Source organism: Brachybacterium sp. p3-SID1565, from assembly GCF_025143785.1.
Lineage (GTDB): Bacteria > Actinomycetota > Actinomycetes > Actinomycetales > Dermabacteraceae > Brachybacterium > Brachybacterium epidermidis.
The window spans coordinates 1-115,343 of the sequence record NZ_JAMBDS010000002.1; the positions used below are offsets into that span (position 1 = coordinate 1).

The 115,343-nt window shown below is 71.0% G+C and carries 86 protein-coding genes, 2 tRNA genes and 1 pseudogene (1 of these 89 running past the window's edge); 47 read left to right on the plus strand and 42 right to left on the minus strand.

Annotated elements, in window-relative coordinates; translation table 11 throughout:
- Positions 1-102: 102 nt before the first annotated feature.
- Positions 103-2,001: a glycoside hydrolase family 3 protein gene (locus M4D54_RS00640; RefSeq protein WP_259841491.1), complete on the plus strand. Its 1,899-nt coding sequence runs from the start codon at positions 103-105 to the stop codon at positions 1,999-2,001.
- A 224-nt stretch (positions 2,002-2,225) separates the two neighbouring features.
- Here M4D54_RS00640 and M4D54_RS00645 read toward each other — a convergent pair whose 3' ends face one another.
- Positions 2,226-2,648 (minus strand): GNAT family N-acetyltransferase, encoded by a 423-nt coding sequence (locus M4D54_RS00645; protein WP_259841493.1) that lies wholly within the window; start codon positions 2,646-2,648, stop codon positions 2,226-2,228.
- A gap of 133 nt (positions 2,649-2,781) precedes the next feature.
- On the opposite strand from M4D54_RS00645, the gene M4D54_RS00650 reads away from it, so the two are divergent.
- On the plus strand, positions 2,782-3,681 hold the full coding sequence (locus tag M4D54_RS00650) for an aldo/keto reductase (protein WP_259889501.1): 900 nt from the start codon (positions 2,782-2,784) through the stop codon (positions 3,679-3,681).
- A 168-nt stretch (positions 3,682-3,849) separates the two neighbouring features.
- Here M4D54_RS00650 and M4D54_RS00655 read toward each other — a convergent pair whose 3' ends face one another.
- The 8 genes from M4D54_RS00655 to M4D54_RS13780 form a co-directional block, all read right to left on the minus strand.
- Positions 3,850-4,479: a nucleoside/nucleotide kinase family protein gene (locus M4D54_RS00655; RefSeq protein WP_259885965.1), complete on the minus strand. Its 630-nt coding sequence runs from the start codon at positions 4,477-4,479 to the stop codon at positions 3,850-3,852.
- A gap of 100 nt (positions 4,480-4,579) precedes the next feature.
- Complete coding sequence (locus M4D54_RS00660; protein ID WP_259889506.1) at positions 4,580-7,912, minus strand: exodeoxyribonuclease V subunit beta; 3,333 nt, start codon at positions 7,910-7,912, stop codon at positions 4,580-4,582.
- Entirely contained in the window at positions 7,909-10,788 is a 2,880-nt protein-coding gene (locus M4D54_RS00665) for a PD-(D/E)XK nuclease family protein (protein WP_259889509.1), read from the minus strand. Before M4D54_RS00665 ends, M4D54_RS00660 begins: the two co-directional genes overlap by 4 nt.
- Before the next feature lie 212 nt (positions 10,789-11,000).
- Positions 11,001-12,530, minus strand: coding sequence for an arylsulfatase (locus M4D54_RS00670; RefSeq protein ID WP_259889511.1), 1,530 nt, complete (start codon positions 12,528-12,530; stop codon positions 11,001-11,003).
- Positions 12,531-12,728: 198 nt separating this feature from the next.
- Positions 12,729-13,862 carry an SPFH domain-containing protein gene (locus M4D54_RS00675; protein WP_259889513.1) on the minus strand — a complete coding sequence of 378 codons (1,134 nt, stop codon included), beginning with the start codon at positions 13,860-13,862 and terminating at the stop codon, positions 12,729-12,731.
- A gap of 66 nt (positions 13,863-13,928) precedes the next feature.
- Complete coding sequence (locus M4D54_RS00680; RefSeq protein ID WP_259889515.1) at positions 13,929-14,840, minus strand: PfkB family carbohydrate kinase; 912 nt, start codon at positions 14,838-14,840, stop codon at positions 13,929-13,931.
- A 9-nt stretch (positions 14,841-14,849) separates the two neighbouring features.
- Positions 14,850-15,416 (minus strand): hypothetical protein, encoded by a 567-nt coding sequence (locus tag M4D54_RS00685; protein WP_259889517.1) that lies wholly within the window; start codon positions 15,414-15,416, stop codon positions 14,850-14,852.
- A complete protein-coding gene (locus tag M4D54_RS13780) occupies positions 15,416-17,611 on the minus strand; it encodes an NADPH-dependent 2,4-dienoyl-CoA reductase (protein WP_311199654.1) in 2,196 nt (731 codons plus the stop codon). Before M4D54_RS13780 ends, M4D54_RS00685 begins: the two co-directional genes overlap by 1 nt.
- A 72-nt stretch (positions 17,612-17,683) precedes the next feature.
- On the opposite strand from M4D54_RS13780, the gene M4D54_RS00705 reads away from it, so the two are divergent.
- The 3 genes from M4D54_RS00705 to M4D54_RS00715 all read left to right on the plus strand — a co-directional run bounded on the left by M4D54_RS00705 (position 17,684) and on the right by M4D54_RS00715 (position 19,962).
- Complete coding sequence (locus M4D54_RS00705) at positions 17,684-18,775, plus strand: GNAT family N-acetyltransferase (RefSeq protein ID WP_259889518.1); 1,092 nt, start codon at positions 17,684-17,686, stop codon at positions 18,773-18,775.
- A 114-nt stretch (positions 18,776-18,889) separates the two neighbouring features.
- Complete coding sequence (locus M4D54_RS00710; protein ID WP_259889520.1) at positions 18,890-19,414, plus strand: SRPBCC family protein; 525 nt, start codon at positions 18,890-18,892, stop codon at positions 19,412-19,414.
- A 23-nt stretch (positions 19,415-19,437) separates the two neighbouring features.
- Positions 19,438-19,962, plus strand: coding sequence for a DUF1992 domain-containing protein (locus M4D54_RS00715; protein WP_259889522.1), 525 nt, complete (start codon positions 19,438-19,440; stop codon positions 19,960-19,962).
- 84 nt (positions 19,963-20,046) lie between these two features.
- Here M4D54_RS00715 and M4D54_RS00720 read toward each other — a convergent pair whose 3' ends face one another.
- Complete coding sequence (locus M4D54_RS00720) at positions 20,047-20,739, minus strand: Type 1 glutamine amidotransferase-like domain-containing protein (protein WP_259889526.1); 693 nt, start codon at positions 20,737-20,739, stop codon at positions 20,047-20,049.
- A 149-nt stretch (positions 20,740-20,888) separates the two neighbouring features.
- On the opposite strand from M4D54_RS00720, the gene M4D54_RS00725 reads away from it, so the two are divergent.
- Entirely contained in the window at positions 20,889-21,221 is a 333-nt protein-coding gene (locus tag M4D54_RS00725; protein WP_259889535.1) for a hypothetical protein, read from the plus strand.
- Positions 21,222-21,354: 133 nt separating this feature from the next.
- On the opposite strand, the gene M4D54_RS00730 is transcribed toward M4D54_RS00725, so the two are convergent.
- Positions 21,355-21,915 (minus strand): GNAT family N-acetyltransferase, encoded by a 561-nt coding sequence (locus M4D54_RS00730; protein WP_259889538.1) that lies wholly within the window; start codon positions 21,913-21,915, stop codon positions 21,355-21,357.
- 16 nt (positions 21,916-21,931) lie between these two features.
- Here M4D54_RS00730 and M4D54_RS00735 point away from each other — a divergent pair, with 16 nt between their 5' ends.
- Complete coding sequence (locus M4D54_RS00735) at positions 21,932-22,177, plus strand: hypothetical protein (RefSeq protein ID WP_259889542.1); 246 nt, start codon at positions 21,932-21,934, stop codon at positions 22,175-22,177.
- A gap of 41 nt (positions 22,178-22,218) precedes the next feature.
- Here M4D54_RS00735 and M4D54_RS00740 read toward each other — a convergent pair whose 3' ends face one another.
- Positions 22,219-23,808, minus strand: a complete 1,590-nt coding sequence (locus tag M4D54_RS00740; protein WP_259889544.1) for an amidohydrolase — start codon at positions 23,806-23,808, stop codon at positions 22,219-22,221.
- A gap of 99 nt (positions 23,809-23,907) precedes the next feature.
- Between M4D54_RS00740 and M4D54_RS00745 the strand changes: the two genes are divergently transcribed.
- From M4D54_RS00745 to M4D54_RS00765, 5 genes are all read left to right on the plus strand, one after another.
- Entirely contained in the window at positions 23,908-24,885 is a 978-nt protein-coding gene (locus M4D54_RS00745; RefSeq protein WP_259889546.1) for an ABC transporter ATP-binding protein, read from the plus strand.
- 64 nt (positions 24,886-24,949) lie between these two features.
- The gene (locus tag M4D54_RS00750; RefSeq protein ID WP_259889548.1) at positions 24,950-25,792 is read left to right on the plus strand and encodes an ABC transporter permease; all 843 of its coding nucleotides are present in this window, start codon (positions 24,950-24,952) and stop codon (positions 25,790-25,792) included.
- 143 nt (positions 25,793-25,935) lie between these two features.
- A complete protein-coding gene (locus M4D54_RS00755) occupies positions 25,936-27,144 on the plus strand; it encodes a sensor histidine kinase (protein WP_259889551.1) in 1,209 nt (402 codons plus the stop codon).
- Positions 27,141-27,806 (plus strand): response regulator transcription factor, encoded by a 666-nt coding sequence (locus M4D54_RS00760; RefSeq protein WP_259889554.1) that lies wholly within the window; start codon positions 27,141-27,143, stop codon positions 27,804-27,806. Before M4D54_RS00755 ends, M4D54_RS00760 begins: the two co-directional genes overlap by 4 nt.
- Positions 27,807-27,840: 34 nt before the next feature.
- Positions 27,841-28,770 carry a bile acid:sodium symporter family protein gene (locus M4D54_RS00765; RefSeq protein WP_259889557.1) on the plus strand — a complete coding sequence of 310 codons (930 nt, stop codon included), beginning with the start codon at positions 27,841-27,843 and terminating at the stop codon, positions 28,768-28,770.
- Positions 28,771-28,844: 74 nt separating this feature from the next.
- On the opposite strand, the gene M4D54_RS00770 is transcribed toward M4D54_RS00765, so the two are convergent.
- Genes M4D54_RS00770 through M4D54_RS00790 form a run of 5 tightly spaced genes read right to left on the minus strand, consistent with a single transcriptional unit; the run spans position 28,845 to position 34,845 of the window.
- Complete coding sequence (locus M4D54_RS00770) at positions 28,845-29,888, minus strand: LacI family DNA-binding transcriptional regulator (RefSeq protein WP_193866585.1); 1,044 nt, start codon at positions 29,886-29,888, stop codon at positions 28,845-28,847.
- A 4-nt stretch (positions 29,889-29,892) separates the two neighbouring features.
- Positions 29,893-30,798, minus strand: a complete 906-nt coding sequence (locus M4D54_RS00775; protein ID WP_193866586.1) for a glycerophosphodiester phosphodiesterase family protein — start codon at positions 30,796-30,798, stop codon at positions 29,893-29,895.
- A complete protein-coding gene (locus tag M4D54_RS00780) occupies positions 30,795-32,708 on the minus strand; it encodes an iron ABC transporter permease (protein ID WP_259889559.1) in 1,914 nt (637 codons plus the stop codon). Before M4D54_RS00780 ends, M4D54_RS00775 begins: the two co-directional genes overlap by 4 nt.
- The gene (locus M4D54_RS00785) at positions 32,705-33,757 is read right to left on the minus strand and encodes an ABC transporter ATP-binding protein (protein WP_193866588.1); all 1,053 of its coding nucleotides are present in this window, start codon (positions 33,755-33,757) and stop codon (positions 32,705-32,707) included. The genes M4D54_RS00780 and M4D54_RS00785 overlap by 4 nt, the downstream gene beginning before the upstream one ends.
- Positions 33,758-33,759: 2 nt before the next feature.
- The gene (locus tag M4D54_RS00790; protein ID WP_193866589.1) at positions 33,760-34,845 is read right to left on the minus strand and encodes an extracellular solute-binding protein; all 1,086 of its coding nucleotides are present in this window, start codon (positions 34,843-34,845) and stop codon (positions 33,760-33,762) included.
- A gap of 460 nt (positions 34,846-35,305) precedes the next feature.
- On the opposite strand from M4D54_RS00790, the gene M4D54_RS00795 reads away from it, so the two are divergent.
- The 7 genes from M4D54_RS00795 (at position 35,306) to M4D54_RS00825 (ending at position 44,047) form a co-directional block, all read left to right on the plus strand.
- Positions 35,306-37,573 carry a cation-translocating P-type ATPase gene (locus M4D54_RS00795; protein ID WP_259889745.1) on the plus strand — a complete coding sequence of 756 codons (2,268 nt, stop codon included), beginning with the start codon at positions 35,306-35,308 and terminating at the stop codon, positions 37,571-37,573.
- 181 nt (positions 37,574-37,754) lie between these two features.
- Complete coding sequence (locus M4D54_RS00800; RefSeq protein WP_259889563.1) at positions 37,755-39,557, plus strand: ABC transporter ATP-binding protein; 1,803 nt, start codon at positions 37,755-37,757, stop codon at positions 39,555-39,557.
- Complete coding sequence (locus tag M4D54_RS00805) at positions 39,557-40,381, plus strand: class I SAM-dependent methyltransferase (RefSeq protein WP_259889565.1); 825 nt, start codon at positions 39,557-39,559, stop codon at positions 40,379-40,381. Before M4D54_RS00800 ends, M4D54_RS00805 begins: the two co-directional genes overlap by 1 nt.
- A gap of 150 nt (positions 40,382-40,531) precedes the next feature.
- Positions 40,532-41,734, plus strand: a complete 1,203-nt coding sequence (locus M4D54_RS00810; RefSeq protein WP_259889567.1) for an SPFH domain-containing protein — start codon at positions 40,532-40,534, stop codon at positions 41,732-41,734.
- Positions 41,735-41,927: 193 nt separating this feature from the next.
- Positions 41,928-43,454, plus strand: a complete 1,527-nt coding sequence (locus M4D54_RS00815) for a TFIIB-type zinc ribbon-containing protein (protein WP_259889569.1) — start codon at positions 41,928-41,930, stop codon at positions 43,452-43,454.
- Between the two features lie 103 nt (positions 43,455-43,557).
- On the plus strand, positions 43,558-43,887 hold the full coding sequence (locus tag M4D54_RS00820) for a hypothetical protein (RefSeq protein ID WP_259788977.1): 330 nt from the start codon (positions 43,558-43,560) through the stop codon (positions 43,885-43,887).
- A 13-nt stretch (positions 43,888-43,900) separates the two neighbouring features.
- Positions 43,901-44,047, plus strand: a complete 147-nt coding sequence (locus tag M4D54_RS00825; protein WP_259788976.1) for a hypothetical protein — start codon at positions 43,901-43,903, stop codon at positions 44,045-44,047.
- Between the two features lie 36 nt (positions 44,048-44,083).
- Here the strand turns inward: M4D54_RS00825 and M4D54_RS00830 are convergent, their stop codons facing one another.
- Positions 44,084-45,007 carry an NAD(P)-dependent oxidoreductase gene (locus M4D54_RS00830; protein WP_259788974.1) on the minus strand — a complete coding sequence of 308 codons (924 nt, stop codon included), beginning with the start codon at positions 45,005-45,007 and terminating at the stop codon, positions 44,084-44,086.
- A 108-nt stretch (positions 45,008-45,115) separates the two neighbouring features.
- Between M4D54_RS00830 and M4D54_RS00835 the strand changes: the two genes are divergently transcribed.
- Positions 45,116-46,372 carry an endonuclease/exonuclease/phosphatase family protein gene (locus tag M4D54_RS00835; protein ID WP_259889572.1) on the plus strand — a complete coding sequence of 419 codons (1,257 nt, stop codon included), beginning with the start codon at positions 45,116-45,118 and terminating at the stop codon, positions 46,370-46,372.
- Between the two features lie 97 nt (positions 46,373-46,469).
- Positions 46,470-47,363 carry a sulfurtransferase gene (locus M4D54_RS00840; RefSeq protein ID WP_259889574.1) on the plus strand — a complete coding sequence of 298 codons (894 nt, stop codon included), beginning with the start codon at positions 46,470-46,472 and terminating at the stop codon, positions 47,361-47,363.
- Between the two features lie 2 nt (positions 47,364-47,365).
- On the opposite strand, the gene M4D54_RS00845 is transcribed toward M4D54_RS00840, so the two are convergent.
- A complete protein-coding gene (locus M4D54_RS00845) occupies positions 47,366-49,180 on the minus strand; it encodes an alpha/beta hydrolase (protein ID WP_259889576.1) in 1,815 nt (604 codons plus the stop codon).
- A gap of 64 nt (positions 49,181-49,244) precedes the next feature.
- On the opposite strand from M4D54_RS00845, the gene M4D54_RS00850 reads away from it, so the two are divergent.
- Entirely contained in the window at positions 49,245-50,189 is a 945-nt protein-coding gene (locus M4D54_RS00850) for an NAD(P)-dependent oxidoreductase (RefSeq protein WP_259889578.1), read from the plus strand.
- On the opposite strand, the gene M4D54_RS00855 is transcribed toward M4D54_RS00850, so the two are convergent.
- Both M4D54_RS00855 and mtnN read right to left on the minus strand, forming a co-directional pair.
- Positions 50,190-52,037 (minus strand): BCCT family transporter, encoded by a 1,848-nt coding sequence (locus M4D54_RS00855; protein WP_259889581.1) that lies wholly within the window; start codon positions 52,035-52,037, stop codon positions 50,190-50,192. It abuts the gene before it with no gap.
- A gap of 307 nt (positions 52,038-52,344) precedes the next feature.
- Positions 52,345-53,079 (minus strand): 5'-methylthioadenosine/S-adenosylhomocysteine nucleosidase, encoded by a 735-nt coding sequence (gene mtnN, locus M4D54_RS00860; protein WP_259889584.1) that lies wholly within the window; start codon positions 53,077-53,079, stop codon positions 52,345-52,347.
- A 152-nt stretch (positions 53,080-53,231) separates the two neighbouring features.
- On the opposite strand from mtnN, the gene M4D54_RS00865 reads away from it, so the two are divergent.
- A complete protein-coding gene (locus M4D54_RS00865) occupies positions 53,232-54,140 on the plus strand; it encodes an alpha/beta hydrolase (RefSeq protein WP_259788967.1) in 909 nt (302 codons plus the stop codon).
- On the opposite strand, the gene M4D54_RS00870 is transcribed toward M4D54_RS00865, so the two are convergent.
- Both M4D54_RS00870 and argS read right to left on the minus strand, forming a co-directional pair.
- On the minus strand, positions 54,124-54,831 hold the full coding sequence (locus tag M4D54_RS00870) for a lysoplasmalogenase (protein WP_259889587.1): 708 nt from the start codon (positions 54,829-54,831) through the stop codon (positions 54,124-54,126). The two genes, M4D54_RS00865 and M4D54_RS00870, sit on opposite strands and share 17 nt — an antisense overlap.
- A 99-nt stretch (positions 54,832-54,930) precedes the next feature.
- Positions 54,931-56,751, minus strand: a complete 1,821-nt coding sequence (argS, locus tag M4D54_RS00875) for an arginine--tRNA ligase (protein WP_259889598.1) — start codon at positions 56,749-56,751, stop codon at positions 54,931-54,933.
- 201 nt (positions 56,752-56,952) lie between these two features.
- Between argS and M4D54_RS00880 the strand changes: the two genes are divergently transcribed.
- The 4 genes and pseudogenes from M4D54_RS00880 to M4D54_RS00895 all read left to right on the plus strand — a co-directional run bounded on the left by M4D54_RS00880 (position 56,953) and on the right by M4D54_RS00895 (position 62,695).
- A complete protein-coding gene (locus M4D54_RS00880; RefSeq protein ID WP_193866605.1) occupies positions 56,953-57,372 on the plus strand; it encodes a YccF domain-containing protein in 420 nt (139 codons plus the stop codon).
- A 92-nt stretch (positions 57,373-57,464) separates the two neighbouring features.
- Positions 57,465-59,339 carry a hypothetical protein gene (locus M4D54_RS00885; RefSeq protein ID WP_259889601.1) on the plus strand — a complete coding sequence of 625 codons (1,875 nt, stop codon included), beginning with the start codon at positions 57,465-57,467 and terminating at the stop codon, positions 59,337-59,339.
- Positions 59,340-59,456: 117 nt separating this feature from the next.
- Positions 59,457-60,808: pseudogene (locus M4D54_RS00890) on the plus strand (uracil-xanthine permease family protein).
- A 240-nt stretch (positions 60,809-61,048) separates the two neighbouring features.
- Complete coding sequence (locus M4D54_RS00895; RefSeq protein WP_259889603.1) at positions 61,049-62,695, plus strand: NAD-dependent epimerase/dehydratase family protein; 1,647 nt, start codon at positions 61,049-61,051, stop codon at positions 62,693-62,695.
- A 151-nt stretch (positions 62,696-62,846) separates the two neighbouring features.
- On the opposite strand, the gene pulA is transcribed toward M4D54_RS00895, so the two are convergent.
- The 3 genes from pulA to M4D54_RS00910 all read right to left on the minus strand — a co-directional run bounded on the left by pulA (position 62,847) and on the right by M4D54_RS00910 (position 72,894).
- Positions 62,847-69,068: a pullulanase-type alpha-1,6-glucosidase gene (pulA, locus tag M4D54_RS00900; protein WP_259889606.1), complete on the minus strand. Its 6,222-nt coding sequence runs from the start codon at positions 69,066-69,068 to the stop codon at positions 62,847-62,849.
- A gap of 455 nt (positions 69,069-69,523) precedes the next feature.
- A complete protein-coding gene (locus tag M4D54_RS00905) occupies positions 69,524-72,346 on the minus strand; it encodes an alpha-1,6-glucosidase domain-containing protein (RefSeq protein WP_259889609.1) in 2,823 nt (940 codons plus the stop codon).
- Entirely contained in the window at positions 72,343-72,894 is a 552-nt protein-coding gene (locus M4D54_RS00910) for an FAD-binding oxidoreductase (protein ID WP_259889612.1), read from the minus strand. Before M4D54_RS00910 ends, M4D54_RS00905 begins: the two co-directional genes overlap by 4 nt.
- Before the next feature lie 385 nt (positions 72,895-73,279).
- On the opposite strand from M4D54_RS00910, the gene glsA reads away from it, so the two are divergent.
- The 4 genes from glsA (at position 73,280) to M4D54_RS00930 (ending at position 77,800) form a co-directional block, all read left to right on the plus strand.
- Positions 73,280-74,338, plus strand: coding sequence for a glutaminase A (gene glsA, locus M4D54_RS00915; RefSeq protein ID WP_259788957.1), 1,059 nt, complete (start codon positions 73,280-73,282; stop codon positions 74,336-74,338).
- 435 nt (positions 74,339-74,773) lie between these two features.
- Positions 74,774-75,232: a hypothetical protein gene (locus tag M4D54_RS00920; RefSeq protein WP_259889623.1), complete on the plus strand. Its 459-nt coding sequence runs from the start codon at positions 74,774-74,776 to the stop codon at positions 75,230-75,232.
- Positions 75,233-75,419: 187 nt separating this feature from the next.
- Positions 75,420-76,250 (plus strand): DUF5926 family protein, encoded by an 831-nt coding sequence (locus M4D54_RS00925; RefSeq protein WP_259889625.1) that lies wholly within the window; start codon positions 75,420-75,422, stop codon positions 76,248-76,250.
- Positions 76,247-77,800, plus strand: a complete 1,554-nt coding sequence (locus M4D54_RS00930) for a glycosyltransferase (RefSeq protein WP_259889628.1) — start codon at positions 76,247-76,249, stop codon at positions 77,798-77,800. The genes M4D54_RS00925 and M4D54_RS00930 overlap by 4 nt, the downstream gene beginning before the upstream one ends.
- 71 nt (positions 77,801-77,871) lie before the next feature.
- On the opposite strand, the gene M4D54_RS00935 is transcribed toward M4D54_RS00930, so the two are convergent.
- On the minus strand, positions 77,872-80,058 hold the full coding sequence (locus M4D54_RS00935; protein ID WP_259889631.1) for a hypothetical protein: 2,187 nt from the start codon (positions 80,056-80,058) through the stop codon (positions 77,872-77,874).
- A 278-nt stretch (positions 80,059-80,336) separates the two neighbouring features.
- On the opposite strand from M4D54_RS00935, the gene M4D54_RS00940 reads away from it, so the two are divergent.
- Genes M4D54_RS00940 through pheA form a run of 4 tightly spaced genes read left to right on the plus strand, consistent with a single transcriptional unit; the run spans position 80,337 to position 83,444 of the window.
- The gene (locus M4D54_RS00940; RefSeq protein ID WP_259889633.1) at positions 80,337-81,434 is read left to right on the plus strand and encodes a hypothetical protein; all 1,098 of its coding nucleotides are present in this window, start codon (positions 80,337-80,339) and stop codon (positions 81,432-81,434) included.
- Positions 81,431-81,826: a GntR family transcriptional regulator gene (locus tag M4D54_RS00945; RefSeq protein ID WP_259889646.1), complete on the plus strand. Its 396-nt coding sequence runs from the start codon at positions 81,431-81,433 to the stop codon at positions 81,824-81,826. Before M4D54_RS00940 ends, M4D54_RS00945 begins: the two co-directional genes overlap by 4 nt.
- 8 nt (positions 81,827-81,834) lie before the next feature.
- Entirely contained in the window at positions 81,835-82,428 is a 594-nt protein-coding gene (locus M4D54_RS00950) for a GNAT family N-acetyltransferase (RefSeq protein WP_259889648.1), read from the plus strand.
- Positions 82,429-82,454: 26 nt separating this feature from the next.
- Positions 82,455-83,444 (plus strand): prephenate dehydratase, encoded by a 990-nt coding sequence (gene pheA, locus M4D54_RS00955; protein WP_259889650.1) that lies wholly within the window; start codon positions 82,455-82,457, stop codon positions 83,442-83,444.
- 7 nt (positions 83,445-83,451) lie between these two features.
- Here the strand turns inward: pheA and M4D54_RS00960 are convergent, their stop codons facing one another.
- Complete coding sequence (locus M4D54_RS00960) at positions 83,452-84,810, minus strand: diacylglycerol kinase family protein (protein WP_259889652.1); 1,359 nt, start codon at positions 84,808-84,810, stop codon at positions 83,452-83,454.
- Positions 84,811-84,998: 188 nt separating this feature from the next.
- Between M4D54_RS00960 and serS the strand changes: the two genes are divergently transcribed.
- Together serS and M4D54_RS00970 are read left to right on the plus strand one after the other, a co-directional pair.
- Positions 84,999-86,261, plus strand: coding sequence for a serine--tRNA ligase (gene serS / locus M4D54_RS00965; protein WP_193866618.1), 1,263 nt, complete (start codon positions 84,999-85,001; stop codon positions 86,259-86,261).
- Positions 86,262-86,347: 86 nt separating this feature from the next.
- Entirely contained in the window at positions 86,348-87,232 is an 885-nt protein-coding gene (locus tag M4D54_RS00970) for an HAD family hydrolase (RefSeq protein WP_259889654.1), read from the plus strand.
- Positions 87,233-87,270: 38 nt separating this feature from the next.
- On the opposite strand, the gene M4D54_RS00975 is transcribed toward M4D54_RS00970, so the two are convergent.
- A complete protein-coding gene (locus M4D54_RS00975) occupies positions 87,271-88,224 on the minus strand; it encodes an NAD(P)H-quinone oxidoreductase (protein ID WP_259889746.1) in 954 nt (317 codons plus the stop codon).
- A gap of 59 nt (positions 88,225-88,283) precedes the next feature.
- Complete coding sequence (locus M4D54_RS00980; protein WP_259889656.1) at positions 88,284-89,294, minus strand: MDR family oxidoreductase; 1,011 nt, start codon at positions 89,292-89,294, stop codon at positions 88,284-88,286.
- Between the two features lie 198 nt (positions 89,295-89,492).
- On the opposite strand from M4D54_RS00980, the gene M4D54_RS00985 reads away from it, so the two are divergent.
- Positions 89,493-92,228 carry a cation-transporting P-type ATPase gene (locus M4D54_RS00985; RefSeq protein ID WP_259889658.1) on the plus strand — a complete coding sequence of 912 codons (2,736 nt, stop codon included), beginning with the start codon at positions 89,493-89,495 and terminating at the stop codon, positions 92,226-92,228.
- 29 nt (positions 92,229-92,257) lie between these two features.
- Here M4D54_RS00985 and M4D54_RS00990 read toward each other — a convergent pair whose 3' ends face one another.
- Entirely contained in the window at positions 92,258-92,632 is a 375-nt protein-coding gene (locus M4D54_RS00990) for a hypothetical protein (RefSeq protein ID WP_259889674.1), read from the minus strand.
- A gap of 126 nt (positions 92,633-92,758) precedes the next feature.
- Here M4D54_RS00990 and M4D54_RS00995 point away from each other — a divergent pair.
- Positions 92,759-92,846 (plus strand) — tRNA-Ser (locus M4D54_RS00995).
- Between the two features lie 16 nt (positions 92,847-92,862).
- Here M4D54_RS00995 and M4D54_RS01000 read toward each other — a convergent pair.
- The 4 genes from M4D54_RS01000 to M4D54_RS01015 form a co-directional block, all read right to left on the minus strand.
- Entirely contained in the window at positions 92,863-94,119 is a 1,257-nt protein-coding gene (locus M4D54_RS01000) for a PQQ-like beta-propeller repeat protein (protein WP_259889676.1), read from the minus strand.
- Positions 94,116-95,033, minus strand: a complete 918-nt coding sequence (locus tag M4D54_RS01005) for a cytochrome c biogenesis CcdA family protein (RefSeq protein WP_259889678.1) — start codon at positions 95,031-95,033, stop codon at positions 94,116-94,118. Before M4D54_RS01005 ends, M4D54_RS01000 begins: the two co-directional genes overlap by 4 nt.
- Before the next feature lie 10 nt (positions 95,034-95,043).
- The gene (locus M4D54_RS01010) at positions 95,044-95,829 is read right to left on the minus strand and encodes a DsbA family protein (protein ID WP_204408616.1); all 786 of its coding nucleotides are present in this window, start codon (positions 95,827-95,829) and stop codon (positions 95,044-95,046) included.
- A 117-nt stretch (positions 95,830-95,946) separates the two neighbouring features.
- Positions 95,947-97,050, minus strand: coding sequence for a Ku protein (locus tag M4D54_RS01015; RefSeq protein ID WP_259889682.1), 1,104 nt, complete (start codon positions 97,048-97,050; stop codon positions 95,947-95,949).
- 104 nt (positions 97,051-97,154) lie between these two features.
- On the opposite strand from M4D54_RS01015, the gene M4D54_RS01020 reads away from it, so the two are divergent.
- On the plus strand, positions 97,155-99,827 hold the full coding sequence (locus M4D54_RS01020) for an ATP-dependent DNA ligase (RefSeq protein WP_259889685.1): 2,673 nt from the start codon (positions 97,155-97,157) through the stop codon (positions 99,825-99,827).
- Positions 99,828-100,026: 199 nt separating this feature from the next.
- Here M4D54_RS01020 and M4D54_RS01025 read toward each other — a convergent pair whose 3' ends face one another.
- The 3 genes from M4D54_RS01025 to M4D54_RS01035 all read right to left on the minus strand — a co-directional run bounded on the left by M4D54_RS01025 (position 100,027) and on the right by M4D54_RS01035 (position 102,020).
- On the minus strand, positions 100,027-100,188 hold the full coding sequence (locus M4D54_RS01025) for a hypothetical protein (RefSeq protein ID WP_259889688.1): 162 nt from the start codon (positions 100,186-100,188) through the stop codon (positions 100,027-100,029).
- A 124-nt stretch (positions 100,189-100,312) separates the two neighbouring features.
- Positions 100,313-100,591: a metal-sensitive transcriptional regulator gene (locus tag M4D54_RS01030; RefSeq protein ID WP_259889690.1), complete on the minus strand. Its 279-nt coding sequence runs from the start codon at positions 100,589-100,591 to the stop codon at positions 100,313-100,315.
- Between the two features lie 25 nt (positions 100,592-100,616).
- Positions 100,617-102,020: a rhodanese-like domain-containing protein gene (locus M4D54_RS01035; protein ID WP_259889691.1), complete on the minus strand. Its 1,404-nt coding sequence runs from the start codon at positions 102,018-102,020 to the stop codon at positions 100,617-100,619.
- 713 nt (positions 102,021-102,733) lie between these two features.
- Here M4D54_RS01035 and M4D54_RS01040 point away from each other — a divergent pair.
- From M4D54_RS01040 to ptsP, 3 genes are all read left to right on the plus strand, one after another.
- Positions 102,734-102,937: a cold-shock protein gene (locus tag M4D54_RS01040; protein WP_259889693.1), complete on the plus strand. Its 204-nt coding sequence runs from the start codon at positions 102,734-102,736 to the stop codon at positions 102,935-102,937.
- Positions 102,938-103,078: 141 nt separating this feature from the next.
- Complete coding sequence (locus tag M4D54_RS01045; RefSeq protein WP_259889696.1) at positions 103,079-103,789, plus strand: M50 family metallopeptidase; 711 nt, start codon at positions 103,079-103,081, stop codon at positions 103,787-103,789.
- 111 nt (positions 103,790-103,900) lie between these two features.
- On the plus strand, positions 103,901-105,619 hold the full coding sequence (gene ptsP / locus M4D54_RS01050) for a phosphoenolpyruvate--protein phosphotransferase (RefSeq protein WP_259889698.1): 1,719 nt from the start codon (positions 103,901-103,903) through the stop codon (positions 105,617-105,619).
- Between the two features lie 27 nt (positions 105,620-105,646).
- On the opposite strand, the gene M4D54_RS01055 is transcribed toward ptsP, so the two are convergent.
- Positions 105,647-105,919 carry an HPr family phosphocarrier protein gene (locus M4D54_RS01055; RefSeq protein ID WP_259889706.1) on the minus strand — a complete coding sequence of 91 codons (273 nt, stop codon included), beginning with the start codon at positions 105,917-105,919 and terminating at the stop codon, positions 105,647-105,649.
- Between the two features lie 128 nt (positions 105,920-106,047).
- On the opposite strand from M4D54_RS01055, the gene M4D54_RS01060 reads away from it, so the two are divergent.
- Positions 106,048-107,598, plus strand: coding sequence for a lipase maturation factor family protein (locus tag M4D54_RS01060; protein ID WP_259889708.1), 1,551 nt, complete (start codon positions 106,048-106,050; stop codon positions 107,596-107,598).
- Positions 107,599-107,739: 141 nt separating this feature from the next.
- Here M4D54_RS01060 and M4D54_RS01065 read toward each other — a convergent pair whose 3' ends face one another.
- Entirely contained in the window at positions 107,740-109,431 is a 1,692-nt protein-coding gene (locus tag M4D54_RS01065) for a mannitol dehydrogenase family protein (RefSeq protein ID WP_259889711.1), read from the minus strand.
- Between the two features lie 162 nt (positions 109,432-109,593).
- On the opposite strand from M4D54_RS01065, the gene M4D54_RS01070 reads away from it, so the two are divergent.
- The 3 genes from M4D54_RS01070 to ppc all read left to right on the plus strand — a co-directional run bounded on the left by M4D54_RS01070 (position 109,594) and on the right by ppc (position 113,349).
- On the plus strand, positions 109,594-110,070 hold the full coding sequence (locus M4D54_RS01070) for a peroxiredoxin (protein WP_259790775.1): 477 nt from the start codon (positions 109,594-109,596) through the stop codon (positions 110,068-110,070).
- Positions 110,071-110,232: 162 nt separating this feature from the next.
- Positions 110,233-110,322 (plus strand) — tRNA-Ser (locus M4D54_RS01075).
- Positions 110,323-110,517: 195 nt separating this feature from the next.
- Positions 110,518-113,349, plus strand: a complete 2,832-nt coding sequence (gene ppc, locus M4D54_RS01080; protein WP_259889713.1) for a phosphoenolpyruvate carboxylase — start codon at positions 110,518-110,520, stop codon at positions 113,347-113,349.
- Between the two features lie 250 nt (positions 113,350-113,599).
- On the opposite strand, the gene M4D54_RS01085 is transcribed toward ppc, so the two are convergent.
- Positions 113,600-114,397 (minus strand): hypothetical protein, encoded by a 798-nt coding sequence (locus M4D54_RS01085; protein ID WP_259889715.1) that lies wholly within the window; start codon positions 114,395-114,397, stop codon positions 113,600-113,602.
- A gap of 350 nt (positions 114,398-114,747) precedes the next feature.
- Positions 114,748-115,343, minus strand: partial view of an aldo/keto reductase gene (locus M4D54_RS01090; RefSeq protein ID WP_259889716.1) — the 3' portion only. Its footprint extends 421 nt past the window's final position; only the last 596 of its 1,017 coding nucleotides appear in the window; the start codon falls outside the window, past its right edge — the gene reads right to left on this strand; its stop codon occupies positions 114,748-114,750.

The window sequence follows — 115,343 nt, forward strand, 5'->3', positions numbered from 1 at the left end:
GCGACCAGTTCCGGCGCGATCCGCTCCTAAGCGGCCTGTTCTCGGCCGACACCATGCCCGGTCACCGGGCCCCGTTCTCTCCCAGACCTCGAGGAGGTCCCCATGAACGACCAGAACCACACCCCCACTCCGTCAGACCGCAGCGCCCACCGCAGCGCAGCGACTCCGGCCACCCACCGCACCCTCAGCCGTCGCGGCGCCCTCGCCGCCGGCGGTGCTGCCTCGCTGCTGCCCTTCGCCACGATGGGCGCCGCCAGCGCTGCCCCCGCCGGCAAGGGCGGCAAGGGCAAGGGGAACGGCAAGGGTAAGGACAAGGGCAAGGGCGGTGGCAAGAACACCGTCGACATCGACGCGCTGCTCTCCGAGATGACCGTCGAGCAGAAGATCGGCCAGATGTTCGTGGCTGTCGGCTACGGAGCCACCGCCGATGAGTCCCACCGCTCCAACACCACCACCACGGGCGTGGACACCATCGAGCAGATCGTCCGCACCCACCACGTGGGCGGCCTGATCTACTTCGCGTGGAGCGGCAACATGGTGGACATCCCGCAGGTCACCACCCTGTCCAATGACGCCCAGAAGGCCGCTCTGGACTCCGGCGGGATCCCACTGCTGATCAGCACCGACGAGGAGCGCGGCGTGGTGTTCCGCCTGCCCGCCCCCGCCACCCCGCTGCCCGGCGCGATGGGCCTGGGCGCCACCGGCTCCCACAGTCACGCCCGCAAGGCCGGGGACATCATCGGCACCGAACTGCGGGCCTGCGGCATCAACCAGGGCTTCGCACCCGTGGTCGACGTCAACATCGAGGCGCAGAACCCCGTGATCGGCGTGCGCTCCTTCGGTGCGGACCCGGAGATGGTCTCGCGCCTGGCCACCGCCCAGATCGCAGGCATGCAGAAGGCCGACTGCTCCTCCACCGTCAAGCACTTCCCCGGCCACGGCGACACCGCGGTGGACTCCCACTACGGGCTGCCGGTCATCGACCACACCCGCGAGGAGCTTGACGAGCTGGACCTGCCCCCGTTCATCGCTGCCATCGAGGAGGGTGTGGACGCGATCATGACCGCCCACATCGTGGTGCCGGTGCTGGACGACTCGGGCCTGCCCGCCACCCTCTCCAAGCCGATCCTCACCGGTCTGCTGCGCGAGGAACTGGGCTACGAGGGCGTCATCGTCACCGACTCCCTGGCCATGGAGGGCGTGCGCACAATCTTCTCCGACGACCGGGTGCCGGTCGAGGCGATCCTGGCCGGCGCCGACCAGATGCTGATGCCGCCGAACCTGACCGTCGCCATCAGCGGCGTGCGCGACGCGGTCGCCAACGGTGAGATCACCGAGGAGCGCCTGGACGAGTCGGTGCGCCGCATCCTCACCCAGAAGGTCAAGCGCGGCATCTTCGATGAGCCCTACGCGGACGTGGACGAGGCGGTGGCGGCAGTGGGCACCCGCAAGTCCGTCAAGACTGCCCAGAAGGTCGCCGACGATTCCGTCACCCTCATCGCCGACGACGGCACCCTCCCGCTGCGTCGCCGCACGAAGCTGCTGGTCACCGGGGTCGGTTCGCAGGCGGTGCTCGACAACACCGTGGCTGAGCTGAAGGAGCAGGGCATCGAGGCCACCGGCCTGTTGCTGGGCACCATCAACGCTGCCGCCCAGGCGAAGGCGGTCGCGGCTGCGGCCGACGCCGAGGCGGTGCTGGTGCTCACCTCATCGGCCGGGTTCGTGACCCCGAAGGTGCAGGTGGACCTGGTCAAGGCACTGGTGGCCACCGGGAAGCCGGTCATCAACGCCTCGCTGCGCAACCCCTACGACGTGGTGCACGTGGGCCCGGTCAACAGCTCGATCGCCGCCTACGGCAACTCGGCCTGCAACGTGCGGGCCGTGGCACGCCTGGTCGCGGGCGAGATCAAGCCCAAGGGTGAGCTGCCGGTCGCGATCCCCGAGGCCGATGGCACCGGCGAGGCCTACCCGCTGGGCCACAAGGCACGCTTCGGCGGCTGACCTGTCCCACTGCGGCTGATCTGTCCCACTGCGATGCCCGGGGCCCAGGGTCCCGGGCATCGCCGTGTCCAGGCCCAGCGGCGCCGCAGACCCCCGCGACGCACGAGAGTTTGTCGGAATGCCTCGCTCTCAACGACACAGATTCGTGCGTGGGCAGGCGGATCTGCTCCTGCTGCCCGATGGAACGGCCCCGGTGTTGCCAAACGGCGCCGCGGGAACGGCCGTCAGGCGAAGCGCACGAAGGCTCGGGTGGGGTGCGGGGCCATGTCGTGGGCCTCGGTGAGCCCGCGCGACTCGTAGAAGGCCCGCTGTCCTGGCTCATCGTCCGTGAGAAGCACCAGCTGCCGCACATCGGCGTAGTGCTCCAGCACTGCGTCCAGGAGCGCGCCGCCGATGCCCTTGCGCTGATCATCGGGCGTGACCAGGATGTCCTGCACGTACACGATGGTCTCCCCATCTGAGACCGTACGGACCAGGCCCACCAGGGAACCACTCGCATCGTTGCGAGCGCACAGCACCAGGTGGGATCCGCGCACTGCACGTGCCAGCCGCTCCGCATCGTCGGTGTAGGCGCTCCATCCCACCGCCTCGTACAGCGAGACCAGCTCGGCGTCAGTGGGGATCTCCTGGTGCACGGTGAAGGCCATGGGTCGATTCTACCTGCCTTCGCGGGGCGGGGACCCGCTGGGAGGCATCCGGTGGCAGGCGTCCGCGGGGTGGAGTCCGACCGTTCGGCTCGAGACCCTCGTCCCCGTGGCCCGGTCTGCGTAGGCTCGACGCATGAGCACCTCCGACTCCATCACCCCGCGCCGCATCGGCTCCCTGTCCGTCTCACCCATCGGCATGGGCGTGATGCCCCTGTCGCAGGGCCGTGGCGACGCCGCCCCGCAGGAGCAGGCCCGCGCCACCGTGCACGCCGCTCTGGACGCCGGCATCACCTTCCTCGACACCGCCGACATCTACGCCCCCTCCTGGGACACGATGGGCCACAACGAGAAGGTCGTGGCCGACGCCCTCGACACCTGGGACGGCGACCGCTCCGGCATCGTGGTGGCCACCAAGGGCGGCATCACCCGTGGTGAGGGCGAGACCTGGGGCCGTGACGGCTCGGCCGCCTACCTCCGTTCGGCCCTGGAGAAGTCCCTGAAGAACCTCGGCACCGATGCGGTGGACCTGTACTACTGGCATCGCCCCGATCGTTCGATCCGCTACGCCGAGGGCATCGAGACCCTCGCCGCACTGAAGCAAGAAGGCCTGATCAAGGAGATCGGCATCTCCAACGCGAACGTGGAGGAGATCGACGTGGCGATCGACGTGCTGGGTGAAGGCGGTCTTGCCGCGGTGCAGAACCAGTTCTCACCCACCTTCTTCCAGACCAGCCGCGACGAGTTGAAGCACTGCGGCGAGCACGGCATCGCTTTCGTGCCCTGGTCGCCGCTGGGCGGCACCGGTGGCGGAGCCAGCGGTGTGGGGGAGAGGTTCCCGCAGATCGCCCGCATCGCGAAGGCCCATGACGTGTCCCCGCAGCAGGTGGTGCTGGCCTGGCAGCTGGGCCTCGGCGACCACGTGATCCCGATCCCGGGTGCGAGCCGCCCCGAGTCCATCGCCGATTCGGCGAGGGCGATGACCTTGGAGCTGACCGGGGAGGAGTTCCAGGAGCTCTGCGCGATCATCGCCTGAGCCCCGGCGGCGCCCCTTGTGGGCGCCTCCTCTGCCCCGCCCCACAGGCGAGAGTGCCGGTGAGTGGACGCTGGTGGCTGTATTCGGCCGGGAGAACAGCCACTGGTGTCCACTCGACTCGGAGGGCAGTCACTGGCGTTCACTCGCCCCGGGTGGCTGGCCTGGTGCTCAGCCCAGGGTGATCACCCGGTCGGCCCGGTGGCGGGTGGCCTCGACGAGGTGGGCGTTGGCCTCATCGGGGCCGAGGGCCCAGGCCCGCGCGGCCTCGGGGTCCTTGCCGAACAGCTCGTGCCGTGCGATCAGCCGCTGGTGGCGCAGCGACTCCGGGGTCTCGACGAACCAGCACGCATCCAGTAGCGACCTGACCTGCGCGAAGGGACCGTCATCCAGCAGCAGGTAGTTGCCCTCGGTGAGGACCAGCGGCACATCGCCTGCGACCTCGATCGCCCCGGCGAGGGGCTGCTCCAGGTCTCGCTCGAACATCGGTGCCCACACGGGTGGGTCGTGCGGCTGGGCGGTGCGCAGGCGCTGCAGCAGGGCGACGTACCCGGCCGCGTCGAAGGTGTCCGGGGCGCCCTTGCGGTTACGGCGGCCCATCCGGTCCAGGGCCATGTCGGCGAGGTGGAATCCGTCCATCGGCACCACCGCGCAGGATCCCGCCGGCAGCTGGGAAGCCAGCAGTGCGGTGAGCGTGGACTTACCGGCACCGGGTGCGCCGGTGATCCCCAGGATGCGGCGGCCACTGCTGCGCAGTGCCTCGTCCAGCAGCACCCGGGCCGCCGTGACGGCCTGCGCCACGGTAGGTGCCGTGGGTGCCGATGCCGGTGCTGCCGCGGGGACCGGTGGCAATGCCGGTTCTGCCTCCGGGGACGGCATTGCTCCTGATGCAGGCTTCCGGTCACCTGCCACGGTTGACCACCAGGTCCACCTCCAGGACCTCACCGCGCAGTGGCAGGTGGATCAGCACCTCACTGGGTGCGGCACCGGCGGCATCCAGTGCCCGGGAGTAGGTGTCCAACTGCCCGAGGTACTTCTCCCGTACGTGCTTCATGGGTTCGTCACCGGGGTAGGTCTTGTGATCCACCAGCACGATGCGACCGTCGGGCAGGCGAAGCAGGGTGTCGATCCACCCCTCCATCACCTGATCGTCCTCATTCCACCAGGTGATGGGCTGTTCGGTGAGCTGCTGAGCCCCCGGATACCGGGTGTGCAGGAACGCCGACCACGCCTCACCGGCCCGCAGCAGCGCATCGGCGCCGACGGACCGGGCTACCGCCCAGCGCTCCACCAGTCGCTGCGCCGCCTGCTCGCGCTGCTCCGGGGTGAGCGCCTCCAACGGGAGGGACAGGTAGGCATGGACCGCCTCGCCCACGCGGTCCCAGCCCGCGGAGCCCTTGCTCACCAGTGGAATCCCGATCTGCTGGGGTTCCGAGACCGTGCCGAGGTCATCGGCAGAGGCGACCGCGGATGCCTGGAAGCGGGTGGAGCGGCCGGGGGTCCCGGTGGCCGTGGGGACCTCGGGCCCACCCCTGGAGGGCAGGTCGGTGGCCGCCAGCGGGTTGCGAGTGGAGTTGTACTTCTCGACCTCGTCCGGGAGGGTTCCCCGCGTGGATCGCACCACGGCAGGCAGGGGGTCCGCACCCGCGATCTGCAGTGATGGCATCCCGGGTGACCACGACAGCAGTGGTGCCTGCGACGCAACGGCCCCCTGCGCGGCGGCATCGGACATCGCGTGCTCCTCGACCTGCACCAGAGCATCGAGCGCGGGGGCATGGCCCTCCCCGGAGAGCACCGTGACATCGGCCGAGCGGGTGAAGGCCACGTACTGCAGGCGCCCGGCCTCCTCTCGGTCCTGCTTCAGGCGCCGCTGCGCGTGCTTCGAGGCACCGAGCCCGTCCTGCACCGGAGCGTAGGAGTCCAGGAACTTCGGCCAGTACCGCGCGGGGCGCCCGGCCAGGGGAGCGGTGACGTCCAGCTGCGGGGCCGGGGCGATGAACGATCCCCAGGTGTGGGTGCGCTCGGTGGGCTTCGCCTCGAGCATCACCACCACGCGGGACCACTCGAGCCCCTTCGCCCCGTGCACGGTGCCCACCCACACCGTGTCCGGGGTGCCGGTGAGGTTCGGGCCGCGGTCGGACTCGTCCAGTGCGGCCCGCAGGCCGGTCAGGGTGATGGGACGGGAGTCCATGCGGGCCTGGTCGGCGTACTCGGCGGCCAGGGCGCGCACGGCATCGAGGGTGCGCAGTCGCTGGTCGGGCAGCGACCAGGTGCGGATCAGCTCGGGGAGGTCCAGGGCGTCGACCAGGGCGGCGATCATCTCGACGGGGGTGAGCAGGATGCAGCCCTCCCGCAGGGCATGCAGCCGGGCGAGGCTGGGATCCCTCCACCACTGCTGGAACACCTCCTGGCGCGCCCGGGCATCGGGGGCTGCGGTGAGCTGGGTGAACCAGTCGCGGTGCGCCCGATGGCCGGGCAGCAGGTCCACCAGCTCGGTGAGCGCCAGGGTGTCGCTGAGGTCCAGGGTCACGGCCAGGGCTGCGCGCAGGATCCTGCCCTCGCGGGTGGCGAGGATGCTCACTCCCTCACCGGAGGCAGGGATGCCGCGCGCGGTGAGCGCCTCGATCACCTGCTCCGCCTGGTGGTTCTTGCGCACCAGCACGGCGATGTCCGAGGGCCCGACACCGGGTTCGGCCAGCAGCTGCATGATGCCGTCGGCCACGGCGGTGGCGTGCTGCGCGAAGGGCTTGCGGCCCGTGCACTCGGGGATCCACGCCTCCAGCCGCCCCGGCGGGTGGCCCTGCGCACGGCGCCGGGTGACGGCTTCCTCTGCGGCGGCCAGCGTGACACGTTCGATGGGCATGTGGGGGAAGATGCGCGGGAAGATCGCGTTGACCAGGTCCAGCACCGGTTCCTGGGAGCGCCAGGAATGGGTGAGGTCGGTGATCTCGCCCTTGCCCCATTCGGTCGTGCCGGCCTCCAGCAGCGCCAGCACGTCGAGCATGAGGGAGGGGTCGGCGTCGCGGAAGCCGTAGATGGCCTGCTTGGGGTCCCCCACCCAGATCTTGTCCTCGATCAGCCTGCCCAGCTCGAGGAACAGCTCGAGCTGGACGGGGGAGGTGTCCTGGAACTCGTCGACCGCCAGCAGGCGGAAGCGATCCCTGACGGCCTGCTGAGCCCGTGGACTGCTGCGGATCAGCTCGAGGGTGCGAACCTCCTGATCGACGAAGTCGATCAGCCCCAGATCGTCCTTGTACTGCGCGTACGCGTCGAGGGACCCGGCGGCCGTGTCCATCACCAGGTGGATCAGCTCCCGCGCATCGGCCTGCAGCACAGGATTGGCCAGCAGCTCGTCGGCGATCTGCTGGGAGATTCCCAGCAGCGCAGCATCCACGGCCTTGGCGTACGCGAAACCAGGGAGCTTCCTGCCTGCCTCTTTGGCGGCGGCCCGGGCCTCGGCCACCTGCGCGGGCTTCGCGAGCTTCGCCCATCCCGCCCAGGGGGCGCGCGAGGGATCGGCCAGGTCACGGCGCAGCTGCTCGAGGGGGTCGAGATGCTTGCGGATGGTCGCTGCAGCGCTCTCGGCGGCGGCATCGGCCTCGGCACGAAGGGCCTGCAGAGCACCGTCCAGCCCGGCCAGCCAGGCCTGCCTGCGATCCTGATCGGAGGCGGCCGGCAGTGCTGCGTCCCGGTACTCCTGCCACGAGGCCGCGGCCGCGGCGCGCAGCTGGTCCGCTCCGATGCGATTGGTGCGGGCCCGGCCGGCGAGGTCTCGCACGTGGGAGCGCCAGGACGGGGTGGCGCTGTAGGGGAGGGCAGGGTCCTCCTCGCCGTCGTGGCCGGTGCGCGCCAGCAGGTCGCCCGAACGGGCACCGGCGGCCGCAGCAGCGTCGTCGATGGCGGCGTTGAACGCGGCCTTCTGCCGGTCGGCGTCCAGCACCTGCACGTCCGGGGAGATCCCGGCGTCCATGGCGAACTCGCGCAGCAGCTGCCCGGCCACCGCGTTGACGGTGCCGATCATGGCGCTGTCGATCCCGGTGGCGGCCTGGGCGTCGCCCACCTCCAGCAGGGTGCGCCGCACCCGGTCGGAGAGCTCGGCGGCGGCCTTGGTGGTGAAGGTGGTGGCGATCAGCTGGGAGGGCTGCAGGCCGCCCTTGATCCGCTCGGCGATGTCGTGGGTGAGGGTGTGGGTCTTGCCGGAGCCGGCGGAGGCGTTGATCAGGGTGAAGGTCATCGGAAGTCTCCCGTCATGCCGCACAGCTGGGCGTACTCGCTGGTGGCGCAGTAGCTGTCGACGGCCACCAGGCCCTCGGAGCGTGCCGCGGCCCGGGCGCCCTCCAGTGCCCTCCTGCGCTTGCTGTAGGGGGCGTCCAGCGGCAGGTTCGCGCCATCGAGCAGCGATCGGCAGCCGGCCACGGCCGTGCCCTCGGCGATCTGGTCCAGGGCGGTGGTGACCGAGCGCATCAGGCGCTCCCAGGAGTCGCGCACGTCCATGGGGGTGCGCCGGCGCGGATCCAGCTCGCGGTCCGCGGAGACGAACTCCCCGGCATGCAGCAGGAAGTACCCCACCTGCGCGGGCTCGGCGAGCGACTCGGCCTGGTCGAGGGCCCAGGCGTAGGAGGCCAGCTGCACGGCGTCCCCGGTCTCGTACAGGTCGCCGTAGCGGGTGCGGCTGCGGGACCACTTCAGGTCGATCACCGTGGGGCGCTCGGAGGCATCGCGCAGGTCCAGGTCGCGGCTGCCCACGAACTCGATGGTGCGCGCGCCGCCGGCCAGCGGCAGCGTGAGGGGATGGGAGAAGCGCACCTCGGTGCCGGTGATCCGCAGGCCTGCTCGCGCCGTGCCCGCGAACAGGGTGCGCAGGGACCGCACGGTGCGGTCGTGCACATCGGCTCGCTGCGCCGCGTGGCCGGGAAGGTCCAGCTCGGAGGCGAACTGGGGGACGAGGCGATCGAAGACGGAGGTGATCTCCTCGTCGGTGGGCGGACGGAGCGGCGCGCCACCGACGCCGTCGTCCCACCGCTGCTGCACCAGCTGCTCCACCACGGCATGCACCAGGGTGCCGATCATCCGGTCCCCGGTGGGCAGGGCGGCGACGTCCGCGGTGCGGACGCCGAGGGCGTGCTGGAGCAGCCAGTGCAGCGGGCACCCCACGAGGGTCTGCGCCGCGGTGAACGACAGGCGCTGCGGGAGCAGATGCACACCGGTGGCGAACTGTCGGTGCAGGTGCTCCGGCGGTTCCGCCCGGACCAGCCCGGGAACGCGCACCGGCAGTTCGACGCCGCCGAGCGCCCAGGTGCCACCGGTGATCAGTGATTCGGGGCTGCGGCGGTGCGCTCCTGGTGGCCCGTCCTGCCTGCGTGCGCTCTCCAGGTGGGCCAGCAGGCCGCTGGGCGGCGGTGATTTCTCCAGCCGGTGCCCGGGCAGCACCGCGATCACCTGCCCTGCGGTGCGCAGGCCCCGCAGGGCCGCATCGACGTGCAGGCCGGCGAGCTGCTCGGGATCGATCAGGTGGGCACCTCCCGAGCGCAGGGCCTCACGCTCGGCCTGGTCCCATTGCACGGCGGCCGGGGTCTCACCGCCCTCGGGGGCCCACCACAGCACGGTGCCGCCCGCGGCCGCGACCTGCGCAGGGCGGGTGGTGACCTTCCAGGGCGCCACCTGCGCGCCGGCCAGCGGGGAACGACCGGACCCGCCGCAGGCGTCGATGATCTGCTGCAGGGTGCGCCGTGAGAGCAGAGTGGCCGGATCGAGCATCCCCAGCACGGCCTGCAGGGTGCGCACCTGGGTGAGGGAGGCCAGCAGGTCCCCGTCCCCGCGGGAGACGGCCTGCAGCCGCTGCGACAGCCAGTCCAGCCGGGCCGCGACCGCCGCGGGCTGCAGACGATCCGCGGGGAGCGTGTCCGTGACCAGACGGTGGATCTCCTGGGCGGCCGTCAGTGCCTTCTCCGCGCTGGGGCGGAGATCCGCATCGGCGGCGGCGAGGCGCTCCTCGAGCTCGCCCAGGGCGCGCCGCCAGGCCGGGCCGCCCACGCCGGGCTCCTGCGTGAGCGCCCGCAGCAGGAGCCGACGGGCAGCGGCGGGCACCAGACCGATGGGCTCGGCATCGCCATCGGCCCCCGGGAGCACCCGCAGGTCCAGCAGGGCGGCGAGCTGGTGGACGTCCACCGGGGCGGTGGCGACGTCGAGGTACAGCCCCAGCACCTGGTGGTGGGCACGTGCCGTCGAGGGGGCGACCGCACCCGCCGCGGGCAGCCCGTGGCGCCGCAGTGCCTGATCCAGGATGGTGGTGTCGGCTCCTGCCAGGAGGGTGAGGGATGCACCCCCGGGGGCCTCGGGGGAGTGCGCGGCAGCTGCGGCGGGAGCGGGTGCAGCCGGTGCGGGTGCGGCCGCGTGGGAGGCGGCCAGGTACCGAGCGGCGACGTCGGCGGCGGTCCATTCGTCCTGGCAGACCACCACCTCGAGGTGCGGGCCGGGCGTGGGCTGCGCTGCCGACGGTGCCTGCACCACGACCCCGCTGCGGGCCAGCGCGGCGAACAGCCGGGGCCACAGACCGGGCAGTGCGGAAGGGTCCTCCTGCGCGGTGACCTGGGTGATGCCCAGCGGCCAGGTGCCGCCGGTGAGCTCCAGCTCCTCCAGCAGGGACAGCAGCTCGACCAGGTCATCAGCGGATGACGGGGAGAGGGTGGCCGGGCGCCCGGCGATGCCCGTGGTGCCGGGCATGCCGACCACCACGGCGGCCTCCACATCGCGCAACGCGGCCAGCCGCGGTGGCAGTGGGCGGTCCGTGCCCGGAGGGTTCCAACCGGCCTCGACCGCTGCATCCCGCCAGCGCAGCAGCTGGCGGGAGGTGCTCCACGGATCCACTGCGAAGGAGCGGGACGGCCAGAACGCCTCGGGTTCGGAAGCGGAATCCAGGTGCCGGTGGATGAGCTGCATGTACTGCGCAATGCGCACGGCCTGGTCCACGGCGGGGCGGGTGAGGCCGAGCCTGGTCTGCAGCAGCTGCACCAGCCCACGGGGGCCCATCCGCACCTGCCCGTGCGCGGCGTGCCCGGGAGCATCGGCCCAGGCAGCGCCGTCGGCCGTCCATCCGAACTCCATCTGCATCCCTACCGGCCCCTTCCTTCCGGCTGGCGCCGGATGATCCCACCCTAGAGGCGGGCTGTGACCGACGAGGTCCCGCGCCCGTGGATCCGCCCCGTCGCACTCACGGCCGCACGAGGGCGAGAATCCCCGTCACGGCCCCTTCGAGCCGCGCCACCACCGCCACCGGACCCGGTCGTGGGCAGGCGGGCCGGCCTCGTCGGGGGTGCACGTGCTCAGGCCAGGGCGTGCTCGCGCACCCAGGAGGCCTCGGACTGGATCCGGCGACCGGGCACCAGGCTCTCACCGTCGACGAAGCCCTCCTCACGGTCGCGCAGGTGCTCGATGAGCAGGGCCCGGTGGCGCTCCAGCTCGCCCGCATGATCGGGATCGGTGGCCAGGTCGTGCAGTTCGCGGGGATCGGCCTCGAGATCGAACAGCTGCTCGTGGCCGTCGCCGGAGAACCAGATGTACTTGAAGCGCTCCGAGCGGATCCACTGCATGGAGTGGTTGCCCAAAGCGACGATGGTGTGCTCGCCCGGCAGATGGTCCCGCAGCGGGGTGCGCTCGCTGATGGCCTCGCGCACGCTGATGCCGTCCACACCCTCGGGCACCTCCACCCCGGCCAGGTCCAGCAGGGTGGGCATCACATCGCGCAACTCCACGATCGCGTCGAACTCCCCACCCGGGCCCCACTGCTCCCGCAGCCGCGGCGGCAAGTGCAGCACGAAGGGGATCCGCGCCGAGCCCTCGTAGCCCACGGCCTTCTGGTACATGTCGTGGTCGCCCATCATGTCGCCGTGGTCGGAGACGAACAGGATCACGGTGTCCTGCAGCAGGCCATGGTCCGAGAGGGTCTCGTTCAACCGGTTCAGCTGATGGTCGATGAACTCGATGCTGCCGTAGTAGCCGGCCTTGACCTGCTGGTGGGTGGAGTCCTTCTGCGCACCGAACTGCGCGCCGATCCCGTAATCGTCACGCTGCTGGTCGAAGTGGCCCACCCAGTCGCCATAGGCCCGCTCGGGAAGCTCCCCGGACCGGGCGCGGTCCACGTACTTGTCCCACAGCCAGCGGGGCGGGTCGAAGGGCGCGTGCGGACGATGGAAGGACATGTACAGGAAGAAGGGACGGCTGGGGTCGCGCCGCTCGATGAAGCGCATGGACTCGTCGGCCACCCAGCGGGTGGGGTGCAGGCGCTCCTCCCGCTCCCAGGGGCGGGCGGTGATCGCGTTGCAGCCCAGGCCCGTCTCCTGGTAGTCCGCCCGCGGGTCCCCGGTCTCCCTCCGCAGGAAGTCCACGTAGTCGTCGATCGCCCCGCGGGTGCCGCGGGCCAGGGTGCGGGAGATGTGCATGAACCCGTCGTGCAGCAGCACGTCGTCGAAACCGCAGCGGGCCCGTTCGGGGAACACGTGCATCTTGCCCACCCCGAACGCCTGGTACCCGGCCTCCCGCAGCGTGGATTGCAGCGTCACCGGGTACAGGGAGGGGAAGTCGATGCCGTCGCGGTACCCGTAGCGGCCGTGCAGGTGCGGGGACTTCCCGGTGAACATCGCCACCCGCGCCGGCACGCAGGTGGGGGTGGCGGAGTAGGCCCGGGTGAACCGGTAGCCGCGGCGGGCGAGCTCATCGAGGTTCGGGGTGTCGATGTGCTCGTTGCCGTCCGCCCCGAAGGCGTCGGCCCGCATCTCGTCCACGCACACCAGGATGATGTTCGGGCGCCACGGGGTCTCGTCCTTCTGGGCGGTGGGGGCCGTGCTCTGGTCCATGGGGCAGCTCCGGGTGGGCGAGAAGGGGGTGGGGAGGGCGTGCGGGGGCGCGACGGGTGTCAGCGGCCGACGGGCGCGAGCGACAGGGCAGGCGCGGGCGACAGGGCAGGCGCGGGCGACAGGACGGGCGCGGGCGGCAGGGCAGGCGCGGGCGACAGGACGGGCCGGCCCCCGCAGGGACCGGCCCGTGCCGATCGATCAGTTCGCGCTTCCGGGCTGTGCCCACGGCGGGACGTCGCCAGGAGCCAGCGGTTGCGCGGCCTGCTGTGCCTGACGGCGGGCGCTCTCCTCCCGCTGCTGGGCCTCGCGGCGGGCGCGGGCGGCGCGGTCCTGCTCCTGGCTGCGACGGCGCTCCTCCGCCCGACGGCGGCCATCGGCATCCGAGGTGTCGGCGTCCGCGTCGGCCTCCTGCGCGGCCTGGGCTTGCAGCATGGCGTTGCGGATCTCATCGCCCATGGTGCCCACGGTGCCCGGGTTGGAGGGCAGGAACAGCACGTTGGAACGGCCGTTGCGGGCCACGTCCTGCATGGTGTCGAAGTACTGCGTCATCAGCAGCAGCTGCTCGGCGGAGTGCTCGATGCCCACCTTGCGCAGCATCTCGTACTGCTCGGCGATGCCCATGGCGATGGCCTTGCGCTGGGCGGCCACACCCTCACCCTGCAGGCGCTTGGACTCGGCCTCGGCCTCGGCCTGGGTGACGCGCTTGATCTTGTCGGCCTCGGCCAGGGACTGTGCGGCCACGCGGTCGCGCTGGGCGGCGTTGATGGAGTTCATCGAGTCCCGCACGCGCGAGTCGGGGGAGATGTCCTGCACGAGGGTGTTGACGATGTTGAAGCCGAACTCCTGCATGCGGGCGGAGAGGGTCTGCTCCACGGAGCGGGCGATGTCGTCCTTGGACTCGAAGGCGGCGTCCAGCTCCAGGCCCGACAGGGCCGAGCGCACGGTGTCGAACACGTAGGAGCGGATCTGCGCCTCGGGGTTGGAGAGGCGGTAGTACGCATCGACGACCTGCTCCTCCTTGATCACGTACTGCACGGCCACCGGCACGGTGACGAACACGTTGTCCTTGGTCTTGGACTCGATGTTCACCTCCAGCTGCTGGATGCGCAGGGAGATCGGGCGGGTGATGTTGTCGATGAACGGCGCCTTGAAGTTCAGGCCGGGCCGGGCCACGCGGCGGAACTTGCCGAAGCGCTCCACGATCACGTTCTCCTGCGTGTGCACGGTGAACATGAGCGAGGTGCGCAGGCCGCCGAACAGCAGGGCCGCGAGGATCGCGAGGCCGACGACGGCGACCACGACGATGACGAGGAAGAGGACGAAGCCGTCCATGAGGGTCCTTTTCTGAGGAGTGAGCGGGTGTGAGCCACGCTATCAAGGCGGCGTGCGCCCTGCGGCTCAGGCCAGGAACTCGTCCACCTCGGCGCGCGTGGGGGCGTTCTGGGGGCCGCGGCGGGTCACCGCGATCGCCGCGGCGGCGTTGGCGCGCGTGGCGGCTGACTCCCAGTCGGCGCCCAGGGCCCGTTCGGCCAGCATCACCCCGGTGTGGGTGTCCCCGGCACCGTTGGTGTCCACCGCCTTCTGCGGGAACGCCGGGATGTGCGTGCCTCGGCCGTGGTGGAACACGATGCACCCGCGGGAGCCGTCCCGCACCACGACCACCGCGCGCTGGCCGATGCGCCGCCGCAGCGCCTCCGGGGTGTCCTGCAGGGAATCCAGACCCGTGAACGCGCGCGCCTCATCCGCGTTGGAGGTCCACACGGTGGTGCGCTCCAGCACCCGGTCCTGCACCTCGGTGGGGAAGGACGCGAAGGGCTCCCCGGGATCCAGCACCACCTCGACCCCGCGCGGCACGGTGTCCAGGAACTCCAGCAGCGGCCCCCGGGTGGGCTCGAACAGGGTGTACCCAGAGATGCACAGCAGGTCCCCGGGCTGCGGATCCAACCGGGCCAGGGATGCGGCGGTGACGGAGCGCTCGGCTCCGTAGACCGTCAGGAAGCTGCGCTGAGCCGTCGGCTCCAGCAGCACCACGCAGTAGCCGGTGTCGTCGTCGGGACGGGGCTCGTCGGAGACCTGCACGCCCGCCTCCTCCAGCACGCTGCGCACCAGGTCGCCGTTGGGGCCGGTGCCGTGCGCGCCGCCGTGGACGGCCTGCGCACCGGTACGGGCGGCGGCCACCAGGATGGTCACCGCGCCCCCGGCGTAGCGCTGCTCGCTGGTGGCGTTGACGTTCCCGCCGCGCGGCGGCAGGGCGGGCACCTCGAGGATCACGTCCACGAGCGCCTGGGCGGTGTGCAGCACGCGAGGCATGCGGCCAGTCTAGGGACCGGGCAGTCGCACCCCGAGGGAGGTGACCATCTCGGCCACCCGCCCCGCGATCGGCAGCAGCCCCATCAGCACGAACAGCACCACCAGGGACGCCATGGTGGCGGTGCCGGGCCCGAAGACCCGCACCGGTGCGAACAGCAGCACCCCCAGCACCGGGGTGGAGATGACACCGGTGCCGGCCAGCAGCGACCAGCCCAGCGGTGCCACGCGCTGCGCGCGCAGGGTGCGCAGCCGGTCCAGACGCACCAGCATCAGGATGTCCAGGGTGAGGGCGGCCATGGCGAGCACGGAGATCAGGGCCAGACCCGCCAGGCTGGTCAGCAGCCAGCCGAAGAACACCTCGGCCCCGTGGAACATGTCCCCGTCGGGCGGCCCTGCCAGTTCGTCGCCCCACACGCCCATCACGATGGTGGCGATGACCGGGACGGTCAGGGAGAGCACCAGAGCGATGCCCACCAGCCCGCTCCACAGCCCCAGCAGCCGGGTGCCGCGCAGCTCGTCCCCCAGACGCGCCGGGGCGGTGGCGAACCGGGGATCGGGGACCGGCTGCGAGAGCATCAGATGCCCGCCACGGTCTCCACGGCCTGCCGGATGGCGCGCTCGGCGTCCAGCTCGGCGGCCACATCGGCCCCACCCACCACGTGCACGCGGGGGGAGCGGCCGGAGCGCGCCTGCAGCAGCTCATCGGCCAAGGAGCGCTCCGATACCTGCCCCGCGCAGATCACCACGGTGTCCACCTCGATCAGTTGCGCCTGGTCACCCACTCGGACATGCAGCCCGTGCTCATCGATGCGCTGGTAGGCCACGCCCGTGTGCTGGACGACCCCGGCGCGGCGCAGCTCCGCCCGGTGCACCCAGCCGGTGGTGCGGCCCAGGCCCGCCCCGATCTTGGTGTCCTTGCGCTGCAGCAGGTGCACCACCCGTGCCCGTCGACCGTCGGCCGGCACGTCCAGGGCCGGCTGGTCGGGCTGCGGCACGGCCCCGTCGGAACCGGAACCGGAACCGGGCCTGGGACAGGGTGCGGAGAGCCGGGGCAGGATGCCGCCGCGGTGGTCGGCCGGATCGGCCACGCCCCAATGCCTTTTCCATGCCTGCGCATCGAGGGTGGGGGAGGGTTGCGGGGCCGAGAGGTACTGGGCCACGTCCACCCCGATGCCTCCCGCCCCGATGATGGCCACGCGCTCGCCGGGCTCCGCGCGGCCCTCCAGCAGGTCCGCGTAGGTGATCACGTGCGGGCCGGTGGGAGCCGCGTTCGCACCGGCGCGGTCGGCAGCGGCGGCGATGCCTGATCCATCGGGGGTCGTCGCGAACCCGGGCAGGTCCACCTCGCGCGGCAGCACCCCGGTGGCGATCACGACGTCGTGGAAGCCCAGCAGGTCCTGCGCCGAGGGGCGCACCCCGAGCCGGATCCCCACCCCCGCCGCCGCCAGGCGCGTGGGCCAGGAGCGCAAGGCCTGGGCGTAGTCCTCCTTGCCGGGGATGCGGGCCGCCATCCGCAGCTGGCCGCCCAGCTCGTCGGTGGCCTCGAACAGGGTGACCACGTGCCCGCGCTCCGCCGCCGCCAGAGCGGCCTCCAGACCCGCCGGGCCGGCCCCCACCACCGCGACCTTCCGCTGCCGGCGCTGCAGCACCGGGGTGAGAACCAGTTCCGTCTCCCGGCCGGCGCGCGGGTTCATCAGGCAGCTGGCCCGCTTGCCGTCGAACACTCTGTCCAGGCAGGCCTGGTTGCAGGCGATGCACGGCACGACCTGGGAGGCTCTGCCCTCGGTCAGCTTCCGCGGCAGGTGCGGATCGGCCAGCAGCGGGCGCGCCATGGAGATCAGATCCGCCTGACCGGCGGCCAGCACCTGCTCGGCCACCGCGGGGTCGTGGATCCGGTTGGAGGCGATCACCGGCACATCCACGTTCATCCGCAGCCGCTCGGTGAGCGGTGCGAACGCGGCCCGCGGGACGGAGGTGACGATGGTGGGCACCCTCGACTCGTGCCAGCCGATGCCGGTGGACAGCACATCGACGCCGCGCTCGACCAGGCCGCGGGCCAGCACCATGGTCTCCACCCAGTCCTGCCCCTCCGGCACCAGGTCCAGCAGGGAGATGCGGTAGCTGAGCAGGGCGTCCGGCCCGATCGCCTCGCGCACGGCCTGGGCCACGGCCAGCGGGAAGGTCCGACGGGCCTCCGCACCGCGGCCCCACCGGTCGCGACGACGGTTGGTGGCCGGGGCCAGGAACTGGTTCAGCAGGTACCCCTCGGAGCCCATCAGCTCCACGCCGTCGTAGCCCGCCTCCACGGCACGGGCCGCGGCGGAGGCGAAGTCCTCGACGGTGCGCTGCACGCCTCGCCGGGTGAGGCGGCGCGCGCGGAAGGGTGACAGGGGCGAGCGGCCGGCCTGCGCGGAGGCCGCCAGCGGATGGAAGGCGTACCGGCCCGCGTGCAGCAGCTGCAGGATGATGCGGCCGTCAGCCTCATGCACCTCCCGGGTGATCACCCGGTGGCGCTCCATGGTGCGCTCGTCGGCCTCGGCGCCGCGCGGGGTGAGGCGGCCGGTGCGATTGGGGGAGTAGCCGCCGGTGACGATCAGCCCCGCGCCGCCACGGGCGCGTTCGGCCAGGTAGGCCGCGAGCTTCTCGGCATCGGCCGGGGAGTCCTCCAGCCCGACGTGCATCGAGCCCATCACGATGCGGTTGCGCACCTCGAACCGCCCCAGGTCCAGAGGGGACAGCAGGCGGGCATACCCGGGGCTCGCAGTGTGCATGTCGCGATTGTGCCAGGCGGGTGGGGAGAAATTGGCGTGCACACGGCGGGCCCGCCGTGGTCGACTTCCTCCATGCACATCACGATCCGCCCCCTGGACCTCTCCTCCGACGCGGAGCTGGAGCAGTACCGGGCCGTCAGCACAGCCTCCGACGACGCCAGCTACGGCGGCCACGAGGAGCAGACCCTTGACCAGATGCGCACCCTGTACCGCGACACCCCGTACTGGCGGCAGCAGCGGTACATCGCCCTGGTGGAGCAGATGGCCGGCGGCAGCAGCGTGGTGGGCACCGCCTCGCTCCTGTTCCCCCTGACGGAGAACCTCGAGACGGTGCACCTCGGCATCACCACCCATCCCGCCTTCCGCGGGCAGGGGATCGCCACGGCGATGCTGGAGCAGGCCCTGGCCCCGGCGATCCACGGCTCGGACCGCACGCTCGTCACCGCATGGGGAGAGATCCCCGCCCACGGCGAGGTCGACGATCCTGCGCTGCCCGTGAACCGTCTCGCGGCTCGCCTGGGCCTGAGCCGGAGGAATGTCTCCGTGTGCCGACTGCTGCCGCTGCCGATCGAGGACTCCCTGCTCGATGCGCTCGAGGAGGAGTCCCGGCAGAAGCGGGGTGGGTACCGCATCGAGCTGTGGCAGGACCAGGTGCCCCAGGAGCACCTGGGGGCCTACGGGCAGCTGCTGCGGCAGATGGCGCTCGATGAGCCCGACGAGGACGTCGAGGAAGAACCGGCCGAGTACACGCCCGAGCGGATCCGCCTCATGGAGCAGCGCCGACGCGAGAGCGGCGGGCGTGCCCTGACCGCCGTGGCCGTGGCACCGGACGGCTCCATCGTCGGCAACTCCGAAGTGCACGTCCAGACTGCGCCCGGCACCACCATCGCCTGGCAGGAGAACACCCTGGTCATGCCGGAGCACCGTGGCCATGGCCTGGGCCTCGCCCTCAAGGTGGCCACCCACCGCCTGCTGAGCAGTGAGCTGCCGGAGGTGCGGTCCCTGGTCACCTTCAACTCGCATGTGAACCCGTGGATGATCGGGATCAACGAGCGGCTGGGGTACCGGATCGCCTTCCGCGAGATCGCCCTCCAGGGCCGTCCCGACCTCTCCGCCGGGCTGCTGCCGCGAGTGCCGCACGAGACTGCGATCGGCCTCACCTGAGCAGGTGCCTCCCGGTCGGGGCTCAGGGCCCGCACCTCGCCGAGGGCGCTGCTGGCCGCGCTCCTGTACATGCCGATGGTCGCGATCCACACGGTCCGGTGCCACCATGGGCGCATGAGCGAGAACACCGCCCCCGCCCCATCCGATGACGCCCAGTCCCGGGCGGTGACCGCCTCCCGTGAGATCAACGCTCCTGCCGTGCGCATCTTCGAGCTGATCGCCGACCCGTCTCAGCAGCCCCGCTGGGACGGCAACGACAACCTGCGTGACGCCGCCGAGGGTCAGCGGGTCCACGCCGTCGGCGACGTGTTCGCGATGACTCTCACCAAGGGCAAGGTGCGCGAGAACCACGTGGTGGCCTTCGAGGAGGGCCGGGAGATCGCCTGGATGCCCGCCTCCGAGGGGAAGCCGCCAGCCGGCCACCGCTGGGGCTGGCGCCTCACCCCGCTCGCGGACGACGTGACCGTGGTGGAGCACACCTACGACTGGTCCCAGCTGACCGACGAGAGCCGCTTCAAGAGGGCCCGCTCCACCACCGCCGAGATGCTGATGGCCTCGATCGACCGGCTCGCGCAGCTCGCCGAGAGCGGCGGCGCCGGGCACCTCGACCCCGACGGCGGCACCGGCACGGTGGCCTGAGCCCGCTTGGTGGTGGCGCTTCCGTGACGTCCGGTGACCCATTCCGGCGCGAGGACCCGGACCCGTTCCGGCGCGAGGACCCGGACCCGTTCCGGCCCGAGGACCCGGTCGATGCCGCGATCGCCCGCGGGGACTTCGACGACCTCGCGCTCGCCGGCAAGCCTCTGCGCCTGCCCTCGCGGCACGACCCGGACTGGTGGATCAAGCAGCGCATAGACGGGGAGGACGTGGACCGCGACGCGCTGCTGCCGGTGGTGATGCTGCTGCGCCGCGAGTACGAGCGGCGCGAGGAGACCTTGGCCGTGCTGTCCACCGAACTCGAGGTGCGCGAGTACGCCGAGGACTACACGCGGAGGGTCCGGGACGACCGCCTGCGCAGCCCCATGGCCCGTATGCTCGCCCCCGAGATGGATCCCGAGCAGGCGGTGGCCCGGTGGCGGGAACTGCGTGCCGAGGCAGATCGAGCGCAACCGCCCGTTGCGCAGGCCGGTGATCAGGTGCCACGGCAGCGTCGCCGCTGGTGGTATTTCGGGCGTCGTTCCCGCTGAGACGGCACGACTGGGCGTGCGGGGTCCCGGCGCGCCGGCAGGATCCTTGGCCAGGATGTCGACACCGGAACAGCGGCCATCGGCTCAGGGCCTCTGCGTCGACACCTGCACGCCGCCCCGGCTGGCGCGCACCCACCACAGCTGGCCGGAGCCGGTGACGCTCACGGACCCGTCCGTGGCCTTCACCAGGGCGGTGTCCTCGTCGATCGCGACCGCATCCCCGCACAGTCCCGCCTCGACGGCGCGGACGATTCGGCCCAGGGTGCCTGCCTGGGCGGCGTGCGCATCCACCGACCACGGCACCAGGCCCAGACCGGGTCGAAACGTGAGCTCGTCCAGGCCCTCGGACCACTCCTGCGGGCTCACCTCGAAGCCGCCCAGCCGGTACCCGCCCACCTGGGCGTTGGCCGAGGCGACGGCCGCCCCGGCGGAGAACCCGAGGTAGGGCACACCGCCGCTCACCCGCTCACGCAGCAGATCGGCATGCGGATGCAGGGAGTCCATGTACTGCGGGGTGGGGCCACCGGCGACCACGATCGCACCCGCGGTGCGGATCTCCTCGGCCACCGGGCCGCCGTCCAGGGGAACCACCCGCACGTCCGCCTCGAGGGGCTCGAGCAGCTCCAGGTAGTCCCACGCGAACTGCGCAGCGATCTCGGCGGTGCCCGCATTGAGCATGGCGACGTGCCCCGTGATGCCCTCGCAGGCGTCCAGGAAGGGGGCGATGGTGGTGGGCCGTGTGGACGTCGGGCCGCCGCCGGCCAGGACGATGCTCATGCAGGAAGGCTACGGCAGTGATTCCGGGCGCAGGCAGTACGCTTCGACAATCAGAGCGGCAGGTCCGCGCCCCCACACATCGGAGTTCCATGCCCGGCCCAGCGAGCCCTTCCCGTCCTGGTGCGCCGCGCACCAGTATCTTCCTGACGATGCTGCTCGGAGCGGCCGGCACCATGCACGCCGTGCGCCCAGAGCCGTTCGACAGCATCGTCCCGCGGGCACTGCCCGGATCGCCTCGCGCCTACACCTATGCCTCCGGCCTGGCCGAGGTCGCCACGGCCGCTCTGATCGCGGTGCCCCGCACCCGGAGGCTGGGCGGCCTGGCCGCGGCGACGCTTTTCGTGGCGGTGTTCCCCGCCAATGTGCAGATGGCGATCGACTGGCGGAGAAAGCCACCCAGGATGCGGGCGATCGCCCTTGGCAGGCTGCCGCTGCAGGGAGTGCTCATCGCGCAGGCGCTGCGCGTGGCCCGCCGCGGCTGACCCCGTTCCTCTCCGAAACTCCTATGTGTACACAAAGCAATGGCAAGCTCGCCGCTGTCGTGGCCGGGGTCGCGCGTCCGGTGAAGAAGCTGCCCCGCTCGGCGCGAGACCGTGTGCTCGGCCAGTAGGGCCATCACCCACGCAGCACGGGATCGCTGCTGCCCCGGATGCGGTCCATGACGATGAAACCACCGGTATCGATCCAGTAGCGCCGCTTCGGCACGTCCGCTCCCGCGTTGCGCACGTCCTCCAGTACGCCCCCGCATCGCTCGATCGTCCGGATCGAACCGAGGTTGGCGTCATCGCACGTCACCAGGGCGCGCTCCACCCCCGCCTGTGCCAGGTGGGCCAAGGACTGGCGCAGGATCTCGGTGGCATGCCCTCGGCGGCGGAACGGGGGAGCCACCGCGTAGCCGACGTGACCACCGACCTCGCTCAAGAAGTCGGTCAGCGCGTAGCGGATGGAGGTGCGGCCGACGATGACGCCGTCGACCTCGGCCACCAGGAAGTCAGCGCGCACCCGGCCGGGAGGAAGATCGACGCCTCGGGACTCGCGCGTGACCTGCTCGAGCACGGCGCCCCAGTCCTCACCCTCGGCGAGCAGGAACTCGAAGTTCTCCTCCAGCATCTGCGCGTGAATGCCACGCAGCGCAGTTTCGTCCTCGTGGCGGGGTGGGCGCAGTTCGAGCGTCATCCGCAGAATGCTAGTCGTGCTGCCGGAAGGCTTCGTGAATCGCCATGACGTCACGACGCGCGTCGTCACCACACGAGTCGACGCCACCGTGCGTGTCGACACCACCGTGCGAGTCGACGCCACCGTGCGTGTCGACGCCACCGTGCGTGTCGACGCCACCGTGCGGGTCGGCTCCACCGTGCGAGCCGACGCGGCGACGTCGCCGCAGTTGGCGGAATCCACCCCGCATACCGCCAACTGTTCACCCCTCGAGCCTCAATAGCGGGGGACACCACAACTCAGGGGTCGCTGTGTCATGGCGGCTCAGCCCGCCGCGACCCGCCCCGCCACCACCGTGGCCAGCACGCGTGCCTCCCGCAGGCGCTGCGCCGCCTCGCGGGCCGCGGCATCGACCATCACCCCGTCGGCCCCCAACGGCACGTCCTCGAACACGTCCTGCTCCAGCAGCACCACATCGGCCCTGCCGCCGACAACGAGCCCTCCCACCCCGTCAGTCGATGCTGCCAGCGCCTCGCGCGGCTGCAGCTGCTGACGGGGCAGCCACCCCTCGCGCTCATCGGCGCTGCGGTGCACGGCAGCGGCCATCGCCAGCCACGGGTCCAACGGCGCCACCGGGGCGTCGGAGCCGAGCACCAGCTCCACCCCCGCATCCAGCAGATCCCGCAGGCGGTACGCCTGCTCGGTGCGGTCGTGCCACAGCTCCTCGGTGGGATCGCGGTCATCGAGCAGATGGGCCGGTTGCACCGAAGCGGCCACCCCGAGGCGAGCCATCGCGGCCACATCCTGGTCGCTCAGCATCTGCGCGTGCTCCACTCGGGCCGGGATCCCAGAGCGCTCGATCGCCTCCAGCGCCACCCCGGCAGCCGCGTCACCGATCGCGTGCACCGCGGCGCGCAGGCCCAGGCCCTTCGCACGGCGCAGCGCGGCCACCAGCTCCTCCGGCTCCCAGGTGAGCACCCCGTGCCCGGCCGGGCCGTGCCCGTCGGCATACGCCTGGCGGGTGTAGGCGGTATGGGAGCCGAGCGCGCCGTCCAGGATCACCTTCAGCGGACCCATCTCCACCAGGCTCTCCCCTGCAGGGCCGGGCGCGTCCAGCACCACGCCCGTCGGACCCGGCACGAAGTCGAGGTCCTCGGTGTACACGCCGGTGCGCACCCGCAGTGAGCTGCCCAGCCGCTGCCAGGTCTCCCACACCCGGCCCCTTTCCATGTCGACCACGCCCACCACACCGCGTTCAAGGGCCTGACGCTGCAGCATCGCCATGCCCGTGGCGACCTGCGCCCCGACCCCGGGGAGGGCGGGCATGAGCGAGACCAGGTCGAACCACTCGTCCTCGCCCACCACCCCGTCCCGCGGGGGTGCACCGAGCGCCCGCAGCGCCGCTGAGTTCATCCAGGCGTGGTGGGCGTCCCCGCCGATCAGCACCGTGGGCACCTCACCGGTCACCTCATCCAGCATCAGTACTGTGGGCGGCACCACCAGGTCCACCAGCCGGTGCCCGAACCCCACCAGTGCCTCTTCGCGGCGACGACCGGTCTCCTGCCGCCGGGCCAGCTCCTGCTGCACCAGGGACAGAATCGCCGACGCGCTCCCCGCGCCGGTGGTGTCCAGCCGCGAATGGGCCTGCGCCAGCTGACTGGAATGCACGTGCTGGTCCCACAGGCCCGGGATCGCGATCGCGCCGCCGCCGTCGAGCACCTCCTCGCCGGACCGACGGGCCAGGCGATCACCGATCTCGACGATCACGCCGCCGGTGATGCGCACGTCAGTGACGTGCACATTCATCGGGGAGGTCGCGGCGGCGCCGGCCCCCGAGCCCGCGGCGGCACCGGCTCCCGAGCCCGCGGCGGCGCCGACCGCCGGTTCGCGCACTCGCACCTGTCTGATCAGCACCGATCCAGGCTACCCAGCCCCGCACCATGACACCCGTCATGGTCACGACGTGACCGCGGTGCCTGGGACCGGACGGCCCGGGGCGGAAGTCTGGTCCCCATGAACAGTGCAGCCCTCGCCCCCACCCCTGATTCCCTCAGCAGTAGCCGTGCCGCCGATCCCACCGCCGAGACCGCCGCGATCTCCCTGCGCGGCCTGCGCAAGAGCTACGGCCCGGTGCGCGCCCTGGACGGTGTGGACCTCACCGTGCAGCCGGGGGAGATCCTCGCGCTGCTGGGCCCCAACGGCGCCGGGAAGTCCACCTGCATGGAGATGATGGTGGGCCTGTCCACCCCGGATGCCGGGAGCGTGGCGATCCACGGCACCGACCCCGTCACCGCCACCCGCTCCGGCGTGATCCGAGCAATGCTGCAGAGCGGCGCCCTGCTGCCGGACCAGACCGTGCGCTCCATGCTCACGATGCTGCACTCCCTGCAGGCCCGCCCCATGCCGCTCGCGCAGGCCGCCGAGCAGGCCGACATCGGCGATCTCATGGGCAGGCGCATCGGCCGCCTCTCCGGAGGGCAAGCCCAGCGGGTGCGCTTCGCGATCGCGCTGCTGGGCGACCCGGACGTGCTGCTGCTGGACGAGCCCACCGTGGGCATGGACGTCACCGCCCGCCGCGCCTTCTGGCACCGCATGCGGCAGGTCGCCGCCACCGGCCGCACCATCGTGTTCGCCACCCACCACCTCGAGGAGGCCGAGCGCGAAGCCGCCCGCGTGGTGGTCATGGACCGCGGCCGCATCGTCGCCGACGGCAGCGCCGAGACCATCTCCGCCCTGGTCGCCGGGCGCATCATCACCCTGCGCGGGGCCGACGCCGCAGCCGTCGCCTCACTGCCCGGTGTCGAGGCCGCGGCCCCCGACGAGGCCGACCCCACCCGGGTGCGGGCCGTGTGCGCCGACGCCGACGCGGCCCTGCGCGCCCTGTACACCTCACCCCTCGCCGACCAGGTGCACGACGTGCTGGTCACCGCTCCCGGGCTCGAGGAGGCCTTCATGCACATCACCGGTCACAGCGACGAGACCGCCGCCTGAGAGCGGCGGCGCCCTTCCCACGCCCCCATTTCCCCTGCTCGTCCCTTTCCCAAGGAGATCCACGATGACCACCGCCGACCTCACCGCCACCCCCGCCTCCGGCCCGGGGCGCGATACCCCTGCCACCGGCTCCGCCCGCCCCGCTGCCGAGGGGCGCCACCAGCCCTCCGCCACCGCCCGCGCTCTGCGCTACACCGGGCACACCGCCCGCATGACCCTGACCAACGTGTTCTTCATGGCCTTCTCGATCGCCATGCCGGTGGGCATGTACCTCCTGTTCGGCACCATGTTCGGCGACCAGGCCGACGGCGCCGCCCGCGGCATCGTGATGGTCAACATGGCCGCCTACGGCGGACTCGGCACCGCCATCACCGCCGGCACCCAGATCCAGGAGGACCAGCGCAACGGCTTCCTGCGCCAGCTGATCGTCTCCGGTCTGTCCCCGCGCTCCTTCCTGCTGGGCTCCGTGCTCGCCGCCAGCGTGGTGATCGTGCCCGCCCTGATGATCGTCGGGCTCGTCGGGCTGGCCACCGGGGTGCAGGCCGACGCCGGCTCGTTCCTGGCCACCATGGGCGTGCTGTGGCTGGGCCTGCTGCCCACCATCCTCATCGGCATCGCACTGGGAATGCTGCTCAAGGGCGGTGCCGCCTCCGCCGGCGGCGTGGTGGTCCTGATGGCCCTGGCGATCTTCGGCGGGCTGTGGATGCCGCTGGAGATGTTCCCCGAGTGGATGCAGAGCACCGGGCGCCTGCTGCCCAGCTACTGGATCGCCCAGCTCGGCGAGTGGACCCTCATCGGCGGGGACCTGCCCGTGAACGGGCTGCTGGTGATCGGCGCCTGGACGCTGGTGCTCGGTGTGCTGTGCGCGGTGAGCCTGTCCAAGGCCATCGGCCTCACCCGCCGCTGACCCGGGCCCGCACGTGACACGACCCGGCCCCCGTGACACGCCGCGGCCCCGCCCGTGACACGGCGCGGCCCCGCCCGTCAGACGGCCCGGCCCCGCCGCGACGACGCGACCGCGCACCGAGGAGCACTGACACAATGACCGCGATGGACACCACGGACGAGACCTCCGGGCCGCGCTGGGCGGGAATGGCGCAGGCCGCCGACCCCGCCACGGCCGAGGACGCTCCCGCCCGGTCCCTGCACCCGGCGGAGATCCACCGGGCCGCCGTCGAATCCGGAGCGGTGCCGTTCTCCCTGCCCCCGACGGTGTTCCTGCTCCTGCCGATCGTCTTCGCGTGGATCCAGGCGCCCGGCATCGGGGCCGCCGTCGCCACCGGGATGCTGCTGGTCTACGGCGTGCTGTTCGTGTACGCCTCCGGCATCGCCCTGTACCCGCAGCCGGTGAGGCTGGTGTGGTTCGCCCTGATGACCGCTCTGGTGCTGGCACTCATCCCCGTGATCGGCGAGAACGTGCTGTTCATGGTGATGTTCCAGGCCACGACCCACGTGATCCTGCTGCCCTGGCGCTGGGCAGTGCCCACGATGGTGGTGATGTGCGTGGCGGTCGCCGGCATCGCCGCGTGGCTCGGCGTGTACTTCGCGGTGATGCTGGCGGTGATGGGCCTGGCGATGTCCTGGGGCATCGGCCACGGCATCCAGCAGCAGGTGCTGCAGGAGAAGCTCGATGCCGCTGAGCGCCGCAACGCCGCCCTCGCGGTGGCCGCGGAGCGCGAGCGCATCGGCCGCGACCTCCACGACATCCTGGGCCACTCCCTGACCTCCGCGACCGTCTCCGCCCAGCTCGCGCAGCGCCTGCTGGACACCGATCCCGCAGCGGCACGCGAGCAGCTCGCCCACATCGAGTCCACCCTGCGCCAGTCCCTGGCCGATGTGCGCGCCACCGCCAGCGGCATGCAGACCGTGCGCGCCGCCACCGAGATCGCCTCCGCCCGCAGCGTGCTGGCCGCCGTCGGCATCGACGCCCAGGTGCCCAGCGCACTGCCCACCCTCGATGACCAACGTGCCGAACTGTTCGGCTACGTGGTCCGGGAGGCGGTCACCAACATCGTCCGCCACGCCCGCGCCGAGCACGCCCGCATCACCATCTCGGAGGACGAGGTCAGCATCAGCGACGACGGCGTGGGTATCCCCGAGGGCACCGCCCGCACCGGGCTGCGCGGGCTCGAGCAACGCGTCGCCGACGCCGGGGGAGCGCTCGCCGTGGAGTCCTCCCCGGCGGGCACCACCGTCACGGCGACGATGGGCCCCGCCCCCGCTTCCCCGCGTCCCGGCTCGCCGAAGGAAACCCTGTGATCCGACTCGTCATCGCCGATGACCAGCACATCCTGCGCTCCGGACTGGTGGCACTGCTGCGCCTGGAGTCCGACATCGAGGTCGTGGCCGAGACCGCCGACTGCGCCGACACCATCCGCGCGGTCCACGAACACACCCCCGACGTGCTGCTGCTGGACGTGCAGATGCCCGCCGGGTCCCTGCCGGGCGCCCCACATCCCGACGGTGGCGCGCCCGACGGCGCGGTGCCCGAGGACGGCATCGAGGTGGCGCGGCACCTGCACCGGACGATGGATCAGCCCCCGCGCATCATCGTGCTGACCACGTTCGGCCGGGCCGGGTACCTGCGCCGCACCATGGAGGCCGGCGCCCAGGGCTTCATGGTCAAGGACACCCCCGTGGAGCGCCTGGTCGATGCGATCCGCAGGGTCCACCAGGGCCTGCGCGTGGTCGACCCGGACCTGGCCGCCCAATCGCTGGCCGTCGGCCCCAGCCCGCTGACCGCCAAGGAGACGGAGATCCTGCGCGCCGCCGCCCAGGGGAACTCCACCGCCGTGATCGCCCGGTCCCTGTTCCTCAGCGAAGGGACGGTGCGCAACCACATCTCCTCCGCCATCGGGAAGCTGCAGGTCGCCACCCGCGCGGACGCCGTGAGGGTCGCCACCGACAACGGCTGGCTGTGAGGCCGCCGCACCGCCGGCCTCATAGGATTCCTCGGTGCACACGCTCGAATCGCTCCTGGGACTGCTGATCCAGATCAGCGTCCCGGCATTCGCGATCGCGTCGATGCTCTCGATGGGCCTGCGCACCCCTCTGCGCTCCTTCCGCGCCCAGCTGCGCGACCGCCGCACCGTGCTGGCACTGCTGGGAGCCAACTTCGTGGTGATCCCCGCCGTCGGAACCCTGCTGATCTGGCTGCTCAACGGCCTTATGGCCCCGCACATCGCCGAGGGGTTCGTGATCGTCCTGTGCGCGGCCGGGGCGCCCTTCGTGCTGCAGCTCGGAGCGATGGCCCGCATCCCCTATTCCGAATCGGCAGGTCCCATGGCGGTGCTGCTGCTGGGCTCGATCGTGTTCATGCCGCTGGTGGTGCCGTTCCTGCTGCAGGACGTGCAGGTGGATGCGTGGGCGATCGCCCGACGGCTGCTGGGGACCATGCTGCTGCCGATGCTCACCGGCATCGCCATCAGCGCCGTGCTCCCCACCCGGGCCGACGGCCTCGCCCGGACGGCGGGGGCTGTCGCGGCAGTCTCGGCGGTGCTGATGTTCGTCTCCGGCTTCGGCCGCAACACCTCCCTGCTGCTGGAGGTGCTGTTCTCCCCGGCGCTGCTGGTCGCAGCAGGGCTGGTGATCCTCGCCTTCGTGGCCGGCCGGGTCTCCGGAGAACTGGCCGGACCCACCCTCACCGTGCCGGACGGCCCTGCGATCCTCTCCAGCCAGCGCAACATCGCCGCTGCCCTGCTGGTGGCACGCTCAGCGGGGGAGGACAGCCACCAACTGGTGCTGGCGATCCTGCTGCTGAGCGCCGTGGGCTTCGTGATGCTGGTGCCGTATGCGCTGGCCACCGGGTACGCGCGCCGCAGACGGGCGGGGGAGAGGACATCTGCGGGTGTGCTGCTGGGCATCGTCGGGCCGCGCTCGGACTGAGCACGCCCCCAGCCGCGATGGTCGCCGGATTGCAGGCAACCCCCGCTGCCTGACCGCGGAGCAGAACCGCCTGTTCAGCTCTTCCTGCGCGGCGGTGGCCCCAGGGTCGGACCGTCGACCGTATGTCCGCGGAACTTCTCGTGACGAATGGGGAGGGAGTCTCTGTGCTCCAACAGGTCGCCCATCACCGTCACCGCCCGATCTGCGACGGCTTCGATGGGGATGCGCACCGTGGCCAGTCCGATCATGGCCATGGCAGGGGAGATCCCGTCCATCCCGATCACGGAGACCTCACCGGGGACTCGCAATCCGGACTTGCGTGCAATGGTGAGGAAGTCGAGGGCCCTGTCGTCGGTCGGGAACGCGACAGCAGTGATCGTCCCCTCCCGCACCATGTCCGCGATCCGGTGCGAGTGCTCCGCGCCGATGCCGAATGTGGTGGCCTCCACCCGGTGCACAGCAGCGCCACGCTCCCGCAAACGCGAGACGATCGCCTCAGCCCTCACCGATTCCGGTACCGAGACGCTCGCGGCGGTGGCGAGGACCGCAATGTCGCGGTGCCCGTGCCGAAGGAGCAGATCGGCCGCCATGTGACCGTGCGCGACCTCGTCGTAGGAGACCCCGTACACACCGTCATGCGCCTCCGGTCGGCCCACGGACACCACCGGTACGACGGAGAGGAACGGCGCGAGATCCTCGGGGCCGATGACTCCGGTGGCGACGAAGAGGCCGTCCACCCGTAGCCCCAGGAGCCGCTGCAGGGCCTGCTTCTCCGCTGCGGATGCCTCCGTGCTGGAGGGAACCACTGTGATCAACTGCAGGTTCGCCCGATCGGAGAGCTGCTGGAGCTCCGAATGCAGCAGACCGTAGGCAGACTTGCGGGGATCCCGCAGCAGTAGCCCCACCAATCCCGATGACCGGGTGGCAAGCGACTGCGCCATGCGATTCGGGACATACCCGAGCTGCTTGATGGCCTGCAGGACCCTGTCCTCGGTGCTCTCGGCGACACGAGCTGTTCCTGCCAGGACCCGGGAGACGGTCGCACGGGAGACACCCGCCGTCCGTGCCACGTCGTCCATCGTCGGGGTGAGGGTCGCCGACCTGAGGTTCTCGCTCACTCCGTCAGCCTATGCCGCGATAGTCCCGAAGCAGGGCCGGCCAGTCGGTCTGGACGATATCCGCGCCGAGGGCGATGAGTCTGCCCCACCCCTCATCGGGGTGCGACAGCACGGACGCCTCGTCGTCCCATCCGCAGAACAGCGGCACGCGATTGCTGAGGTTCAGCGCATTGAGGTAGACGGCGATGCCGCGCGCTCGCAGGGACTGGATGTACGCCGGATCGGCGAACGGGTCATCGGGGGTCTGAGCGAGCAGTTCCATGGCGACGGTATTGATCTCGCCGATCGCGAGCACCTGCTCAACCTCCTCAGGGGACTTCACGATCGGGAGGAACGGGAACGGTTCGGGATGGTCAGCCAGCAGCTCCAGCGCCTCCTGCTCGACGGGCGCCTTCAGTAGCAGCTGGTCGGTGACCCCGAAACCGGCGAGGTGGTCGAGCAGATCATCCCAGTACCACCAGGAGCGGTCCACGTTCAGGATCGTGCCTGGGAAGGCCTGCAGCACGTCATCCAGGCGTGCCAGCCCGTAGGGCGGATCGGACTCGGCCTGCCAGGAGTACTCCAGCTGCTCCATCTGCGCGGTTGAGAGCTCGCGGATGTCCCTGTCCAAACCGAAGTGCATCGCCTCGTAGCCGTTGTGGAACAGGAAGTAGTCGCCGTCGGTGGAGGCGATCACGTCGATCTCGACGATGTCGGCCCCTTGGGCGAGAGCCGCGGTGACCGCGGGCGCCGTGTTCTCCGCGATCGAGCCTGCCCCTGACCCCCGGTGAACGGCGATCAGCGGCGAATGCACGGCAAGGCGTGAGGCCAGCAGCGCGTTCGTGCCGGCATGGTCGGGATGCCCGAGAAGGCGGCCGCCCCACGGATCGGGGTGGATGTTCGTGGCGTTCAGCTGCGGGCTGCTGTTCATCGTGATTTCCCTCCAGGGGTGGGATCGGAAGTATCAGTACCGGCGGATGGCGCCGGCGCGGGCGGCAGCGCCGCGGGGGCACCGTCGGGTGTACCTGCGGCGACGTCGGCGATCCGCTGGGTGGTGGCCGTGGTGGCGGTTGCGTGGGCAGGCGTCGCACGTCGGGATCCGAGTCCACGCAGCCAGGTCCGACGACGTCGACGGGAAGTGGTGGAGCGCCCGTAGACCAGCCACATCGTCACGCCGGAGATCAGCATCAGCAGCACCGTGTACACGAAGGTCAGCGCGGTGGTGTCGTTGATGGTCTCGTTGGCGGTGGCGTTGCGGATGAAGATCCCCAGCGGCTGGAAGAACGGGTGGGCCAGGAACACCGCCGTGTCGTAGTTGTCCAGCAACGAGTTGAAGTTCAGTGCAGCGATGGCGGTGGCCGCCGGCAGCACCAGCGGGAGCAGGACCCTGCGGAACGTGTAGAACTGGCTGGCCCCGAGGATCGAGGCCGCCTCTTCCACGGACTCGGGGATCCCCATGAACGAAGCCTTCAGCATGCGCAGCGTGAAGGGGATCTTCTCGATGATGTAGCCGATCGCCAGGATCACGACGGTTCCGGTGAGCACCTGCCCGGCCACCAGTGCCTGAGGGGTGCTGAAGGTGATGATCAGGGCGAGCGCGATCATCGTGGCAGGAAGAACCCAGGGCAGGTGCAGCAGATACTCCAGCCAGCGAGTCACCGTGTTGGGGAAGCGCTGCAGGATGCGGGCCACGAACAGCATCGCTATGACCACCGTCCCGGAGGCGACGGCCGAGTACCCCATGGAGATGAGGAACGGTCGGAACGCGGTCGGATCGGTGACGATCTTCGCGTAGTTCTCCAGGGTGAAGCTCTCCCAGGAGATCGTGCCCGAGGCGATGGCTGCCGCATCGGTGAACGAGAAGATCGTGATCAGGACCGGCGGGATCGCATAGATCAGGAACAGCAGGTACGCCACCACGTGCACGATCGCGTTGGCGACGGGGTTGCGGATCGTCTGCTTCGTCAGGGCCACCGGGACCTTGGAGACGGAGAAGTAGGTCCCGCCGCGCTCGAGGCGGTTCAGCACCGCCAGCAGCACCATGGTGGCCAGCCCCAGGAACAGAGCGAGAGTCGCTGCCAGATCGCGTGAGCCCAGACTGTTGGAGAAGGTCAGGATCATCGGCGTGATGGTCTGGAAGTCGGGCCCGCCCAGGATCAGAGGAGCCGCCATCGCGCCCAGCCCACCGAGGAACGTGAGGATGGTGATGGAGAAGATGATCGGCCGCAGCACGGGCAGCACGATCCTCCACAGGATCCCCCACGTCGAGGCGCCCAGCTGCTTGGCCGCCTCGATGGTCTGGAAGTCGACCTTGCTCAGGGCATTGGTCATGAACAGCAGATGGTTGCCGGTACCGGCGAAGGTGGAGACCAGCGCGACGGCAAGGAATCCGGTGAACCACGCCGTGTCCATCCCGGGGAAGAAGCGGGAAAGGATGGTCGTCACGAACCCGCGGGGGCCGTAGATCAGGTTGTAGCCGGAGACCAGCACCACGCCCCCGTACAGCAGCGTGGTCGCGAAGCCGACGAACAGGATGCGCGATCCCTTGATGTCGAAGTAGCGGGTCACCAGCACGATGAAGGTGCCGACCACGTTCACCGACACCGACAGGACGACGGCGAGCAGGAAGGAGTTGCGGAGCGACTGCATCGCGCGGTCAGAGGAGAAGAGCTTGGGGAAGACATCGAAGCTCCAGGCCCCCTCGGGACGGAACACCTGCAGCAGCAGCCGGATGTTGGGCCACACCATGAAGGTCACCACGAACCAGGCGACGACCAGGAAGACCACGGCGAACAGGGGAGAGCGGAACATGGCTCCCATCGAGGTGCCTGAGCGTCTCATGCCGCTGCCTCCTCGACCGGCGGGGTGTAGGAGAGCACCTGCTGAGGGTCGATGACCAGACGCACGTCGTCCCCAGGGCTCCACAGGCCCGTGCCCAGCGCGTCATCCATGATGCGGATGACCTGCAGGAGACCGTCTCCGACCTCGATCTCGAAGGTCGAGGTGGCACCCTCGTACCGGCGGCGCCGCACCCGTCCCTGCAGGGGGACGCCGCGTGGCGTCGAGTGCGATGCTGAGCTCTCCGGGCGGATCTTCTCCACGCGAACGTAGTGCCGGCGGTCAGGGGCCAGGCCCGCTCCGCCGGCGTTGAGCATCTCCACCTGCCCCGGGGTGAGCCGGTTGACGTCCCCCAGGAACGTGCACACGAACTCGCTCGCCGAGGCGTCGTACAGCTCCGCCGGCGCGCCGAACTGCTCGATGCGCCCTTGGTTCATCACCGCGATCCGGTCGCTCATCGAGAGGGCCTCGTCCTGATCGTGCGTGACGTAGACGGTGGTGATGCCGAACTGTGACTGGAGATCCTTGAGCTGGACGCGCAACTGTTGCCGCAGCTTCGCGTCGAGGTTCGACAGAGGTTCGTCCAGCAGCAGGATGCTGGGCTTGAGGATCAGAGCGCGTGCGATGGCCACACGCTGCTGTTGACCGCCGGAGAGCTCGGAGATGTTCTTGTCCAGCTGCTCCGGGCTGAGGTTGACCTGCTCGGCGATCTCGTCGACCCGGCGCCGCAGCTCGGCTGCGGCTGTACGGCGGGTCGCGAGCCCGAACGCGATGTTGTCGCGCACGTTCATCGACGGGAACAGGGCGTAGTTCTGGAACACCATGCCGACCCCGCGCTTGTCGGGGGTGGCCCGGGTGACGTCCCGGCCGGCCACGATGATCCGCCCCCGGCTGGGGGTGACGAACCCCGCGAGAGTGCGCAGAGCGGTGGACTTACCGCAGCCCGACGGTCCCAGCAGGGTGAAGAACTCACCCTCATCGATGGTGAGGTCCAGTTGAGGCAGCGCCGTGAAGTCTCCGTAGGTGACGGTCACGTCGTCGAAGGTGATCATGGTCAGCCCAGGTATTCCAGCTCGATCTTCTCGACCCAGTCGGGAAGGTTCTCGGCGACGGTCGGCCAGTCGATCTCCTGAGCGGTGAACGCATCGGTCTGGTCCACCGCGTCCTGATCGGCCTGGGCCAGCGCATCCTGGTTGGTGGGAGCGGTGAAGAACTCGTTGGACCATGCCGCCTGCAGCTCGGCGCCGCCGAACCAGTCGATGAACTCCTGGGCGGCCTCGGCCCGCTTGGAGTCTTTGACCAGCGCGACATGCTGGGTGGCCATCGGCACCCCGTTCTCGGGCTTCACGGCCTCGGTGCTGATGCCGTGCTCCTCCTCACGCGAGGCCTTGCCTGCCAGCCACATCTGGCCCATGTCGACCTCGCCGGCGGCCATCCGCGCGTACAGGTCGGTGCCCTCGACCGCAGGGCTGCCGTTGGCGAAGTACTGCTCCACCGCAGCCCAGCCCTCATCGGAGACACCGAGGTCCCCGGAGGCATCCAGGTGGCGCGAGAGGATCCCCGACAGCACCATCTGCGTGGTCGCGCCGCCCAGGCTGCGCGGGGTCTCGTAGCGACCGTGGAAGGTCGAGTCTTCCCACAGTTCGGGCCAGTCGGCCGGGGCCTGCTCCGGGGTCGAGTAGGCGGCAGTGTTGTAGACCAGCATGATCGGCTCACGGACGATGGGCCAGAAGGTCTCCCCGTCGCCCATCTCGGCGTCGACAGAGCCGGACCAGGCGGGGGTGTACGGCTCGAGGACGTCAGCGGCCTTGATGTTCTCGAAGTAGACGTTGTTCAGACCGAAGACCACGTCGGCAATCGGATTGGCGGCCTCGGCGATCAGCCGGTTCTGGATGTCGCCGCCACCCAGGTCCACGAACTGCAGCTCGAAGCCCTCGGCCGCAGCCTGCTCGGCGAGCCATTCGCCGCGACCGTCGGAGACCGAGTTCGAGTAGACGACGAGGGATCCGGAGCCGGAAGAGCCGCCGTCGGAACCGCCGGAACCGGAGCCGGAGGATCCGCCGCACGCGGCGAGTGCAGAGGTGCTTCCCAGGATCCCGGTGGCGATGAGGGAGTGGCGAATGAAGGAACGACGATGCATGGAGTCCTCCTCAGGACGGAGCGTGCAGCACGCTTTCATAGTTGATTGACGTGAGAAGCTGGATGGAAGGGGAGTGGACAGCAAAGAGGCTGGTCAAGACGGGATCCGTAGTCGGGCTGCCGCAGATGCGGCACTGGATGATCGCGCTTTCATAAGGAGTGTGCAGGCGCTACGTTGCACCGCGGTGTACGGGGCTCGGAAGTTCGGTGAACAGGTGGCGAATCCGGGCCGCGGAACCCGCGGGAAGTGATCTGTGGTGCGCCGACGAAGGTGAGCAGTTCTGCACTCCGGGGTCCTGTTATTCCTCTCACCCCCACCTGACAGATACCCCTAGGGGGTATATCCTCGTGGTGTAGGCGACGCAGGACCGCCGCACTTCCAGGAGGCACACGTGGCGACCACATCGGACACGACCGAACCCCTCTCCGCACTCGAGGTGATCGACCTCGAGGTCGGAGGGATGACCTGTGCCAGCTGCGCGGCCCGCATCGAGAAGAAGCTCAACAAGCTCGAGGGCGTCGAGGCCTCCGTCAACTACGCCACCGAGAAGGCCAACGTGCGCGTGCCCGAGGGCATCAGCGCCGAGGACCTCATCGCCGTGGTCGAGAAGACCGGGTACACCGCGACCCTGCCCGCGCCGCCTCCCCGCACGACCGCCGGTCATGGTGCGGACCCGTCGGCCGATCCCGCCGACGCCACCACCGGCCGCAGCGACGCGACCAGCGGCGCGACCGGGCACGATGCCGAGGACCCGGAGCTGCGCAGCCTGCGCCACCGCGTGATCGGTGCCGCGATCCTCTCGGTCCCCGTGATCGCGCTGGCGATGATCCCGGCGCTCCAGTTCGACTACTGGGGCTTCGCCTCCCTCACGCTCGCCGCTCCCGTGGTGGTGTGGGCCGGCTGGCCGTTCCACCGCGCCGCCTGGATCAATGCCCGCCACGGCGCGGCCACCATGGACACCCTGGTCTCGGTGGGCACCACCGCCGCGTTCCTGTGGTCGATCCTGGCGCTGTTCGTGGGCACCGCCGGTGATCGCGGCACCACCCACCACTTCAGCTTCGCCCTCGAGCGCACCGACGGGATGAGCAACATCTACCTCGAGGTCGCCGCCGGGGTGATCACCTTCGTGCTGCTGGGCCGCTACTTCGAGAAGCGCTCCAAGCGCCAGGCCGGCGCTGCCCTGCGCGCCCTGATGGAGATGGGCGCCAAGGAGGTCGCGGTGCTGCGCGACGGCACCGAGCAGCTGATCCCCGTGGAGCAGCTGGCTGTGGGGGATGAGTTCGTGGTGCGTCCCGGCGAGAAGATCGCCACCGACGGCGTGGTGGTGACCGGCTCCAGCGCCGTGGACATGTCCATGCTCACCGGCGAGTCCGTGCCCGTCGAGGTGGGGGAGGGCCACGAGGTCACCGGCGCCACCGTCAACGAGGGCGGGCGCCTGGTGGTGCGCGCCACCCGCGTGGGCTCGGACACCCAGCTGGCGCGCATGGCCAAGCTGGTCGAGGACGCCCAGTCCGGCAAGGCCGAGATCCAGCGCCTGGCCGACCGCGTCTCCGGCATCTTCGTGCCGATCGTGTTCGTGATCGCCATCGCCACCTTCATAGGCTGGCTGGTCTTCGGCGGCAGCGCCGTGATGGCCGGCACCGCCGCCGTGGCCGTGCTGATCATCGCCTGCCCCTGCGCCCTGGGCCTGGCGACCCCCACCGCCCTGCTGGTCGGTACCGGCCGCGGCGCCCAGATGGGCGTGCTGATCAAGGGCCCCGAGGTGCTGGAGAGCACCCGCCGCGTGGACACCATCGTGCTGGACAAGACCGGCACCGTCACCACCGGCACCATGACCCTGCAGGACGTCGTCCCCGCCGCCGGCACCGACCGCACCGCCCTGCTGCGTCACGCCGGCGCAGTGGAGGCCGCCAGCGAGCACCCCATCGCCCGCGCCATCGCCGCCGGTGCCGCCGAGGAACTGGGCCGTCTTCCGGAGGTCACCGACTTCCAGAACCTCGCGGGCTCCGGCGTGCGCGGCACCGTTGATGGCGTGCCAGTGCAGGTGGGCCGCAACATCCCGGGGGCCGACGAGCTCCCGGCCGATCTCGCCGCCGCCCTCGAGCAGGCCCGCGGCGATGGTCGCACCGCCGTGCTGGTGGCCTGGGACGGCCAGGTGCGCGGCCTGCTCACCGTGGCCGACGAGGTCAAGCCCACCAGCGCCCAGGCCATCGCCCAGCTTCGCGAGCTGGGCCTTACCCCCGTGCTGCTCACGGGAGACCACGAGACCGTGGCCCGCCGCGTCGCCGCCGAGGTGGGCATCGACGAGGTGATCGCCGAGGTGATGCCCGAGGACAAGGTGGGCGTGATCGAGCGCGTCCAGGGCGACGGCAAGGTCGTCGCGATGGTGGGCGACGGCGTCAACGACGCCCCGGCCCTCGCACAGGCCGACCTGGGACTGGCCATGGGCACCGGCACCGATGTGGCCATCGAGGCCGCGGACATCACCCTGGTGCGCGGTGACCTGATGGCCGCCGTGGATGCAATCCGCCTCTCGCGCCGCACCCTGCGCACCATCAAGGGCAACCTGTTCTGGGCCTTCGCCTACAACACGGCCGCCATCCCGGTGGCCGCCCTGGGCCTGCTGAACCCCATGCTGGCCGGTGCCGCGATGGCGTTCTCCAGCGTGTTCGTGGTCTCCAACAGCCTGCGCCTGCGCGGCTTCGGCAGCGTGGCGAGCGAGGGCTGACGCGCGGGCGGCCCGCCGGGCCGCTGCTCTAGCCCGCGGAGCCGGCGCGCCCCGCCCCGTGCATCCCGTCGGCAGCCCGGCCCCCGGGGGTGCGGGGCGTCGGCCGGCGGGCAGTGCCGCACGGGTCACACGGGGCCCCGCGGCCCGAGCCAGGGACGATGCCCGGGCATACCCTGGTGGGGTGTCCGCCCTCCTGCGCATCGCCCGCTTCACCCGTGAACTGACCCCGCTGTACCTCGCCATCATTCTGTGCTCCGTGCTGACGGCGGTGGCGGGGCTCGCGGTGCCGTTCCTGATCGGCAACGCCACCGATGCGATCGCCGCGGGGATCGGTGGGCAGACCACCACCGAGCAGGCGCTGCGCACCGCCCTGCTGATGGCCGGTGCGCTGCTGCTGGCGGAGCTGGCCTCCACCGTCATCTCCAACATCGGCGGCTGGTACGGCGACGTGATGAGCAACCGGATGCGCACCATGCTCTCGGTGCGCTACTACGACAAGCTGCTGCACCTGCCCCAGCGGTGGTTCGACAACGAGATCACCGGCACCGTGGTGGCCCGCCTGAACCGCTCGATCACCGAGATCACGGGCTTCGCGAAGATGTTCTCCAACTCCTTCGCCACCATGCTGATCACCACCGCCGCGGTGCTCGCCATCAGCGCCTGGTACGCGTGGCCGCTGGCCGCCCTGCTGCTGATCGTGTTCCCGGTGTACGTGTGGCTGACCGCGCTGACGTCGGTGAAGTGGCAGCGCCTGGAGGGCGAGAAGAACGAGCAGATCGACATCGCCTCGGGTCGCTTCGCCGAGGTGATCGGCCAGATCCGCGTGGTGAAGTCCTTCGTGGCGGAGAGGGCCGAGCTGGACGACTTCACCCGTCGCTTCTGGTCCACCGACCGCATCACCCGTGAGCAGTCCCGTCACTGGCACGGCATGGACATGGCCCGCCGTGCGGTGCTGAACATCGTGTTCTTCGGGATCTACGCGATCATCTTCTGGCAGACCGCCGCCGGGGAGTTCTCCATCGGCACCATGGTGCTGCTGATCCAGCTGATGACCATGGCCCGCCAGCCGGTGCAGAACATGAGCTTCGTGATCGACACCGCCCAGCACGCGATCGCCGGCTCCAAGGACTACTTCCGGGTGATGGAGACCGAGGTCGACCCGCGCCTGCTGGCCACGGGTGAGGATCCTGCCGAGCATGCGATCGAGCCCGTGGCGGGGGCGCCCGCGATCTCCTTCCGCGACGTGCACTTCGCGTACGAGGACGGCCAGGACGTGCTGCACGCGATCGACTTCGACGTGGCCCGCGGCGAGAAGGTGGCCCTGGTAGGGGAGTCCGGCGGCGGCAAGTCCACCATCGTGAACCTGCTGCTGGGTCTGTACGAGCCGCGCGAGGGCAGGGTCGAGGTGGCCGGTCATGACGTGGCCGAGCTGCCCCTGGACGTGCTGCGCTCCCGCATCGGCGTGGTGTTCCAGGACGCCTCCCTGTTCTCCGGCACCATCCGCGAGAACATCGCCTATGGCCGCCCCGGCGCCACCGACGAGGAGATCCGCGACGCCGCCCGCCGCGCCAACGCCGACACCTTCATCGAGCGCTTCGCGGACGGCTACGACCAGATCATCGGCGAGCGCGGACTGCGCCTCTCGGGCGGTCAGCGCCAGCGCATCGCGGTGGCCCGGGCGATCCTCAAGGACGCCCCGATCCTGGTGCTCGACGAGGCCACCAGCGCCCTGGACACCAAGGCCGAACGGCAGGTGCAGGCGGGGCTGGACGAGCTGATGCGGGGCCGCAGCTCTTTGATCATCGCCCACCGCCTGTCCACTATCGCGGGCGTGGACCGCATCATCACCCTGGACGACGGGCGCATCGACGAGATCGGCTCCCCGGCTGAGCTGGCGCAGTCCGGTGGCATCTACGCCCAGCTGCTGCAGCTGCAGAGCGCCGGCAACACCAAGCAGCTGGCCAAGTTCGATATCACCGGGTGATGAGGGGCGCGGACATGGATGGGAGCGGCGACCGGCGCAAGATGGCCACCGCATACCGGCGATCGTTCGCGACGCTGTGTGCGGGGACCATCGAAACGATGCTGGACATGGCGTTCAGACGTGTCGGCGAGGGGCCGGCCCGTCACCTCGACGTCGGGTGCGGGACGGGAGAGCTGGCTGTCGCATCGGCCCGGCGCGGGAGCGATGTGGTGGCCGTCGACCCCGATCGGTACATGGTCGCCGCCACGCAGGAGTCAGCCCGTGAGGCAGGCCAGAGAGTGAAGGTGCGTCAGGCAGCCGCACCAGTGCTTCCGTTTGCGGATGGGGGATTCGATGTCGTCACCGCCAACTTCGTGGTCAACCATGCAGCCGATCCGCGCACCACGGTCCAGGACCTGGCACGTGTCACGGCCGACGGGGGCTGCGTGGTCATGACGATCTGGCCGGCCGAGGCCGGGCCTCACCTGGCCGCCTACGGGGAGGCTGCCTCCGCTGCGGGAGCGGTTGCCGTCCCCAGTACGAAACTCGCGTCCGCACTCGATTTCCCGCGCTCCGTGGAGGGGCTCGCGATGCTCGCGGAGCAGGCGGGGCTACACGTGACCCACGGGGACGAGGTCCACTGGGCCTGGAACACCACAGCGGATGACCTCATGGGGGGAATCGCTGCCGGAATCGCCACTCCTGGCAGGATTCATCGGGCGCAGACGCAGCCCGTTCGCGATGACATCGAGCGCCGTGTGCGCCGGCGCTGGGCGACTCATGCGGTCGGGGACCGCCTCGCGTTCCCCGTGTCGGCGCCGATCGTGTGCGCTTCCCGGGAGTGACTCCAGCAGCGCCCACTCGGATCGGGCCGGGAACCATCATGGCCGTGCCGATCCGGTCGACGATGGTCAGTGTGATCCACGCGGCGGTGTCAGGGCCGGGGGCTACGATGGCTCACGTCACAGATACTCGGGGGCGACGAAGGAGCTCACATGGGATTCATCCAGGCATTCAAGGGCGCCATCGGCGGTATGTTCGCCGATCAGTGGAAGGACTTCCTCACCATTCCGGACGGCCTGCCGCAGACGGCAGCGCTGTTCCCGGCGGTGCCGCGCGGCACCAACGCCGGCCGCGGCTCGAACGTGCGCGGCTCGCAGAACGTCATCTCCAACGGCTCGCGGATCCTGGTGCCCCAGGGGTACGGCCTGATCACCGTGCTGGACGGTCGCGCCACCGGCCTGATCACCGAGGCCGGCGGCTACGAGTTCAACAGCGACTCGCCCGATTCCCGCTCCGTGTTCGCGGGTGACGACCCGCTGGCCTCCACCGTGGGCATGTCCTGGGAGCGCTTCAAGTTCGGCGGCCGCCCCACCTCGCAGCAGCTCGCGTTCTTCGTGAACCTCAAGGAGATCCCGGACAACCGCTTCGGCACCCAGTCGGAGATCTACTGGGACGACGCCTACCTCAACACCCAGGTGGGGGCCGTGGCACGCGGCTCCTACACGCTGCGGATCATCGACCCGCTGCTGTTCGTGCACAACTTCGTGCCCGCCACCTTCATCTCCGAGGGTGCACCGGTGTTCGACTTCTCCGACCCGGACAACTCCGCCGGCAACCAGCTGTTCCAGGAGGTGGTCGGCTCGCTCGCGGCCGCATTCTCCCGCTACACCAACGACCCGGACAAGGGCAACCGCATCACCCGCATCCAGGGCGACTCGGTGGGCTTCGCCCAGTCCCTGGCCGCCGCGGTGGAGGAGGGGTACCGCTGGTCCACCGACCGCGGCCTCACCATCGTCAAGGTCGCGATCGCCTCGATCGAGTACGACCAGCGCACCCGTGAGCTGCTGGCGGACGTCCAGAAGGCCGATGCCCTCTCCGGCAACCGCTCGCAGTCCTTCATCAACCAGGCCGTGGCACGCGGTGTGCAGTCCGCCGGGGAGACCGGCGGCGGTGCGGGCCTGGCGATGTTCGGGGCAGGTGCCGGTGCAGCCGGTGGTCTGGTGCAGCCGGTCCAGCCGTGGCAGAACCAGCCCGGTCAGCAGCCCCAGCAGGGCCAGCCCCAGCAGGGCGGCCAGCAGGCGCCCCAGCAGGACGATCCGGTGGCCAAGCTCGCCCAGTACAAGAAGATGCTGGAGGACGGCCTGATCACCGAGGAGGACTACGAGGCGGCGAAGAAGAACGCCCTCGGGCTCTGACATGTCGGTCCCTCCCCAGCAACCGGGCTGGGCGCGCCCCCAGTGGCCCGCCCAGCCGGGGACCCAGCACCACCCTGCTCCCGGGGGGCACGACGGGAGCGGTGCCCCTGCCGGGCCGCCCTCGCAGGCCGGTGCGCCCGGGCAGCCGAACGCCTTCGGGCAGCCCAGTTACCCAGCCGCGCCCGGCGGCGGGATGCTGCCGCCCCCGCCCGGCCGTCGACCCCAGGCGGCACCGGGATCCCAGGAGGCCCGTCGGGCGGATCCGATCCCCTCGGGCGCCCAGAGCACGGGCCAGCGGGAGGTGCCCCAATGGGCCGGTGACCAGTACCGCAGCGGCAGCGCCCACGCCGAGCGCAGCGGGACCCCGCACGGCCAGCAGCGTCCGGTGGGCCCCCAGGCCGGAGGCGCCCCGCACGGGGCCCCGGGCCAGGGAGGCCCGTCGGGCCAGGGCGGCGCTCCCGAGCGCCGGGCAGCGACCATGCTGCCCGAGCAGTCCCTCGGCGAGGCCGCGCAGAAGGCACTGAGGAACGCCGGCAACCGCATCGTCGACACCAGCTCCGGCAAGACCGACGGCCTGGACAAGTGCCCCCGCTGCGGCAGCACCGACATCCACTACTCGATCACCGCGAAGTCCCTGGTGTGTGGGTACTGCCGCAACCAGTGGAACGAGGACGTGGCCGAGCAGGCCTTCGGCCTGGACAGCGCCATCGAGGAGCTGCGCGGCCACACCATGGCCTCCGGCACCGGCGACATCCGCGAGGACCTCACCACCGTCACCCTGAAGTGCCAGGGCTGCGGTGCCGAGGTCGTCATCAGGGTCGACGAGCAGCTGCAGAAGCGCTGCCACTGGTGCCGCCAGACCCTCTCCATCAACACGCAGATCCCCAACGGCGCCGTGCCCGACGCGGTCCTGCCCTTCCAGCTCACCCGAGAGCAGGCCATCGAGCGGATCAACGAGTTCGTCGGGTCCCGCCGCGCCTTCGCCCACGCCCGCTTCAAGAGCGAGTTCGTGCCCGACAACGTGATGGGCGTGTACATCCCGTACATGGTGGTCGACGGCAACTTGCACGCCGTGATGCAGGGCACGGGCGAGGTGACCACCCGCCAGTACACCGTGCGCCGTAAGGTGGGGGACAACTACGTCTCGGAGACCTACTACGACGCCGACGTGTACGACGTGCGCCGCGCCTTCGACCTGCTGGTGGACGACCTCACCGTGGAATCCTCCAGCCGGTACGACGCGCGCGACAACACCCGCTCCACCAACAACATCCTCAACGCCGTCCAGCCGTACGACACCGCCGCCGCCGTCGCCTACAACTCCAACTACCTGCGGGGCTTCACCTCGGAGCGGCGCGACCTGAACATCCGCGACGTCGACGACAGCGTCGAGGAGAAGTTCCTGTCGATCGCCCGCGCCAAGGCCCGCCCCACCATCTCCCGGTACGACCGTGGCGTGCGATGGGAGCACGAGGGCGTGGCCGTGCACGGCACCCGCTGGGTGGCCGTGTACGTGCCGGTGTGGCTGTACAGCTACGCGGACTCCGCCAAGGGCGAGGGCTCGCTCGTGCACTACATCGCCGTCAACGGTCGCAACGGCAACACCATGGGCTCGGTGCCCGTGTCCCACCCGAAGATCTTCGCGCTGTCCTGCGCGCTCGGCAGCATGGCCACGGCCATCGCTGCCGCCATCGGCTGGGGATGGTTCTTCCTCGGCTGAACCCCGCCCGTCCCACGCTCCACCCGCCCGCCAGGTTCTGCTCCACCCGCCCGCCAGGTTCTGCTCCACCCGCCCACCCCACCTATCAGGGAAGGACATCGCGATGCTGCCGCTGCTCGCCGACGCCGCCACCGCCGTGGACCCCACTGCCGTGATGATCCTCGCCGACTCCGGGGACAGCGGGGTGGTGGGGCTGATGTTCCCCTTCATCGCGGGACCGGCCGTGTTCGCCGCCGTGTACGGGGGGATCTACCGCTACTACCGCAACACCGACAAGCGCCACCACTTCGAGAAGGAGACCGAGGTGGCGGTGGGGAACCTGCGCACCGGAGACCGCAGGCGCGGAAGCAACAACCGCCAGAGCAGCCGCACCATGAGTGGAGCCAACCAGGACAACCACCTGGAGCGAGTGCGCCGCATCGCGGTGCGATGACACAGCGAGGACCATGGGCGCCGGCACCGGGGGCGAGACGGGCAGCCGCGAGTTCGACGCGATCGTCGTCGGCGCTGGACTGGCAGGACTGGTCGCCGCCTGCGAGATACCCGACCTCCTGAACACAGGACGCGACGGCCTGCTCCCGGCAGCCGCTTGAGCCGTGCAGCGGGTCTCGGAGTCCGGGTCCGCGTGGTCAGTCGCCCGTCGGCCGCGCCTCGGGCAGCAGCATGGTGGAGAAGTCGCGGTCACCGTGACCGGCGTCGATCTCCGCATCCAAGGAGGCGAGAGCGGCCCTGACCGCGGGCAGGTCCGAACCGGGCCGAGGGGAGGCCGGGATCGCGGTGCCCGCGGGGACATCGGCCGTGCCGCCCTGCTCCGCTGCAGCGGCAGCGACGGTGTCGATCATCAGCCGGGCATCCTTGGCGATCGCATCGGCCGTGAAGTCACCGCCCTCGGTGGTGCGCTCACCGCGCACGAACGGGCCCTTCATCCCCGCGATGAACGCCAGGCCCGTCGAGGCCAGCATGTCCAGCACGTCCTCGGCCGGCGTCCCCGTGGCCGCGCCGAGCGCGAGCGCCTCCCGCAGGCCCTGCGCGCTCACCGCGAGCGCCAGGTTCGCCAGCAGCTTCCCGGTGGCGGCCTTCGCGGCAGTGTCCACGCCGCGCAGACGCTCCGGGTCAGCCCACGGTGCGACCAGCGCCAGCACCTTCTCCCGCAGAGCATCGTCCGGGGTGCCGACGTACACACCGAGCTTCCCGGCCCGGGCCGGGCCCAGGGTGCCGATCACGGGCACGCCCACATAGGTGGGGACGGCCGCGCCGAACTCCTCGGCGTCGGCGGGGGAGACGGTGGTGGTGTCCACCCACGGGACACCCGCGGGGATCAGACCGGGGCCGATGACGGTCTCGCGCACCGCGTCCGGGCCGAACAGCGAGGTGACCACCACCTCCGCGCCCTGGACGGCCTCGGCAGGGGAGGAGGCCACACGTGCCCCGGCCTCAGCCAGGCGCTGCGTGCGACGCTCGGTGCGGTTCCACACCCTCAGCTCGTGCTCAGCGAGCAGATGGAGGGCGAGCTCGGTGCCCATGCGTCCGGTTCCCAGAAACGTGATCCTCATGGGGCGAGTCTCTCACCAGCACAGATGCCTCGCCACCGGAACATGCCGTGACCTGTGCATTGTGGGCCGCCCTATCGGGGTCGGGGCCCACCGTGCACAATGGAGGCCATGTCTCCCAGGATCAGCCGTCGTCGTGCCCTCACCGCCGCCGCTGCTGCCGGCCTCGCAATCCCCACCGCTGCCGCCCAGGCCCAGCCCGCAGCTTCGGAGCGCGCCGCGCAGTCCGTCCCTGCTCGTGGGAACGGGGGCCGGTCGATGAACGTCCGCTTCGCCACCTACAACGCCTCCCTCAACCGGGCCACCGAGGGCGAGCTGCTGGAGGACCTCGCCACGGGGGAGGACGTGCAGATCAAGGCGATCGCCCAGGTCATCCAGATCAACAACCCCGACGTCCTGCTGATCAACGAGTTCGACCACGACGCTGACCACCGCGGGATCGACCTGTTCCGCCGCAACTACCTCGAAGTGGGGCAGAACGGCCGCAGCCCCGTGCACTACCCGTACGCGTACACCGCACCGGTGAACACCGGCGTGCCCAGCGGGCTGGACCTGAACCGTGACGGCACCGTGGGCGGCCCGGACGACGCCTGGGGCTTCGGCGAGTTCCCCGGCCAGTACGGCATGGTGGTGCTCTCCCGGTACCCGATCCTCACGCACCAGGTGCGCACCTTCCGGGATCTGCGCTGGGCCTCGATGCCCGGCAACCTGATCCCGGAGAGCTTCTACGGCAGCGAGATCGCCCCGCAGCTGCGCCTGAGCTCCAAGTCCCACTGGGACGTGCCGGTCCAGGTGGGCTCCACCACCATCCATCTGCTGGCCGCCCACCCCACCCCCCCCAGCTTCGACGGTCCCGAGGATCGCAACGGCCGCCGCAACCATGACGAGATCCGCCTGTGGGCGGATTACCTCAGCCCCGGGAAGGCCTCCCGCTGGATCGTGGACGACGCCGGCACCCGGGGCGGGCTGCACCCCAGCGAGTCCTTCGTGATCGCCGGTGACTACAACTCCGATCCGAAGGACGGCGACTCCTGGCCCGGCGCCATCGACCAGCTGCTCAGCCACCCGCGGGTTCGCGACACGAAGCCCGCCAGCCAGGGCGCCGTCGACGCCGCCCAGAAGCAGAGCGGCAGCAACGAGGACCATCAGGGCGATCCCCGCTACGACACGGCGGACTTCTCCGACGTGCCCAGCCCGGGCAACCTCCGCGTGGACTACGTGCTGCCATCCAAGGACCTCCAGGTGGTGAGCTCGGCCGTGTACTGGCCGGCCCCGGGACAGCCCGGCAGCGAGCTCACCGGCGAGTACCCCTTCCCCACCTCGGACCACCGCCTGGTCCGGGTGGACATCCAGTGCCGCGGGCTCTGATCGGCAGCGAGATCTGCGACCACTGGGGGCCGTGAACGTCTGCAGGCCCCACGAACCGCACCGGGCCAGCCCCCACCGGCCGACGTAGTCTGCTCCCATGAGCGCGCACACATCGCCCGACGCCCCTGAGCCCGCACGCACCGCGGGCCTGCCCCCGGTGATCGACGTGGCCGAACTGCGGGACCTGCAGGGCGGCACCGCCCAGACCGGCAAGGAATCCACGGTACGGCTGCTTGACGTGCGCTGGGCGCTGGACGGCTCCAAGGGGCACCACACCTACCTCACCGGGCACCTTCCCGAAGCGGTCTACATCGACCTGCCCACCGCCCTGGCCGCACCTGCCCAGGTGGGGCGGGGCCGCCACCCGCTGCCTGATCCGGAGGACTTCGCCGGCGCCCTGCGCTCAGCCGGCGTCGACGAGTCCACGATCGTGGTGGCCTACGACGATGCCGACGGCTCCCAGGCCTCCCGCCTGGTGTGGATGCTGCGTTCCCTGGACCAGCCCGCCGCCCTGCTGGACGGCGGTCTCGACGCATGGGACGGGGAGCTCGCCACCGATGACGTGCGACCCGAGCCCGGCAGCGTCCCGGCCAGGCCCTGGCCGGAGACGGCGATCGCCACCATCGACGAGGTGGCCTCCGGGAGCGCTCTGGTGATCGACGCCCGCGCACCAGAGCGCTACCGAGGCGAGGTGGAGCCGATGGACCCCCGCGCCGGCCACGTGCCCGGGGCCATCAATCTGCCGTTCTCCCAGAACACCGACGAGCACGGCCGCTTCCTGCCGCCGCAGCAGCTGCGTGAGAGCTTCGCCGCCGCCGGTGTCGAGCCCGGCGGCGAGGTCATCGTGTACTGCGGCTCCGGGGTGACCGCCACCCACGACATCCTGGCCCTGGAGCGCGCCGGCTACGAGGGCGTGCGGCTGTTCCCCGGCTCGTGGTCGCAGTGGAGCGCTGACGACACCCGCGAGGTCGCCACCGGCCCCAACCCCTGAGGTCAGTCCGGCGGGCCCAGCTCGCGGATCGCATCGACGATGCGGCGGTGCCGGCGATGCAGCTCGTGCTCGTCATCGTCGGTGCCGTCCCTGCCCAGCACGGCGGCCCAGATCGGCACGAGCTCCTCGTGGTAGGCGTGTCCGTGCCCGCCGGTGACCTTGATCGACAGGGGCATGTCGGCCGCGATCTGCCAGAACGTGATCCAGGGGAACCAGCGCATGGCGTCGGTGACGTCGTGCCCCACCCGCTCCCGCAGCCACGCGGGCTCCGCCCACAGCAGCGAGGGCTCCCACCACGCCACCGGGTCGGAGGGATGCTGGGCGTACACCACGCGCGGGCTCTGCCACGGCTCGTAGAGCCCGCCCCAGTAGTCCTGGTACAGGTCACGGGGCCGGGTCACCACCCGCACGTGACGGCCGTTGTCCAGGATCGGGGCGATCGCGGGGGCGCCCGGTCGGCTGCGGGCCACCAGCTGGCGCCAGATCGGGGTGAAGCCGGGCGTGCCGGTCCACACCGCCCCGTCCACCCTGTCCAGCATGTCCGGCAGATCGCGGAAGGCGGCATGGCCGCCGAATGATCCCAGTGACTCCCCGGCCACGAACAGTCGCGGCCTGTCCGCCGCCGGCATCCGGTCCAGCCGCCTGCGCACCGCGTCGAACAGCAGGTGCCCGGCCCGCTGCGGGGAGCGGCGGTCCAGGATGTAGCTGAGCGCGCTGGTGTACACCGAGTACTGCAGGGACGCGGTGGCGCAGTTGCCACCGGTGAGGAACTCGATCGCCGAGAGCGACCACTCCTGCAGCCAGCCGGTGCCCGTCCCGGTGAACAGCACCAGCACCTCCCGTTCCCAGGCGCCGGTGCGGTCCAGCTCCGCCAGCACCGCCTCCACCGCTTCCTCGATGGTGCGGGTGGTGGACTTGCCGGCGTACACCCGGATCGGCTCCACCGCCGGCTCGCCCGTGGTCGCGGAGATCAAGCGGGCGTCGGCCCCGAAGGACACGATCCGGCGGCCCTGCGCACCCAGGGCCGTCCAGTCCTCGCCCGAGGCGGCACTGCCCGAGCGCAGCGGTGAGGCAGGCGGTGTGAGCTCGGGGGAGATCAGAAGGTTGGCGGCTTCGGCGCGCTCGATGGCCTGCTCCAGCAACCGGCCCCGCACGAACCGCTCTGCCAGCACGCCGACGGTGGCCAGGGTCAGCAGCAGGGACGTGGCCTCCAGCACGCGCGGCGGCAGGTAGGGGCGCAGCACCGCGCGGTACACGCGCGCGGTGGCGATCACGGCGCGGGCCGCCAGCAGGGCCCCGGCCGACGCGGCCACCCCGCCGGCGGCGCCCACCAGGTGGGTGGCGAGGTTCTTGGGCTCCTGCTGCACCAGGTGGCTGATCTCCCGCTGCCGCAGCACGCCACGCACCCACGAGTAGGTGGTGATGCCGGTCAGCGCCGCCCCGCCCAGCAGGCGCGCCCGATGCCGACCCTCCGGGGAGATGCTCACCTGCAGGCCCACCGCCCGGCCGGCGCGCCCCAGCAGTCGCTGGGTGAGAGCGCCGGTGGTGTACCCGTAGATCTGCGAGAGCCCGATGTTGGCCGTCCACATCCACCAGGTGCGCGGCAGCAGACTGGGGGAGGTGGCGATCCAGGCAGCGGCGGAGGCGCCCAGGAAGCCGCCGGTGTCCAGGGGCGCGCGCACGGCGGTGCGCCACACCTGCTGACCGGTGGCGCGTGTCGCCCCGCGCAGCGCGGAGGCGATCCCCCGGGCGGCATGCCCGATCCCCCTGCCGGCGCGGTCGATCCCTGTGGCGGCTGAACCGAGGCCGAGAACCATGGCGGCAGGCTATCGGAACGCGACCGGCAGGACGTCCTGCAGCGCTGCCCCGTAGCCTGGATCCATGAAGATCCTGCTGCCCGACACCACCGAGCTCGACCCCGACCTGCCCGAGGGCTGGGAGGCCGTCACGATCGACGCCCGCGCCGAGATCCCCGCCGAGCACCACGATGCCCAGGTGCTCGTGGTCTGGGGCGCCTCCCGCCGCCACCTCGCCTCAGCAGCGGAGAACCTCCACGACCTGCGCCTGGTGCAGTCCCTCGCCGCCGGGGTGGACGGCATCCTCGAGGCCGGCTTCGGCGAGGACGTGCAGATCGCCACCGGCGCCGGCCTGCACTCCCTGACGGTCTCCGAGCACACACTGGGCCTGCTGCTGTCGATCCTGAGGCGCCTGCCCGAGTCGAAGCAGGCCCAGGAGCGCCATGAATGGTCCCAGGAGCTCGGGGGAATGCAGCCGCTGAACCCCGAGGGCCGGATGACCAGCCTGGTCGGCGCTCGGGTGCTGATCTGGGGCTTCGGGCAGATCGGCCAGACCCTCGCCCCCGTTCTCAGCGCCCTGGGGGCCACCGTGCGCGGTGCGGCCCGCAGCGCCGGCGAGCGTGCCGGCTTCGAGGTGCTCGCCGACGACGACGTGCTCGCGGCCCTGCCCGAGGTGGACGTGCTGATCAACATCCTGCCCGGCGGGGAGGCCACCCGCGGACTGGTGGGCCGGGAGGCGCTGGACGCGCTGCCCGACCACGGCGTGCTGATCAACGTGGGCCGCGGCACCACCGTGGACCAGGGGGCGCTTGCCGAGGCCCTCGAGGCGGGAACCCTCGGGGCGGCCGCGCTGGACGTCACCGACCCCGAGCCCCTGCCGGCCGAGGACCCCCTGTGGGACGCGCCCCGCCTGCTGATCACCCCGCACGCCGCCGGCGGCAGGCCCGTCGGTGCCGATGAGCGGATCCGCGAGAACCTGCTCGCACTCGACGGCGACGGGGAGATCATCCAGCTGGCCGAGCGCGGGTGATCAGCGGCGGAAGGGGTTCCGGCCGCGACGGTGCCCGTCCTGCTGCCCGGGCTGCCCAGCCTGATCCGCGGCGTGCTCGTCCAGGCGCGCGCTGACCTGCTCGTCCACGCGGGCATCGATCTGGGTGGCGACCTGCTGCTCCACCTGCTCGGCCACCCGCCCGTCGACCTGAGCGGTGACCTGCTCGGCGATCTGCGCGCTCACGCGGTCGCTGACCGTGCCGGTGAGCTGGTCGGAGTAGCGCTCCACGAACTCTCGCTGACGGATCCGCAGCTCCAGGCGCTGGATGATCTTCACCTCGCGCGACAGGGCGATCCAGGTGGAGACGCACATGCCGATCATCACAATGGAGAACGGCAGGGCGCTCAGCAGAGCCATCGCCTGCAGGCCCGTCATGCCTGCGCCCTCCGCACCGGAGACCGAGCCGGCCCAGATCAGCGCGGCGGCGATGATGCCGGAGGCCGAGGCCCAGAAGATGCGGGTCAGGCGCGGCGGGTTCGGGTCGCCGCGGTGGGCGATCATGTCCATCACGAAGGCGCCGGAGTCCGCACTGGTGATGAAGAAGATGGTCACCAGCACAACGGCGATTCCGGACAGCAGCATGCCCAGCGGGAGCGTCGAGAGGGTGTCGAACAGGGCGGTGTTGGCATCGATGGTGCCGTCCTCGCCGGTGAAGTCGATGTTCTCGAACAGGCTCTTGTACAGGGCGGTGCCACCCATCACGGTGAACCAGACCATGGTCACCAGGGTGGGGACCAGCAGCACACCGGTGATGAACTCGCGCACGGTGCGGCCGCGGGAGATGCGGGCGATGAACACGCCCACGAACGGCGACCAGGACATCCACCAGCCCCAGTAGTAGGTGGTCCAGCCGGAGATCCAGCTGGCCCCCTCATCGCCCATGAACGGCAGGGTCTGGAAGGAGAGCTCGAGGAAGTGCTGCAGGTAGTAGCCGATGTTCTGCACCACGTCGCGGAGCAGGAACAGGGTGGGGCCCAGGATCAGAACGGCGACCAGCAGCAGCGCCGCCAGCCCCAGGTTGAGGTTGGAGAGGAACTTGATGCCCTTGTCCACCCCGGAAGCGGCGGAGATGGTGGCCAGCGCGGTCACCGACAGCACGATGATCACCTGCACGGTGGTGGAGTTCGGCAGCAGGCCCAGGTGATCCAGGCCGGCGGCGATCTGATTGACGCCGAAGCCCAGGGAGGTGGCGATGCCGAACAGCGTGCCCACCAGGGCGATGATGTCGATCAGGTCGCCGATCCAGGTGTCGGTGCGCTTGCCGAGGATCGGCTCGAGTGCCCAACGGATCGACACGGGACGGCGACGGCGGTGCACCGAGTAGGCGATCGCCAGGCCCACGACCACGTAGATCGCCCAGGCGTGCAGCCCCCAGTGCAGGAAGGTCTGCCCCATGGCGCGCTGCGCCCGGGCCGGATCGTCCAGATGAGCGGCGTTCGGCGGGATCCCGCCGTCGGAGGCGAAGAAGGTCAGCGGCTCCGCTGCCCCCCAGAACACCAGGCCGATGCCCATGCCCGCGGCGAAGAGCATCGCGAACCAGGACAGCAGGCCGTACTCGGGCTCATCGTCGTCCCGGCCCAGCTTGATGGTGCCCAGGCGGCTCAGTGCGACCACGATCGCGAAGCCCACGAACCCGGTCACCAGCAGCACGTAGTACCAGCCGATGGAGTTCACCACCGTGGAGTTCAGGGTCGAGATGACCTCGGCGAACACCGTGGGCAGGAACAGTGCGAAGGCGACCGCGATGGCCACCACGCCGGCGGTCACCCCGAACACTCCCTTGGCCAGGGAGTACGGGCGGGGTTTGCGGTTCTCGGACCCGTCCACAGGGTCATGGGGCGGGGCGGGGGGCGGGGAGGCAGCAGTCGAAGCCGACACGATCACTCGTTCCGGTGGAGGGGCAGGGGAAAGCCCCGTGGTTGCAGGCCGAAGCGCATCTGCGGGTCACGAGGCTCGCCTGCACCATACGGGTCGCACCCCGGGCGAGGCCAGGGGGTGGCGCGATCCGGAACGGTGCCGCACACCGCCAGTCCTGACCAAAAGGCCAGGTCAGAAGGGGAACGGGGTGCTCGCATGGGGCATGGGGCCGTTCGTCCGCGGGGTTGTCTGATTCACATGAACGATGCGGGGTGGCTCATGCGGGCAGCGCGCGCACCAGCTGCTCCACCGCTCGGGCCGAGATCTCCGCGACCAGGTCCAGCTCCATGTGGAACTGCTGGCCCGCAGCGGGGCCGCAGAGATCCGAGACAGCGCGCAGTGCCACGAACGGCACCCCGAGCGCGGCGGCGGTGCGGGCGGTGGCAGTGGTCTCCATGTCCGCGCTGAGGGCACCGGGGAACCGCTCCCGCATGGGATCGGCCAGGGGAGCGGTGACGAAGGCGTCACCGGAGAGCATGAGCCCCCGGCGCACCGCGGTGCCGGCAGCGCCGGCAGCGCGTTCCGCGACGTCGGCCCAGTCGTCATCGGCCTCGAGACGTGCTGGCGAGCCGGGCACCTGCCCGGGCTCGTAGCCGAAGACGGTGGCGTCCGCCAGCGACCAGGTGAAGGCATCGCCCACGATCACCGTGCCCACCTCGACGTCGGCCGCCAGGCCCCCGCAGGAACCCGCCGCGACCACGCAGGTGGGCCGGTGCTCGAGGATCGCCCAGGTGGCGGCGGCGCTCGCTGCGGCGATGCCGATGCCGGTGGTGACCACCACCGTGGGCGTGCCCCCAAGGAGGCCGGCCACCGCTCGCACCGGGCGCATCGCCGCGTCGTCGACGAACGGGGTCGACAGCGCCGTCGCGCCGTCCAGCCGGGATTCCAGCGGCGCTGCCTCCTCCGGCATCGCGACCATCACCAGGACAGGGGCGGGGGAGGGCGTCGTCATGAAGGCAGGCTACCTGTGCTCACACGGTCGCGAAGGCGCGTGCCCTGCGTGATCGTCGGCGTGCCCAGGAGGGCAGGAGCGGGGTTCGCTAGGCTGGCCGCGCAAGGCACCCCGCATCGATGCGACCAGAGGGTCGCGGCTAGGAGTCAGCAATGGGACGCATCCGAGACGCCGTGGTGGTGGGCGCCCGCACCGTGCGCCGGGTGCCGATCCCCTCAGCGGTCACCAACCATGCGCTGCGAGAGGCCCGGCGGGCACTGCCCCCGAGCTCGGTGCAGAAGCGCCACGCGGTGGACGTGGAGATGATCGGCCGCACCCGCTGCGTGTGGCTGGACGGCCATCGCCGCGACCAGGGGCTGATCATCCACCTGCACGGCGGCGCCTACGTCTCCGGGCCGTTCACCGGGGACTGGACGTGGCTGTCGAAGCAGGCCGATGCCCGCGACTGCGCCGGGTTGATGGTCGACTACCGCACCGCTCCGGACCACACTCACCCCGTGGCGCGGGACGACGCCGAGAGCGTGCTGCAGGCGCTGGCGGCCGACGGTCGGCTCGGCGCCGGCCCGTGGGTGCTCAGCGGTCAGCACGCCGGCGGTGGACTTGCCTTCGCGATCGCCCGCAGGCTCCGGGAGCATCCGCAGATCCCGGCGCCGGCCGCGCTGGTGACCATGTCGCCCTGGCTGGACCTCGAACTGGCCAACGCCGGCATCACCGAGACGGACCAGGTGGATCCCGTGCACGAGCGCCGGATGCTGCGCGAGGCCGCCCGCGCCTACGCCGGGCGTGCGCCGCTGGACGATCCGGACCTCTCCCCGATCAACGCGAGTCTGGAGGGCCTGCCGCCGGTGCACCTCAGCGTGGGAACGCGCGATCTGTTCCTCTCCGATGTCCGGGTGGCCCGGCTGCAGCTGGAGGAGAACGGGCTGGAGGTGGCCTACCGGGAGATCAACGGCCGCCTGGGCCTGCAGCTGATGCAGCGGCGCGGCGAGGACCTCGAGCGCCTGCACCGGGAGCAGGGCGAACTGATCGCCCGCGTCCTGGGGGTCACCCCTCGACGATGACCAGCTCAGCCCCGACGGGTTGCATCGTGTGCTCGCGCGAGGGGATGATGCGCAGCATCCCTGCCACCAGCAGCGCCTGCCCCAGGGCGTAGGTGAGCATCACCCACACGGTGCTGTACATGATCGCGGCGCCCGGCAGGAACCAGTCCATCGCCAGCAGTGAGCTGGACAGCAGGAACAGGGTGCCGCCCATCCACGTCATACCGTTGCCGCCGGAGGACAGGAACGCCATGGTGGCCAGCACGGTCGCGTAGGCGGCCACCAGCGGCGTCATCTCGCCGGCGCCGTCCGCGCAGGCCACGAACAGCCCGATCACCACACCGGCGTAGGGGATCGCCAGGGCCAGGCGCAGCGGCTCGCGGTTGCGGGCCCACAGCGGCAGCAGCGCGAGGCAGTACAGGACCAGTGCCACCAGGAACAGCACGACGGCGGCCGGTCGCAGCACCTGCGGCAGGAACGGCGGCATGGTGTCACCGAGCCAGGCGAAGAACAGTCCCGCCGTGAGCAGCACCGTGGTGCGGTGGCGCGAGGGCGCACTCACCAGAAGGATCGCGATCAGCAGCGGAGCGAACAATGGCTGCGTGACCCGCTGGGTCAGGCTGGACTCGGTCACCAGCGCCCCCAGGTGCACCGCCACCACCAGGGCATAGACCGCCCACAGGGTGAGCTGGGCGAGGCGAAGCGATGGCACCCTGCAAGATTATGGAAGCAGGGTGTTCAAGGTAAGGCCGTTCCGGGCCTCACCCGGGCACGTTTGGATAACAACCGGACACGATCCGGTCACGCCCGCTCACATCTGCTGCGGAGCGTTCACGCCGAGGGCCGCGAGACCCTCGACCAGCACCTGCTCAGTGAGCTGCGCCAGGGCCAGACGACCGGCACGCACCTGCGCATCGGCCTCCTTGAGGATCGGGGAGGCCTCGTAGAACGCGGTGAACGCCTGGGCGGTCGCGAACAGGTAGGCGCACAGGCGGTGCGGCTCGTAGGCAGCGCCCACCTGGGCCAGCGTGGGACCGAACTCCAGCAGCTGCAGGGCCAGGGCGCGCTCGGCGTCGTTGTCCACCCGCGGCGCGGCCCCGGCGGCGTCCACCCCCTGCTCCGCGGCCCGGCGGCCGATCGAGCGGATACGCGCCACCGCGTACTGCAGGTACGGGGCCGTGTTGCCGGTCAGTGCCAGCATCCGGTCCAGGTCGAACACGTAGTCGGAGTCGTGCGCGGTGGACAGGTCCGCGTACTTCACGCCGCCGATGCCGATGTCATGGGCGATGGAGGCGCGCTCCTGCTGGGACAGATCCGGCCTCAGCTCGTCGATCACGCCCTGGGCCTTGGCGACGGCCTCCTCCAGCAGCGCCATCAGTCGCAGGGAGGAACCGGAGCGGGTGCGCAGGATCTTCCCGTCCTCACCGAGCACCGAGCCGATCTTCACGTGGGTGGCCTCCACGCTCTCGGGCAGCCAGCCGGCCTCCCGCGCGGTCGTGAAGATCATCTGGAAGTGGAGCTCCTGAGCGGTGCCCACCACGTAGCCGATGCGGTCCGCTCCCAGGGTGCGCACCCGGTGGCGGATCGCCGCGAGGTCGGTGGTGGCGTAGCCGTAGCCGCCGTCGGACTTGCGGATGATCAGCGGCAGCGGCTGCTCGTCACGGCCGGTGAACCCTTCGGGGAACACGCACAGCGCACCGTCGGAGCTGCGGGCGATGCCTGCCTCCTCCAGATCGCGGCACACCGCCTCCAGCTGATCGTTGTAGGTGGACTCCCCGGCCAGGTCCGCATCGGTGAGGGTCACGTCCAGCATGTCGTAGATGCGGTGGAAGTACTGCTTGGACATCTCCACCAGGCGCTGCCAGATCTCCAGGGAGCGGGCATCCCCGGACTGCAGGGTGGCCACCCGGCGACGGGCCCGGGCCGCGAAATCAGCAGCGACGGCGGGCGCCTCGGCCCCGTCGGCCGCGGTTGCCCCGGGGGTGCCGGCCGCGCCGGCGTCGCTGGCGGCCTTGCCGTCGGTCGCATCGAACTTCTGCCGTGCAGCCTGGTAGAACGCATTGGGGTCGGTCAGCAGCAGGGCAGCCTCCGGCGAGTCCTCGCCCACCTCCAGCAGGTGCTCGATCAGCATCCCGAAGGGGGTGCCCCAGTCACCGATGTGGTTCTGGCGGATCACCGTGTGGCCCAGCTTCTCCAGCGTGCGCGCCAGAGCGTCACCCACCACAGTGGTGCGCAGGTGCCCCACGTGCATCTCCTTGGCCACGTTGGGCGCGGAGTAGTCCAGCACCACGGTGCGGGGCTGCCCGGCGGGGATGCCCAGGCGGGAGTCGTCGGCCAGCTGTGCGACCTGCGAGGCGATCCATTCGGTGCGCAGCCGGATGTTCAGGAACCCGGGCCCGGCCACCTCGAGGGGCTCGGCCACGTCCTCGAGCTGCACGGCCTCCAGGATCTCCGCGGCGATGTCGCGGGGCTTCTTCCCCAGGCGCTTGGCCAGTCCCATCGCCGCATTGCACTGGAAGTCGGCGAACTGGGAGGGGCGGATCAGCGGGTCGGCCTCGGCGTACTCGGGCCCGAAGGCGGAGGCGAAGGCGGACTGGAAGCGCTCGGTCAGCACGATCTCGGGAGCAGGCATGGACTCAGGGTAGTCCTGGGCAGGTAGGCGGGTCGCGCCCGCGCACGTGAGATCCGTCGGAGGGCCGATGCGGCCGCAGAGACCCGGCCCCGTGAGCCCGCATGCAAGCAGAACCCGCGCATGGAAGGGAGGCCCGGCCCCGCCCGGGAACGGGGGCTTTCCTCCTGTCGCGGCGCGGGGACCTTTGCCTAGTGTGGAGGCATGCGCTTCTTCATCACCCTGGTCCTCAATCTCATCTGGCTGTTCACCGCGGGGATCCCCTTGTTCCTCGGCTATCTGCTGGCCGGCGTGATCGCCTGCATCTTCATCGTCACCATCCCCTTCGGGGTGGCCTCGTTCAGGATCGCCGGCTTCGTGCTGTGGCCGTTCGGTCGCGAGGTCGTGGCCACCGGCCGCGGCAATGCGCTCAGCGGCGTCGGCAACGTGGTGTGGTTCCTGGTGGCCGGGCTCTGGCTCGCCATCGGGCACGTGCTCACCGCTGTGGCGCAGGCCGTGACCATCATCGGCATCCCCCTGGCGTGGGCGAACATCAAGCTGATCCCCGTGACCTGCTTCCCCTTCGGCAAGCAGGTCGTCGACTCCAGCTCGCAGCGCGCGCGGATGTACCCCACCGCGCGCTGAGCATCACTGCGTCGCCCCGGCGCGCCGCCGCGGGCGCCCGCCCGAGCCTCTCCTAGACTCGTGCAGGCAGGACCGACAGAGGAAGAGGGTTCATGGCGGGGGAGCGCGAACGCGGCACGGCGGGGGATTCCGATTGGATCTTCGCATCCGACGATCCCCACACCCTTCCCACCGAGCAGCTGCCTGACCGCGCTGCCTTCGACCGCTACGCCGCCCCGCTGCTGGAGCGCAAGCGGGCCGAACGTGCTGAGGCCCTGAAGGAACAGCTGGCCCAGCGTGACTCGGGAGCGGCCTCCACTGTTCGAGCCTCGTCCGAGGCGGCCTCGTCTGACGGCGTCTCGCAGAGCCCCCCGCTCCACGACGGCGGCACGCCCGCCGCGGCACCCCGCTCACCGCTGACCCCTGGCCCGGCCGCGCGTCCGCGGCCCGAGGCGCGCCCCTGGCCCGACGCGCCGGCAGCCCCCGATCGCCGGCGCACGCTCGACTGGGACCTGGACACCGAAGAGCGCGAGACACCCGGCGCGGGACCAGGCGCGGACGAACCCGTGCTGCCCTCGCGGGCCGTCTCCTACGCCCGCTCCGGCACCACCCCGAACGTCGAGGACGGCGCCGCCGGCGGCATCGAGGTGCCCGAGCGGTTCCGCGAGCTCGGTGTGTTCGACGCCCTGCGCGATCTGTTGGCGCTGGTATGCCTGGTCACCGCGCTGACCACCACTTTCACCTACGCTCCGGCACCGATGCTGGGCATGGCTGGGAAGATCTCCATCGGCATCGGCCTGGCCGCGCTGATCGCCGTGCACCTGCTGCGGTGGGTCCCCGCCCGCCCGCCGCTGGCGGTGGTGCGCGCGGTGCGGGTGATCGGCCTGCTGCCCGCCTTGGCGGTCCCGCTGGTCGTGGTGGCCGTGGACCTCGTCGTCTCCCTGCCGCGGCTGTTCTCCTCCCTGCCCGACGGGCCCCCCGTTGGTATCGGGGTGGGCGTACCGCTGCTGCTGCTGGGCGCGATCGTCGGCATCGAACCGCGCCGTCACGAGGGCTACCTCCCCCATCACGTGGCCCGCAACCGCGCCCGCCTGCTGGTGCTGGGCATCGGGGTGGCCGCCGCCGCGGCACTGCTGCTGGCACTGGTGATGATCGTCGGCAGGCTGTTCACCACCGGTTGGGGCTTCTCGGTGATGGTGTTCGCCGATGCCTTGATCTCCGCCCTGCTGCTGGCGATCGTGTTCGCTGCGGTGTGGCGGCGGGACCGCTCCTGGATCGTGTTCTCGGTGGCCGCGGTGGCCGGCCTGGTGGCCTTGGCCCTGGCCGACAACACCCTGCGCCTCCAGTTCGCCGCCCCGCTCAGCTTCGCCACCGGCTTCGTGTACCTGCCGCCGCTGTTCGCCGCGTTCGGGGTGATGATCTCCCGCTCGTTCATCCGCACCATCCCGATCTCCTTCCGGCGCGCCGACTGGCTGGTGTACACGGTGCGCGTGTTCGAGTTCAGCGTGCTGATGCACGCTGCCGCAGTGATCTGGCACCTGCTGGCCGCGATCGCCTCGCCCACGGGCGTGACCCGGGGCGGTCCTGTGCTGCACCTGCTGGACGCCGTGGTGTCCGCCTGTTTCGTGGCGGTGTCGATCTTCGCCCGGCGCGCCCTGCTGGAGCGCCGCGCCGAGGTGGCCCGCGCCAGCGGTGTGATGGCCGGGGCCGTGCTGGTGATGGTGGGCTTCCTGGACACCATCGTGAACTCCGTGGCCACCGGTGCCGGCTCCGGCCTGCTCACCGGGGGCGTGGCTCTGACCACCGGCATCGCCGCCGTGCTGATGCTCACCGTCCCCGCCCCGGTGCGCGACGAGTTCGGCGCACCGGACCTCACCCGCATGTTCGCCGACTTCCGCATGCGCGACACCCGCCGCGCCTCTCTGCTGGACCAGGTGCCCGACGTCAACGCCGAGCGCGCCCGCAGGAAGACCTTCCCCGGCGGGTGAGCCAGGGACGGCAAGGTCGCTCCTGCCAGGCCGAAACCGCCCGGGCCGCCTGCCGTCCCTGCCCCGACCCCCCATCACTCCTCCCGATCCCCACCCCGCTCACATCCCTGGAGAGCCATGCCGCTCTGGACCCTGCACGGCAACGGCCGCACCGTCGCCCCCGCCGCCATCGTCAAGCCCGAGGAGCGCCTGGCCTGGCCGGTGACCATCGGCATCGGCGCCCAGCACGTGATCGCCATGTTCGGCGCCACCTTCCTGGTGCCCCTGCTCACCGGGTTCCCACCCTCGACCACCCTGCTGTTCAGCGGCATCGGCACCCTGCTGTTCCTGGTGATCACCCGCAACCGGGTGCCCAGCTACCTGGGCTCCTCCTTCGCGTTCATCGCGCCGGTCGTGGCCTCCACCGAGGCCGATTCCATGGGCGCGGCCCTGGGCGGGGTGATGGTCACCGGCATCCTGCTGGCCCTGCTGGGCCTGCTGGTCGCCCGCATCGGCACCGTCTGGATCGGTGTGCTGATGCCGCCGGTGGTGATGGGATCGATCGTCGCGCTGATCGGCTTCAACCTGGCCCCGACCGCGTACGACAACTTCAAGCAGTCCGCCGTCACCGCCACTATCACCCTGTTCGCCGTGGTGCTGTGCACCGCTGTGTTCAAGGGCCTGCTGGGTCGCATCTCGGTGCTGGTGGGCGTGCTGGTGGGGTACCTGGTCGCGGTGCTGCGGGGCGAGGTGGACTTCACCCCCGTGGCTGAGGCCCCCTGGATCGGCCTGCCGCAGTTCCACCACCCCGAGTTCAACCTCGCGCTGCTGCCGATGTTCCTGCCGGTGATCCTGGTGCTGCTGGCCGAGAACGTGGGTCATGTGACCAGCGTGGGCCTGATGACCGGTCGCAACCTCGACCACATGGTGGGCCGCACCCTGTTCGCCGACGGCGCTGCCACCGCCCTGTCCGCTGGGTTCGGCGGCTCACCCACCACTACCTACGGCGAGAACATCGGCGTCATGAGCGCTACCCGCGTGTACTCCACCGCCGCCTACTGGGTGGCCGGGATCGTCGCGATCCTGCTGTCGCTGTCCCCGAAGGTGGGCGCGGCGATCTTCACCATCCCGCCCGGTGTGCTGGGCGGCGTCACCTTCGTGCTGTACGGCCTGATCGGCATCATCGGCGTGCGCATGTGGGTGGACGGAAGGTGGACTTCTCCAAGCCCAAGAACCAGTTCACCGCCGGTGTGGCCCTGGTGGTGGGCATCGCCAATGTGACCTGGGAGATCGAGGGCATCCAGCTCACGGGCATCGCGCTGGGCACAGTGGCTGCACTGCTGGTGTACCACCTGATGGCCGGCATCGGCCGCGCCACCGGCACCGACACCGAACCTGGCGGGCCCATGCAGGTGGACGATCCCGTGCAGGGGGAGGGCCCCGTGCAGGTGGACGATCCCGTGCAGGGGGAGGATCCCCATAGGAGCTGACGACTCCGGGGGGCTGCGGTGGCCCCGGGGGCGCGGCGGCCGGTGCTGGCCCGGGCCGCACCTGGCAGCTCGCATCCCTCGCCTCGTGCTCGCGCCCGGCCCGCATGGCCTCTGCTCCAGGAGACCGACCGGTCGAGGCGAGGGCCTTTCCTTCCGGGCGCTCAGGATCCCTGCGTAGGTTGGAGGAGTCCACGCACGCCCACTCGTCGCGCAGCGCGTGACCCCACGAGGGAGAAACCCATGAGAGTCGCCGTCGTCGGTGCCACCGGGAACGTCGGAACCGCAGTCCTCACGGCCCTGCACGAACGCCCGGAGGTCTCCTCCGTACTGGGCATCGCCCGGCGCATGCCCGACCAGGGCGCCGAGCCCTACGCCCAGGCCGACTGGGCCTCGATCGACATCGGTGCCGCCGTCAAGGCGCCCGAGGCGATCGCCCACCTGACGAAGGCGTTCGCGGATGTCGACGCCGTCATCCACCTGGCCTGGCTGATCCAGCCCAACTCCAAGCGGGACCTGCTGCACCGCGTCAACGTGGAGGGCACCCGCAACGTGGCTCGCGCTGCCGCCGCCGCGGGCGTGGACACTCTGGTGGTGGCCTCCTCCGTGGGTGCCTACTCGCCCTCCCCGGGCCTGGAGGTGCGGGACGAGAGCTGGGAGACCGGAGGGATCTCCACCTCGCACTACAGCGTCGACAAGGCCGCCCAGGAGCGCGTGCTGGACGAGTTCGAGGCCGAGCACCCCGAGGTGACCGTGACCCGGCTGCGCCCCGCACTGATCTTCTCGGCCGCCGCGGCATCCGAGATCCAGCGCTACTTCCTGGGCTCCTGGATGCCCGTGCAGGCGCTCAAGGCCGGTCGGCCCCCGCTGCTGCCGCTCCCGCAGGGCCTGCGCATCCAGGCCGTCCACGCCGATGACATGGGCGCCGCCTACGCGGCCGCCGCCGTGGCCGGCGTCAAGGGTGCCTTCAACATCTGCGCCGACGACGTGCTCGGCGTGCAGGACCTGGCCGACATCGTCGGCGACGGCAAGAAGGTGCGGCCCGTGGAGCTGCCGCCGTCGATGGTCCGCACAGCGATGTCGGCCGGGCACCTCACCGGACTGGTCGCGGCCGACCCGGGATGGCTCGACATGGGCATGAACGTCCCGGTGATGGACAACGCCCGGGCCAAGGCAGAGCTGGGTTGGAAGCCCACCCGCACCGCAGCCGATGCCGTCGCCGAACTGCTGGGAGGGATGATCGAAGGCACCGGAGCCGATTCGGTGCCGATGCGCCCCCGTGATGCCGGCGGGGGCTCCCTTCCCGTCTCGGCCGTTCCCGGCGGGGCGGATGCCGGGGAGGGTGCCTCGGCCGGAAAGCGCTCGCCGAGGATCTCCGAGGACGTCGACCGGGACCTGCTGAACCTGTACATCTCCGACCACCTCACCGGGGCCACTGCCGGGATGTCCCGCATCGAGCGGATGGCCGAGGCCAACGTGGACACCCCCGTGTTCGCCGAGCTCTCGATGCTGGCCCACGAGATCCGCAACGAGCGCCGGTTCCTCGAACAGCTGCTGGAGGACCTCGGCTTCAAGCAGCTCCCGCACCGGCAGGCCGCCGCCTGGGTGGGGGAGAAGGCCGCACGGCTCAAGAACAACGGTCGTCTCGTCAAGCGCTCGCCGATGACGCTGGTGCTGGAGGCCGAGCTGATGCGCAGCGCCGTGATCGGGAAGAAGGGCGGCTGGGAGACCCTGCGGGACAACGCCCAGCTGCTGGGCCTGGACAAGCAGGTGTTCGCCGATCTGGTGGACAACGTGGACCGGCAGGTCGCGGTGCTGGACCAGGTGCACGCCTACGCGCGCCGCCGCGCCTTCCGCACAGACCTGGAGACCTTCACCCCGCAGGACTGAGCCGCCACGGCCGCCGGTTCGTCCCAGGGTGAACGCCTGCACGTCGCCGACCGTGAGGCACGAAGCACAGCGATGTGCTGAGGACTGAACGACGGATCCCCCGGTTCCCTCGATCGAGCGAGGGAACCGGGGGATCCGTGTGTGGGGTGTGTCAGGCCGCCCGGCGCTTCCAGGCGGTGAGCCCACCACCCACGGCGATCAGTGCGGCTGCCGCCAGCACGTAGCCCCACGCGTCCGTGCCGGTGCGGGCCAGCGGACCGCGATCACGATCTGCACGGCCAGGATCGCCGGCTTTCCCCGGGTCGCCTGGCTCTCCGGGCTCACCCGGTTCCTCGGGCTGGCCGGGCTGACCCGGTTCCCCGGGCTCTCCGGGCTGGCCGGGCTGGCCGGGATCTCCGGGCTGGCCGGGTTCTCCGGGCTGGCCGGGCTCGCCGGGTTCACCAGGTTCACCGGGTTCACCGGGCTGGCCGGGTTCACCGGGCTCACCGGGCTCACCGGGTTCACCGGGTTCACCGGGCTCACCGGGCTCACCGGGGTCACTGGGCTCACCGGGCTCACCGGGCTCACCCGGCGCCGTATCCTGCGGGGCCACGAACACGGCCACCGTGTGCGCCGGCACCGTCACCGTGCCCGTCGAGGCCTCCCAGGTGGACTCCTTGACCACCGGGTCGACGCCCTCGGCCTGCACCTCATGCAGCGAGTACTCCAGTCCCGCCATGCCGTCGACCTGCTCGGTGATCGGCTCGTCGGAGGCGTTGAAGACCGTGACCAGACCGTCCAGGGCCGGGTCGGCGTCAGCCCCCACGGTGTCGTCGATCCGCATCACCAGCAGGCCCGGCGTGGCATCCGCACCGGCATTGGGGAAGCTGACCTTCTGGTGGATCAGCTCCGCCTCGCCCAGCGTGAACAGGTTCGTCGAGGAGCGCAGCCGCAGCAGGTCCAGCGTCACCTCCGAGCTGAACTCGATGTCCGCCGGGGAAGGAGTCTTGGCCGGGTCCTCCAGCATCGGCACCATCAGGTCCCACGCCTCGCCGTTCTTGCCCTCCGGCGGCAGGCCCCGGCCGTAGCCGTTGTCCTGCATCGTCCAGTCGATCACGTTGAAGTGATCCCCGGAGTCGTAGGAGTCGCGATCCAGCGACTTCGAGCGCATCAGATCGGTGCCGCCCGCCCAGAACGACGGGGACTGGCCCAGCGTCACCGTGGCCAGGGACAGGGTGTTCATCCGGCCCCTCACCTCCATCGACGCATCCTGCGGCAGCTTCCACACGTTGAGGTCGTACAGCGCCTCGTTGTCGTGGGCGTCCACGTAGTTCACCGACTCCTCCGGACGCGAGGTGAACCCGGCCGCAGACCCGTTGTAGTCCAGCTGGTCACCACGCAGCACCTCACCGCTGGAGGACTCCAGCTCGAAGTCCTTCAGGCTGCCGGCCAGGCCCAGACGGATCAGGTCGGTGCGGTGCAGCAGATCCGCCCGCTGATCCTCCTCCGACAGCTCGGAGAACCCGTTGGGCATCGTGTACTGGCCGTTGCCGAAGCCCTGCATGGTGCGCTTGTCGGTGTCGAAGGGACTGCCGCCGTGCACCGCATCGCGCAGACGATCGTTGAACGCACCGATCGAGGTGCCGTCCAACTGCCCTTGCGTGGCCTGCGTGAACCGGGCGTTGTTCTCGATCTCGCCGAAGTTCCAGCCCTCGCCGTACAGATAGATGCCGGAGCCGTCGATGCCGTCGGCCTCCAGGGTCAGCTCGTCCAGGGCGGCCCGCACCTCCTCCATGTTCTCGCGGGAGTGGTGGCCCATCAGGTCGAAGCGGAAGCCGTCCACCCCGTAGTGGCGGGCCCAAAGCACGGTGGAGTCCACCATGATGCGGCCGGCCATCTCGTTCTCGGTGGCGAGGTTCGAGCAGCAGGTGGACGTCTCCACCGCGCCCTGCAGGCTCAACCGGTGGTAGTACCCGGGCACCACCTTGTCCAGCACCGAGCGATCGGCCTGACCATGAGCGGCGGTGTGGTTGTACACCTTGTCCAGCACCACCTGCAGGCCCATCCGGTGCAGCTCACCGACCATGGAGCGGAACTCCGCGGTGCGGGCACCGCCCACCTGGTTCCCGGCGGTCGCGTAGGAGCCCTCCGGGGTCTGGTAGTGGTACGGGTCGTAGCCCCAGTTGTACGGGTCCTGATCCGCGACCTCCGCGATCGCCGCCTGCTGGTCCGGGGAGGCCGGGCCCGCGTCGGGGATCTCCGGCTGCACCTGAGCGGAGCGGTCCTCCTCGATGGTGGCGATGTCGAAGGTGGGCAGCAGGTGAACCGTGGTCACGCCCGCATCGGAGAGCTCCTGCAGGCGCGCCGACCCGGCCGAGTCCGGGTGCCCGAACGCCGCGTAGGTGCCGCGCACCTCCTCCGGCAGGCCCTGGTCCCCGGCGGAGAAGTCCCGCATGTGCAGCTCATAGATGGTCTGGTCGGCGAACTGCTCGACCTGCGGGGCGGGAGTGTCCGTCCACACCTGCGGGGCCCAGCGCTCGTCGTCCAGGTCCACCATCACCGACTGCTGCGAGTTCAGCGTCAGCCCCACGGAGTACGGATCGGTCACCACGTTGGTGACCACCTCTCCCTCGGCGGGGACGTACACGTCCACCGCGAAGGTGTAGGCGCGGTCCTCCCAGCCGGGCTCACCGGTGATGGTCCACACGCCGCCCTCGCCGCGCTCCATCGGCAGCACCTCGGCGCCCTCCGGGGCGGCGGCACGGGCCGACGGGCCGGCCGCCTCCGTCACCGGTGCCGGGGACAGCTGCAGGTCCACGCTCTTGGCGGTGGGTGCCCACAGCGTCACGGTCGGGGTGCCGGCCTCGTCGAACACCACGCCGAGCTCGTGAGCGTCGGCGTCCTCGGCGTACAGCGCATCCAGAACGCCCGGGATTTGCAGACCGGTCATCACCTCGATGCCGTCGGCCCCGATCTGGACCACGGCCAGCTCGCCGGTGAGGGCCTGCTCGAGCGCGTCGCGGTCCACACCGGAGAGGTCCAGCGCCAGGAAGTCGCCGAGATGGCCGCGGCCCTCCAGCTCCGCCTCGTCCAGGCCGCCGTCGCGCAGGGCCAGCTCACCGAGCTGCTGCCCGCCGGTGACCGCACCGTCGGCCACCGTGAGCCCGCCCTCGGGGGCCGACCACAGCTGCCAGCTGGTGGTGGCCGGATCGCTGACCCGGTCGGCGGGCCAGGCGATGGTGTCGGCATCCACGAAGTGCGCCAGCTGCTGGCCGGAGCCCGCCACCAGCGGATCCTCCGACTCGATGGTGAGCACGTGGGTGGCCAGGTCGTAGGAGAAGGTCACGACCTTTCCCTCCTGGGTGGAGAAGGAGTAGTTGGCGCCGCCGCGCGCACCGTCCACCCCGTAGTTCTCGTCCCAGGAGCCGCCGTGGGCCGCCTTCACCTCGTAGCTGCCGGTGGGCAGGGCATCGGTGGTGAAGGTGTACACGCCGTCCCCGTCACCGTCCTGCATCCAGGTGGCCATGCAGGAGGGCATCCAGTCCTCGGTGCAGCCCAGGGCCGCGTTGAACGAACCGGGAAGGGTCACGAAGGGACCATCGGCGCTGGACTGGACGATGTGGGTGACCGGGTCGTACCAGAAGGTGACCGGCCCGCCCTCGTGCGTGTAGGAGATGTTCTCCCCACCGGGCACACCGCCCGCGCCGTAGTTCTGGTCCCAGGAGCCGCCGTGGGCGACCTTGAACTCGTAGGTCCCGGCGGGGATGTCGAAGGTGCCGGTGTACTTCCCGGAGGCCGCGTCCAGGGTCAGCTGGGCGGACTCGCAGTCCGGCTGCCAGTCGCCCGCGCAGCCCATCGCCGCGTTGTGGGAGCCCGGCAGCGTGATCGACTCCGCGTCGATCCCGCCGGGCCCCTCGGCCGGGCCGGCAGCGGAGAGATCCGCGCCCACCACCGCACTGGTGGAGGCCGCCACGCGGGAGCCGCTCGCATCGGTGGAGACCGCGCGGTACTCGATCACGGTGCCGGTGTCCAGGCCGCGCACGTCGTGGAACACCCGCGGGGTGTCGTCCTCAGCGGTGCCGAGCGGCGTCCACGCCACCTCGCCGGCGATCCGGTAGCTGAAGGAGGTCTCCGCCCAGCGGTCCGCAGCGATCTGCGCGCTGATCGGGGCCAGACCCTCCACTGCACCGCCCTGGGCGGGGGTGAGGGTGATCGCCTGCGCCTCACCGGCAGCGGCGACCGGGGCATCGGCCACCAGCACCACGGCCGACAGCGACGGCACGGTCAGCTCCACGGTGCCGTCCGCCCCGGCGGTGACGGGGGCGTGGTCACCGTGCAGCACCGAGTAGCTGGCGCCCGGGGTGAGGGTGGTGAGCGTGACGGTGCTGGCGGAGCCGGCATTGTTCAGCGCCACCAGGTGCTCGACCTTCTCCTCGCGGTCCACGCGGGAGAAGGCGTACACGCCGGGGCCGCCCTCGGCGTACAGCTCGATCTGCGCCCCGGTGGACAGCGCCGGGGTGGAGTTGCGCAGCGTGGCCAGCTCGCTGATGAGCGGATACAGCTGCGTGCCGGTGTCGAAGTGGTCGCCGGACCCGTAGGGGGAGCCGTCGATCAGGGTGTCGTCCAGGTAGGACGGGGTGCGGCTGGGGAACATCGACTGGCGGGCATCCTTGTCGTTGCCATCGCCCACGAAGCCCTGCTCGTCGCCGTAGTAGATCACCGGCTGGCCGCGCGTCAGCAGCATCGTGGTGTGCGCGAAGGCGGCGCGCTCATCGAGCCGGCCGGAGTCCCGCAGCAGGTAGCCGATGCGCCCCATGTCGTGATTGCCCACGAAGGTGGGCAGGTCCGCGGCGGAGGAGGTGGGGGTGATGTAGTGGTCGTCGGCGTCGAACAGGGCCGCCATGCCCTGCGCGGTGTAGCCGCGCGCCCAGTTGGTGCTCGCCGACTGGTAGGCGAAGTCCAGCACCGAGTCCATGTCGGTGTCCCGCACGTAGGGGGACAGCAGGCGCGCATCGGCGTCGTACACCTCGCCGAAGGTGAAGAACTCCTCGCCCGCCGGGGTGGAGCCCTGGTGAGCGGCCATCGTGCTGGTGAAGGACTCCCAGAACCCGAAGTCCACGTGCTTGACGGTGTCGATGCGGAAGCCGTCGATCCCGAAGTCCATCCACGTGGTGTAGATGTCCTCCATGAGGGCCAGTACCCGCGGGTCCTCGGTCATCACGTCGTCCAGACCGTCGAAGTCGCCGTGGGTGACCGACTCTCCCTCCCACGTCGAGTTGCCGCGGTTGTGATACATGGTGACGTCGTTGAGCGCCTCCGGCACCATCACCGTGTTCTCCTCGCTGCGCACCGGCGTGTACGGGAACGAGGTCTGCGGGTCGAAGGTGGGGAAGTCGGGGGACTGCGCCACCTGGGCGAGGTCCACCGGGTTGCCGTCGGCGTCGCGGTACGGGGAGGTGGCCTGGTCGATGTACCCGTACTCGCCCTCCTCGTAGTCGATGAGGTCCGCGGTGTGGTTGACGATGATGTCGAAGTACACCTTGATGCCGCGCGAATGGGCGTCGTCGATCAGGGCCTTCAGCTCGTCGTTGGTTCCCAGGTGCGGGTCGATGGTGGTGAAGTCGGTGACCCAGTACCCGTGGTAGCCGGCGCTGGCGTTCTCGCCCTCGCCCTGGACGGGGTTGTTCTTGAACGAGGGGGTCAGCCAGATGGCCGTCATCCCCAGGTCCTCGATGTAGTCCAGCTGGGAGTGCAGGCCGGCGATGTCACCGCCCTGGTAGAAGCCCTTGTCGGCGGGGTCGAAGCCGTGGTCCAGACGGTCGCCCTCGATGCCACCGGTGTCGTTGGAGAGGTCACCGTTCTCGAAGCGATCGGTGAGCACGAAGTAGAAGGTCTGCCCGGCGCCGGGGTGGCGGTGGGGCGCCGCTGCGAGCGCGGCGTCGTCCTCGGTGTACTCACCGGGCAGCTCGGGCAGGGCGATGGAGAGTCGGCTGGTGGCCTCGTCGAACTGGAAGCGCACCGTGGTGGGGGCGGCGAAGGCTAGCGGGATGTTCTCGTCGCCGCCGTCCAGGCCGTAGGCCTCGTCCCAGCTGCCGCCGATGGCGACCTTGGTCTCCCACTGCCCGGCGGGCACCTTGAAGGTGGAGGCCCACACCCCGGCCTCACCGGTGGGCAGGAGCCTCGTGGCCTCGCAGTCCGGTGCCCAGTCGGTCCCGCAGCCCAGCTCGGACTGCAGGGAGCCCACCAGCACCGGGTCGTTCGGGCCGACGGCGTGCACCAGCGGCGCGGTGCCCGTCACGCTCGCCATCGCCATCATCAGGGCAGCGATGATCGCCAGCCCGCGACGTGGCAGCGGTGCGGTGATCGCCGCGGCCGACGAGCCACGTCGCCGCATCACCGCCGACGAGCCACGGTGCCTCATCACCGCCGGCGCGGACGAGGATCGACGCGGACGGGGGTGCGGATGCCCGAGGATGCGGGCTGCACGAGGGGAGGGGACGGGGCGGGAAAACCGCGGGACCGACATGCGGGGACTCCTCTGTCCGGGCAAGGAACGGCCGAGGGGAACGGCCGGGGCGCACTCCAGGCATTGGGAGTGCAAGATATTCATCGGTGTGGCGGCTATTTCACCTCCAGCACGCTCGCCCCACCCTAAAGGCCCATCCCACCAGCATCAACTGCAAGCCAGAACTTGCAAGATATTTCAGTCCACAGGGGTGGAGGGGCGCCCGCAGCGCAGCCCGCATGGCACCCCGCAGCGCAGCCCGCATGGCACCCCGCAGCACCCCCGGGGGACTTCACGCACAGCAGCGCTTCGACGGCGGCGAAGGACGTGGCCCTGCTACGAGATCACCGCTGGACCAGCACCGCCGCCGTGTGCGCGGGCACCGTCACGGCGCCGGCTGCCGCATCCCAGGTCGTCTCGCGGGCCACGGCATCGGCCCCCTCCACGTGCACCGCGGACAGCTCCAGACAGGTCCCCTCCATGCCCTCGACCTGCTCGGAGATCGCCTCGGGGGAGGCGTTCAGCACCACCAGCAGCCCGTCGAGGGCGGGGTCGACGTCCGGCCCGATCGTGTCGTCGATCCGCATCAGCAGCAGCCCGGGCGTGGCCTCGGGGCCGGCGTTCGGGAACGTCACCTTCTGCTTGATCAGCTCGGGGTCCCCTAGGGTGAACAGGGGCGTGGAGTGCCGCAGCCGCAGCAGGTCCAGCGCCATGGCGGCGCTGCGGGCGATGTGCTCGGGGGCGGGGCGCATGGCCGGGTCCTCCAGCATCGGGGCCTGCAGCTCCCACAGGTGCTGGTTGCGGCCTGCCGAGGGCAGGCCCCGCCCGAAGCCGCTGTCCTGCATCGTCCAGTCGATCATGTTGACCAGGTCGCCGGAGTTGTAGCTGTCGGTGTCCAGGGACTTCGATCGCAGCAGGTCCGTGCCCGCGGCCCAGAACGCGGGGGACTGGCCCAGCGCCACCGTGGCCAGGGCCAGGGTGTTCAGCCGCACCCGGACGTCCATCGAGGTGTCCTGCGGCAGCTTCCACACGAAGGTGTCGAACAGGGTCTCGTTGTCGTGGGCGTCGACGTAGTTGACATTCTCCTCGGGGCGTGAGGCGAAGGCCGCGGGGGAGCCGTTGTAGTCCAGCTCCTGCCCGCGCAGCACCTGCCCGGTGGAGGCCAGCAGCTCGTAGTCCTTGAGATTGCCGGCCATGGACAGGCGGATCTTGTCGGTGCGGTGCAGCAGGTCCGCCCGCTGCTCCTGCGCCGAGTGGGGTGAGAGGTCGTTGTGGGTGAGGAACAGTCCGGTGGCGAAGCCGCGGTTCATGCGGGCGTCCTCGTCCATCAGGCTGCCGCCGTGCACCGCGTCGCGGATGCGGTCGTTGAAGCAGCCGATCGAGGTGCCGTCGAGATTGCCCTGGGTGGCCTGGGTGAAGCGGGCGCCATCGGCCACCTCCCCGAAGTTCCAGCCCTCCCCGTACAGGTAGATGCCCTTCCCGTCGACTCCGTCGGTCTCCAGGGTGAGAGCATCCAGCGCCTCGCGAACGGCCTCCATGTCCGCGCGCCGATGGTGGCCCATCAGGTCGAAGCGGAAGCCGTCCACCCGGTAGTGGCGTGCCCACAGCACCAGGGCATCCACCATCAGGCGGCGCATCATCGCGTGCTCGGTGGCGGTGTTGGAGGTGCAGGTGGAGTCCTCCACACTGCCCGCCGCGTCCAGCCGGTGGTAGTAGCCCGGCACGATCCGGTCCAGCACCGAGCGCTCGTGCTGACCGTCGTGCGCGGTGTGGTTGAACACCACGTCCAGCACCACCTGCAGGCCCATGCCGTGCAGAGAGCCCACCATGGAGCGGAACTGGGCGGTGCGCTCGCCGCCGTCCTGGTGGCCGTCGGTGGCGTAGGAGCCCTCGGGCGCGAGGTAGTGGAAGGGGTCGTAGCCCCAGTTGTAGGCGTCCTCGTCGGCCACCTCGCCCACGGCGGCCTGCTGCTCGATCGAGGCGGGGCCCGCGCCGGAGGGGATCACGGCCTGCTTCTGCCGGGAGCGCAGCTCGGGGATGGTGGCGATGTCGTAGGTGGGCAGCAGGTGCACCGTGGTCAGGCCCGCTTCGGCCAACTCCCGCAGCCGCGCCGTGCCGGTGGAGTCGGGGTGACCGAAGGCCAGGTAGGTGCCGCGCAGTTCGACGGGCAGGGCCTCGTCGCCACCGGAGAAGTCCCGCACGTGCAGCTCGTAGATGGTCTGCTGCGCGGGGCGCTCCAGTCGCGGCGCCGGGGTGCTCGCCCACTGCTCGGGCGCCCAGCGCGGATCGGTGAGATCCACCAGCACCGAGTGCTCGGAGTCCACGGTCAGGGCCACCGAGTACGGGTCGGTGACGCGGTTCTTCACCACGCGGCCCTCGCGGGGCACGTACACCTCCACCTCGAACAGGTAGGCGCGGTCCGTCCAGTCCTCGGCGCCAACGGCCGGGCCCGAGGCGCGCCAGATCCCGCTGCCGTCCCGCTCCATGGGGACGGTGACCGCCGGCTGCTCATGCTCCGGGGGCTGCTGCGCGCCGGGTTGCTGCGTGCCGAGCTCTGCGTCGCGGGCTGCGTGGCCGACGGGTCCGAACACCTGCAGGGCGACGCTCTTCGCCGTCGGAGCCCACAGGGACAGCTCCCAGCGGTCGCCCGCCAGGCGGGGCCCCAGCGGTGCGACCGATGCCTCCTCGGCGTACAGCGCATCGAGCACGCCCGCCATCTGCACACCGGTGGCCACCTCGATGCCGCCCCCGCGGCGCTGGACCACGGCCAGCTGACCCGTGAGGGCCTGCTCGAGCACGGCCCGGTCCAGCCCGCCGAGCTCCAGGGCCAGGTGGCTGGCCAGGTGCCGACGGTCCTTGGTCTCCGCCTCGGTGAGAGGCCCCTCCCGCAGGGTGAGCTCACCCAGGCGCTCGCCACCCGCGACCTGCCCGCCGGCCCGCCCGCCGGCCAGGGTGAGGCCGCCCTCCGGCGCCACCCACAGCTCCCAGGACGTGCCTGCGGCGTCGTCCACGAGGTCGGCGGGCCAGGCGATCACACCGGGGGTGAGCAGGTGCGCGCGCTGATGTCCGGGCCCGGTGGGGATCGCATCCGAGAGCAGGGCCGGGGCGTCGGCCGCCCCGGCGTGCTCAGCGGTGCTCTGGTGGGCGGACTGCTCAGTGGGGGTCACGGTGCGGGGCTCCCGGATGGCGTGGACGAGTGGGGCAGGCGCGATGGTCGGGCGCCGATCGACCTCCCATTGTCGCCGAATGTCCGTGACGGCGGGCCGCGGCCAGCGACTCCGGGTGACCAGGACCTCCTCAGCCCGTCGCCGCCGCCCCAGGCCACCGGCACCCGCTGCTCCACCAGCGGCGCGGCATGGTCCTGCACGTCCGGTGCCGCGATCTCCTGCGGGGACCCGGCCAGCTGCTGCGCGGTCAGCAAGGACCGGGCATCCAGCAGCTCCACGGCGGCGAAGCCCGCCTGCACCACGCCCGGCAGCATCGCGGTGGCCGCCTGCAGGGACGGCGCGGTGAGCAGCCCTGTGGCCACGTGCTTCTGCACCGGCACGGTGCGGAATACCGCGGAGGAGACGAAGGTGAGCGTCCCCTCCGACCCCACCACCAGGTGGGCGAGCACATCGGCCGGCTGATCGAAGTCCAGCAGGGCGTTGATGCCGTAGCCCATGGTGTTCTTCATGGCGAAGCGCTCGGTGATGATGCGCCGCAGTTCGGGCACCTCGCGCACCTGCGCATCAGTCGCAGCAGCCCTTCGTGCAGGGCAGGCTCGCGCTCGCGCAGGGTGCGGGCACCTGACGCGGCGCGTTGAGAGCGTCGATGTTGGGGCAGTTGGCGGAATCGAGCCGTGTAAACGCCAACTGCCTCGATGTCGAACTCAAGGTCGGGGGTCCGGCCGCCGGGAGCGGGTCCGGCCGCCGGGAGCGCGTCCGGTCACCGGGAGCGGGTCCGGCACCACCGGTTGGCGGCAGCTCAGGTGCTTGGCTGCGCGGGTAGGTGATGGCGCGGTGGGTCGGTGGTGGCGCGGTGGGTCGGTGGTGGCGCGGTGGGTCGGGTGTCCGGCCGTGCGGGGGACGCTGCGGCGCGGCCCATGTAACGTCGGCGGTGTGTCTGCCGCATTCCACACCACACCCGGTTATAGCGCCCATCCCGCTCCGCGCTCCGACCCGGACAGTGACCGCGAGGCCAGCACCTACCCCGACACCGCCCTGCGCACGTACTTGCAGCGCCTGGAGGAGGCACTGTCCTCCGCCGAGAGCGAGGGCGAGATCCCGGAGCTGGCGCTGCTGTCCGGCGCGAAGGAGGACCAGATCGGGGTGGCCCTGTGCTCGATCGACGGGGAGATCACCTCGGTGGGCAGTGAGCACGCGTTCCCGGTGCAGTCCATCTCGAAGGCCTTCGCCTACGGGGCGGCGATCGACCTGCACGGGCTGGACTACGTCACCTCCATCGTGGACGAGGAGCCCACGGGAGAGGAGTTCAACGCGCTCAGCCTGGATCCGGTCACGAAGAAGCCCAAGAACCCCCTGGTGAACATCGGTGCGATCCGCACCCACGCCATGCTCGGCCCCACCCAGCAGGAGCGCACCGCGCGGCTGCGCGATGTGCTCGACGCCGCCGCCGGGCGCACCCTGGAGGTGCACGAGGTGACCCGGCAGGCCGAGCTCGAGACCGCCGACCGCAACCTGGCGCTGGCCTACATGCTGCGTGCGGCCGGCTCGATGGACGAGAACGCGGAGGACGTCGTCGGCGGGTACACCGAGGGCTGCTCGGTGCTGGTGAGCGTGGCGGATCTCGCGGTGATGGCCGCGACCCTCGCCGGGGGCGGCACCAATCCCATCACCGGTGTGGAGGTGTTCTCCCGGGTGGCGTCGCGGCAGGTGCTTTCGGTGATGCTCACCTGCGGGATGTACGACAACGCCGGTGACTGGGTCAGCGATGTGGGCATCCCCGCGAAGTCCGGGGTGGGCGGCGGCATCATCGCCGCTCTGCCGTCCCGGTTCGGCATCGCCACCTATGCGCCGCAGCTGGACCAGCACGGCAACTCCGTGCGCGGCACCCTGGCGTTCGAGCGGATCAGTGAGGACTTCGCCCTGCACATGCTGGACGGGCAGGAGCCGACCGACCTGGAGCGGCGGGCCGAGGAACTGGTGCGCCTGCCCTGAACGACGTCGGGCGCGGCAGTGGCGCCGCGCGGCCATGGACGACGCATGGCCGGAAGGGGCGAGGCGATCAGTTCCTGTGCGAATTGTGCGAGACGGAGCTCCGTGAGTACTCGCTCTGGGTGAGTTCGAGGACCTGCGGCTTTTGCGAGTTCACATTCCCCCAGGGATTGATGAGACGGATGCGGGGCTCAGATCCGTCAGACGGGCGGATGGCCTCGTCCACGACGTACACGTGGCCGGGGACGACATCGGCGCACCGCCGCAGCGATTCCGTATCGGCCCCGTAGAACATGCCATCCCCGTTCCACTCGCTCATCCCCATTATCGGTACCGACATGGCACCAGTCCCACGTATGTGGATAACGCGGGCGAGAGCCAGAAAGGACGTCGATGCACACGTGGCGATACCGAGGGATATGGGGAGGGACACTGGTCATGGCACTGATCTCAGGATGCACGCCGGGGCCGGGTGAGGCCGTACCGCTGGGGAAGGCGCGCAACGAGGTCGCGGCCCTGGTGGAGGAACTGCAGGAAGCCTTCACCTTGCGGGAGGAGGCGGAATGGAGCGGCCCGGACCGGGAGGCGCTCGCGCCTGGGGAGGACGGCAGCTGCCGGTGGCGGCCCGGCACGTGGAGCACCCCGCTGCGGCTCGAGGAGAGCGACCCGAGCTGGCCTGATCGACGTGAGCGCGTCAACGAGGTGCTGGCCGAGCACGGGCTGGGGGAGGTGGGCGATCCTGAGTACACCGGCGGAGCCGCCTACGGGTTCGAGACGGGGGGACCTGCAGGCGGGCGACTGCGGATTGACTCGTGGAAGGGAGAATCGACTATCTACCTGCATGGTCTCGCCGTTGAGGTCGAGGGTGCCTGCGACGGGTCCGCGCTGACGGGCTGACTGCGCAGCAGGGCCAGCTGGCGTCGGCCGGCTCGTCGACCAACAGCAGGCTCCCCAAGGGCCGGCGCCCGAGCGCGTCAGGGCCCGGGAGCCCGCCCGCGCCCGATGCAGTGCTCTCCCCGCCGACGGGTTCGAGGTGAGGCCCGGCTCCGTTGTGGCGGCCCCGCCGGTCGGTAGACTTCCCGCCATGAGTTCCACCTCGAGCAATGCCCTGGTCCGACGCCCCTTCGAGGGGATCCCCGCCGAGCGCGACCTGGTGGCGATGCGCCAGCTGATCCCGGCGGCCACGATGACCGCTACCACCGTCGAGGAGCACGGCGGTGTGGACGTCGTGCTGGCCACGATCCTGCCGATGGCCTGGCCGGCCGTGCGCCGCACCGACGGTTCGGTGATCATCGGCGTGCAGTCCACCTTCCCGGGCGGTGACCTGTCCCGCGGTATCGGCCAGGTGCTGCTGCAGGCCCTCGAGGCCGAGCCCGGCACCCCGGTGACCACCGTGCAGCTGACCGACGAGTCCCCCCGCCTGCAGGACCTGCTGGATCTCACCGGTGACTTCCCGATCACCGTGCACGACAGCTTCGACTTCTGGGTGGACCCGGGCGCCGAGCGCACCGCCGAGATCGAGCAGTCCATCAAGCAGGCCGACGAGTCGATCATGCCCACCAAGCCCGTGGAGGGCCTGCCGCACGCCTACTGGGTGGACGCCGGCCCCAAGGAGCATCTGCGCTGGGTGCTGGATGCCGACGAGGACAGGGTGATCGACGCCGTGGCCCGCCTCCACGCTCGCCGCGAATCCGGCGTGGGGGAGGACACCAAGTACGTGGGCTCCTTCCGCGCCGAGGGCATGACCATCCCCGTGTGGGACCTGCCCACCGGGTACGGCGTCGAGGGGGTGGAGAAGGAGGCCGAGGCCTTCCGCACCCGCTTCGAGGAGGCCCTGGACACCGAGGAGCCCCTCACCCCGCTCGAGCGGAGGGCGCGCGGCGGCATCGTGGCCCGACAGGTGACGCTGCGATGAGGGCCGCGGGGCCGCTCACGACCGACCGCCCCACCAGCGTCGCCGTCGTCATCCCCGCCAAGAACGAGGCGGAGCGCATCGAGGCGACCATCGAGGCCGCCCGCCGCATCGACGGGGTGGACCTGGTCGTGGTGGTCGACGACGGCTCCACCGACGCCACCGCCGCCGTGGCCATGGGCGCGGACGCCCTGGTGGTGCGGCACAAGACCAACCGCGGCAAGGCCGCGGCGATGGCCACCGGCGCCCAGCTGGTCGCGATGCGCGAGGACGCCCACCGTGCCGACGGAGGGGAGGCCTTCCGCGAGGAGCTGCATGCCGAACCGCGGGTGCCCGGCCACACCGGTCCGCTGCCGGTGATCGACGCGGACGGTGAACGGCCCCGCGCCCTGCTGTTCCTCGACGCCGACATGGAGGGCAGCGGCACCGCAGCGCAGCCGCTGGTCGACGCGGTCCTCGGCGACGGCGTGGACATGGCCATCGCCCTGCTGCCCCCGCAGGACGGCGCCGCCGGGCTCGGCATCGTGGTGCGCACCGCCCGCTCCGGGATCCTGCGCGCCACCGGATGGGAGCCGACCCAGCCGCTGTCCGGCACCCGTTGCATCACCCGGGAGACCTGGGACGCCTGCCAGCCGCTGGCACCGGGCTGGGGCGTGGAGACCTCCCTGACCATCGACGCCCTCACCGGAGGTTTCTGGGTCAAGGAGATCGAGTGCGATCTGCACCATCGGGCCACGGGCCGGGACCTGAGCGGTCAGCTGCACCGCGCCCGCCAGCTCAAGGACGTGCTGCGGGCCCTGGCCCGGCGCCGCCATGTCACCCCGGACGAACCCGCCGAGGACGACGCGGCCACCCCGTCGGCAGCAGCCCCACAGGCGGCCGCCACCGGCACCAGCACCTCCCAGGAGGCCGACGCAGCACCGGGGGCCACGCGCCTCGACCCGGTGCCCGCTGACCCAGCGCCCCCTGTCCCCGACCCCGCGCATCCCGGGCCGGCAGAGGTGCCGGGTGCGGCTGAGGGCGCTGACCGCCCCGCCCCGGTCGACGCGGCCCCGGACTCGTCGACGACGGCATCCGACGGGTCTGCCACATCGTCCATCGCCCCGGCTCGCCCCCACGAGGACGACACCGACGACGAGGACGCCTGGTCCGTCACCCCGGACACCGGCGCCGACGACCGCGCCGACCGTCGCCGCGCAGCGCTGCAGGCGCTCCCGGTCGCCGGCACCTTCAGTGACGACCAGACCCGCGCACTGGGCGACGTGGACGCCGGGAGGCTGGACGGGCAGCTGCGCGCACTCCCGGTGGCGGGGGCCTTCGAGCCCGATGACGTGGTGCTGCTGGCCGGCGTCGACCTGGATGCGCTCGCCGAGCGTCTGCGCAGCGCTCCGGTCTCGGGCCCCTTCGATCCGCAGCACGCCGTGATCATCGCCTCGCACCTGGACGCCCCCGAGCCGGTGCTGCCGCCATCGATCGTCCCGCCGCTGACGGCCGACGAGTACACCTCGCTCGTGGTGCACGCCGCCGTGGACGCGGAGAACGACGAGCACTGAGCCTGAGGGCACATGCCCGGCGCGGCGCTTCGATCCTGGCCCGGTGGCGCCCGCCTGCAGGAGCCCTGTGCTCAGCATCCAGCGGGCGGCTCCGCGTGCGCACCCGCCGCCCGCTGACACACCTCAGGACCGGACGGCTCCGGCAGCACCGCGGGCAGCTGCGTGATCCACACGCCGAGCATCGCCGCCACCAGCACGGGACCGGTGTCGTTGACGGCGTAGCCCAGCCAGGCACCCACCACCAGCGCCACTCGCACGGGGTAGGACGCGGGATGCTCCGCGTCCATCCGTGCCAGGCGCGGCAGGCCCAGCCGACCCGGCATCAGGATCACCACCGACAGCGCAATGGCCAGCAGCATCAGCATGCCGAGCCCCCAGTACCCGGTCACCATCGCCACGTTCTGGGCGAGCTTGCGGACCACCACCGCGGCCAGCTCCCCGCTGAGCAGCTCGTCGATGAAGCGCCCCAGGTGGGTGCGCTCCTCCGGGGGGCGCAGCCAGTCCAGGAACGACACCCCGAGCACCGCGGCGGCACCGGCGATGGCCAGCAGGGCCAAGTGCCAGATGCGCACGCGGATCCCGGAGACCAGCAGGGCCAGTAGCCCGAACACCGGGACCGTGGCGATCATCGACCCGAAGTCCGCGCCCATCGACGGGGCCACGCACACGATCGCGACCACCGCACCCACCGTCAGGGTCCACAGCATCCGCGCCCGCGTGGTGCGCACCACCGTGAACAAGCACAGCAGGGCCATCAGCGATGCCCCCAGGACCAGGCCGAAGAGGTGATTGGACAGGCCGTAGAAACGCCCGCCGGAGATGGGCTGAGCGCCCAGCGGTGAGCCCAGCTGGAAACGGGAGCCGGTGGCGGATTCCAGCAGCACCAGCCCGGCCACCAGGGCAGCGGCCACCCCGGCGGGGCCGAAGCGGTGGCGCCTCCACGGGCCGGCCAGGCAGACGGCAGCCAGCAGGGCGCTGCCCGCCCACACCACGCCGGTCAGCGCCAGCGCCTGCGGCTCGGCCCGCCACCACGGCACGATCGAGGCGAACAGTCCGACGGCCAGCGGCAGGGGTGCGACCGACGCCGCCGCCCGGGCCACCGCGGCCACGCGCGGACGGCGCGCGGTGGCCGGGATCAGCAGCAGTACCGCGCCCACCAGGCCGATCCCGAACCAGGAACCCAGGGCGGGCACGGAGGCGGCGTCGACCGCGGCGGCCGCCATCGAGCGATCCACTGCCAGGCGCTGCGGATCGGGATGGCCCACCCCCCGGAACGGCTGCCCGGGGATGAGTCCGTCGGGGGAGGTGTCGTGGGAGGTGAGGACGGTGGCCAGGGCATCGGTGAGCACCACCACGCCCCTCTGCTTGGTGGCACCGGTGGTGAGGGCCTGGCCGGGAAAGGCGCTGTCCATCGCGACCTGCAGCCCCACGGTGCGGGAGGCGACGGCGCCGGTGCGCTCCACCTGGTCGAGCTCGGAGACGGGAGGGTCGGTCGCGGCGACGGAGAGCAGCAGGGTGCGGGGGAGCGCCCCCTCAGTGCAGGCGGCATCCCCGGGGTGGGTGCTCACCCCGCCATCGCCCTCGGCGTCGGAGAGCCCGCGCTCCACACCGGCGGCGTCCAGCACTGCCCCCACCTGCGAGTCCAGCGCGGCGAGTGCCTCGGGGCGGCCGGGGTCGTCGTGATCGGGCACGGACCCGGCGTCCACCAGCAGGATCGCCCCGTCGTCCAGCCCGCTGGAGACCTGCTGCGCGACATCGGCGGGAGTCTCGCCCCCACCGGCGGCGTCGATCTCGACCACGGGCACGTCCAGCTGCTGCCACTGGTCCGTGGGCGGCGAGGGGATCCCGGCGGTGCGCGGCGCCTCCTCGGCGAGCCCCCGGTACCCGGTGCGCAGGGTCTCCATGCCCTGGCGCTTCGTGCTCACCACTGTGGTGGAGGTGGTGTTCATTGCGCCCACCCCGGACACGTCCGCGAGGCACTGCAGCGAGGGGGTGTCCACGCGGCTGATGTCCTCCCAGGCGAGTCCGGCCGTGGCGATCACCAGGCGCACCGGCTCCTCGGCGGGGGCACCCGTGTCATCGGCCTGCGCGGACGGAGGGATCAGCACCGTCAGTCCGGGAACCAGCAGCAGCGCGGCCACCAGGATGAGCGCGAGCCTGCGCAGCACCGGGCCCGCAGCGCCACGTGGCGTGGTCGTCAGGACCCCCGTCGTCGGTGACGAGGGGGCCACCGGTGCGGTGGGGCGGTGAGGAAGCACGCTCCGATGCTACGGGTCGCCCCGGGCCGGGACGGTGCGCCAACGCCCCGCGCACCGGCGGCCCGCGCCCCGCGTCTCGTGGCCGACGCCCTGAGCACGCGCGCCTCGTGGCCGGCGCCCCGGGCACCGCGCCCCGCTGAGAGATGCAGACAATGACGAATCTTGTTCCAACACCTTGACACAAACACCAGATCGGTGCACGCTTGTGTCAGACAATCGATACAAGCGGTGACGGGTTGGACGGACCGACCCTCCGCGACGAATGAGGGGAGACAGTCATGAGCGGAATCGCCCTGCTGGGGATGATGGGGATGCTGGTGCTCCCCCTGCTCGCAGTGGTAGCACTGCTGGTGTACGCCACCATCTCCGGCAGCGAGCGCACCGGGCTGCACCGCGGGGCACTGCTGGCGCGGTGGATCGGCGCGGTCGCTGCCGTCGTCCTCACCATCGCGATCGTGGCGCTGAGCCTGCAGGGGACATGGCCCTCAGGCCGGCTCGGACTGGGAGCCCTGACCGGGACATCACTCCTGATCGGGGTGACGGTCCTGGTTCTCGCCATCCTCCTCGGTGAGCTGACGCTGCCGGCGCGCTCCGCCTCGCAGCGCTACGGCCTGCTCGCCCCCCGCGACTCACGCGCGCTGGTGTCGCGCCCCGCCCTGATGAACGCCGCCGTCTCCGCGATCGCCCTGATCGCATACGCCCTGTTCACCACCGCTGTGGCTTCACCGGACGACCAGGGAAGGCCTGGCCGCAGCCTCGCGCACACCGGGGTGGACGGTTTCACCTCGGGCGCCTACGGGCCGTTCCCCGGGCAGTGGTACACGGTGCCCGTGCTGGTGGCACTGGGAGTTCTGGCACTCACGGGCATCGGCGCGCTGGTGATCGTGGTGCGGCGCAGGCCCAGCGCGGACCCGCACGACCTGCTGCTGCGGCGCCGCTCGGTCACCTCTCTGCTGGGCGCGATCGCGGTGGGGACCGGCCTCACCGCACAGGTCCTGGCGATGCACGGGCTGCTGGGCTTCCTGAGGGTGGCACAGCCGGAGTACCAGGAGATGGTGCTCGGGGTGGCCGGCACCGTCATCTCCGTGGCGGTAGCCATCGTGGGCCTGCTGACCGCAGTGCTGGGAGCAGTGATGGTGTGCGTGCCCGCCGCCATCGCTCGCCGCATCCCCGACAGCGCCAACCGGGCCCGCACCGGGAAACCCGGAAGCCGAGGCCCGGCTGCGGGGACGTCGACCCCCGACCTGCCCTCGCGCGCTCTCGGTGCTCCGTCCGACGGTGCCGAGGCAGAGCGTCCGATGGAGCGCCTGTCCGGACCACACGGGCAGGGGTCGTCGCTGGCCGGGCGGGCCGCCCCGGTCAGGGAGGGACGATGAGCACGCTGGTCGTGGACCTGGAGGACCCCACCCCGCCCTACGAGCAGATCCGCCGCGCCATCCTGGACCAGGTGGCGAGTGGAGTCCTGGTGACAGGGGACCGACTGCCGGCCATCCGCACCCTGGCCGGGGACCTCGGGCTCGCCCCGGGCACCGTCGCCCGCGCCTACAAGGAGCTCGAGGAATCCGGCGTGCTGATCACCCGGCGCGGGGCGGGGACGCGGATCGCCGAGGGCGCCCCCGTCGCGGAGTTCAACCCCGATCTGCAGCGCCTGGCCGATGACGTCGTCGGCGCTGCGCGCAGTGAAGGCTTCGGCGACGAGGCGATCCTCGAGGCCGTGCGCCGCGCACTGCGTGCCGGTCCCGGGTCCGGCAGCCCCCACGGCTCGTGATCCACCTGGTGCCGCTGGGGCCTGAGCACGCCGAGCAGATCCTGCACGGCCAGGACCAGAGCCTGGCCGACGAGGTGTTCGGCGTCCGCTGGGAGGCCAAGACCCTCGATGCGTTCCTGCGCCGAGCGGGCCGATGGCGGGCCGACGGGCCACTGCGGGAGTTCGCCGCCATGGCGCCTGTGGGGGAGGTGACCGAGCATGCTGGCGCGGTCGACCACGTTCACTCGAGGAGGGCCACCGCTCCTGCGGGCAGGCCCGATGAGACCGGCAGCGGAACCCACCGTCTCATCGGCGGGGGAGGGATCCACCTCCTCGGGTCCGGCCTGGACCGGGGGCAGGCGGCGCTGACCTACTGGGTGCTGCCGGCCCACCGCGGGCGCGGACTGGGCGCGCGCATCGCCGGTGCGCTTGTGCAGCGAGCACGGCTGGAAGCGCGCATCGTGGAGCTGGTGCTGCGGATCGCCCCGGGCAACAGCGCCTCCCAGGCCGTGGCCCGCGGCATCGGGGCCAGGCCCCTCCGCACCGGCCATGCCACTGTCACTGAACGGCACCCGGCCGATGCCGCCCGCCTCGTGGAGCGCTGGACGCTTCCGCTGCGCTGATCTGCCGGGCACTACACTCACGGCTCATGCGGTACGGATTCCTCGGCCCCGAGACCACCTTCACCCATCAGGCGCTGCTGCAGGCCCTGGCCGAGACGCCCGAGGAGTTCGCGGGCGCCGAACCGGAGCTGGTGCCCTTCGCCTCCGTGGCCACCGCCACCACCGACCTGCTGGCCGGGGACATCGACGCCCTCATGGCCCCCATCGAGAACTCCGTGGAGGGCGGTGTCTCCGGCACCCTCGACGTGCTGGCCGCCACCGACTCCATCACCATCGTCGCCGAGCAGGTCGTGCCGATCACCTTCGTGCTCGCCGCCCGCGAGCCGATGGACCCCAGCGAGGTCACCACCGTGGCCTCCCACCCGCACGCCCAGGCCCAGGTGCAGGGCTGGCTGCGGGCGCATCTGCCCGAGGCCAGCATCGCGGCCTCCTCCTCGACGGCCGCCGCCGCACGCGATCTCGCCTCCGCCACCGCGGAGGACTCCGTGGGACGCGCAGCAGTGTGCTCCCCGCTGGCCGCCCGCCATTTCGGACTGGAGGTGCTGGCCGAGGGGATCGAGGACCACCAGGGCGCCCAGACCCGCTTCGTGCTGGTCACCCGGGAGGGTAGGATCCCGGCGCGCACCGGGTCGGACAAGTCCACGCTGGTGGTGCAGCTGCCGCACAACCGCGCCGGTGCGCTGCTGGAGATGCTGGAGATGTTCAGCGCCAACGGGGTGAACCTCTCTCGCATCGAGTCGCGCCCCATCGGGGACTTCCTGGGCAGGTACTCCTTCTCGATCGACGTCGAAGGGCACATCGAGGACCGCCGCGTGGCCGCTGCGCTGAGGGCCCTGCACCGCGTGTGCCCCGTGGTCCACTACCTGGGCTCCTACCCGCGGGTGGACGGGCAGCGCCCCGAGTTCCGCGAGGACTACTCCGACGAGGCCTACGACGAGGCCCGCGACTGGGTCGAGTCGCTGACCTCCCTGGTCACCAGCCCAGCCCAGGGTGAGCGGAACGCTCAGGCGGACTGAGCACCTCTCAGTCCCGGGTGGGGCTGGAGCTGACGGGCACCCGCAGGTGCAGCACGCCCGGGTCCACCTCGGCGATCAGATGGGTGGCCTCCACGTCGGTGTCGCCGTCCAGCTGCACCATCTGCGGCTTGGTGGTGGCCACCTTGATGGACTCGGTGTGGTACGCCTCCAGCGTGGACAGGCGCGGACCGCGGCGCAGGCGGCGCTTTGGCTGCGCAACCGCGCTGGGGTTCATGATGTGGCTGGCCAACTGGCTGAACCCGGCTGCACCCGTCCAGCTGGCCACGAGCACCTCGAGGCGTCCGTTGTCGATCGCGGCATCCGGCATCAGGGTGATCCCGCCGGGGAGCTTGCCCACGTTGCCCAGCAGCACGGTGCGGGCCTTGTGGGGGTGGCGGGAGCCGTCCGGCAGGTCCACCACGATGTCGATCGAGCGACCGAGGATCGACTTCACGCCGCCGAAGACGTAGGCGACCCAGCCGATGCGCTTCTTCATCTCGTCCCCGGTATTGCCGATCATCTCGGCGTCGGCCCCGAAGCCGGCGATCACCAGGAACACCTGCTTGCTGGCGGACTGCGCCTCGGCCGCAGTGCTGCCCACGCGCAGCCAGCCCACGTCCACCAGGCGATCCTGACCGGTGAGGATGGCGGTCATCGCCGCGGCCGGGTCGTCCAGCGGCAGCTCGACATTGCGGGCCAGGAGGTTGCCGGTGCCGGCGGGGATGATGCTCATCAGGGTGTCGGTGCCGGCGAGCTCGGAGGCCACCATGCGCACGGTGCCGTCGCCACCGGCGGCCACCACCAGGTCGGCGCCGTCGCTGACGGCCTGCCGTGCCATGCCCCGGCCCGGATCCTCCACGGTGGTCTCGTAGAAGGCGACCTCGGAGCCCTCGATCCGCTCGATCACCTCGGTGATGCGGGTGCGGAAGGCCTCTTCGTCAGCGAACTTGGAGGGGTTCAGCACGATGGCGACCTTCTCCAGGCGCTTGCCGACCTCGGTCTCCTGGTGCTGAGGATCCTCCTCCGTGGCCTCGTCCTCGAAGGAGTCCTGGGAGCGGCCCCAGTCACCGGCCTCGGGGTGGGCGTGCTCATCGGCACCGGCACCGTCCTGCCGGGACTGGGCGGCGCCCGGCAGGGAGCCCGGGGCGCGGGAGTTCGCGCCGTCCGCGGAGCGCTCGTCGTCGGGCCCGGCGCCTGCGGCGCGACGCGCCCGACCGGCGTGAGCGGCGCCGCGCACCTCGTCCCGCAGGGCGGCGATGTCCCTGCCGTGCCGTCCCTGGCGCTGCAGCACCATCGCGAGCATGACGAGCCCGATGACGGCGGCGACAACCAGGGCGATGAGGAGCACCATGAGGGTCTGATCCATGGCGCCAGGATAGTCGCGATGTCCGATATCGCCGCGCACGCCGCCTACCGCCCGCCCGGCACCCCGCCCCTGCCCCGTCGGCCGTCGGTCCCTGCCCGTCGGGCCGGCACCCGATGGCCGGCGGAGCGCCTCCTCGCGCTGTCGTGCTCCGCTGTGGGAGGGCGGTCACGCGCAGGTACCCTGGACCAATGATCGATCTGCGGCAGCTGCGCGAGAACCCCGATGTCGTCCGTGAGGCCCAGCGGGCCCGTCGGCGTGACCCCTCCGTCGTCGACTCCGTGCTGGAGGCCGACGCGCGCTGGCGCGAGTCCACCACCGCCTTCGAGTCCAAGCGGGCCGAGCAGAAGACCTTCGGCAAGCAGGTCGCCAAGGCCCAGGGCGAGGAGAAGCAGCAGCTGCTGGCCCAGGTCAAGGAGCTCGCCGCGGAGGTCAAGCGGCTCGAGGCGGCCACCGCCGAGGCCGTCACTGCCCGCGACGAGCTGCTGCGCTCCATCCCCAACATCGCCGAGGGCGCCCCCGAGGGCCTCGAGGAGGACTTCGAGGTGCGCCAGCTGGTGGGCGAGCCCCGTCAGTTCGAGCACCCGATCAAGGACCACCTCGAGATCGCCGAGGGCCTGCGCGCGATCGACATGGCCCGCGGCGCCAAGGTCTCCGGGGCCCGCTTCTACTTCCTCACCGGCGTGGGCGCCCAGCTCGAGCTGGCCATCCTCAACTCCGCCATCGACCAGGCCACCAAGGCCGGGTTCACCCCGATGATCACCCCCACCCTGGTGCTGCCCGAGGCCATGGAGGGGACCGGCTTCCTGGGTGAGCACGCCGACGAGGTGTACCACCTGGACAAGGGGGACGACCTCTACCTGGTGGGCACCAGCGAGGTGGCCCTGGCCGGGTACCACGCGAACGAGGTGCTGGACCTGTCCGACGGGCCCCTGCGCTACGCCGGCTGGAGCGCCTGCTACCGCCGCGAGGCCGGCAGCTACGGCAAGGACACTCGCGGCATCATCCGCGTCCACCAGTTCCACAAGGTGGAGATGTTCTCCTACTGCCGCATCGAGGACTCCTACGACGAGCACGAGCGCCTGCTGGACTGGGAGCGCGAGATGCTGGCCCGCATCGACGTGCCCTACCGGATCATCGACACCGCCGCCGGTGACCTGGGCACCTCCGCCGCCCGCAAGTTCGACTGCGAGGCCTGGATGCCCAGCCAGAACACCTACCGCGAACTCACCTCCACCTCGAACACCACCCAGTTCCAGGCCCGCCGCCTGAACATCCGCGAGCGCACCGAGGACGGCCTGCGCCCGGTCGCCACCCTCAACGGCACCCTGGGCACCACCCGCTTCATCGCCGCCATCCTGGAGAACCACCAGCAGCCCGACGGCTCGGTGGTGGTTCCCGAGGGGCTGCGGCCCTACCTGGGCGGACGCGAGGTCTTCGAGGTCATCGCCTGATGGCACGCCCCCTGCGCTCGATGCTGCACGCCGTCCGTCACCGCCGGTTCACCCGACGGTCAGATGCCGCTGACACACTGCCCGGCATGACGTCCACGGACACCGCCCCCGCAGCCCGTACCGCCCACATCGACGCCGTTCGTTCCCGCCTGAACGAGCTGCTCGAGCCCATCGCCGGGACGGATCTGCTGATAGGGCTGGACGTGGACGGCACCCTGGTGGACCACGACGGTGCCATGAGCGACCCCATGCGCGCCGCGCTGCGCCAGGCTGCCCGGGACCACCACGTGGTGATCGCCACGGGCCGCTCCATCGGCGCCACCCTGCCCATCGTCGAGGCCGCCGGCATCGAGCGCGGCTACGCGGTGTGCTCCAACGGCGCGGTGACCGTGGAGATGGATCCCGAGCTCGAGGCCGGTCACCGCGTGATGGCGACCCGCACCTTCCAGCCCGGCCACGCCCTGGCCACCCTGCGGGAGGTCGCACCGGATGCCCACTACGCGGTGGAGATGCCCGACGGCTCCTTCCACGCCACCCCCGGCTTCCAGGACGCCAGTTTCGGCGTGCGCGCCAAGGAGACGAACCTCGATGAGCTGATGGTGCTGGAGGCGGTGCGCGTGGTGGTGCACGTCCCGGACCTCACCCCGCAGGAGTTCTCGAAGGTGGTCGCCGAATCGGGCGTGCACGGAGTGGAGTACGCGATCGGCTGGACGGCCTGGCTGGACATGGCCGCCCCCGGCGTCTCCAAGGCCACCGCCCTGGAGGAGATCCGCGAGCACCTCGGCATCGAGCAGAACCGCACCGTCGCCGTAGGGGACGGCTTCAACGACACCGAGATGCTGCAGTGGGCCGGCGTGGGCATCGCCATGGGCCAGGCCCCGCAGGGCGTCAAGGACGTGGCCGACACCGAGACCGCCACCGTCTACGACGACGGCACCGTGCTGGTGCTGGAAGGCCTCAGCGGCGCCTGAGGCACTGCGTCAAGGGCGGGATCTGGCGGCCCGTGGCCTCACCTGCCGTTGCTCGACGTGGCGACCTCCAGCACCACCTTGCCCAGGTGCCCGCCCTCGCGCAGCACCCCATGCGCCTCCGCCGCCCGATCCAGCGGCAGGCGCTGCTGGATCGGTATCCGCACCGTGCCGTCGGTCAGCCACGGCCACACCAGTTCGCGGGTGCGTGCCAGGATCTCGCGCTTCTCCCCGGTGGGTCGGGAGCGCAGGGTGGTGCCGATGACCCGGGCCCGCTTGCCCATCAGGGCGCCGATGGGCAGTTCACCGCGGCCACCGCCCAGGGTGCCGATGATGACCAGGCGGCCTGCGGTGCGGAGCATGGCGATGTTGTCCGCCAGGGCCGGCCCGCCGATCACATCGAGGATCACGTCGGCCCCGCCCGCCTCCTCCACCGCGGCGCGCACGTCAGTGGTGTGCCGGTTCCAGGCCGCATCGGCCCCCAGGGCGCGCACCGTCCCGGTCGCCTCATCGGAGCCGACGGTGGTGAGCACCCGGGCACCGAGAGCGTGGGCGATCTGGATGGCGGTGGCGCCGATGCCGCCGGTGCCGCCGTGGATCAGCACGGTCTCACCGGCCTGCAGCTGCGCCTCGATCACCAGGTTGGAGATGACGGTGGCACACACCTCCACCACGGCAGCGGCCTCCACCAGGCCCAGTCCCTCCGGCACCGGCAGCAGCTGCCCCTCCGGTACGGCCACCACCTCCGCGTAGCCACCGCCGGCCAGCAGCGCCACCACGGCCTGCCCGGTGTCGCGGCGGTGACCGGAGACCTCGAGCCCCGGCAGCTCGGAGGTACCCGGGGGAGGGGGATAGTTCCCAGCCACCTGCGCCAGGTCGGCCCGGTTCACCCCGGCGGCCACCACCTCCACCAGCACCTCACCCGGGCCGGGTACGGGCTCCGGAACCCGGGCGGGTTCGAGACGGTGATCCTCGGTGATGCTGACAGCCCGAATCAGGGGTGCCGCCCCCTGAACGCCGGCCGCATCACCAGCAGCACCAGCGTCCGCGGCCCTCACAGCGCCACGTCCACGACGGTGCGGCCACGCACCTGGCCGTCGAGGATGCGCTGCGCGTGGCCGATCACCTCGGACAGGCCGATGGTGCTGGTCATCGAGTCCAGCAGCTCCAGGTCGAGCTCCTGGGACAGGGCGTCCCACGCCCGCTCGCGCAGCGGCAGCGGCGCCTCCACCGAGTTCACCCCGGCGAGAGTGACGTGCCGCAGGATGAACGGCAGCACCGTGGCGGGAAGGTCCGGCCCCTGGGCGAGCCCGTAGGCCGCCACCGTCCCGCCCCACCTGGTCTGCGCCAGCACGTTGGCCAGCGTCGTGGAGCCCACCCCGTCGATCGCCCCAGCGAACCGCTGGGACTGCAGCGGCTTGCCCACCTCCCCTCCCAGCCCCTCACGGTCGATCAGCTCCGCGGCGCCCAGGCGGCGCAGGTACTCCTGGTTCTCGCTCCCCCGGCCGGTGGAGGCCACCACCCGGTACCCGCGGCCGGCCAGCAGTGCGATCGCGATCGACCCGGCACCCCCGGAGGCGCCGGTCACCAGCACGTCCCCGTCGTCGGGGGCGAGGCCCGCGTCCTCCAGGCGCAGCACCGCCAGCATCGCCGTGAACCCGGCCGTACCGATCGCGGCGGCCCGCTCGGGGGAGATGCCCGCGGGCAGGCGCACCAGGGCGTCCGGCCGCACCCGGGCACGGGTGGCGAAGCCGCCGTGGCGGGACTCCCCGATGCCGTCGCCGTTGAGGACCACCAGGTCACCGGCATCCCAACCGTCGCCCCCAGAGCCGGTCACCCGGCCCACCAGGTCGATGCCGGGGATCAGCGGGAAGGTGCGGGCGATGCCCTTGCCGGCGATGGCCATGCCGTCCTTGTAGTTGTAGCTGGAGGCCAGCACGTCCAGCTCGACGGTGGCGCCTGCGGCGTCGCTGTCGGCGTCCTGCCCGGTTGCGAGCAGGGACTCCTCGGCATCCTCCACCAGGCGGGGCTCACTGCCCTTGGACTCGATGATCACGGCGCGCATGGCTGTCCTCTCCCTCGGTTGCAGGTCGCTCCAGCCTATGCGCCGGGTCCGTGGGCCGGGCCCGTAGGGGTCGGACTCGGGCTCGTCGGCCTGGCCCCACCGACGGCCGACCCGGCAGCCGATCCGGTGGCTCGCATACTGGACGATCTCGGCGAAGGTCCTGCGAACCCTCAGCCGGCACGGGCAGGCTTGGGGGTGATGACCACCGCGACCGCACACCCCGAGCCACCCCCTGCCGACGATCAGCCCAGCGACCAGCAGAGCATCCTCCCCGATCCCCACGCGGCCACCGCCGACCACGCGATGGAGCAGCTCGGGGCCACCGGCGACGGGCTCACGGGCCAGGAGGCCGCAGCTCGCCTCGAGCACTACGGTCCCAACGCCCTGCCCAGCGGGGAGCAGGAATCGGCGCTGACGCGACTGCTGCGCCAGTTCCGGGACCCGATGATCTACGTGCTGATCGGCGCCGCGGTGCTCACCACCGTGATGGGCCACTACGTGGACACCATCGTGATCGCGGCGGTCGTGATCATCAACGCCGTGATCGGCTACCTGCAGGAGGGCAAGGCCGCCGACGCCCTGGACGGCATCCGCACCATGTTGTCCCTGGAGGCGCAGGCCCGCCGCGACGGCACCTGGGTGACCGTGCCGGCCGACGAGCTGGTGCCCGGTGACGTGGTGCGGCTGGCCGCCGGGGACAAGGTGCCCGCCGATCTGCGGATCCTGAAGGCCACCAACCTCACCTGCGAGGAGTCCGCCCTCACCGGCGAATCGGTGCCGGTGGAGAAGGGCACCGACCCCGTCGAGGCCGATGCGGGCCTGGGCGACCGCACCTCCATGGCGTTCTCCGGCACCACCGTGGCCTCCGGCTCCGGCCGGGGCCTGGTGGTCGGCACGGGCCGCCGCACCGAGATCGGCCACATCACCACCATGCTCGACGAGGTCGAGTCCATGGAGACCCCGCTGACCCGGCAGATGACCTCCTTCAGCGCCAAGCTGTCGCTGCTGGTGGTCATCGCCGCGGTGCTGATGTTCGGCATCGGCTGGGTGCTGTACGACTACTCCCTGGCCGACCTCACCCTCTCCGCGATCGGCTTCGCGGTGGCCGCGATCCCCGAGGGCCTGCCGGCGGTGCTCACCATCACCCTGGCCCTCGGCGTGCAGAAGATGGCCGGCCGCAACTCCATTACCCGGCGCATGAACTCGGTGGAGACCCTGGGTTCGGTCACCGTGATCTGCTCGGACAAGACCGGCACCCTCACCCGCAACGAGATGACCGTGCGCACCGTGGTCACCCCCGAGGGCACCTACGAGGTCAGCGGCACCGGCTACGCCCCCGAGGGCGACATCGAGCAGGACGGGGTGGCCGTCGGCCCCGAGGAGCGCGGGGACCTGCGCATGCTCGCCGAGGTCGCCGCCCGCGCCAACGACTCCACCGTGAGCCGCAGGGACGACAGGTGGGTGCTCTCCGGCGAACCCACCGACGGCGGCCTGCGCACCTTCGCGATGAAGGCCGGTATCGACGGGCACGACGAGAACCGCATCGACGCGGTCCCCTTCGACTCCGCCTACAAGTACATGGCCACCCTGGACCGCATCGACGGCATCGGCGACGTGGTCAACCTCAAGGGCGCACCGGACCGCCTGCTGGACCGCTGCGACCGCCAGGGCGTGGACCTGGATGAGAACGAGCCGCTGGACCGCGAGCACTGGGAGCGCGCCATCGACGAGCTGTCCGGGCAGGGCCTGCGCGTGCTCGCCGCTGCGGTGCGCCGCGCCGATGACAGGGGCTCCGCGACATCCCTGACCACCGATGACATCGACGGTGGCGGCTTCGTGTTCCTGGGGCTCTACGGGATCATCGACCCGCCGCGCGAGGAGGCGATGGACGCTATCCGTGCCTGCCACGATGCGGGTATCCGGGTCGTCATGATCACCGGCGACCACGCCGGGACCGCCTCGGCCATTGGTCGTGAGATGGGCATCGAGGACGAGCAGGGAGCCGTCACCGGCGCTCAGCTGGAGGAGGCGAGCGACGAGGAGCTCGCGCAGCTTGCCCGCACCCACTCGGTGTTCGCCCGCACCAGCCCCGAGCACAAGCTGCGCCTGGTCCAGGCCCTGCAGGACGACGGCGAAGTCGTCTCCATGACCGGTGACGGCGTGAACGACGCCCCCTCGCTCAAGCGCGCCGACGTGGGCGTGGCGATGGGCATCAAGGGCACCGAGGCCACCAAGGACGCGGCCGACGTGGTGCTGGCCGACGACAACTTCGCCACCATCGCGGACGCCGTCCAGATGGGCCGCACCATCTACGACAACCTGCGCAAGGCCATCGTGTTCATCCTGCCCACCAACGGTGCGCAGGGCCTGGTGGTGCTGGTCTCTGTGCTGCTGGGGATGACGCTGCCGCTGACCCCGGTGCAGGTGCTGTGGGTCAACACCATCACCGCCGTCACCCTGGCCCTCGCGCTCGCCTTCGAACCGGGGGAGCCGGACATCATGCGCCGCCCGCCGCGTGATCCGAAGGAGTCGATCCTGCCGCGCGCCGGGGTGGTGCGCATCGTGTACGTGTCGCTGCTGCTGGGCGCGGTCACCATCGGGGTGTTCCTGCTGGGCCAGGCCGCCGGGGTGCCGCTGGAGATCTCCCGCACCACCGCGGTGAACACGCTCGTGGTGGGGCAGATCTTCTACCTGCTGGCCTCGCGCTTCACCCGCACCACCAGCCTGCGCAAGGAACTGCTGACCACCAACCCGATCTCGTGGCTGTGCATCGCGGTGATGCTGCTGCTGCAGCTGGCGTTCGTGTACGTCCCGTTCATGCAGACCACCTTCGCCTCCGGCCCGGTGGGCTGGATGGGATGGCTGGTGCCGCTGGGCGCGGGTGTGCTGGTGTTCGCCGTGGTCGAGGCCGACAAGGCACTGCGCCGCCGGTGACCGTGGCCGGCCGTGGCGGCAGCGCCGGCCTAGAAGGAGACGGTGCCCCCGGCGATCACGGCGATCGCCACCACCATCGACCAGAACGCCGCGAAGACGAGGCCCGCCCTGGTGAGGACGGTCCGCTCGTGGCCACCGGTGACGGTGTGCACCAGGCTGCCGATCGCGGCCACGCACAGCCCCGCCATTCCTCCGGCCAGCATCCACGCCAGGTACACCACGGCAGAAGAGCCGTCGGGGAGGTAGCTGCTGACGATCAAGATGGACACCACCGCCATCACGACAAGCATGGCCAGGGTGGTGGCGGTCAGGGAGTCGCCCCGGCGCGCTGAGGACACCGACGGGGAGGCGGAGGAGGACGTGGGCGCGGGGACACCGATGTCCCGAGATGTGATGTCGCTCATGTCGTGACTGTAGGCCGGAACGGGCGCAGGGGGAATAGTCGAAGGTCGAGCAGCGGCCGACGGGCCACGGCCGTGTGCTCCCCAGGCACCCGGCCCGGTATGCTCGATCGGTGCCTCACGGCACCGGGAGGGTTGACAGAGCGGCCGAATGTGGTGGTCTTGAAAACCACTGTGCGGTAACCCCGTACCGCGGGTTCGAATCCCGCACCCTCCGCCCCGTGGCACGAGTGCTACGAGCCGAAGTCCATGTCCAGCTCGGTGGTCACCAGGTGCACCTGCTCCTCGCTGATGCGCACCGCCACGGCGGCCTCCGCGGAGAACACTTCCGGCACCCCCAGCGGACCGGACTGGTCCACGTCGTAGGGCTGCACCATCATGCCCTGCAAGGTGTCCAGCACCACCAGGGTCCCTTCCTCGGGGCGCAGTGCGTACGACAGGCGTTCGCCGGCGCTGACCAGGCGCAGAGCCTCAGGATCCACGTAGCGCCAAAGCTCCGTCCCCTCGGCGTCCATCCCGGTGACCACGGTGCCGGAGACCAGAACGATGGTCCCGGTCGCGGGATCGAGCGCGACGGCGGTGGCGTCCTCGGTCAGGACACTGCCGTCGGTGAGGTCCACCAGCAGGCCGAAGCCCTCACCGTCATCGGTGTCGCCCCGCACCACGGCCAGGTTCGCGAGAGGATCGATGGTCCCGGGCACGTGTGCGCTCATCGGATCGGCGCCGGCGGGCAGGTCCAGCTCCCACAGTCGGCTTCCGTCTGCGGAGGAGACTGCCACCAGCTGCGCCCCCTGGGTGTGCAGCAGGGTGCCGAGGTGCTCGGCCACGATGCGGCCGCCGTCGAGGTCGGCCTCGGCGATCACGGTGTCCCCGGTGCCGGCGGCCACGGCCACCCGCTCGCCGCCCGCCCCCATCGGCTGCTCGCCCGGCGCGGCGAACACCAGGCCCGGTGCGACCTGCGGGCCGGGCACCTCCGTGGGCCCCCACAGGGTCTGGCCGGTGACCAGGTCGTAGCCGCTCAAGGTGCTGAGCACGACCTGCTCCTCGCCCGCCGCCACATCGGCCAGGACCGCTACCGGGGCGTCGTCCTCGGTGCGGGAAACGGCGAATCCGGTGCAGCTCAGCGGCCGCCGGGCGGTCCAGGACACGGTGCCGTCCTCGACCACTGCGATGTAGCGCAGCGCGTCCTCCTCCTCGGCGTAGCCCAGGAACATGCCGCCCAGCTGCCGCGGGGTGCTGCTCCAGCCCGGGGCCACCATCACGTGGGTGGTCATCTCCAGCGGCAGCCGCAGGGCGGACTTGTCCACGGTCTCGGCCATGGTGCGGTCCGGCACCGGGGTGGGGTCGATCGGGGTATCGGGCGACTCGGGTGTGGGAGCACCGGAGGGGCTCGAGCCGGCCGGTGCGGGATCCTCGGAGGTGCAGGCGGCCAGCCCCATCACGCCGAGGAGACCCACGGGGAGGGTGCGGGCGAAGGTGCGTCGTCTCATGGCTCCTGCCGGGTGGTCGAGGGTGCGGCACTGCCGCCGGAGGTGTTGTCGTCGACTGGGTCGCTGGCGTGGGAGGCACGACGGGAGCGCCGGCTGCGCTGGCGCCCCCACCACCACAGCAGCAGCGCGACCACCGCCGCGGCGATGATCACGACGATCTGCACGGTCGGGTCGGACAGCGCCGAGCCCGCCTCCTGCCAACGGGCCAGCGTGCCGGTGGGAACCAGCGACGGCAGGGTGACCAGGCCGTTCGTGGCCCAGAACAGCACCCCCAGAGCCATGATCACCACACCGGTGACGACGGTGGTGGTGTGCAGCTCCCGGCCCAGCAGCGTGAAGGTGCGGCCGCGAAGCAGGGAGCGGCCACGGCCTCCCAGCAGGTCCCACACGGCCGCCAGCAGCATCAGCGGCACCACCATGCCGGCCCCGTACACGGCCAGCAGGATCACGGCACCCAGCACATCGGCCTGCCCCATCGCCAGGGTGAGGACAGCGCCGAGGATCGGTCCGGCACAGAACCCGGCCACCCCGCCCACGGCACCCAGCAGGAAGGTGCGCAGTAACCCGGAGCCGCGTGAGGCCCGCTGCTGCACCCGGTCGAATCCGGGCAGCAGACGTGACAGGTCGAAGCCCCAGCCGAGGGCGTGCATCGCGCCCAGGACGATCAGCAGCAGGGAGGTGACCGCCACCAGCACCCCGCGGTGCTGCGCCACGAGCATGCCGACGGCACCGATGCCCACACCCAGCGGGACCAGGGTCACCAGCAGCCCCGCATAGAACACCAGGCCGTGGGGGATCAGCTGGGCCCGAGAGGTGAGGGACGAAGCGAAGAAGCCCGGCAGCAGCAGTGCCCCGCAGGGGCTGAGCAGGGACAGCATCCCGCCCAGGAACGCAGTCAGGATCCCGATCTCCATCGCTGCAGCCTCAGCCCTGCGCCCGGTCCAGGGCCTCGTCCACCGCGGTGGTGAACACCTCGGTGGGCTGGGCGCCGACCATCGGGGAGCCGCCGAGGATGAACGACGGGGTGGAGAAGGCACCCAGGTCGATGCCCTGCTGAGCGTTGGCGGCGACCGTCTCGGCGACCTCCGGGGAGTTCAGGTCCTCGGTGAACTGCTCGGTGTCCAGCCCCAGCTCCGCGGCCAGTTCGATCAGTGACTCCTCGCTCAGCTCCTGCTCGGAGCGGATCTCACCGCCGGCGAACAGGGCGTCGTGGTACTCGGTGTGCCGGCCCTGCATCGCCGCGGCCAGGACGGCCCGGCTGGCACGCTCGGAGTTCTCGCCGTAGATGTTAACGTCGCGCCACTCGATGCGCAGCTCGCCGCGGTCCACGTACTCGCGCAGCTCCGGCAGGGTCTCGTTCGACCAGCGTGCGCAGTAGGGGCACTGGAAGTCGGTGAACACCACCAGTGCGACGGGAGCGTCGACGGGGCCCTCGGCCAGCAGGTCGTCGGGGTCGCGGCTCTCCTGGGCGCTCAGGTCAGGGGTGGCCACCTCGGAAGGATGCGGGATCGGGCCCGTGGCCGCCCTATCGGTGCCGGACTGCTGGCCGGGCTGGGCGGGGGATGCCTCGTCGCCCCCGCCGTCGGGGCGCAGCACCAGCACGCCGGTGATGAGCAGCGCAGCGACCGCCACGATCACGGCCGGCACGATCCACGGTCGATCGGGGCGCTCCTCAGCGGGGGAGCGGGGGGAGTCCTCGGAGCGGGGCATGGCGCCCACTGTGGATCGCGAAGGGGCGGGGTGCAACCGATCCGCCCCCGGGTGTGAGCGAACCTGCCCGGGCGGGGCCGCTGCTGCCGCCCACGGGGGCCGCAGCAGAGCCCTCGGTCAGGACGCCTTCTTCTTGCTGGAGGTGGAGGAGCTCTTCTTCTGACCGCTCCTCGATGGGCCGCCCTTCTTCTTGCCGGACGTGGAGGAGCTCTTCGATGTGCTCTTCTTCGAGTTCCCGCTCGTGCCCGACGTGCCGGTCTTCTTCGACGTGCCCTTCTTCCCCCCGCTCTTCTTGGCCGACCCGCCTTTGGAGCTGCCCTTCTTCGATCCGCTCGAGGTGGATGCGGAGGTGGATGTGGCGGTGCTGGTGCTCGAGGTGCTCTTGGCGGACGAGTCGTCCCCGCGGCGTTTGCCGAGGCTGCGCTCCAGGGCGTCCATCAGGCTCAGCACCTTGCCGCCACCGCTGCCATCGTCGTCCGAGCCCTCGGACTTCTTCTTCTCCTGCTCGGCGCGCTCCTTGCCGAAGGTCTCCTCGGTGTCGATCGCATCGCCCTGCTCGAGCTTCTCCTCGATCAGGGTGCGCAGCTGCTCCTGGTACTCGTCGGTGTACTGGTCCGGTTCCAGGTCCCCGCTGAACTGCTCCACCAGCGCGGCCGACATCGTCAGCTCCTTGTCGGTGACCTTGGTACGCGAGGACGGCGCGAAGTCCACCTCCTTCAGGTCGCTCGGCCAGCGCATCGTCTGCAGCACCAGCAGGTCCTCGTGCCGGCGCAGCACCCCCAGGCGGGTCTTGGAACGCAGGGTGAAATGCACGATCGCGGTGCGGTCGGTGGCCTCCAGGGTGCGGCGCAGCAGCACGTACGACTTCGGGGAGCGACCCACCGGCTCCAGGAAGTAGCTGGTGCCCAGCAGGATCGGATCCACCTGGTCGTTCGGCACGAACTGCACCACGTCGATCTGGTCGTTGTCCTCCGCCGGCAGGGCGTCCAGCTCCTCGTCGGTGAGGATCACGGTCTTATCGCCGTCGTCGTAGGCCTTAGCGATGTCCTCGTACTCCACCTCCCGGCCGCACACCTCGCAGTGCCGCTGATAGCGGATGCGACCGTTGTCCTCGTCGTGGACCTGATGGAAGGAGACGTCGTGCGACTTCGTCGCCGAGTACAGCTTCACCGGAACGTTCACGAGCCCGAAGGCGATCTCACCACTCCAGATTGCGCGCATGCCTGATCACACCACGAACCGTCGGCCGCGGCCAGTGCCGGACCGAGCGGACGAACCCCGGCCGATCCCGTGACGGCCGGGCCCCGGTGGGGCACAGTGGAGTGATGGCGACAGGTGAGCAACGGGTCGAGGTCGGCGGACGCACCTTGAAGGTCTCCAACCTGGACAAGGTGATGTACCCGGCGACCGGCACCACCAAGGGCGAGGTCATCGACTACTACCACCGCATCGCAGGGGTGATGATCCCCCAGGTGAGCAGGCGCCCGGCCACCCGCAAGCGATGGGTCAACGGCGTGGGCACCGAGGAGGATCCCGGCCAGGTGTTCTTCCGCAAGGACCTCGAGGACTCCGCTCCGGACTGGGTGCCCCGGGCCGACATCGAGCACCGTTCCGGCACCACCGCCTACCCGCTCATCGAGGAGCCGGCGGTGCTGGTGTGGCTCGCGCAGCTGGCCTCGCTGGAGATCCACACCCCGCAATGGCGGTTCGACGCCGACGGAGAGCCGGAGAACCCCGATCGCCTGGTGCTGGACCTGGACCCGGGGGAGGGGGTGGCGCTGGCCGACTGCGCCGAGGTGGCGCTGTGGTGCCGGGAGATCCTCGGGGACATGGGCCTTGCCACCTACCCGGTCACCTCCGGCTCCAAGGGCATCCACCTGTACGCCCCGCTGGACGGTGCCAGCACCGCCGAGGAGGTCTCCGGGGTGGCCCATGAGCTGGCCCGGGCCCTGGAGGCTGACCACCCTGACGAGGTGGTCAGCGACATGAAGAAGAGCCTCAGGTCCGGCAAGGTGCTGGTGGACTGGTCTCAGAACAACGGCTCCAAGACCACCGTCGCCCCGTACTCGCTGCGAGGGCGCGCCCACCCCACCGTGGCCGCCCCCCGCACCTGGGAGGAGATCGAGGACGAGGACCTCACCCACCTGGACCTCGCCGAGGTGCTCGAGCGCGTGGAGGGCGGCCAGGACCCGATCGCGCCTCTCGGGCGGAAGGGGAACGGGGCCGCCGGCAGGGGAGGCGGCGCCTCCGACGGTCGTGACGACGGCGCCCCGGCCGGCGCCGACGGTCCCTCTGCTGACAGCAGCCCCTCGACCGCCGAGGCCCGCGACCGGCTCGAGGTGTACCGCTCCAAGCGCGACCCCGAGAAGACGCCCGAGCCCGTGCCGGCCCCGCCCGGCTACGAGCAGGCCGAGGACTCCGCGGCCTCCGCCGCTGCGCGGGACGCCCTGGACTCCGATGCACCGATGTTCGTGATCCAGGAGCACCACGCCTCGCGCCTGCACTGGGACTTCCGGCTGGAGAACCACGGGGTGCTGGTCTCCTGGGCGGTGCCCAAGGGCCCGCCGCTGGAATCGGACGTGAACCGCTTGGCCGTGCAGACCGAGGACCACCCCCTGGAGTACGGCACCTTCGAGGGCACGATCCCCAAGGGCGAGTACGGCGGGGGCGAGGTGACCATCTGGGATGCCGGCACCATCGAGATCGAGAAGTGGCGCGAGGGCAAGGAGGTCATCGCCGTGTGCCACGGCCGGCCCGACGGAGGCCTGGGTGGAGTGCCGCGCCGCTACGCGTTCATCCGCACCGGCGGCATGGGCAAGAAGAAGGGGAAGAGCGCCGCCGCGAAGGAGAAGGAGCAGGACAACTGGCTGCTGCACCTGATGAAGGACCAGCCCGAGGCCGACGCCCCGCTCCCTGCAGATGGCGCCGACGGCACGACCTCCGACGAGGCAGAGGGCGACGCCCCGGCCGCCGACGCCCCGCCCTCTGCGCAGCGCACCGAAGCGGCCGGCACGGAGATGGACGATCCCATCGCCCCCATGCTCGCCACTGCAGGAAGTCGCAGCGACATCCGCGGTGAGGACGAATGGGCCTTCGAGATGAAATGGGACGGCGTGAGGGTGATCGCCACGGTCCTCGGAGACCAGGTGCGCCTGACCAGTAGGAACGGCAAGGATCTCACCGCCACCTTCCCCGAGCTGCTCGAACTGGTCGAGGCGATCGACCCCGAGATGCGCCAGGCCGGGCAGACCGTCCTCGACGGGGAGATCGTTGCTCTGGACTCCAACGACCGCCCCTCCTTCGGCCGCCTCCAGCAGCGCCTGGGACTGACCGCCGAGGCCGACGTCAGCGCAGCCAGAAAGAAGGTCGAGGCGCACCTGATGGCCTTCGACCTGCTCCAGCGCGGAGGCGACTCCCTGCTGCGCATCCCGTACCGCGAGCGCCGCGACGCCCTGTTCGAGACGGTCACTGCGACCGACCACGTGCACCTGCCGCACGCCGACCACGGGGACGTGGCCCACGCGATCGAACTGTCCCAGCAGCTGAAGCTGGAAGGGGTGATGGCGAAGAAGGAGACCGGCATCTACCAGGCCGGGAAGCGCTCACGCACCTGGATCAAGATCAAGAACGCCCGCCACCAGGAGGTGGTGGTCATCGGCTGGCGCCGCGGGAAGGGCTCGCGCACCGACACCATCGGCTCCCTGCTGGTGGCGGTGCCCGATGGGGACGGCGACCTGAGCTACGCGGGCCGGGTGGGCACCGGGTTCAGCGACCGGGACCTGGAGAAGGCCGCCGGGATGCTCTCCTCCCGCGTGCGCAAGACCCCTCCGGTGGACGACGTGCCCGCGAGCGACAGGCGCGATGCCACCTGGGTGCGCGCCGACCTGGTGGGGGAGGTGCAGTACGGGGAGCGCACCGAGGACGGCCGCCTGCGCCACCCCGTGTGGCGGGGTTGGCGACCAGACAAGAAGGCCGAGGATGTGACCTGGGAGGACTGAGCATCCCGCGCGGGGGCAGCGATGTTTCCGCGGGAACGTCACTGCGGGGGCCGAAGCGTTCCCACGGGAACGTCACCTGGCCCTCACCTGTCATGTCCGGGGGGAAGTCGGGCCCACCTGGCGGATGGGCTGCTTCCGCCGTCGAGCCGTCGCCCAGCGCCGATGATGACGCACTGATGCTGTGCGCCGACCGCCTTCATCAGCGGCCGAGAAGTCGCGAGAGGAAGCCGGGCTTGGCCCCGCTGTCGTGCCCGGGGCAGCGGTTCGCCGGGGCCACGTTCTTCATGACCTGGTCGACGTGCATGCCGCAACCGGCCCAGGTGGTCTTGCCGCATTCCTTGCAGGTGACTGCTTGACACATGTGAATCTCTCCCATACGTGTTTGGTTTTTCGGGCCGAAGCGCCAGGACATGTCGGTGGGGCCGAGCGGCCCGGTGTGGGAGCCAACCGCTCCGGGGTGGGGGCCGATGAGCGGACAGGCCGGATCAGGCCAGGGACAGGAACAGCTTCTCCAGCTGCGCGACCGTCAGGCCGTCCTCGTCCTCGGCGGTGCCCTCGGGATCGGTCAGGCAGTTCTGCATGGCGCACGAGACGATGCTGAACCCCGCCCGGTCCAGGGCTGTGGACACCGCGGACAGCTGGGTGACCACCTGCTGGCAGGAGCCGTCGCCCTCCACGGCCGCGATCACCGCATCGAGCTGGCCGCGGGCGCGCTTGAGCCGGTTGAGGATGCGTCGCTTGGTCTCGGGATCTGCACTGCGCATGGGGTCTCCTTCTAGTCTTGGGCCGTCAGACGTTGAACTGCGGCTGCTCGGCCCAGGTGCTCCATCCGGCGTAGCTGCCGTCGAGCTCGACAACGTCGATGCCCTCGCGGCGAAGGGCACTGGCGACCACCGAATTGCGCACCCCGGACTGGCAGTACGTGATGACCGTGCCCTCGCGGGGCAGGCGCTCCAGGTTCCACAGCGCCTTGCCGGCACTGAGCTGCAACGAGCCAGGGATGTGGCCGTCCGCGTGCTCGGAGCGGGAACGGACGTCCAGTAGAAGCGCGCGCTCGGTATCCTCCAGCTCGGCGGGGGAGATCACGGCTGGCACCGCGGTGGGCAGCCCCTCGAGGGAGTCCACGTACCCGATCACCCGGTCGATGCCCACGCGCAGCAGGTGGTTGCGCATCTGCTGGGCCGCCTCGGGGTCGCCGGTCAGCACCACCAGCGGACGGGTCTCTCGCTGTGGGTCGCAGGCCCAGGCACCGAAGCTGGCGGCCTTGGCCGGACCGGGGATGTTCAGCGCACCCTGCACAGTGCCCTCGTGGACGGCCGTGTGGGCGCGTGGGTCCACCACGATCGCCTCGTCGGCCTCGATCATCGGTGCCAGCTCCGCCGCCTCGAAGCGGCGCAGGGCGGGAAGCTCGCCGACCACCTGCGGGCCCTCACGGTTGTCCACCTTCATGCGGGCGAAGTAGGCGTGAGCATCCGGCTGACCGTCCAGCAGGCTGTCCACGAAGCCCTGCTCGTCGTTCTTCTCCACGTACGGGGCCCACCAGGAGAAGCGGCGCTCATACCCGACAGTGGAGGCGGGCAGGGCACCGAGGGCCTTGCCGCAGGCGCTGCCAGCGCCGTGGGCGGGGTAGACCATCACGTGGTCCGGCAGCGACCAGAACACCTCGCGCAGGCTGCGGAACAGCTGCTTGGCGCCCTCGAAGCGGGTGTCCACGCCGCCTGCGGCCTCATCCAGCAGGTCCGGGCGGCCCAGATCGCCGATGAACACGAAATCTCCGGTCAGGGCGTAGCCGGGGGAGTCGGCGGTGGCGCCGTCGGTGACCAGGAACATCAGGTGCTCCGGGGTGTGCCCGGGGGTGTGGCGGGCCTGGACGCGGATGTTGCCGATGGTGATCTCGTCACCGTCGTGCAGGCGCTGTGCCTCGAAGCCGTACTGCCAGTCCGGCCCACCCTCACCGGAGACGTGGGCGGTGGCGCCGGTGGCGGCGGCCAGCTCGCGGGTGCCGGAGAGATAGTCGGCGTGGATGTGGGTCTCGGTCACGGCGACGACGCGCAGGTCGTGACGGGCGGTGAGCTCCAGGTAGGGGGTGATGTCGCGGCGCGGGTCCACCACGAGCGCCTCTCCGGTGGCCTGACAGCCGATCACGTAGCTCGCCTGGGCGAGATCCTCGTCGTAGAGGCGTTCGAGCAGCATGGGAGATCCCTCCGGTCGGATGCGATGAGTGGTCGAGTGTCCCGATCCTGACAGATACCCCCGGGGGTATGCAAGGGGCGGGTGTCGGCCCAGGTTCCACGGCGGGTGCCGCCTGGGTCCGATGACGCATGCAGCCCCTGGGCTCGACCGGGATGCCGCCCCAGTTCCGAGGCTGGGTCACCGTGCCTGGCCGACCGGTTGAGGATGCGTTGGGTCACACCGCTCCCGGAGAAACTGCGGTCATGCCGTACTGTCGACTGGGTCGTCCGCACCACCCGTCGATCCGGCGGTAGCGGCACACGCCACGCCCGCAGGGGTCGAGACGGCGGGTGCACCCGGGCAGGCGACGGCACGGCGCTGGAAGCCCCGTTCGGGGCGGACCGACGACGGTCGCGCCCCACCTCCACCTCTACGAGAACTGGTTCTTCATCTCCTCCTCCACACCACTTCAGCACGCCGACGTCCCCGCCGCCCCCGGGCGCGCGCAGGTCGACGTCGCCCCCACGGCCCACGGGCCCCACGTCGGCCGGATCGGCGACGTCCCGTCGCCGGAATCGGCCCTGTCGGCCCACGAGGCCGCAGCAGACCCCAGCAGCAAGGCCGTCGACCGCCCTGGTCGACGGTCCGTTCGGGGTGCACATGCTCCGCAGTGGCGCCGCCGCTGCGGACACCCGGACCACGCACGTGGTTCACGACAACGAAGGAATATCGCCATGGCTACTGGCATCGTCACCTGGTTCAACTCCGACAAGGGCTACGGCTTCATCGCCCCCGAGGACGGCTCCGCCGATGTGTTCGCGCACTTCAGCGCCATCGTCGGCACCGGCCGCCGCGACCTGGAGGAGAACCAGCGCGTTGAGTTCGAGACCGAGCGCGGCCCCAAGGGCCTGCAGGCAGTGAACATCCGCCCCCTCTGATCCTCACGGCCGGTCACCGGCCCCGGGGACCGGGTCGCGCCGTGCGGCCCGGTTCGCATCGAGAACGCCCGTCCGGACCAGCAGCTGCTGGATCGGGCGGGCGTTCCGCATAGGGAAAGCCGTCCCTGGCACGATGGGGCCGTGGATCTCCAGGCCCTCGCCCGCGCCGTCGGGGAGCGCATCGCCCCCGGCGCCCCCGCCGAGGCGGGCTGGTGGCTGCCGGTGTCGCTGCTCGTGGCGGCTGTGGTGGTGACGGCCCCGCCGCTGTGGCGCCTGACGCGCCCCGCTGTCACCATCGTCCACGAGCTCGGCCACGCGTTCGTGGGCATCCTCGTGGGCAGGCGCTTCACCGGCTTCGTGGTCAGCTCCGACATGTCCGGCCATGCCGTCACCGTCGGTCCCCGTCGGGGTATCGGCCGGGTGCTCACCCTGTGGGCGGGGTATCCGGCGCCGGCGATCCTGGGCGCGGGCCTGGTGCAGCTGGCGCTGCGAGGCTGGGCCGGTGCTGCCCTCTTCGCGGTGCTCGTCGTGCTGGTGGTCTCGCTGCTGTTCACCCGCTCGGTGCACACCGTGCTCGCGGTGCTCGCTGCAGCGGCGGCGACAGGAGCCCTGTGGTGGTGGGGCAGTCCCGGGCTGGTCACCGCGCTCACCCTCGCCGCCGGTGCGTTCCTGCTGTTGGGCGCCTGGCGGCACCTGGGCGCGGTGCTCTCCTCCCGCAGGCGCACCGAGGACCCACGGCAGCTCGCACAGGTGACCGGGATCCCCGCGATGCTGTGGAGCCTGTCGTTCATGCTGGTCATCGGGTCCTGCATGGTGTGGGCCGGTGCGGCGCTGTCCGCGCTTCTGCCATGAGCGGCCGCTCCGCCCGGCCAGCCGTCACCGCCGTACCATCAGCCGTGCACCTCGCCAGGCCGGACCGTGCCGTCCACCGGCGGGTCACAGCAGACGGACGAAAGGCCGCAGATGCCCCAGGTGACGGGAGTCGCAGTCAGCCCTGGACGTGTGGTCGGCACCATCCGGGCCATGGCACCACCGGTCGCCGAGCCCTCGGCCGGGGAGCGGATTCCCCGCAGCAGCGACGCGGTCACCGAGTCCGAGCGCATCCCCGTGGCGGCGGCATCCGCAGCCCGGGCCCTCGCCCGCCGGGCGGAGAGGGCCACGGGTGAGGCCCGCACTCTCCTGGAGGTGACCGCTCAGATGGCGGTGGATCCGTCCCTGATCCAGGCCGCGCAGGAGCTGGTGATCACCGGCCGGCTCAGCGCGGCTCGTGCGGTATGGGAGGCGGGCGACCAGGTGGCCCGCATGCTCGAGGAGCTGGGCGGCGACATGGCCCAGCGCGCAGCCGACGTGCGCGACGTGCGCGACCGGATCGTCGCCGAGCTTCGCGGGGAGCAGCCCCCGGGCATCCCCCAGGTCGAGGAGCCGTTCATCCTCACCGCGGTGGACCTCGCCCCCGCGGACACCGCCACCCTCGACCCGGACCGGGTGCTGGCACTGATCACTTCCGACGGCGGGCCCCAGTCGCACACCGCGATCCTGGCCCGCCACCTGGGCCTGCCGGCCGTGGTGGCCGCTCGCGGCATCCATGCCTTCCCCGACGGCACCGAGGTGTTCGTCGATGCCGGGGCGGGCACCATCACCGATGAGGTCATCGAGGATCACCACCGCTGCGCTGCCGCCTGGACGGAGCTGCAGAACCACCCCCTGGTCTACGGCGGCGGGGGCGCGTCGCTGGCCGACGGGACCGCCGTGCAGCTGCTGGCCAACATCGGCAGTGCGCAGGACGCCCTAGTGGCCGAGGCCGCGCACGCCGACGGCGTCGGCCTGTTCCGCACCGAGTTCCTGTTCCTCGACCGTGAGACGGCCCCGGGGGTCCAGGAGCAGGCCGAGGCCTACGGTGCGGTGTTCTCACGCTTCCCGGGCAGGAAGGTGGTGGTGCGCACCCTCGACGCCGGTGCGGACAAGCCGCTGCCGTTCCTTGTCGCGGGCCCGGAGCCGAATCCAGCGCTGGGCGTGCGCGCCTATCGCACCTCATGGGAGAGACCTTCTGTGCTGACGGACCAGCTCGATGCGATCGCGGTGGCCGCAGCGGCGTCGCAGGCGGAGGTATGGGTGATGGCACCGATGATCTCCACCGTCGAGGACACCGAGGACTTCGTGGCCCTGTGCCGTGAGCGGGGGCTGGGCCCGGCGGGGATCATGGTGGAGACACCCTCGGCGGCGATCACAGCCGATCGCCACCTGGCCGCCTGCGACTTCGCCTCGATCGGCACCAACGACCTCACGCAGTACACGATGGCGGCCGATCGCCAGCTGGGCGCCCTGGCGCATCTGAACACCCCGTGGCAGCCCGCGGTGCTGGCACTGGTGCGGTCCACCTGCGAGGGCGCGCGCCGGGTCGCGGAGGGCCCGACGGTCGACAGCGCGGTCGCAGACAAGCCGGTGGGGGTGTGCGGTGAGGCCGCCGGGGACCCGGCGCTGGCGGTGGTGCTGGTCGGGCTCGGGGTGAGCAGTCTGTCGATGGCGCCGCGCTCGCTGCCCCTGGTCGCTGCGGTGCTGGCCAGCGTCACTCTGGAGCAGGCGAAGGAACTGGCGGCGAGGGCCCTTGCGGCACGCACCGCCGCGGAGTGCCGCGATGCCGTTCGTGCGGGTCTGCCGATCCTCGGCGACCTCGGCATCTGAGAGGTCACGCTCCCGGTCGGAGCGGGGTCACTCCTGCTCGTCGAGATCCTTCTCCAGCAGGTCGCCCAGTGCATCGACCGACTCCTCGGCGCCCTCACCCTCCGCGCGCAGCACCACCTCGTCGCCGTGGCCGGCTCCCAGCGTCATCAGCATCAGGATGCTGGAGGCCTTCACGGCGCTGCCGCCCACCTTCTCGATGGTGACGACGGCCGGCTGCTCCGCTGCAGCCTTGGCGAAGATGCTGGCCGGCCGGGCGTGCAGGCCCGATCGGCTGGCGATGGTGACGGTGCGTTCTGCCATGGTGGGTGCCTTTCGGTTCTCCGCTCGGGCGGCGGGGTGTCCAGGTGGACGATAGCCGACCCGATCCCAGAGATGAACTGCGCTGCGCCGAGGCGTCACAATGCTGGGGACCGAGGAGGTGAGCAACAGTGGACCTCAGCACCTGGCTGGCGCTCCTGGACGCCGACGACCGCACCATCGCCCGCGAGGTGATCCAGCGCGGGGTGGCGGCGGTCTACGTGATCGCGTTCCTGTCCACGTACCACCAGTTCCCCGCACTGCTGGGGGAGCGGGGCCTGCTGCCGGCGCCCGAGCACCTGGCGCGTCCGTCGTCACGGCGCAGCCCCAGCCTGTTCCACTGGCATCGCACCCCGTACAGCGACCGTCGGCTGCGGGCGATGTGCACCGTGGGCATGCTGCTGGGTGCCTCCGTGGTGGTCGGGCTGCCGCAGCAGGGGCCGGCCTGGACCACGATCCCGGTGTTCCTGGCGATGTGGGGCCTGTACCTCTCGATCCACAGCATCGGCCAGAGGTTCTACGGCTTCGGCTGGGAGTCGATGCTGTTGGAGGTCGGCTTCGTGGTGGGCTTCCTGGGCTCGCACGCGGTGCCCCCGCCCACGCTGATCCTGCTGTTTTTGATGTGGCTGCTGCTGCGCCTGGAGTTCGGGGCGGGCATGATCAAGATGCGCGGCGACACCGCGTGGCGGGACCTCACCGCCATGGACCACCACCATCAGACCCAGCCGATGCCCGGCCCGCTGAGCCGGTGGGCGCACCTGAAGCGGCGCTGGTGGCACCGCTGCGAGGTGCTGGGCAGCCACGCCGTGCAGCTGGGAGTGGTGTGGCTGATCCTCGCGCCCCAGCCGATCGCCTCGATCGCCGCATGCCTGATCATCCTCACTCAGCTCGCGCTGGTGCTCACGGGCAACTACGCCTGGCTGAACTGGCTCACCATCATCGTCGCGTTCAGCGCGATCAGTGATTCCTTCCTGCGATGGGTCGTGGGAGGCCCCTGGCCGGGGTGGGGCCTTCCGCTGAGCGGCACCCCGGGGGCCGACGGGGGAGCCGGTCAGGGCACTGATCCGGTCATCGGCCCAGGAGCAGGCGCGCACTCCCCGCTGTGGTGGCTGCTGCTCACCGGTGCGGTGTTCACCTGGCTGCTGGTGCTGAGCTGGAAGCCGCTGCGGAACCTGTTCTCCCGCCATCAGCTGATGAACGCCAGTTTCAACCGATGGCACCTGGTCAACGCCTACGGCGCCTTCGGATCCATGACCAAGCGCCGCCTCGAGGTGGTGATCGAGGGGACCATGAGCAGGTCGCCGCAGGAGGGGGACTGGCGGGCCTACGAGTTCAAGGGCAAGCCCGGGGACCCGGCCCGGCGGCCCCGACAGTTCGCCCCGTACCACCTGCGGCTGGACTGGATGATGTGGTTCCTGGCCCTGCGGCCCGGCGCCGAGGGGTGGTTCGTCGCACTGCTGGAGAAGCTCGCCGAGGGTGACCCCGCGGTGCGCCGCCTGCTGCGCATCGATCCTTTCGATGGTGCGCCGCCGGCGCGGCTGCGGGTCAAGCTGTACGACTACAGGTACACCACGGCCCAGGAGAAGCGGGAGACGGGGCACTGGTGGGCCCGCACCGACCTGGGGATCCTCGCCACGATGGACGGCGCTGCCGACGGTGCAACGGACCGCTCGGCAGATTGACTCCTGCACTCGGGGCATGGACGCCGATGACCCTGGTGATGGGGGTGCAGCGACTGATCGGCAGGGCCGCCCCTCGCTAGCAGGCAGGGCGGCCCCGCACTGATCACGTGGAGGACTTCTTGCCCTTTCCGGCGGCCTGCATCAGCAGGGAGGCGCCGATGCCGAGCATCCACACGTCCTTGGCCAGGGCGGTGCCGTCTGTCGAGCCTGGGTGCCTGTCGCGTCCGACGTGCCTGTCGCGTCCGACGTGCCTGTCGCGTCCGACGCCGGTCGATCCAGGGGGCCGGGGTCGGGCGTCTGGCCGGCGTCCGTTCCGGCGGTGGGAGGTCGACCAGGCACCGGGACCAGCAGGTCCAGCACGGCGGTGGCTCCCCTGGCGTGCAGCAGCGAGAGGGCCTGCCGATAGGGAGTGGTGAAGCGGTCATCGTCCACCAGGTCCCCGAACAGCGACCGGTCCCGCAGGAACGCCAGGTCATCACCGGTGCCGCCCTGCTCCACCGGCAGCTGGGCGCGTGCGGCCGCCATCACGCGGTCCTGCAGTGCGTCCACCACCGTGATTGGCTCGCCCTGCTCGTCCACGCCCTCGGCGTAGCGGGCCCAGGCGGCGATCACCGCCGCGCAGCAGTGCACCGGCCCGTCCTGAGCCAGTCGGTCCCGCACCACCGGCACCAGCCAGGGCGGGATCCGGTTGGATGAGTCCGCGCACAGCCGGGCCAAGGTGTCGCGCACGTGCTCGTTGCCGTAGCGCTTCTCGAGGGTGTCGGTGTACTCCTGCAGGTCCACCCCGGGGACCGGAGGCAGCGTCGGTCGAGCCTCCTCCGTCCAGTAGCGCCTCAGCAGGGACACGATCCGTGGATCGCCCATGGTCTCGTGCGCGTAGCGATGGCCCGCCAGGTACCCGAGGTAGGCGATCGCCTGGTGGGTGGAGTTCAGCAGGCGCAGCTTCATGTGCTCGTACGGCTCGACGTCGTCCACCAGTTGAGCGCCCACCTGCTCCCACGGTGGCCTGCCGGTGGGGAAGTCGTCCTCGATCACCCATTGCTCGAAGGGCTCGGCGATCACGGGCCAGGCGTCGTGCACCCCCAGGGCGTCGTCGTTCTCGACGATGTCGGCCTCCGCCGTCACCGGCGTGATCCGGTCCACCATGCTGGAGGGGAAGCGCACCGACTCGCGCATCCATGAGCCCAGTTCCTCGTCCAGTGCCGAGGCGAAAGTGGTGAAGGCCGTGCGAGCCACCTCCCCGTTGCCCTGGAGGTTGTCGCAGCTGAGGACGGTGAAGGGCGGCACCCCGCGCTCACGCCTGCGCGCCAGCGCGGCTGTGACTACGCCGAACACGGTCCGAGGTGCGGCTCCAGGGGCGAGGTCCGCGGCGACGCCGGGTGCGGTGAGGTCGAAGGAGCCGTGCGTGCGGGAGACGTTGTACCCGCCCTCGGTGACCGTGAGCGTCAGGATGCGGATCGCGGGATCGGCCAGCCTCTCCAGCACCGCCTCCAGGTCCGTGGGGGCATGGAGGTACTCGACGAGGCTGCCGATCACCCGCCGCTCGCGGGTGCCGTCCGGATGCTTGAGGACCAGCGTGTACAGGCCGTCCTGTGCCGTCAGTGCGTCCCGCATGTGCGCGTCCGAGTCCAGCAGGCCGATGCCGCAGATCCCCCAGTCCCGGGCGGCTCCCTGCTCGAGCAGTCGGTCCAGGTACATCGCCTGGTGGGAGCGGTGGAAACCGCCCACGCCGATGTGTGCGATGCCTACCTTGATCCCCGTCCTGTCGTATGTGGGGCGCGCCACCTCCGGGGGCAGTGAGCCCAGGGTGGCGGTGGAGAGTCGCTCGGTCATCGGGTCCTCCTCGACGGTTCCGTGGCATCGAACCTATCCGGCGTGAGCGGCCGGTGGGGGCGGTCGGTCGATCAGGCCCTGCCGGGATCCCGACCCGGCCATACTGGGACCGCCGCGCGATCCCGCGCATTCGTGCCACCCGACCATCAGGAGTCCTGCCCCGTGAGCACCGCCCCCGTGAAGCTCGCCATCGGCGACGCCGCCCCCGCCTTCGACCTGCCCACCGCCGGAGGTGGCCGAGTGACCCTGGAGGAGCTGCGCGGAGCACCGGCCGTGATCTGGTTCTACCCGGCAGCGAACACCTCGCTGTGCACCCGGCAGGCGTGTGACCTGCGGGACAACCATCAGATGTTCCTCGACGCGGGGTATCGGGTCGTGGGGATCTCCCCGGACCCGGTGGAGGCCCTGGACAGGTTCGTCGCCGAACAGGATCTGCCGTACACCCTGGCCTCGGACGAGTCGCACCAGACCATGGCCGCCTATGGGGCGTGGGGGGAGAAGAACATGTACGGGCGGATCGTGGAGGGGACCATCCGCTCCACCTTCGCCATCGACGCCGAGGGCGAGCTCACCCTGGTGAAGTACCGCGTGGGCACCCCGAAGCACATCGACCTGCTGCGCACCACGCTCTCGCTGTGAGGCTCCTGCGTCGGCAGCTGCGGGAGGGACTGCTGCGTGCTGCTGCATTCCGCGGTCACCTCACGGTGTGATGGGTGTGATGCGCGGCTGATCAGCCACTGTCGCTTTGGTGGTGCCCCGGCCCTCCCGTATGCTGTATCGGCGTGCCGTCCGACGGCACCAGGAGACGTGGCAGAGCGGCCGAATGCGCTCCCCTGCTAAGGGAGTAGGTGGTGATAAACCGCCTCGGAGGTTCAAATCCTCTCGTCTCCGCCCATTGCCAGGGCCCCGGCGATCCGTGCCGGGGCCCTCGTCGTTCCCAGGGCGTGCCCGCCGGGTGCCGCTCTGCGGTCGCCCGCGATGGCCCGCCTGCCGCTGCGCGGTAGTCTGGCCCCGTTCATCCGCGCCGCGGCGGTCGCCCTCAACGTCGGTGACCGCTCCGTGTCGCCGTCTTACCCAGGAGGCCCCGTGCCCGATGCCGACGCCATCCGCGTTCCGACCCTGACCAGCGAGTTCCCTGTCGTCGGGGACGATCCGCACATTGATGCACCTCTGAGAGCGACCGTTCGCAGACTCTCCACCCTGCTGGGCCGCACTCTCGCTGATCAGAACGGCCAGGAGCTGCTGGATCTGGTGGAACAGGTGCGTCAGCTCACCAAGGAGGCGAAGGCCTCCCACAGCACGGTCGAGGCGCGCGAGGTGCAGGAGCGCCTGGCCCGGCTGCCGATCGAGCAGGCCACGGCCCTGACCCGAGCCTTCACTCAGTACTTCCTGCTGGCCAATGCGGCCGAGCAGGTGTACCGAGTGCGCGCTCTCGCCGAGCGCCCCACCGCCGACTCCTGGATTCCGCGCACCGTGCGGGCGATCCATGAGGAACTGGGCGCCGAGGGCCTGCAGAAGGCGGTGGACTCGCTCGACGTGCGCCTGGTGTTCACCGCGCACCCCACCGAGGCGTCCCGACGTGCAGTGCTGACCAAGCTGCGCAGGATCTCGGACCTGTTGGAGACGGACACCGAGGAGGGCAGTGTCGAGCGGCGCCGTCAGGACACCGCACTGGCGGAGCTGATCGAGTCGCTGTGGCAGACCGACGAGCTGCGCCGCCAGCGCCCCACTCCCCAGGACGAGGCCCGCAACGCCCTGTACTACCTGCGGCAGATCTACTCCCAGACCATGCCGGCGATGCTGGACGACCTCCGAGACGAGCTGCGCACGTACGGAGCGGAGCTGCACGACCGCGAGGTGCCGCTGCGGTTCGGCTCCTGGATCGGGGGTGACCGCGACGGCAACCCGTACGTCACCGCCGAGGTCACCCGGGAGGTGCTGCAACTGCAGGCCGACACCGCGATCGACATCGCCATCGAGGCCATCAACGAGCTGATCGTCGAGCTGTCCGTCTCCAGCGCCCTCACCGGCGAGGACGAGGAGCTGACCGCCAGCCTGCGGGCCGATCTCGAGCACGTCACCGACATCGACGGGGTGCAGCAGGAGCTGTACCTGGAGGAGCCGTACCGGTTGAAGCTGGGGGCGATGCGCTCGAAGCTGCGTGCCACCCGCAGGCGGATCCACAGCGGTGAGCCGCATGTGCCGGGGCGCGACTACCGCGACGGTGCGGAGCTGCAGGACGACTTCACGGTGGTGCGCGAGGCGCTGCGCCGCCACGGCGCCACCCGCATGGCGGACGGGGGACTGGCGATCGCGCAGCTGGTGCTGGCCGGTTCGGGCCTGAACCTGGCCACGCTGGACGTGCGTGAGCACGCCGAGAAGCACCACGAGGTGCTGGTGCGGCTGTTCGACCAGGTGGGGGAGCTGGAGACCCCGTACTCCGATCTCGACCGCACCCAGCGCACCGCGGTGCTGTCCGCGGAGCTGGCTAGCCGGCGTCCGCTGGTGGGCTCGGCCATCACCGAGGACGAGACGATCCTGGACGACTCCACCCGCACCACGTTCAACGTGTTCCGGGAGATCCGCGACGCGCACCGCACCTACGGGCCCCATGTCATCGAGACCTACATCGTCTCGATGACTCGCGGGGCCGATGACGTCCTCGCCGCGGTGCTGCTGGCTCGCGAGGCCGGGCTCGTGAACATCGCCGGCGGCGACGAGAAGAACCGCTCCGACATCGGCTTCGTACCGCTGCTGGAGACGGTCGAGGAGCTGCGTCACGCCGGGGAGATCCTGGACGAGCTGCTGAGCGACCCCTCCTACCGCGAGGTGGTGCGCCTGCGCGGGGATCGCCAGGAGGTGATGCTGGGCTACTCCGACGGCAACAAGGAAGCCGGCGTGATGACCAGCCAGTGGGAGATCCACCAGGCGCAGCGTCGTCTGCGCGACGCCGCTGCGCGGCACGGGGTGACCCTGCGTCTGTTCCACGGGCGCGGCGGCTCCGTGGGCCGCGGTGGCGGGCCGACGTACGACGCGATCCTGGCCCAGCCCTACGGGGTACTGGAGGGGGAGATCAAGTTCACCGAGCAGGGCGAGGTCATCTCCGACAAGTACATGCTCCCCACGCTGGCGCGGGAGAACCTCGACCTGTCCCTCGCGGCCGTGCTGGAGGGATCCGCCCTGCACACGCAGCCGCGCACCACACCGGAGCAGCTGGTGCGCTTCGGCGAGGCGATGGAGACGGTCTCCGATGCGGCGTTCGCGGCGTACCGGAAGCTGGTGGACGATCCGGACCTGCCGGAGTACTTCGTGACCTCCACCCCCGTGGAGCTGCTGGGCGACCTGAACATCGGCTCGCGGCCCTCGAAGCGGACGACCTCGGAGAAGGGCCTGGACGGCCTGCGGGCGATCCCGTGGGTTTTCGGCTGGACGCAGTCGCGGCAGATCGTGCCGGGCTGGTTCGGCGCCGGCTCCGGGCTGAAGGCCGCGCGGGAGGCCGGGCTGGAGCCGGACCTGCACGACATGCTGCGCCACTGGCACTTCTTCCGGACCGTCATCAGCAACGTCGAGATGACCCTGGCCAAGACGGACATGCAGATCGCCGCGCACTACGTGCACTCCCTGGTGCCGGAGCGGCTGTGGCCGCTGTTCGAGACCATCCGTGCGGAGTACAACCTGGCGGTGGAGGAGATCGAGCGGCTCACCGGCGTGCTGGGCCTGCTGGACAACCAGCCGGTGCTCAAGCGCACCCTTGCCGTGCGCGATCGTTATCTCGATCCGATCTCGTACATGCAGGTCGCGCTGCTGCAGCGGGCCCGAGCGGCCACCGAGCGCGGGGAGCAGCTGGAACCGGATCTCCAGCGAGCCCTGCTCACCACGATCAACGGTGTGGCGGCGGGCCTGAAGAACACCGGCTGATGCAGCCGGGCCCCCGGCTGATGCTGCCGGGCCCCGAGATGCTCCCGGGCCCCGGCGCGTCCGATCCGTTGTGCCTGCCGCGGGACCGGGCTCGCGGCACTCGATGCGGGACGCATCTCAGAACCATCTCGTGGTTCTGAGATGCGCCCTACTCCGAGCAGAAGCACCCGGTATGTCATAAAAGGTGCCCGGAGCCCGGGCATGCTTCCGATCGGCTCAGACCACCGGTGGGTTCGGACGGCCGGCGGGGTCAGGCCGCCGCCCGGCGAGTTCTCGATGCAGCCCGGAACACCGCGACGAACCCCTGCGGGTCATCCAGATCTGCGAGGGACAGATGGAGCACGATCCATCCCAGCTGCAGGAGATCGGCTTCGCGGAGTCGAGCTTCCCGACGGGAGCGTGGCGAGTTCGAGGAATCGGTCCACAGGATCCCGATGCGCGACTCGGGATAGGCGAAATCCACCATCACGCTGATCCCGGGGATGTCCGTCGCGAGGGACAGGTTCTCGACAGGTGGCGGGACTCCAGCGAGATGGAAGAACCGGCGGATACGTGTATGGATGCCGCTCGGCACATCCGGTCGGGCCCGCCACAGCGCTTGGCGTAGCCGCGCCTTCCCGGGCATGGGAGCACCGATCGATGCGAATCGCCAGATCTCCTCGCGCGAGCGACGACGGTGTTGTGCCGCTGGACCCATCAGGTGATCCAGCACGAGAACCATCTCCTCCGTGCTCAGCATCGTCGCCAGACCGCACAGAAGAGCGGGCATGCCGACGGTGGGCAGCGGCTCGCGCGCGGTCTGACCCGGATTGCTGAGCCGATGGGTGGTGACCTGTGGGCCGGCGCGGCGACGGTCGGCTGCCGTGACCGTCACATGGAGCGTCCCGCCCGTGGCGTACCGGGCGTGATCCGGAAGGGGCAGGTCGCACAGTTCAGCTGCAGTGGTGTGGCTGAGGAGAGCCCCGGGCAGCCTGGCCCGCACGAGCACATCTGCGATGTCGAACAGCGGGGCGGGATCGCTCGATGGCGTGACGTGCCCGCTGAACACGTCGGTGAACTCCGATGAGGCGAGGCGCCGCGGGTGCACTCCGGCCGCACGAAGCTCAGCGCGAGCGAGCACAGCGCCCCGCGGTGGGCGCGTTCGGGAAGACATGGCCCGAACTTAGGGGCCCTGCACCGGTGATGCATGGGGAGGAACCTCGATGTGGATCCGGCCCGGTCAACCGGTGGGGAGCTCGCTGATCTGCGGCGATGACAAGCGGGGCGCATCTGGGAACCATGTGTGGTTCTCAGATGCGCCCCGCTCTCAGCGTGTGTGACCGACTTTCGGACCTGGGCTTTCAACCCGCCCGATGCGTGTGCTGCTCGGCCTCGGAGCACCCGGCCTGCTGCGGTGAGTCAGCGGGCGGTGCCGTCGATCGCGAACTCGTCGATGCGGCGCAGTTCCTCATCCGTGAAGTCGAGCTTCTGGAGGGTCTGGATGTTCTGCTCGAGCTGGTGCACGGACGAAGCGCCCACCAGTGCAGTGGACACCTGTGGATGGCGCAGCGCCCAGGCCAGCGCCATCTGCGCGAGGCTCTGCCCGCGCTCGTGGGCGATGTCGGACAGGCCGCGAACGCGCTTCTGGTACTCCGGGTCGCGGGCTTGCTTCTCGCTGAGCGATGGCGAGGAGCTCCCGGCCCGCGAGGACTGCGGCACACCGGACATGTAGCGGTTCGTGAGCAGTCCCTGCTGGAGGGGGGAGAATGCCGCCAGGCCGATGCCGAGCTCCTCCGCCGTCTTCAGCAGCCCGTTCTCGATGTGACGGTTGAACATCGAGTACGAGGGTTGATGGATCAGCAGCGGAGTGCCCATGTCAGCGAGGATCCTCGCGGCTTCTCGGGTCTTCTCCGGTGAGTAGTTGGAGATGCCGACGTACAGCGCCTTCCCGGAGCGCACCGCTTGGTCCAGTGCTCCCATCGTCTCCTCCAGCGGAGTCTCCGGATCCTCGCGGT

Bases quoted from the DNA above. Each gene is read 5' to 3' on its own strand.
- M4D54_RS00640 (WP_259841491.1), top strand. From the start codon at position 103: ATGAACGACCAGAACCACACCCCCACTCCGTCAGACCGCAGCGCCCAC.
- M4D54_RS00645 (WP_259841493.1), bottom strand. From the start codon at position 2,648: ATGGCCTTCACCGTGCACCAGGAGATCCCCACTGACGCCGAGCTGGTC.
- M4D54_RS00650 (WP_259889501.1), top strand. From the start codon at position 2,782: ATGAGCACCTCCGACTCCATCACCCCGCGCCGCATCGGCTCCCTGTCC.
- M4D54_RS00660 (WP_259889506.1), bottom strand. From the start codon at position 7,912: ATGACCTTCACCCTGATCAACGCCTCCGCCGGCTCCGGCAAGACCCAC.
- M4D54_RS00665 (WP_259889509.1), bottom strand. From the start codon at position 10,788: ATGCAGATGGAGTTCGGATGGACGGCCGACGGCGCTGCCTGGGCCGAT.
- M4D54_RS00670 (WP_259889511.1), bottom strand. From the start codon at position 12,530: ATGGACCAGAGCACGGCCCCCACCGCCCAGAAGGACGAGACCCCGTGG.
- M4D54_RS00675 (WP_259889513.1), bottom strand. From the start codon at position 13,862: ATGGACGGCTTCGTCCTCTTCCTCGTCATCGTCGTGGTCGCCGTCGTC.
- M4D54_RS00680 (WP_259889515.1), bottom strand. From the start codon at position 14,840: ATGCCTCGCGTGCTGCACACCGCCCAGGCGCTCGTGGACGTGATCCTC.
- M4D54_RS00685 (WP_259889517.1), bottom strand. From the start codon at position 15,416: ATGCTCTCGCAGCCGGTCCCCGATCCCCGGTTCGCCACCGCCCCGGCG.
- M4D54_RS13780 (WP_311199654.1), bottom strand. From the start codon at position 17,611: ATGCACACTGCGAGCCCCGGGTATGCCCGCCTGCTGTCCCCTCTGGAC.
- M4D54_RS00705 (WP_259889518.1), top strand. From the start codon at position 17,684: ATGCACATCACGATCCGCCCCCTGGACCTCTCCTCCGACGCGGAGCTG.
- M4D54_RS00710 (WP_259889520.1), top strand. From the start codon at position 18,890: ATGAGCGAGAACACCGCCCCCGCCCCATCCGATGACGCCCAGTCCCGG.
- M4D54_RS00720 (WP_259889526.1), bottom strand. From the start codon at position 20,739: ATGAGCATCGTCCTGGCCGGCGGCGGCCCGACGTCCACACGGCCCACC.
- M4D54_RS00725 (WP_259889535.1), top strand. From the start codon at position 20,889: ATGCTGCTCGGAGCGGCCGGCACCATGCACGCCGTGCGCCCAGAGCCG.
- M4D54_RS00730 (WP_259889538.1), bottom strand. From the start codon at position 21,915: ATGACGCTCGAACTGCGCCCACCCCGCCACGAGGACGAAACTGCGCTG.
- M4D54_RS00745 (WP_259889546.1), top strand. From the start codon at position 23,908: ATGAACAGTGCAGCCCTCGCCCCCACCCCTGATTCCCTCAGCAGTAGC.
- M4D54_RS00750 (WP_259889548.1), top strand. From the start codon at position 24,950: ATGACCACCGCCGACCTCACCGCCACCCCCGCCTCCGGCCCGGGGCGC.
- M4D54_RS00755 (WP_259889551.1), top strand. From the start codon at position 25,936: ATGGACACCACGGACGAGACCTCCGGGCCGCGCTGGGCGGGAATGGCG.
- M4D54_RS00775 (WP_193866586.1), bottom strand. From the start codon at position 30,798: ATGAACAGCAGCCCGCAGCTGAACGCCACGAACATCCACCCCGATCCG.
- M4D54_RS00780 (WP_259889559.1), bottom strand. From the start codon at position 32,708: ATGAGACGCTCAGGCACCTCGATGGGAGCCATGTTCCGCTCTCCCCTG.
- M4D54_RS00785 (WP_193866588.1), bottom strand. From the start codon at position 33,757: ATGATCACCTTCGACGACGTGACCGTCACCTACGGAGACTTCACGGCG.
- M4D54_RS00790 (WP_193866589.1), bottom strand. From the start codon at position 34,845: ATGCATCGTCGTTCCTTCATTCGCCACTCCCTCATCGCCACCGGGATC.
- M4D54_RS00795 (WP_259889745.1), top strand. From the start codon at position 35,306: ATGACCTGTGCCAGCTGCGCGGCCCGCATCGAGAAGAAGCTCAACAAG.
- M4D54_RS00805 (WP_259889565.1), top strand. From the start codon at position 39,557: ATGAGGGGCGCGGACATGGATGGGAGCGGCGACCGGCGCAAGATGGCC.
- M4D54_RS00810 (WP_259889567.1), top strand. From the start codon at position 40,532: ATGGGATTCATCCAGGCATTCAAGGGCGCCATCGGCGGTATGTTCGCC.
- M4D54_RS00815 (WP_259889569.1), top strand. From the start codon at position 41,928: ATGCTGCCGCCCCCGCCCGGCCGTCGACCCCAGGCGGCACCGGGATCC.
- M4D54_RS00820 (WP_259788977.1), top strand. From the start codon at position 43,558: ATGCTGCCGCTGCTCGCCGACGCCGCCACCGCCGTGGACCCCACTGCC.
- M4D54_RS00825 (WP_259788976.1), top strand. From the start codon at position 43,901: ATGGGCGCCGGCACCGGGGGCGAGACGGGCAGCCGCGAGTTCGACGCG.
- M4D54_RS00830 (WP_259788974.1), bottom strand. From the start codon at position 45,007: ATGAGGATCACGTTTCTGGGAACCGGACGCATGGGCACCGAGCTCGCC.
- M4D54_RS00835 (WP_259889572.1), top strand. From the start codon at position 45,116: ATGTCTCCCAGGATCAGCCGTCGTCGTGCCCTCACCGCCGCCGCTGCT.
- M4D54_RS00840 (WP_259889574.1), top strand. From the start codon at position 46,470: ATGAGCGCGCACACATCGCCCGACGCCCCTGAGCCCGCACGCACCGCG.
- M4D54_RS00845 (WP_259889576.1), bottom strand. From the start codon at position 49,180: ATGGTTCTCGGCCTCGGTTCAGCCGCCACAGGGATCGACCGCGCCGGC.
- M4D54_RS00850 (WP_259889578.1), top strand. From the start codon at position 49,245: ATGAAGATCCTGCTGCCCGACACCACCGAGCTCGACCCCGACCTGCCC.
- mtnN (WP_259889584.1), bottom strand. From the start codon at position 53,079: ATGACGACGCCCTCCCCCGCCCCTGTCCTGGTGATGGTCGCGATGCCG.
- M4D54_RS00865 (WP_259788967.1), top strand. From the start codon at position 53,232: ATGGGACGCATCCGAGACGCCGTGGTGGTGGGCGCCCGCACCGTGCGC.
- argS (WP_259889598.1), bottom strand. From the start codon at position 56,751: ATGCCTGCTCCCGAGATCGTGCTGACCGAGCGCTTCCAGTCCGCCTTC.
- M4D54_RS00880 (WP_193866605.1), top strand. From the start codon at position 56,953: ATGCGCTTCTTCATCACCCTGGTCCTCAATCTCATCTGGCTGTTCACC.
- M4D54_RS00885 (WP_259889601.1), top strand. From the start codon at position 57,465: ATGGCGGGGGAGCGCGAACGCGGCACGGCGGGGGATTCCGATTGGATC.
- M4D54_RS00895 (WP_259889603.1), top strand. From the start codon at position 61,049: ATGAGAGTCGCCGTCGTCGGTGCCACCGGGAACGTCGGAACCGCAGTC.
- pulA (WP_259889606.1), bottom strand. From the start codon at position 69,068: ATGCGGCGACGTGGCTCGTCGGCCGCGGCGATCACCGCACCGCTGCCA.
- M4D54_RS00920 (WP_259889623.1), top strand. From the start codon at position 74,774: ATGGCACTGATCTCAGGATGCACGCCGGGGCCGGGTGAGGCCGTACCG.
- M4D54_RS00925 (WP_259889625.1), top strand. From the start codon at position 75,420: ATGAGTTCCACCTCGAGCAATGCCCTGGTCCGACGCCCCTTCGAGGGG.
- M4D54_RS00930 (WP_259889628.1), top strand. From the start codon at position 76,247: ATGAGGGCCGCGGGGCCGCTCACGACCGACCGCCCCACCAGCGTCGCC.
- M4D54_RS00940 (WP_259889633.1), top strand. From the start codon at position 80,337: ATGAGCGGAATCGCCCTGCTGGGGATGATGGGGATGCTGGTGCTCCCC.
- M4D54_RS00945 (WP_259889646.1), top strand. From the start codon at position 81,431: ATGAGCACGCTGGTCGTGGACCTGGAGGACCCCACCCCGCCCTACGAG.
- pheA (WP_259889650.1), top strand. From the start codon at position 82,455: ATGCGGTACGGATTCCTCGGCCCCGAGACCACCTTCACCCATCAGGCG.
- M4D54_RS00960 (WP_259889652.1), bottom strand. From the start codon at position 84,810: ATGGATCAGACCCTCATGGTGCTCCTCATCGCCCTGGTTGTCGCCGCC.
- serS (WP_193866618.1), top strand. From the start codon at position 84,999: ATGATCGATCTGCGGCAGCTGCGCGAGAACCCCGATGTCGTCCGTGAG.
- M4D54_RS00970 (WP_259889654.1), top strand. From the start codon at position 86,348: ATGACGTCCACGGACACCGCCCCCGCAGCCCGTACCGCCCACATCGAC.
- M4D54_RS00980 (WP_259889656.1), bottom strand. From the start codon at position 89,294: ATGCGCGCCGTGATCATCGAGTCCAAGGGCAGTGAGCCCCGCCTGGTG.
- M4D54_RS00985 (WP_259889658.1), top strand. From the start codon at position 89,493: ATGACCACCGCGACCGCACACCCCGAGCCACCCCCTGCCGACGATCAG.
- M4D54_RS00990 (WP_259889674.1), bottom strand. From the start codon at position 92,632: ATGAGCGACATCACATCTCGGGACATCGGTGTCCCCGCGCCCACGTCC.
- M4D54_RS01000 (WP_259889676.1), bottom strand. From the start codon at position 94,119: ATGAGACGACGCACCTTCGCCCGCACCCTCCCCGTGGGTCTCCTCGGC.
- M4D54_RS01005 (WP_259889678.1), bottom strand. From the start codon at position 95,033: ATGGAGATCGGGATCCTGACTGCGTTCCTGGGCGGGATGCTGTCCCTG.
- M4D54_RS01010 (WP_204408616.1), bottom strand. From the start codon at position 95,829: ATGCCCCGCTCCGAGGACTCCCCCCGCTCCCCCGCTGAGGAGCGCCCC.
- M4D54_RS01015 (WP_259889682.1), bottom strand. From the start codon at position 97,050: ATGCGCGCAATCTGGAGTGGTGAGATCGCCTTCGGGCTCGTGAACGTT.
- M4D54_RS01020 (WP_259889685.1), top strand. From the start codon at position 97,155: ATGGCGACAGGTGAGCAACGGGTCGAGGTCGGCGGACGCACCTTGAAG.
- M4D54_RS01025 (WP_259889688.1), bottom strand. From the start codon at position 100,188: ATGTGTCAAGCAGTCACCTGCAAGGAATGCGGCAAGACCACCTGGGCC.
- M4D54_RS01030 (WP_259889690.1), bottom strand. From the start codon at position 100,591: ATGCGCAGTGCAGATCCCGAGACCAAGCGACGCATCCTCAACCGGCTC.
- M4D54_RS01035 (WP_259889691.1), bottom strand. From the start codon at position 102,020: ATGCTGCTCGAACGCCTCTACGACGAGGATCTCGCCCAGGCGAGCTAC.
- M4D54_RS01040 (WP_259889693.1), top strand. From the start codon at position 102,734: ATGGCTACTGGCATCGTCACCTGGTTCAACTCCGACAAGGGCTACGGC.
- ptsP (WP_259889698.1), top strand. From the start codon at position 103,901: ATGCCCCAGGTGACGGGAGTCGCAGTCAGCCCTGGACGTGTGGTCGGC.
- M4D54_RS01055 (WP_259889706.1), bottom strand. From the start codon at position 105,919: ATGGCAGAACGCACCGTCACCATCGCCAGCCGATCGGGCCTGCACGCC.
- M4D54_RS01065 (WP_259889711.1), bottom strand. From the start codon at position 109,431: ATGACCGAGCGACTCTCCACCGCCACCCTGGGCTCACTGCCCCCGGAG.